The sequence below is a fragment of the Ruegeria sp. G7 genome, from assembly GCF_056535465.1.
In genome coordinates, this window is record NZ_JBQFIL010000001.1 from 2,708,142 (window position 1) to 2,820,128 (window position 111,987).

Consider the following 111,987-nt stretch of genomic DNA (forward strand, 5'->3'; position numbering starts at 1 on the left):
GCCGCAGGCGCGGGGCGTCCGGTGTTTTGGGTTGGCTGGCGCGCGTCAGGGCCAGCGGCAGCAGCGAGGCACAGCACAGGATCGCCAGCAGATTGTAAGAGATGTAAGATGCAGGTGGCAGAACCGCGATGATCAACTGGGCGCAAAGCGACGCCCCAAGGTCTGCGATCCGATAGCTTCCCATGACCCGCCCGCGCGAGTCGTTGGTGACCTTGGCATTCAACCAGGCCTCGATCACAGTATAACACCCTGCAACGCAAGTGCCCGAGGCGATGCGCAACACGGCCCATATGCGGGGGTCCTCGGTCAGTGTGTGGCCCAGCAACCCCATCGCTCCCAAAGCGGTGCAGACCGCAAACGCACGCGAATGACCGACACTGCCCATCAGGCGCGGCGCCCACCAGCAGCCGATGAAGAAGCCGAGGAAATGCGCAGACCCCAGCAGACCGATCTGTTCCGTGGAGAAGCCCAGCGTTAGCCCCGAGATCGCGTCCAACGGGCCGACGCCGCCGGTCGAAAGCTGCAGCAGAATGACGGAAAGAAACAGGGCGGCAAAGGAAATAATCGTGCGCATGATGCCCTCAGCTTGACGTCACGCGCCGGTATTTCGCGCGACTATTCGACCTGCGCGCGTCGTTTTTTGCCTTTCTGCCTCATCCTTCGCGGACGATCTCGGCATGGATGTTCAGACCCACCGTCTCTTGCACCAGATCTGGGTAGCCCGAGGCACCGAATTCATGCCGGTTCAATGCCCCGATCAGTCTGATGCTCAGAGCGTCCAGGTCATCCACCGCGCTGCCCGGCTTTCGGTAAAGGTTGGCCATCAGCGTGACAGGACGTGTCACGCCACGCACAGTCAGATCACCCGTCACGGTTGCGCCTTCGGATATTCGACCCGACGGGCCCAGTTGAATCTTGGTCGAGGTGAACCGTATCGTCGGGTGCGTTTCGGCGTTCAAGACACTTTCGCCCAGCATCGGGCCACGGGCAAATGGCAGTCTGGTGCGCGCATCGGCCACGTCAAGCACCACGTCCACTGTGCTGTTCTGCAGACGTTTGGTGTCGATCCGTATGTCGGCAGACCGGATCGGCATCGTGCCGGATTGCGCCACGCCTGACAGATCAAAGGTAAAGCCCACCGAGGTGCCCTTGGGGGCCAGCACATAGGGGATCAGCCCGGTTTGCGCGGCGCTTGCCAGGGGCAGGGCGGTCAGCCCCGCGATCAGGGCGCGTCGGGTCAGATATGTCATGCCAAAACCTCTCCACCCCGCGGGCGTGATCGTTTCATTAGGGTCAGCAGAATGACGATGTTCAGGCCGTTCCAGAGGATGCCGTTGATAAAGGCCAATTGATAATTTCCGGTTACGTCGTAAATCCAGCCCGACATCCAGCCGCCCAGAGCCATACCCATGATGGTCATCATCATGACAAAGCCCACCCGCGCACCAGCCTCTTGTGGGGGCATGTATTCGCGCACCACAAGGGCATAGCTGGGGACGATGCCGCCCTGTGCCAGACCAAACAGCATGCTGATGACATAAAGCGAGACCATCCCGTCATAGGGCAGGAACAGAAACAGCGCGATACATTGCAGGATCGACCCGATCAGCAAGGTGGTCAGCCCGCCCAGCTTGTCGGCTACAAGGCCCGAGATCACGCGGCTGACCACACCACCCAGCAGCATTAGCGAGAGCATCTCGGCCCCGACCGCCGGGCCATAACCCAACCCGACGCAGTAGGACACGATATGAACCTGAGGCATCGACATCGCCACGCAGCAGCCGATCCCGGCGATCCCGAGGATGTATTGCAGCGCGCGCGGCGACAGACCGACGCTCTGCGCGCGGGTCTGGGCGGCAGCTGCGGCGGTGCTGTGCGCCTCAAGCGGGACTTGACGGCGCAGCAAGAGGGACAGGGGGATCACCGTAACGACAGTGATCAGCGCAAGGCTCAGGTAGACCTGTTGCCAGCCCTCGCGCGCCAGAATGCCCGACAGCAACGTGGGCCAGATCGCACCGGACAGGTAGTTCCCGCTGGCCACCAGCGCCACGGCGATCCCGCGCCGCCGCATGAACCAGTGCGAGATATCGGCGATCAGAGGGCCGAACCCCACCGCCGTACCCAGCCCCAGCAGCAGATGCGCCAGCGACAGCAGAAGCATGTTCGGGGCCAGTGTGGCCAGCAGATAGCTGACAGCACTCAGGGCGGCGGCCCCGATCAGCGCTTTGGTCACGCCCAGCCGGTCCACCAGTTGACCCAGCCACATATTGCCCAAGGCAAAGCCGATCATGGTCAGGACATAAGGCAGCGACGCTTCGGCGCGTCCGGCCCCGAACTGGGTTTCGATGGCGGGCATCACCACGATCACGGCCCACATGCCCACATTGACCACCGTGGCAATGGCCAGAGTGATCAGCAGGCGCAGCCAGGAATAGCGGCTATCGTGGATCGCGTGGGTCATCCCGGAACGCTAGGGCGCGGCTGCCGTTTTGACCAGTCACAAGTTGCGTGACCGCTGTGCTGTCACTCAGTCGTGTCTTTGGTTTCGACCCGTTGCAGGTGCAGAGCCTGACCCGCAGCCCGGGTGGCCAGCCAGCTGGCAGGCGGTTGTGCGCGGGCACGGCGGCGGGTCAGGGTCCAGCTCTGGCCTGCGTCGCAATAGGTGGGGGCCATATGCCAGCGCGTCTCGATCCCTTGTGCGCCGCCGTCATCGGGGGTCAGCAGCAGCCCCAGCGGTGCTTGCCCCGCCGCGCCGCCCTGTTCTGCGGCAAGATGCATGCGCCGGACCGGGGTCAGCCCCGGCGGGCCGGGCAGATCACCGATGACAAGGGGGGCTGTCCCGCTGCGCAGCGCCTCCTCCATACACCAAAGCAGGTCTTCGGCTTTCGATGGGCGCACCAGCAGAAAGCGCGCGGGATCGGCGAACGGCAGCATACCCTCGGGGTGCAGGTGTTCGATCTGCCAGTCCGGGGCGATCCACATCACGGGCCCTTGGGTCTGCCCCGCCAGCCACAGGGCAAAGCTGCGCCGTGCGGGGCCGCAGGCCTCGTGGACACGGGCCAGTTGCAGGCTGATCTGTGAATGCAGGGTCACACCGGGCGGGGTGCGCGCGGGTTTGCGGTCAATAAGCTGAGTGGACATGCCGACAAATTAGCATGTTCCCATTTTGTTCTCAATTGGGGAATCGCTGTCAGCGCGACAAAATCAGGCGTCCATCTGCGAACTGAATGTTCGAGAAGCGATGCAGATACTCCATCCCCAGCAGCGACTGACTTAACTCGCCTTCAGTGATCGAAGCCGGGACATTGCTGTCGGTGATGGGCCCCAACGCAAGGCTTTGCAAGCGAACCGGTGCTGTACGCACCATGCCGTTGGCGGTCGAGGCGCGCCCAACATAGTTCAGCTGTGCTGTATCTATCCCGGCACGCTCGGCATCCTTGTCGCTGAGAACGATTTGGCTGGCACCGGTATCGACCAGAAAGGTCACGGCTGTGCCATTGACCAGCATGGGCAGATAATAGTGACCATCCCGCGCGCGCGGCACCTCGATCGCGTCACCGGTGATCGCCATCTGCGGGGCGGGGCTGACTGACGAACGGATATCCTCCCACAGGCCGATCACGGCGATGGCGCCCACGAAGATGAACACCCAGGCCATGATCTGCTGCAAGGTCTTGTTCAGCGATTGGCGGTTTTGCGAGACAAACCAGAGTGCCACGGCCGAACCAAGCACAACCAGATATACCAAACGCCCGATGCTGTCGCCGTCCATACCGCAATCCTCACCACAGTCACTTTGATATATATGGGGATTCAGGATGCGAAACCAAAGGCCTTCAGGCCATCCAGAATGAACTGGACCGACAGCGCGGCCAACAACATACCCAGCAACCGGGTCAGTACATTCAGGCCGGTCTTGCCCAGTATGCGGGCGATCAGACCTCCGGCGAGAAAGAACACAAAGACGACGATCATGACCGCCAGCATAACGGCGCAGGCTGCGGCGATGCCCTGAATGCCGGGGTTCTGGCCCGCCAGCAGAATGATCGTCGCAATCGAACCGGGGCCCGCGATCAGGGGAATGGCCAGAGGGAAGACGGACGGGTCGGGGTGCTCTTCCTCTTCGGCCCGGTCCTCGCGGCGCTTGGTGCGACGGTCGAACAGCATGTCGAGCGCGGTCAGAAACAGCAGCGCGCCACCGGCTACACGAAAGGCTTCCATTGAAATGCCGACAAAGCCCAGAACCGCTTCGCCAAAGGCTGCAAAGGCGATCAGGATACCGGCTGCGGTCAGACAGCTGCGGATGGCGACCTTGCGGCGCGTTGTTGCGTCCATGTCCTGTGTCAGCGCCACGAAGATCGGCGTGGTGCCGAACGGGTCGATCACCACAAACATGGTGGTGAACGCCGTGATGAAAAAGGCCAGTTCAATCATGCTGCATTCTCTGCCTGTTCAAGTCGCTCTGCGGCCGCGACCCACAGGGTTTCGGCTTTTTGCATTGCCTCGGTCACCTCTGCGAACTTCCGGTTCCAGGTTTCCAGATCGTTGATCCTGTCATCCTCGTACAAGGCCGGGTCCGCCAGCTTGGCCGAGAGCTTGTCGTGCATATCGGTCAGTTTCTCGATCCGCTCCTCGCATTTACGCAGATCGGCGCGCAAGGCCAGCATTGTATCGCGCGATGGGCGCTTGGGCTTTGCGGACTGTGGTTTGGCTTTGACGGGTTTGTCTCTGGCAAGCAGCATGGCCCGATAAGCCTCAAGATCTTCCTCGAACGGTTTGACCGTGCCGTCCGAGACCAGCCACAAACGGTCCGCCACCAGCGACAGCAGGTGCATGTCGTGGCTGACCAGAACCACCGCGCCGGAATAAGCCGTCAGCGCCTCGACCAGCGCCTCGCGGCTTTCGATATCAAGGTGGTTGGTGGGTTCGTCGAGGATCAGCATATGCGGCGCGTCGATGGTCGCCAGAAGCAACGACAGGCGGGCCTTCTGACCCCCGGACAAACGCCCGACCTTGGTTTCGGCCTGATCCGCGTTCAGGCCGAAACCAGCCAGACGCGATCGCCACTTGCCCGGCGCCTCATCGGGGCGCAAACGGCGCAGGTGATCCAAAGGTGTTTCGTCTACATACAGCTCATCGACCTGATGCTGCGCGAAATACCCGATGCGCAGCTTGGAACTGCGCGTCATCTTGCCCGCCATCAGGGGTAGGCGGTCGGATAACAGCTTCGAAAGGGTTGATTTGCCCTGACCGTTCTTCCCAAGCAGCGCGATGCGGTCATCCTGATCAATGCGCAGGTTCAGGCGGCGCAGCACCTCGGTCTCGCCATAACCGGTCACACCACCTTCGATCTGGATGATCGGCGGCGACAGTTCCTCGGGCTCGGGGAACGAAAACGCGCGCAGCGCGGCCTCTTGCGGGGTCGAGACCAGCTGGATGCGCTCGATCATCTTTAGCCGCGACTGGGCCTGAACCGCTTTCGACGCCTTATAGCGGAAGCGATCCACAAAACTCTGCAGGTGCGCGATGCGAGCCTTGGCCTTGGCGTTCTCGGATTCGGCCTGCGCCAGGCGTTCGGCACGGCGTTCGGCGAACTTGTTATAGGGCACGGCGTAGTAGGTGAGCTTGCGGTCTTCCAGATGTAGGATCGAGCCCACGGCACGGTTCAAAAGCCCCCGGTCGTGGCTGATGATGATCACCGTGTGCGGGTACTTGGCCAGATAGCTCTCGAGCCACAGCGCACCTTCAAGGTCCAGATAGTTGGTCGGCTCGTCCAACAACAACAGATCGGGCTGGGAAAACAGCACCGCTGCCAGCGCCACGCGCATCCGCCAACCGCCCGAGAAATCGGAACAGGGGCGCAGCTGATCCGCGTCGTCGAACCCCAGACCTTTGAGGATCGAGGCCGCGCGCGCTTCGGCCGACCAAGCGTCGATATCGGCCAGACGGGTCTGGATATCGGCAATGCGGGCGGGATCTTCGGCGCTTTCGGCCTCGGCCATCAGCGCGCTGCGTTCGGTATCCGCAGCCAGAACGGTATTGATCAGTGACACATCGGACGAGGGCACCTCTTGCGCCACACCGCCAATCCGTGCGCGTTTCGGGATCGAGATACTGCCGGATTCAAGAGCCAGTTCCCCCCGGATCAGGCGGAACAGCGTGGTTTTCCCGGTGCCATTGCGGCCCACAAGGCCAACCTTGTGGCCGTCCGGGATGGTCGCGCTGGCCCCGTCAAACAACGGGCGGCCCTCAACGGCGTAGGTGATGTTTTCGATCCGTAGCATGACGCGCTCTTAGCAGAGCCGTGATGCCGCCGCCAGCGGCTTGGCATGTTCAATCCAAAAGCGATGTGTTAGCGCTGGTCCGATTGGATTTCAGTTGGTTTTGACCCATGCGCGCGGCCCGGACGCCCCCATCTTTGGCGACACTGATTTTTGCAACGGCGCTGTCGGTGCTGTCGCTGAATATGTTCCTGCCGTCGCTGGCGCGGATGGCTGAAGATTTTCAGGTCGACTACGGGTTGGTGAATTTTTCGGTGGCCGGTTACTTGGCGGTTTCGGCCTGCTTGCAGCTGATCCTTGGGCCTTTGTCGGACCGGTTTGGACGCAGGCCTATCCTGCTGATCGGGATGGGTGTCTTTGCACTCGCGTCTCTTGGCTGCGTATTGGCTGACTCGATTTGGGTCTTCCTTGGGTTTCGACTATTGCAGGCCGCGGTGGTTGCGGGGCCTGTTCTGTCCAGCGCGTCGATCCGCGACAGATATGCCCCGAATGAGGCTGCCAGCAAACTTGGGTATGTGGCGATGGCCATGGCCTTGGCCCCGATGCTGGGGCCAATGCTGGGCGGCGCATTGGACATGCTGTTCGGGTGGCGCGCGGGATTTGTCCTGTACACGGTATTCGGGGTGGGAATGTTCGCCTTGCTTTGGCTCGATATGGGCGAGACCAATACCAACCGGTCTGCAACCTTCGCCGCACAGCTGAGAGAATACCCGCACCTGTTTCGCGCCCGCCGGTTTTGGGGCTATGCGTTATGTGCCGCTTTCTCGATCGGTGGTTTCTACAGCTTTATCACCGGCGCCCCCCTTGTGGCAGCGGCATGGTTTGATCTGAGCCCGGCGATGTTGGGTCTGGGCATCGGGATCATCACCGGCGGCTTCATGGTCGGCAATTTTATCACTGGCCGCTTCGCCAGGCGCACACAGTTGACAACGATGATCCTTGCAGGCCGGATCGTGGCCTCAACCGGACCATTTGTCGGTTTGTTGTTGTTTCTGGCTGATCTGGGGTCGGTCTGGGTGTTCTTTGGATCCGCCATTTGCGTAGGGTTCGGAAACGGTTTGACCAATGCCAATGCTTCGTCTGGGGTGATGTCAGTGCGACCTAAGCTGGCGGGCAGCGCGGCGGGGCTGTCGGGTGCAATGATTGTCGCGCTGGGGGCAATTCTGACGACCATGACCGGCGCTTTTGTCAGCCCCCAAAACGGCCCGTTCCTTGTGCTTGGAATGATGAGTGCCAGCAGCTTCGCAGGTCTTCTGGCCATTCTCTATGTGCGCAGGCTTGATCGGATCGACCCGTTGCCCGACGCGATCTGAGGCTTAGGCCATCATAGTGCTTTTCTTGTGCCGCATACCGTGTTAGGCGGCGCGCGATGGATTTCGGCGCACATCTTGCGCCACATTGTAAGGAGAGGCCGACATGGCACTGGAACGCACATTCTCGATCATCAAACCCGATGCAACCCGCCGCAACCTGACTGGCAAGATCAACGCCAAGTTCGAAGAAGCTGGCCTGCGCATCGTTGCGCAAAAGCGCATCCACATGACCAAAGCGCAAGCAGGCAAGTTCTATGACGTGCACGCCGAGCGTCCGTTCTATGACGAACTGTGCGAGTTCATGTCGTCGGCTCCGGTCGTTGTTCAGGTTCTGGAAGGCGAAGGCGCCATTGCCAAGAACCGCGAAGTCATGGGCGCAACCAACCCCGCAGACGCAGCCCCCGGCACCATCCGCGCCGAGTTCGCTGAGTCGGTCGGTGAAAACTCGGTCCACGGCTCGGACGCACCGGAAACCGCCGCGGTTGAGATCGCGTACTTCTTCTCGGGCATCGAACTGGTCGGCTAAGCTGCCGCTTAGGTGACAAGATTGGGCCGCTCCGGACCGGGGCGGCCTTTTTTGTGCTCAGAGGGGTTTCAGGTCTGCCGGAGTCACGCGCACGCCGACAGCGTCCAAATCAGAGATTATCTGGCTTTCCGGTGCCCGGCTGACCCCGGCTTTGATTGCGTCAAACCGTTCACGCAGCGCCTTCTTCTCATCGCCCTTGCAATCATTCCATGGGCGGCCCTGCAGTCCCATGACCAGCACATAATACCCGATGAAATGCGGGCGCGAGCCCGATTGCAGCAGGCGCGCATAGGCCTCATCCGCTCCTAAGTCCCGCAGTTGCTGCGCCGAATGAATGCCCGCGCGGGCACAGGCCTGTTCGAAAGCGGGGCCAAGGTTGCGGATAGAAGAGACCGGGTCAGACATGCCTCTGACATAGCCTGCCACGTGGCCGCTGTCACCTGCGCAGAGTTGTTTGATCTCGCCTCATGCGTTAGGCAATTGAAGGGGCAGGGAGGATGCGATGAACAGCGTAAGCCGCGAAGATATGGTGCAAAATCTGGATTTGATGAATCCACCTGATGGCTTTGTGGATGATCCGTTCCCTTTCTATGATGCGCTGCTGCGGCACGCACCAGTCCTGCCGCAGCCCGATGGCTCGATCCTGCTGTCGCGCCACACTGATCTGGACAGGATCTATCGCGACACCACGCTCTATTCATCCGACAAGAAAGCCGCCTTTGGTCCGAAATTCGGAGTAGGTTCTCCGCTGTTTGAACACCACACCACCTCGCTGGTCTTCTCGGATCCACCGCTGCACACGCGGGTGCGTAAGATCATGACATCGGCCCTGACGCCGCGTGCCATCGCCCGGATGGAGCCGGGGCTGATCGAAACCGTTGATACGTTGCTGGACGCCATGGCCGGTCGGGCACAGGTGAATCTGATCGAGGATTTCGCCTCGACCATCCCGATCCAGATCATCGGCAACCTGCTGGATGTGCCAATGTCCGAACGCGGGCCGCTGCGCGATTGGTCTCTTGCCATTTTGGGCGCTTTGGAACCCGCGCTGACCGAGGCACAACTGGCCAACGGTCACAGGGCCGTGACTGAGTTCAAGGCCTATCTTGAAGACCTCGTCGCGCGCCGCCGCGCCAGCCCGGGTGACCCGGAAACGGATGTCCTGACCCGCCTGATCCGGGGAGAGGGCGCGGATGCGCAGCTCAGCGAAGTCGAATTGCTGCAGAACTGCATATTCATCCTGAATGCGGGGCATGAAACCACGACCAATCTGATCGGCAATGGGCTGGCCCTGTTGCACGATTACCCGGATCAGCGGCAGCGACTTCTGGACGATGAAAGCCTGATCAATTCCACCATCGAAGAGGTCCTGCGCTTTCGTTCGCCAAACCAGTTCGGCAATCGCGAAACAACGGCCGATATGGAGCTAGAAGGCCTGCGCGTTCCGAAAGGCACCAACTTGCATCTGTGTATCGGGGCGGCCAACCGCGATCCCGCCGTATTCGATGATCCGGGACGCTTCGACATCACCCGCAAACCCAACCGTCATCTGGCCTTTGCCGGAGGGCCCCATATCTGCGTTGGCCTGACCCTCGCACGGTTAGAGGGGCGGGTTGCGCTGGGGCGGTTCCTGCAACGGTATCCGCGCTATCAGGTGCTTCCAATGCGCAGGCGCGGTGGCAGAATCCGCTTTCGGGGGTATGCATCTTTGCCCGCTATACTCTGATTGAAAACAATGCAGTGCACGGCGTTCTTGATCTAAGGGTTTCGCGCCAGTCTCAGAGTAGTCTCCAACCCGGGTTTGCGATTGCACGCCAGGAATTTGCCGCCATGCATATGTGAGATCGCGGCGACCAGCGCCAGGCCAAGCCCTGCATTGCGTCCGGTTCTTGCAGGGTCCAGGGTCACAAAGGGCATCTGCAGTCTGGGCAGATCGCTTTCCGGTACGCCCGGTCCCCGATCGCGTACGCTGAGCAGCGTATAGTCACCGTCTTCGCGGATTTCGATGGTAATGGCCGTGCCCGCCGGAGCGTAACGCATCGCATTTTCCAGCAGGTTGGACAGCGCCTGAGACAGCAAGGGGCGGTGGCCTTGGATCGGGCCAGCGCTGCCCTTGACCTCAAGCCGGATGTTCTGATCAGCCGCGACGGGCTCGTACAGCTCGACCACATCGCCCACCAGTTGCTGCAGTTTCACCGGCTCGAATTGCTCGCGCCCAAGACCGGCCTCAGCCCGTGAGATCTCGGTCAGTTGGCTGAGAACACGCAGCAAATGGTCGATCTCACCGGTTGCGCGGGCCATGTCGATGTCACGCTCCTGATCGGTTTTGCCCGGTTCGGCCAGCGATTCGACCCGCTGGCGCAGACGCGACAGAGGCGAACGCAGATCATGCGCGATCGAGTTCGAGGTGGTCCGCAGATTGCTGACCAGCTCTTCAATCTTGTCCAGCATGTTATTGAGCGTCCCCGAAACCTGGTCGAACTCGTCCCCCGTGCCACGCAAAGGCATCCGCAGGGCCAGATCGCCCGAGACTATGTTGTCTGCTGTATCGGCAATTTCCCTGAGACGCGAAAACACCAGCCGGGTCAGCAACCAGCCGGTCAGCAAACTCAGGACCAGAGCGGTAACAAGGGCAAGCGCAACGGATCGAAACAACGCGCGGTCGAATTGCTGCCGCGCCAGTGCGTCGCGGCCAACCAACAAACGCTCACCAGCGGGCAGTCGCACCGAGGCGGCCGAGATCGGAACGGTCTGCTCGCTGCCTTCACGGCGCAGTTGCAACTCGACCCAGCCGCTGCCGGGCGAGATGCCTTCGGGCCAACGGGTCAGATTGCCCGCAAGCCGCGTGCCTTGCCGCCCTGTCAAAAGATACAGGGCATCACGCTGTGCTGCGGTCGGCAACCGGCGTTCGATCGCGTTGATCAGCCCGATTATGCCAAGGCGTTCGTATTCGTCCGCCAACCCCGTCAACTCCGCTTGCACGACCGAGCGGGTCTCGGCCGAGATCGTCCGGTTGGCGGTCACATAGACAGTCGTCAGCACCGCAGCGGTCAACAATGTGCTGAGCACCATGCTGGCGATGACCAGCCGGGTGCGGGCATTTCTGAGCGACAGCCGCAGGTCAGCCATCCGAAACCATGTATCCAGCACCCCGAACCGTCTCGATTATCGGGTCTGCCCCATCCTCGTCCAACTGACGGCGCAGCTTTGAAATATGGACGTCAACCACGTTGGTGTTGGGGTCAAAGTGATAATCCCAGACGCCCTCCAACAACATGGTGCGCGAGACGACGCGGTTCTTGCGGCGCAGAAAGAACTCCAGAATCTGGAACTCACGCGGGGTGAGGGTGATCTCGCGCCCACCACGGGTGACTTTGCGGGTCAGCAGGTCCATTTCCAGATCGCGACAGGCCAGGGTCGGCGTCTCTTCGGATTCCTGCGGGCGGCGCAGCAGTGCCTCGATCCGGGCGTGCAGTTCCTGAAACGAGAATGGCTTGACCAGATAGTCATCCGCCCCAGCGCGCAGGCCCTTCACCCGCTCGTCGACCGCGCTCATGGCGGTCAGCATCAGGACAGGCGTTTTCAACCCCGCCGCGCGCATCGACTTGATCAGCGACAGACCGTCGAGCCCGGGCAGCATCCGGTCCAGAACAACCGCGTCGAAACCACCGTCGGTGGCATGATAAAGCCCCTCGCGGCCATCCGAAGCGACCTCGACCACGTAGCCTTCTTCGTTGAAACCCTTGGCTATGAAATCGCGGGTCTCTTGGTCATCCTCAACAATCAACAGGCGTCTGCTCATGGCCGGGGCTCCTTTCCCAATCGGATATAAACACAGATACTCTTTCAAAAAACAGGCCGGGTGCGAAGCCGCACCCGGCCGTCCCGTCAGTGCGTGGACAATCCGCACTTTCGGGGATAAGCGCACCAGATTTCCCCATCATGTGGCGCGCTTTGGTGTTGTAGGTCAGGCGATCTCGACTGCGACAAAGATCTGGTTGCCGCCGCGATTGATCAGGACCAGCGCGGGATCGGTCTTTTCGCTTTCCAGCGCGCTTTTCAGTGCATCCGGCGTCACCGTGTCCAGATTGCCTAGACGTACGATCACATCGCCGCGCTTCAGACCGGCCTTTGCGGCTGGGCTTTCGGGCTTGAGATCGGTGACGACAACGCCATCCACAGTCTCGGCCACGCCCATTTCCGCGCGCGCGGTTTCGGTCAGCGGTGCGACCGTTACGCCCAGTGAGGTACCTTCGAACTTGTCCTCGACCACGCTGTCGGTCGCAGCCGCAGCGGATTGATGCTGGCCGATGGTCAGTTCGATCTGTTCCTCCTTGCCGTTGCGCAGTACGGTCAAAACGCTGTCGGTACCCACCTTGGTGGTGCCCACAAGGATCGGCAGATCGCTACTGGATTCAACGGGTTCTCCGTTAAAGCTGAGGATGACATCGCCTTGCTGCAGCACCCCGTCAGAGGGGCTGTCGGCCACGACGTCGGACACCAAGGCACCGGTTGCCGCATCGACACCCATCGCGGCGGCCAGTTCCGGGCTGACGTTCTGGATCGACACGCCCAGCCAGCCGCGGCTGACCTGACCGTCATCCCGCAGGTCGGCGGTGATGTGATCCACGATGTTGGAGGTCACTGCAAACCCCAGACCCACCGAGCCACCGCTAGGCGAATAGATGGCCGAGTTCACACCGATCACCTCGCCTTGCATATTGAACAGCGGACCACCCGAATTGCCTTTGTTGATGGCGGCGTCGGTCTGGATGAATTCCGCGTAGGGCCCTTCCGAGATATTGCGGCCTTTTGCCGAGACGATGCCAGTGGTCACGGTCGAGCTGAGCCCGAACGGGTTACCGATGGCCACGACGTCCTCACCCACACGGATCACGTCGCTGTCACCCAATTGTACCGCCTGCAGGTCCTCGCCCGCGTCGATCTTCAGAACTGCGATATCTGTCAACGGATCGGTGCCGATGACTTCGGCCTCAAAGCTGCGGTCGTCGCTCAGGCGGACGGTGACTTCGCTCGCGTTATCAACGACATGGTGGTTGGTGACGATGTATCCAGCCTCATCCAGAACAAAGCCGGATCCAAGACCTTGGGCCGGGCCACGCTGCGGCGTCTGGAACCCTTCGGGTCCGCCGAAACGCTTGAAGAACTCTCCAAACGGGTGGCCTTCGAAATCGAATTCCTGTCCCTGCGCCGGGGCTGGCGCGGCGTCCTGCTTGGCGATGATCGTGACGACCGAGGGTGATACACTCTCGACCAGATCAGCCAGCGCCTCGTCTGCCATGGCTGGTAGGGCGGTGGTGGCCAGCATGGCCGCGCCCAACGCGCTTGCGCCCATCCAGTTCGATGTACGGGGGAAAAGCAATGAGGATTTACGGATGCTCATTTTGACTCCTGTCTGTGTTTGGCGGTTTTGCCCGCGCTTGTGACAGGAGATGCCTCCCAAACCTTTGGCGTTTCTGACAGAAAGATTAAGAAACCTTAATTTTGCCACTTTCTGCCATTTCTATGCCACGGGTCGGCACGGGCGCATGAGCGGGAATCAGCCTGTCTGCCCCCCGGCGATTCGGTGAATTGTTGCCGATCTGGTCAACAGTCCGAAAAAAGTGTCGAATTGATTCAGTTTTGTTAACAAACGAACCAGGTGTCGGATCAAAGTGACACCTATCATCCTAAGGTTGTGTTTCGAGTGTCGGCCGGATGCGCGAAACCGTGGGAAAGCTTCAAAAACAAATCGAATTGCAAAGCAACGAAGGAAGGGTCGCATAATGTGCGAGGCAAGCCCTGATCTGCGCGCAACCCAAAGGAGATTTCGGGTTGTTGCATTTTTGCGCAAGCCAGTCTTCGATTTCGGGGAAATTTACCATTTCTTCCAATTTTACGTTGTTTGAACGCATTGGATCGGCAACGATGTAATTGCCCAAGTGAGGGGGCCCGAGACACTAGGGGGTGTCGAAGGCACATCTTCAGTCTCCATAGCGCTGAGCGGCATGTTAACGAGGGGGTCTTGTTTAGGTTCGGCAGCAGATAGTCAGGAAACCAGTTTGGTGATCTGACCGCGCTTACGAGATTGGTGAAAGTGGTAGTCCTGTTTTTTGGGCAAGCGGCCCGGTCTTTATCGACCGGGCCGTGTCTATTCTGAGGGGCGATTTGACTGCCAGCTTTGCCAATCTGCCGGGGTATCCAGATCCAGAAGTGCGTTCCGCGCGGGCAGGGGGTGAAGGTGGACCTTGCCTTTGCATTGCCTCACGACATCCTGCGCCCCGGTGTCCCCGGTCAGTTGCGACAGGGCGCCGAAAACCGACCGCGTGAAGATGACTGGGTGACCGGGCTTGCCATCTGCGGTCGCGCCGCGCCAGACAAGGTGGTCGGGGTGATGGGTTTTCGATCGAAGGACAGCGTTAAGGTCATCGGATGTAAGATCTGGCAAGTCCGCCAGCAGGATCATCACGGCAGGTGCGGTTTCAGGGACCATCGCCAACGAACCGCGCAAGCTGGCATTCATCCCTTCAGCGGCATCTTCGATTTCGACAATTTCGACATCCAGCGCCTCGAGGGCGCCGTGTCGCGGATGGGGGGCTGGGGGCAGCGCAACGATCACCGGACCAGCCGTCTGCGCGATCATGGCCGAGCGCCGCAGCAATGGCATGCCATCGACCGGTTGCATCAACTTGTCGATGCCGCCCATGCGGCTGGACTGTCCTGCAGCCAGCAGGATGATGGGAATCGCGCTCATGCCCCGACCATGCATTCTTTGCTGCCGCGCGTCATCCCCGCATACGGGTTCCATCGGCGTCGAACAACGGGATCGAGATGACCCGCGCAGGCCGCATTTGCCCAAGGATTTCGATCTCGACCGCCTGATCTGCTTGCGCATGTTCAATCGGCAGGAACCCCATCGCGATGGATTTCGAAGCATAGTGGGAGTAGCCGCCAGAGGTACAGAAACCGACGACTGCACCGCCAATCCAGATAGGCTCATAGGCGTTGACGTCGGCATCATCGGCGTTGACCTCAAAGGCGACCAGCTTGCGGTTGGGGCGGTCCGCCTCGGCGGCTGCGCGCCCGATGAAATCGGTAGGCTTGACGAACGAGATGAACCGGTCCAGCCCGGTCTCGGCGGCGGTGTAATCGGGCGAGAACTCACGCATCCACGAGCCAAAGAACTTATCCAGCCGCAAGCTCATCATCGCGCGCATGCCGAAGGGCACTATCCCATGCGGTTCCCCGGCCTGCCACAGCGTCCACCAAAGCTGTCGCTGCGCCATTGGATCGCAGTAGATTTCATACCCGAGATCGCCAGTATAGCTAACGCGCTGCACGATGCAGTCGGTCATGCCGACCGTCATACGGCGCACGTCGAGGAAGCGCAGCGCGCCGACATCATCGCGCGCGCAACTGGCCAGTACCTCAGCCGCCTTTGGCCCCGCAATCTGGAACCCGTTCAGCCGGTCGCTGATATTGTCGACCGCCACGCCGTCCTGCGCGTTCTGCTGGAACCAGCGCATGTGAAAGGCCTGACTGCCGTAGGAAGCTGTTAGCTGAAATTCAGTCTCACTCAGGCACGAGATGGTGAAATCGCCGATCAGTTTGCCCTTGGGCGACAGCATAGGTGTCAGCGATAACCGTCCCGGCGATGGGATGCGGCCTGCCATGATCCGGTCCAGCCAGTCTCGTGCACCGGACCCGGTGATGCGGTACTTGCCGAAATTATGCACCTCGTTGATGCCAACGCCTTCGCGTACCGCCCGGACCTCGCGTCCGGTGGCGTCGAACGCGTCCGAGCGGCGGAATGATGGCGTTTCATATCCGGGCTCCTCGCCTTGGGCGAAGTAGTTCGGCACTTCCAATCCATATTGCTGCCCCCAGACCGCGCCAAGATCGCTGAAGATGTCGTACATCGGAGTGGTGCGGTTGGGGCGAGCGGCCGGCAGTTCTTCGTTCGGGTAGGCGACGCTGAATCGTTTCTGATAGTTCTCGATCACCTTGGGGCGGGTGTATCCGGGGCTGATCCAGTCGCCGAACCGGGCGACATCCATGGCAAAGACGTCCCGTTCCGGTTCACCTTCGATCATCCATTGCGCCAGTGTCAGGCCAACGCCGCCGCCCTGACTGAACCCCGCCATCACCCCGCAGGCGGACCAATAGTTGCGCACACCCGGCACCGGGCCGACCAGAGGGTTGCCGTCTGGCGCAAAGGTAAACGGCCCGTGGATGACCGACTTTACACCAGCCTCGGCCAGAACCGGGAAGCGGCGATAGGCAAACTCGATGCTGTCGGTGATCTTGTCATAGTCGTCCGGCAGCAGCTCATGGCCAAACTCCCACGGCGTGCCATCGACGGCCCAAGGCTTGCAGGGCTGTTCGTAGAATCCGATGCATAACCCGCGCCCTTCCTGCCGAAGGTAGCTTTCGCCAGCGGGGTCCATCACATGCGGGTGCTCTCCGCCGGCATCAATGATCGCCTCGATTTGGGGGATGGCATCGGTGACAAGATATTGATGCTCCATCGGGTGCAGCGGAAAGTAGATGCCTGCCATCGCCCCGACCTCGCGCGCCCAGAGGCCGCCTGCGTTGACGATATGCTCGGCATGGATGGTGCCCTTGTCGGTCACCACATCCCATGTGCCGTCGGGTCGCTGGTTGGTTTCGCGCACCATGCAGTGGGTTTCAATCGTGGCGCCCCCCATCCGCGCGGCCTTGGCATACGCATGTGTGGTGCCCGACGGATCAAGATGCCCGTCGAGCGGATCGTAAAGCGCGCCGAGGATGCCATCGGTGTTGGTGATCGGGGCGATCTTTTTGATCTCGTCCGGGCCAACGATTTCAGTCTCAAGCCCCATAAATCGATGCTTGGCCCGTTCGGCCAGCAGCATGTCAAAACGGTCCTGATTGTCGGCGAGCGTAACACCGCCCACATGATGCAGGCCGCAAGACATGCCGGTGATCTCTTCCAGCTCTTTATACAGCCGGATCGTATAGCCCTGCAGCGCGGCCATATTGGTGTCGCCGTTCAGCGTGTGAAACCCGCCTGCCGCGTGCCACGTGGACCCGCTGGTCAGTTCAGAGCGTTCCAGTAGCATCACATCCGACCAACCCAGCTTGGTCAGGTGATAGAGAACCGAACAGCCGACGACGCCGCCGCCGATCACTGCAACACGGGTGGTGGTTTTCACGGCTGATCTCCCTTGGGTTTTGGCCAAAGCCTGCAAGGGCCGCCGCGCCAATACTGTTCCGTTCGCGACATGAGCTGTCGTTGGTCGGGCCTAAAGGGGACGCACTTTCAAGCCGGTGATCCGGTTGCCTTCGCGCGCCGTGACCTCGAACCGGAAGCCGTGGAACGAAAACACCTGACCCACGGTCGGGATCATCTGCGCTTCGTGGATCACCAGTCCGGCCAGCGTATTGGCCTCTTCATCCGGTAGCGACCAGTCGAGTGCACGGTTGGCATCACGGATGGTCATTGCGCCTTCGACAAGGAACTGGCCGTCGTCTGTACGGCTCACCGGCACCTCTTCGTCGATATCGAACTCGTCCGCGATTTCGCCCACAATCTCTTCCAGAATATCTTCAAGCGTGATCAAACCCCGCAGCGAGCCATATTCGTCGACAACCAAAGCAAAATGGCTGTGCATTCGAAGAAACTCGCGCATCTGGTCGTCCAGCGTGGTCGTTTCGGGAACGAAATAGGGATCGTTGGCCACCTTGGCGATATCAAAGGTCTTGAGCCGGTCGGCATCGCCATCCGCGCCCCCGACCTGCGCATACATCGCGCGAAACAGATCTTTGGCATGGACAACGCCCACAATGTTTTCATGCTCGTCGCGGTAGACGGGCAGGCGGGTGTGCGGGCTTTCCAGACACTGCTGCAGGATCGCCTCGGGCTCGGCATCCGCGTCGATCATCTCTATATTCGAGCGATGCAGCATGATCTCTTCCACCGCTCGGTCGCCAAGGTCGAGCGCGCCCAGAATGCGGTCTCGGTCTTCCTTTTCGACCACGCCTTCGGAATGGCCAAGCTGAAGGGCCCCCGCGATTTCCTCGCGTACGGCCAGAATGTTGCTGTCGGGGTCGATCTGCACACCGAACAGGCGCAGCACGCCGCGCACCAGAAGACGCACTGCCGCAACAACCGGCGAGAATACCGTGACCACTATACTGATCACCGGCGCAACCAGCGAGGCAGCCTTTTCGGCATTGGTGATGGCGTAGGTTTTGGGCAGCACCTCAGCAAAGATCAGGACCAGCAAGGTCATCACCAGCGTCGCCAACGCAACACCGCTTTCACCGAACAAGCGGGTAAAAAGAGCGGTCGCAAGCGAAGCCGCCAGAATGTTCACCAGGTTGTTGCCCAGCAGAACCGACCCGATCAGACGTTCATTGTCATCGGTAATATCAAGGGCTTTTTGCGCCCCCTTTGATCCCTTGTCTGCCTGTGCCCTGAGCTTACCGCGCGAGGACGCCGTCAGTGCCGTTTCCGAGCCAGAGAAAAAGCCCGACAATACGAGCAGAAGAAGGATAGAGCCTGAGGTGATCCAGAAGGCACTATCAAGCAGAGAAGAGCTGGGTTCCATCGGTCCTTGGATATGTCTGTTGCTGCATCCGTTATGGGGGTGCGGCCCCGTCGGATCAAGGGGTTAGCCCTGATCGGTTGTGTCGTCTTTTGCCAGCGGGTGGTGTTCCAGCACCAGTTCCGACAGGCGTTCATCCAGCACATGGGTGTAGATTTCGGTCGTCGCCACATCCGCATGCCCCAGCAGCGTCTGGATTGAACGCAGATCTGCGCCGTTGGCCAGCAGGTGTGTGGCAAAGGCGTGGCGCAGCGTGTGCGGCGTGACTTTCTCGGGCGGGACGCCGCCCTCGACCGCCAAGTCCTTGATCAACAAAAAGAACATATGCCGGGTCAAATGGCCGGAACGCCCGCGCGAGGGAAACAGAAAGCGCGATGTCTGACCCCCTTTGGCGACTGATTGTTCCTCGGTCTCGTCCCGGACCTTCAACCAGACGGCCAGCGATTTGCGGGCATCGGGCGACAGAGGCACCATCCGCTCTTTGCCACCCTTGCCCAGCACCAAAAGCATGCGCGGGTCGCCACGCGCCGAAGAGACTGGCAACGAGACCAGCTCGGTCACACGCATGCCGGTGGCATAAAGCAGTTCCATCAGGCATGTGTTGCGCACCTTGTCGGCTTGTGTCCGCCCCGTGCGGCGGGCAGCGGCCAGCAGTTGATCAACCTCTGCCACGTCCAGCGTTTTGGGCAGGCGTTTCGCACGCCCAGGGCCTTTGATCTGGATCGCCGGGTTGGCGTCGCGCCAGCCTTCTTCGAACGCAAAACGATAGAGCTGCTTGATTGCGGACAGACGACGTGCGCGCGTCGAACGGGACAGCCCCTGAGCGTCACAATCGATCAGGTAACCCTCGATCAGGTCGCGGTCCGCTCTGGCAAAGCTGGTTTTACGACGGTCCAGCCAGCCTGCGAAATCCTTGAGGTCGCGCCCGTAGGCAAGCAGCGTATTGGTGGCTGCACCAAGTTCGGCGGCCTGCGCTTCCAGGAAGGTGGAAATCCACATCTCTTGTGAGGTGGGCGCGGTCATGGTCAGGCCCCGTTGAGGATCATCAACTGCAACGCCGCACGACGCGCCGTGTCTTCAAGGCCGACACGGCGGAAGGCGGCGAGTGCCGCGGTCAGGTCGACCAGATTGCCACGTGCGCCATGCGCGAACAACTGCATGGTTTCCAGAATGGCCTCGCCCAGTTGGTCATTGCTGAGCAACGCGTTGATATCTGACGGAAACGGGGCGGACCACGCAAACCCCTCGGAAATCGCATCAGCCAGTGGTGTCGGTGCCTCGGCGCGACCGGGGTCTCCCATTGCAAGCGCGGCCAGGAAAGCGTTTGCAGCTGAGCCATCCGGTGCCGCCCGCGCCGCGTCCTCGTACAGTTCGGACAGCAACACGATCCGCCAGCGCAAGTTCTCGGCATCGTCGGACGGCAGGGTCAGAGACGCAAGACGAGGGGCGAACAACTCGGCAAAGGCAACTTCAAGACCCACGGTTTGCATCTGAGACCAAGCAGCCGTCAGCGATTGCCCGATGGCGTTTGCGGAGCCTGAATTCAACGCCGTTTCGAACTTTTGAATGGCCGCAACGCGATCCCAAACGGCGCCGGACGCGGCCGGAGACCGTTCGGTGTAAAGACCCAACAACTGGTTGGGGGTGAGCGCCCCGATGCGGGTCAGGCGTTCCGCAGCTTCAACCTGCGCTTTCCAGCCAGCGACATCCCGCAGGTCGGCATTGGCGAAGGCGCGGGGCAGCGAGGCCGTGGGCAGGCGCTCTCCGATGGCTTCGAACAGACGGAAGGTCAACGGGTTCGGATCTTCGGGCTGCGGCAGGTACTCGGCATCCTCGAACAGTTCCGGGCTTAGAAACCGGTCGAGCAGAGCAAGCTGATCCTCGGGCAGAACCTGAAGTGCATGCGCCGCTTCCAATGTCAGCGCCGCCGAAGCCCAGTCGCCGCGCCGGGCCTTGCAGAAGATCTGCGCCGCATAGTCCCGCGACAGATGCGGTTGCGCGATCAGCGCGGTGCAGCTGCGGTCTTCGTCCCCGGTCAGCAATGTGGCGTCGAACCAGCGCTGAAACCTCTCTTGCGAGTCGGTTGGACCGGCCAATTGCACCAAAGATTGAACCGGGTCGGACGCGCCAAGTTGCATGAGGCGATCCAATCGTGCCATCAGCAATATGTCATGCGACTGCGTTCCCAAAGGCGGTCGCGCCTCGGTCAGAAGCAGAGTGAACAGCAAGCGCTGCATCGCGGGGTTTGCTCTGACGGGGACGCGGGCGATCAGTTCTGCAAGCCGCTCGGGCGCACTGCTTTGCCACAAGTCTACGGGCAAGCCGGTGACCGAAGATGCAACCAGACCCAACGGTGGGGAAAGCGCTTCGAGCGGGGTGACCTGCACATCGGGCTGCAGACCGGTCTGGCTTACCGGTGGCTCCAGCAGCACAGTGCCGGGCAGGTTCTGGGGCGGATCGGTTAACCAGTCGATGGCAGACAACGGTTCGGACGTTTGTGCCTGCGCCGTCCCGGCCAGAAGAAGCGCCAGCAAAGTGGCTTTAGTCCGCATTCAATGAGACCGGTTCTCGTATTTCGCTTTGCGGTGCAGAAAAGTCTGCGCCAAAGAATGGCCCGACATAGGCATACCCGACCAGCCCGATGAAGCTCAGGCAAATGAGGTATATCAGGAACTTGATCAAACGACCCATGGGTGAACGCTGCCTCAAATTTTGCTTTTGCCCAAGTTATAACTGGCATTTTTTCCAAGATCACGTCATTCACGATGAAATGAGCGAAATTAAGCATAACGCGTCACGCCCCGGCACCGCTGAGCGGTTTCGATTGCACAAAACCGTCGTCCTTGTGGGCATGATGGGCGCAGGGAAGACCGCCGTAGGGCGGGCGCTGGCCGCGCGGCTGGGTGTACCGTTTCTCGATAGCGACGCCGAGATCGAATCGGCTGCCAACATGACGATCCCCGAGATTTTCGCCCGCGATGGCGAGACCTTCTTTCGCAGCAAGGAAAGCCAGATCATTGGGCGTTTGCTGGATGAACAGAAGGGCATTCTGTCAACCGGTGGCGGGGCGTTTCTGGCGGAAGGGAACCGCCAAATGATCTCGGACCGGGGGGTGTCGGTCTGGTTGAGGGCTGATCTGGATGTGCTTTGGAACCGGGTCAAGCATAAGGACACACGTCCGTTGCTACGCACAGCAGACCCTTATGCGACATTGCGCGATTTGTATCAGGCGCGGGTGCCCGTCTATGAACAGGCAGATCTGGTCGCCGACTCGGACGGCGAAACCGCGATTGAGGATATGGTGGGCCGGGTGGTCTCAGCGCTTGAGACGCGCCCGGATGTTTTGGAACGGATTTAATGCATCAGACCGTACATGTAGACTTGGCCGAACGTTCCTATGATGTTGAGATCGGGCCAGACCTTCTGGCGCAGGCCGGCGCGCGTATTGCGCCTTTGTTGCCGCGTCCGCGCGTCGCCGTTCTGACGGATGACACGGTCGCGGGCCTGCATTTGGACGCTTTGCGCGACGGGTTGGCGACCACTGGCATCGAGATGACGGCGCTGACGCTGCCCGCTGGCGAAGCCACCAAAAGCTGGCCACATTTCGAGCGCGCGGTCGAATGGCTGCTCGCCGAAAAGGTCGAGCGCCGGGATGTGGTCGTCGCACTCGGCGGTGGGGTGATCGGCGATCTGGCCGGATTTGCGGCGGCAGTGATGCGGCGTGGTGTGCGGTTTGTGCAGATCCCGACCTCGTTGCTGGCGCAGGTCGACAGTTCAGTGGGTGGGAAAACCGGGATCAACGCGCCGCAGGGTAAGAACCTGATCGGCGCATTCCATCAGCCTTCGCTGGTGCTGGCCGACACGACTGTTCTGGGCACGCTGACTGCGCGCGACTTTCTGGCCGGATATGGCGAGGTGGTGAAATACGGCCTGCTGGGGGATGCTGAGTTCTTTGAGTGGCTTGAACAGAACGGCCCGCGCTTGTCCTCGGGCGATATGGCAGCGCGGGTTCAGGCGGTCACACGGTCAGTTCAGATGAAGGCCGATATCGTCGCCCGTGACGAGACAGAGCAGGGCGACCGCGCGCTGCTGAATCTCGGCCACACCTTCTGCCATGCGCTTGAGGCCGCGACTGGTTACTCGGACCGGTTGCTTCACGGCGAAGGCGTCGCCATCGGTTGTGCGCTTGCGTTCGAGCTGTCGGCCCGTTTGGGTCTGTGTTCTCAGGAAGACCCCAGCCGCGTACGGGCGCATCTGCGCGCCATGGGGATGAAAACTGATCTGGCCGATATCCCCGGAGAGTTGCCGGGCGCCGAATCTCTGGTCGACTTGATGGCGCAGGACAAGAAGGTTGTGGATGGACAGCTGCGTTTCATTCTGGCGCGCGGGATCGGGCAGGCGTTTGTGACATCGGATGTCCCGAGAGAGGCGGTTGTTTCGGTCCTCGACGATGCGTTGGAGATGTGTTGACAGGGCCGGCTAGCGCCCCTGTATCACCATCAACTCACCGATATTCTCACGCGTGATGTAGCCCACCATCTTTCCGGCCTTGGTGCAAACAGCAATCGCGGGCGCGCCCGAATGCAGCCCATCCAGAACCTTGTTCAAACCAGCGGTCAGTGGAACCTGTGGGATACCGGTTTCCATGATCGACACCGCAAGGTCCGAACGTGGGTGATCCCCAGCCAGCGCAGCGAACAGGCGATCGCGTGTGACAAAGCCCAGAAGCTCGCCTTCGAAATCCAGAACCGGGAATTCGTGTTGCGTGGTATGGATCACCGCCTGCGCAGCGGTGGCCAGCGTGTCCTCGGGCGTAAGCGCGCGGAATTCGGTGATCATAGCGTCGCGCGCCTGAACCCGCCGGGCCACCGAACGCATCGCCACGTCCTGGCTTTCGCTATTTGCGGCAACGAAGACAAACACGGCGATCAGAACCAGAATGGGATTGGCCGATGTCAGTCCGAGAAAGCCCAGACCTACGGCCACGATCTGTCCCGCGATAGCGGCAAAACGAGTCGCCCGGACCCGGTCCATTCGCAGGCATAACAGGGCGCGAAACACTCGCCCGCCATCCATGGGAAAGGCCGGTATCAGGTTGAAAGCGGCCAGCAGCAGGTTCACATTGGCCAATCGGTTCAGCAAACTCGCCTGCGCGGAGTCAATTTGAACCAACGACTCCAGCCTCAGACCGCCCCCAAGCACAACCAGAATCGCCCAGATCACCACATTCACCGCAGGCCCGGCGAGTGCTACCCAAACCTCTTGCATCGGTTTTTCCGGCATGCGTTCCAGTCGGGCCAGACCGCCGATGGGCAACAGAGTGATGTCAGGAGTGCGGATGCCATAGCGCCTTGCCATCAGCGCATGGCCAAACTCATGAGCGACCACACAGGCAAACAGGGCCAGAACGAATAGCAGGTTGTTGAGCGCGGCGTGCCAACCCCCGTTGGAATAGGCCGCAAATCCGACCCATGCCAGAAGCAGGAAGAAGGTGACATGGACCCTCAGTTCCGAACCGAGCAATCGGCCGAGCGAGAAGGACCATGCCATGTTCTATCTCCGTTTGGGCTTAGAACGGAATCTCGTCGTCATCGATTCCGCCCGATGCCGGGGCAGGTGCGCTGGAGGGGCCGCCATAGGGATCGCCATAGCTGCCGCCGCCCTGACCGCCGCCATAGCCACCACCGCCGCCGCCTTCACCACGGCTGTCCAGCATCGTCAGTTCGCTGCGATAGGGGCGTAGCACGACCTCGGTCGTGTACCGGTCCTGTCCGGACTGGTCCTGCCATTTGCGGGTTTCCAGCTGACCCTCGATATAGACCTTGCTGCCCTTGCGCAGATATTGCTCGGCCACGCGCACCAGAGGTTCCGAGAAGATGGCGACCGTATGCCACTGGGTCCGATCCCGACGCTCTCCGGTGTTGCGGTCTTTCCACGTTTCCGAAGTGGCGATGCGCAGGTTACATACCTTGCCTCCGTTCTGAAACGACCGCACCTCGGGGTCGGCTCCAAGATTGCCGATCAGAATGACCTTGTTGACTGAACCTGCCATAAATTCCCTCGTTCTTTTTGACTGGATCGCGCCCGAATCTGGCGCGCTGTTCTGCTGCTGACCCTATACGGGCTGGGTCTAGGTTAAAACATGATTGATGGTGCAACTTTGATCAGCAAAGTATTAGCACCGTCTTTACCAAGCTTTCATTTCTTGCGGTTTTAACTATAATTCGTCTGGTTGTTGAGCGTGCAGGATTGGCTTTAATGCGTTTTCTGATTGGTGGACTTTCGGTTCTGAGCCTTTGTCTGGTGACTGTGTCGGCACAGTCTGAAACCCTTTCGACCAAGAATCGAAAGGCGATTTTCCTGAAACAGTCCAAGGTGCTGGACGGTCGAGCCGCCTCGCAATACCGCGACTCTGAACGCCTTAAGCCCAAAACCGAACGTGGGAAATTCGCCAAACGATACACCGGCAGCTACAAGGGCCAGTATCTGGATCACGCAAGACGGGTCGCGCGACAGCATAATGTTCCGGAAGAGTTGTTTTTACGGCTTGTGCAGCAGGAAAGCGGCTGGAATCCGGGGGCCAAATCGCACAAAGGCGCTTTGGGCCTGGCGCAGCTGATGCCGCAGACGGCGCAACTTCTTGGTGTGAACCCTCATGATCCCATCCAGAATCTTGAGGGGGGCGCACGGTATCTTTCCTGGCAATACCGCAAGTTCAAGTCCTGGCCGTTGGCGCTTGCAGCATATAATGCGGGGCCGAAAGCGGTTGAGAAACACGGCGGTATCCCGCCCTACAAAGAAACCCAGAACTACGTGAAAGTGATCTGGGGCGGGTAGTACCAAAGAAAAGGCCGGTTGAATTCCGGCCATTTCTTCTGTTTCTGCCGCGCTTTATTCCGCGGCAACTTTGATAACCGGTTCCATCCGCGCCAATATGTCTTCTGCCAGATGGCATTTGACTTGGTGACCATCTGCCAGTGTCTGAACCGGCGGCACATGAGACTCGCAGCGTCCATCCGGCACTTCGGATTTCCAGCGGCAGCGCGTCTGGAACGGGCAGCCCGGCGGTGGGTTCATGGCCGATGGGATGTCGCCTTCCAGCACGATATGCTGCTTCTCGACCGAGGTATCGGCAATAGGCACGGCGCTTAGCAGCGCTTCGGTATAGGGGTGGTAAGGGGGCGCAAAGACCTGGTCAGTCGTACCCAGCTCGACCACATGACCCAGATACATCACCATCACCCGGTCGCTGAGATAGCGCACAATCGACAAGTCATGGCTGATGAATAGCAGTGTGGTTTTGTGTTCGCGCTGAATCTCCATCAGAAGATCGGTTACGGCAGCTTGCACGGACACATCCAACGCCGAAACCGGCTCATCCGCCACTACGATCCGCGCGTCACCGGCAAAGGCACGGGCGATGCCAACACGCTGCTTCTGCCCACCGGAAAGCTGGCGTGGCATTCGGTCTGCAAATGCGCGAGGCAGTTTGACAAGGTCCAGCAGCTCCAACATCCGCTTCTTGCGCTCGGCCTCCGAGTTGCCGACGCCGAAGATTTCCAGCGCACGGATAATCTGCCGACCTACCGTCATCGACGGGTTCAGCGTATCGAACGGGTTTTGGAACACCATTTGAACTTCGCCAACGGTCTTGGCATCGCGTTCCTCGATCGGTACGGCTTCGATGTTGCGGTTATCCAGTAGAATCTGACCATCGGTCGCCGTTTCCAGCCCCATCAATACTTTTGCAAAGGTGGATTTGCCGCAACCGGATTCGCCTACAATCGCCAACGTCTCGGATTCGTGAGCCTCAAAGCTTAGAGTCTCATTGGCCTTGACCACCTTCGTCTCGCCGCCACCGAACAGGGTATTGGCCGCCACCTCATAGTATTTCTTGAGGTTGTCCATCTTCAGAACGGTCCGGCCAATCTCGGCCTTTTCTTTCTGCTCGCCCACGGTGATCGGCGCGTTCCAGTCGATCTCTTTAAACTTCAAACAGCGGGTGTGATGGCGGTCATTGCCGGGCACGGCTTCCATCAGAATGTCCTTGGCATCACAGCGACCTTCCTCGAAATAGTCACATCTTGGGCCAAAGTTACACCCCGGAGGGCGCTCATGGGGCAGGGGGAAGTTCCCTGGGATCGCCACCAGCGGGCGTGCGTTCTTATCGGCCCCCGGCAGAGGGATCGACCGGAACAGCGCCTGCGTATAGGGGTGTTGCATCTCGTCGAACACATCCTTGATCGAGCCGCGCTCGACCGCTTCACCCGAATACATCACACACAGCCGATCACAGGTTTCCAGCACCAGCCCAAGATTGTGTGAGATGAACAGCATCGAGGTGCCATACTTCTTGCCCAGATCCTTGACCAGCTCGACCACCGCGGCCTCGACGGTCACGTCCAACGCTGTCGTGGGCTCATCGAGGATCAGCAGCGCCGGTTTCGACATCAGCGCCATCGCGATCACGATCCGCTGCTGCTGACCACCTGACAACTGGTGCGGGAAGGAATTCAGCATCCGCTCGGGGTCGGGCAGGCGTACATCGGTGACAACTTCCAGCGCACGGGCATAGGCCTCTTCCGCGCCCACACCTTCGTGGATCATCGGCACTTCCATCAACTGCTTGCCGATCTTCATCGCCGGGTTCAGCGAAGCCATCGGCTCCTGATAGATCATTGCGATTTCATTGCCACGAATGTCGCGCAGTTCCTCGGTGGTCATCTCGCCCAGATCACGGCCCTTGAACTTGATCGAGCCACCAACGATGCGCCCGTTCTTGCCCAGATCCTGCATGACACCCAAAGCGACCGTGGATTTGCCACACCCGGACTCACCCACCAGACCCACGGCCTCACCCGGTTGGACACTGACCGAGAAATCCATAACGGCAGGAATTTCCCTCAGCCGGGTAAAAAACGAAATCGAAAGTTTATCGATCTCCAGAATAGGCCCGTCATAATCTGCCATTTTGCTCATCTTGTTACTCCTCGCGAGAGTCCGGGGGATCCCCTTCATCTGGCTAAAAATATCCCGGGGGGTCCGGGGGGCTGGCCCCCCGGCCTACGATCACATCAGTCCTTCAGGCTTTCTTCGCGCAGACCGTCCGCCAGAAGGTTCAATCCAAGAACCAGCGACAGCAGGGCCAGTGCGGGCGGAAGGGCAGGATGCAGGTAGATCGAAAGCAGCTTACGCCCCTCGTTGATCGTCGATCCCCAGTCCGGGCTTTCGGGCGGTAAGCCCAACCCGAAGAAGCCCAACGTCCCAAGAAGAATGGTGGTGTAGCCGATGCGCAGACAGAAATCGACGATCAGCGGGCCACGTGCGTTGGGCAGAATTTCCCACAGCATGATGTACCATGGACCTTCGCCTCGAGTCTGGGCTGCGGCCACGTAGTCGCGGGTTTTAATGTCCAGCGCCAACCCGCGCACGATGCGGAACACCGTAGGTGAGTTCACGAAGACCACCGACACAAATACCACCAGAATACCGCCGGGGATGTCGAACAGGTCCAGATATGTTGGCAAACCCCAGATGCTGTAGTTGTCGGTGTTGATGATGTAGCCACCGGTCGAAATCAGCGACAGGTATAGCCACAGCGCGACTCCCAGAACGCCGATCAGCAGCGGTGTGCGGAAGCTCGGACGTGTATAAAAGCGCGAGTTCAGCAGGACGCCGAGGAAGATGATCGGGAATACGAACAGGATTGCGGCCATATAGTTCGGCACGCCAGTCGCTACGATCTCGGGTGTCACCAGCAGGTAGAACAGCAGGATCACCGGGAAGGCCAGAATCAGGTTCGCCAGGAACGACAGCAGCGTATCCAGACGACCGCCGTAATACCCGGCAGGCAGACCCAGAGTGATGCCGACCATGAAGGCAAACATCGTTGCCAGCGGCGCGATCTGCACCACGATCCACGCGCCCTTGACCATCCGGCTGAAGACGTCGCGGGCCAGGTTATCTCCGCCCAGAAGGTACCAGGCGTACTGGCCGTCCTCGAGGTTGGGCAGAGGCGTCCCCGGCACCTTGTTTTTCATGCCCGAGATCTGCGAGAGCGGATCATGGGTCACGATCAGGTCGAGCGCGCCGAAGATACCAGTGAAGACCCAGAACATCACAAGGCCAAAGCCAATCATGCCGATGGGGCTGTCGAACAGCTTGCCATAAAGGCCCAGCTTGCGTTTGAACGCGATCGACATCGCATAGAGGATAACGAGCGACAGCCAAACGGGCAGGAACTGCTGCGAGATCGCACCAATGATTCCGGCGCTGGTACCCATCAGGATGCCCAGCACGACATAGGCGACTGCGATCCCTACGCTCGCCAAAAAGCTGTAGCGCAACGCGGCCTGGATCATGTTTCGCAGGCCCGAGCTTGAGGTCAATGTGCCGTCAGGGTTCACCGTCATCTGATCCTCGGGCAGCACAATGCTGGCCAGCATCCAGACGACGATGGACAGGGCCATCAGCCCCAATGCCAAAGCGAATAGCGGGTTGAGGAAGGCGATAGAGCCGGTCCAGGTAAGTGGTTCCATGATCTGACCCTCCCTTAAGAAATGCGAATGCGCGGGTTGAGGTAGACATAGCCGATATCCGAGATCAGCTGCGTCACCAGCACCACAAAGACTGACACGACCGAGATCGCCAGCAACAGCTGGATGTCATTGTTGCCCGCCGCCTGCACCAGCGCCCAGCCAAAGCCCTTGTAGTTGAACAGGGTCTCGACGATCACCACGCCATTCAACAGCCATGGGAACTGCAGCATGATGACGGTGAACGGCGCGATCAGAGCATTGCGCAGCGCGTGCTTCATGACGATGTTCGGGAACGACACACCTTTAAGGCGCGCGGTCCGAATATATTGCGCTGTCATCACCTCGGTCATTGAGGCGCGGGTCATGCGGGCGATATAGCCCATCCCATAAAGCGCAATGGTCAGTACCGGTAAGAAGAAGTTCTCGAACGTAGGGTTCTCCATCGCTTGGGTCGCCGTGCCCTTGAACCACTTCAACCCCACGGCTGAGGACGTGAAGATCGCGATAAAAATCACGCCCGAGACATATTCCGGTGTCGCAGTGGTTGTAATGGCAAAGGTCGACAGGGTGCGGTCCGTGGCCGAACCCTCTTTCATCCCGGCCAGAATGCCCAAAATCAGGGCCGAGGGGACCATCAGCAGCATTACCCAGAACATCAGACGTCCGGTCAAGGCCAGCCGGTTACCAACGACAGTTCCGACCTCTTCCTTGAAAACGGTCGAATAACCCCAGTAACCTTGCAGGATGCCGCAGAAGTTGGGCGACTCTTCGGCGGTCTTCCCCGGCAGGATGCAGCGACCCTGAACGGTGCCGTCTTCATTCGTATGCCGGTACGAGGGCAGAACCCCCAGCCACTCGCCATATTTCACGGGCGTAGATTGAAGGTATCCGCCCTTTTCCAGAAAACTGGCGACCTGTTCATCCGACATCCGGAAATTGCCCTGCGTCTTCGCAAGTTTTTCCAGGTTCGGGTAAAGGTTGGTCAGAAAGAAGACCAAGAATGTCAGGCACAATGCTGTCAAAAGCATGATGCCGACGCGCCTAAGAATGAAAAGTCCCATGATAGCCCCTGTTGGTCGGCCAGCGTGAAAGGTGTCGGATTTCACGCGTCGCTGTTTTTATGTCGCCACAGTCAGGACGAAAGGGCCGCGCCTGATCGGCGCGGCCCGATGTCTGTTAAGCTCAGGAAGTAAGGCCGAACTTATACAGTTGCGGCAGGTCGGCGATGTGCTTTTCAACCCCTACCATATTGTCGCGGTGGTGGCGCATCGCCGTCCGCCAATAGGGCTGAATGACCACGCCTTCTTCGATCATGATCGCCTGCAACTTGCCCATGACCTCGCGACGCTGGTCCACATCTGCCAGCGAGTTGGCTTCGGCCAGCAACGTATCAAACTCTTCGTTCGAGAAGCCGGATTCGTTCCAAGCCACGCCGGACTTATAGGCGAGCGCCAGAATTTGCGTACCCAGCGGACGGTGGTTCCAGTTGGTCGACGAGTAGGGATACTTCGTCCAGTCGTTCCAGAAGGTCGAGCCGGGCAGAACCGTGTGCTTGGCCTTGATGCCCGCATCGTTCAGCTGAGCGACAACCGCAGCGGTGGTATTGCGGCGCCAGTCATCGTCGATCGACTGCACTTCGTGCTCGAAGTCACCCATGCCCGCTTCGTCCATCAGCGCCTTGGCACCTGCCGGATCATAGGGGATACGCGTGATGGACGAGTCATATTCGGGGTGCATCGGACCGACATGGCTGTTTTCGGCGGCAATGCCGTAGCCGGACATGCCAAGTTCAAGGCAGACCTCGTTATCCACGGCCATAGCAAGCGCCTGACGCACCCGCTTGTCGCCATAGATTTTGTTGCCATCGGCGTCTTCGGCCAGCTGGTTCGGACGGATCACGATGGTAAAGCCCGAAGGGATTTCCGAACGCACAAGGCCGATGCTGTCAAAGATATCGACGAATTCACCAACCGATTCCCAGTTCATGTCGATTTCTTCGGCCTCGTAAGCCGCCAGGAAGGCGGCCGGATCGGTGCCGTAGTCGATGAACTCGATCCGGTCGATATATCCGCCCTTGCCGGCGTCATAACCCCACCAGTCGAAGCCTTCGTTGCGCACCAGAACGCCCTTCACGCCTACTTCATGGCTTTCAGGCAGCATGAAGCCGGTGCCAATCGGGTTCGAAAGCATGTCGTTGGGGTCAAAGCTGCTGTGTACAATCGCCGCCGGATAGTCGGCCATGCCCGGAATGATCGTGATGTCAGGCGCGTTGCACTTCAGCTTTACGGTGTGAGAGTCGACAACCGTGATCGCGCCATCGGCCGCTTTCTGGGTGCTTTCGTCCACCAGAGACGCCATGCGGGACGCCATCGAGTTGCCTTCAAGCGATGCGTCACACCAGCCTTCGATGTTGCGGGCGACGTCTTCGGCGGTGAAATCATCACCGTTGTTCCACTTTACGCCCTGACGGACGTTCAGGGTGTATTCGGTCGCGTCGTCATTGGCCTCCCAACTTTCCAGAAGCATGGGTTTGAACGAGCCGTCATTGTTGTATTCAACAAGGTATTCGAGCCAACCTGCGGTGAAGGTCGCGATCTGCGTCCAGTCATAGGTGCGCGGATCTTTCAGCGCGCGCACTTCCATCTGATAGCGGATGGTGCCGCCGCGCTGCGCTTCTTGCGCAGCCGCTGGCGATTGCAGGCCGATCATACTGTAGGCCGCCGGTACAGCGACTCCCAAAGCGGTGGCGCGCGCGATGAATTCGCGACGGTTCAAATGACCGTCACGATATTCCTGCGCATGCATTTCTGCCGCCCAATGCATCGGCTTTCCGTTGATTGTCTGGTTTTCCATAGATGTCTCCCTGTGACACTGTATTTTTTTGATGTGTTGTGTGTGGATTGATCAATCCGGGCCCTATTGCGAACGGTTCCTACGGGTTCGCCGGGCTGAAAGATCAATTTCTGGATTTCTAAACATCCCCATAGCAGCATTCGGCACCAGTTTTTGGCCGCCGTCAATGATCGAAATCGTCATCATTTGTACAAAAACGACATCCCTGAGGAAAGTGGAAGCCACGGACCGCCGCACCGAAACCCACACGAATGACAGCCTCGGACCTGCCGAACCCCCGTTCGATCACGCGCAAGCGCCGTGATCAAGATTTTGTTATTCATATATTATTGGCCGATTGCCACTAGGACGATGCGTTCAGCCAATGCCAGGATTTCATGCGGGCCCGGAACCATGTGCGCTGCCGCTTTGCGAATTGGCGTGTTGCGACCGTGGCGCGTTCACGCGCCTCGGCCAGCGACATGCGCCCCTCGATGCAGGCCATCAACTCGGGCACCCCTATCGCTTTGAAGGCAGGCAGCGTGGGATTGTAATGATCACGCATTGCGGCGACCTCTTCCATCGCGCCCTGATCCAGCATCTGATCAAAGCGGCGATTGATCCGATCCAGCAACCAGTCTTTTTCGGCATCAAAAACCACGGGGACGGTACCATCAAGCGCCAGCGTCGGCGGCGGTGTATCTGCCTGCCAGGCGGAGAGGGGGCGACCGGTGGTACGCTGAACTTCCCATGCGCGCTGAACACGCGCGCGGTTCTGGCGGTCCAATCCTTCCAGTGTCTGCGCGTCGACGCCCTCGGTCAGTTCAGTCAGTGACAGGCGGTCGGCCTGGGCGCGAATCTCCGGCGGCGTCGGCGGGATGTCCGCCATCCCCTGAGTCAGGGCCGAGAAATACAGCCCCGTACCCCCCACGATGATGGGCCGCTGCGCGCCCGACAACAAAGGGGTGACCTCGCGCATCCAATGACCGGTGGAATAGTCCTGATCGCACGCGACATGCCCATAGAGCATATGCGGCGCCCGGGCCTCTTCTTCGGGTGAAGGCCGCGCCGATATAACGCGCCAGCAGTCATAGACCTGACTGGCATCGGCATTCACAATGACGCCGCCGCAGCGTTCTGCAATCAACAAGGCCAGCGCGGATTTTCCCGAAGCGGTCGGTCCGGCGATCAGAACAGGTTTGTCATCAGGGATCGGGGGCAGGAGGTCCCAAAGCCGCTCGGCAGTCGTGTCGGCCATTTATACTTGCCCCATTCCTGTTGATCCGCATTGAACCTGCGGAGGTTTTGCTTCATTTTGCGCCGGAAAATAACCCCGTGCCAGCCCGGAGCGCAACATGACCCTTTCCCAATCCATCGAGACCGCCGAGACCCCGAAAACAAAGTACAAACGTGTCATGTTGAAGATCTCGGGTGAGGCTCTGATGGGGGATCAAGGATTCGGCCTGCACCCGCCCACCGTTCAGCGCATCGCACAAGAGGTCAAATCGGTCCACGATCTGGGGGTCGAGATTTGCATGGTCATCGGTGGCGGCAACATTTTCCGTGGCCTGAGCGGGTCCGCGCAGGGGATGGAACGGACCACGGCCGATTACATGGGTATGCTGGCCACGGTTATGAATGCGCTGGGGATGCAATCGGCGCTGGAAGAGGTCGGGGTGTTCACCCGTGTGATCTCGGCCATTCGGATGGATGAGGTCTGCGAGCCCTATATCCGTCGTCGCGCCGTGCGTCACCTTGAGAAAAAGCGGGTTTGCATCTTTGCGGCAGGAACCGGCAATCCCTATTTCACCACCGACACCGCCGCGACACTGCGCGCCAACGAAATGGCCTGTGAGGCGATTTTCATGGGTAAGAACGGTGTCGATGGCGTTTATGACAAAGACCCCAAGACCCACGCTGACGCGGTCCGCTATGACACCGTCAGCTATGATGACGTCCTTGCCAAACGGTTGCGCGTGATGGATGCCTCGGCCATCGCACTTGCGCGGGACAACAATCTGCCGCTGATCGTCTTCGGATTGGACGAACCCGGTGGGTTCCGCGGCATTCTCGCGGGCGAAGGCACCTATACCAAAGTGCAGGGATGACACGCGCTCGTGCTGGTTGACCAAACGTAATAGCGTTTGTTTTCCAGCAGCTTGTATGACGATCCTGTGTCTCATACCCACTTGACGGGGGGCCGGCGCGTCGGCTTACTGGCCCGGCCTCAGGGCCACGGGATCAAATGGGAGGGCGCGCGGCGTCATGAGCACTCTGGACATCGAATTTGTGCGCGCACAGTTTCCGGCGTTTTCCGAGCCAAGCCTTCAGGGGCAGGCGTTTTTTGAGAATGCGGGCGGCTCTTACACCTGCCGACCTGTCATCGATCGGCTGCATCGCTTCTATACCCAGCGCAAGGTACAACCATATGCCCCCTATGAGGTCAGCCAGTTGGCCGGGGCCGAGATGGATGAGGCGCGCTTGCGCCTGTCCGCGCTGCTGGGTGTCGAGGCCGATGAACTGAGCTTTGGTCCGTCGACCACCCAGAACACCTATGTGCTGGCGCAGGCGTTTCGCCAATGGATGCAACCCGGAGACGCAATCGTCGTGACCAATCAGGACCACGAGGCCAATTCCGGCCCGTGGCGCAGAGTGGCGGACGAGGGGATCGAGATTCGCGAATGGCAGATTGACCCCGACACCGGAACATTGGACCCGCAAGTTCTGGAAAACCTGTTGGATGAGCGGGTACGGCTGGTCTGCTTTCCCCATTGCTCGAACGTGGTTGGCGAGATCAACCCGGTGACCGAGATCACCGCGATCGCCCACGCGGCGGGTGCGTTTGTCTGCGTCGATGGCGTTTCCTATGCCCCGCACGGCCTGCCGAATGTCGGCGATCTGGGACCCGATATCTATCTGTTCTCGGCCTACAAAACCTATGGTCCGCATCAGGGCTGCATGGTGATCCGGCGCAGCCTGGGCGAGTTGCTGCCCAATCAGGCGCATTATTTCAATGCTGGTTCGCTTTACAAACGGTTTACGCCGGCGGGACCGGATCACGCGCAGATTGCGGCCAGCGCGGGTATGGCGGATTACTTCGAACAGCTTTGCGACCACCACGGCGGCCCGGCTTCGGGCACAGCCGCGCGCGGTGCTTTTGTCCACGATTTGATGCGCGCGCATGAGGTCGCTTTGCTGCAACCGCTTTTGGATGCGGTGAAAGATCGCAACGCGCTGCGGTTGCTTGGGCCTTCTGACGCCACACGGCGCGCACCTACGGTTGCTTTGGCCCTGAACCGGGCTGCGGAACCCGTGGCCGCCGAACTGGCCAAGCTTGGCGTCATGGCAGGGGGCGGTGATTTTTATGCGGTGCGCCCGCTGCAGGCGATGGGGGTCGATCCTGATCAGGGCGTCCTGCGTCTGAGCTTTACGCACTACACTTCGGAACAGGAAATTACCCAGCTTATCGAAGCGCTTGATCACGTTTTGTGATCCAGATTCTGCCTGGTTCCGTAAACGAAAGAAAACACAGGTCGGATATGGCAACCGGGCAGTCTGCAGTCATTTTGTGGTTTCGTCGTGATTTGCGCCTCAGCGATCACCCCGCGCTGTGTGCGGCGGTGGCGTCAGGTGCACCGATCATCCCCGTTTTCATTCGGGATGATCAGGTGGAGGCGCTCGGGTCCGCACCCAAGTGGCGTCTAGAACAAGGCTTGGTTGCTTTGGCGCAATCGTTGGAGGCGTTGGGAAGTCGTCTGATCCTGCGCCGCGGCGACGCGAAAGAGGTGCTGCAGAGCCTTATCACCGAGACAGGAGCGTCGTCTGTCTATTGGACGCGCGCCTATGATCCCGGCGCGATTGAACGGGATAAGCGGATCAAATCCACGTTGTCGGATCAAGGGATCGAGGCGCGATCCTTTCCCGGCCATCTGCTGTTCGAGCCCTGGGCGGTCGAGACCAAAGCGGGTCAGCCGTTTCGGGTGTTTACGCCCATGTGGCGCGCAGTTCAGGGCCGCGACATCACCACGCCGGAACCCCGTCCAACTCGGATTACGAGCCCCGCAAGCTGGCCGCACTCTGATCGTCTGTCGGACTGGCAGATGGGGCAACAGATGCAACGCGGTGCCGCAATCCTTGCGCCATATGTCCACGCCGGAGAAATGGCGGCGCTGGATCAGTTGGATGCCTTTATGGACCGGCTCAACCGCTATTCGGATCAGCGCGATCGGCTGGACGACACCGGGACGTCGGACCTGTCCGAGTATCTTTCGCTGGGCGAAATCAGCCCACGCATGATCTGGCACCGGGTACAAACGGCGGCGCAGACAGGCACACCCGGGACAGACGCTTATTTGCGCCAACTGGTCTGGCGCGAGTTTGCTTATCATCTGATGTACCATTGGCCACACCTGTTGCACGCGAACTGGAAACCGGACTGGGATGCCTTCCCCTGGAGTGTCGACCCCGACCGACCAGAGGTGCAGGCCTGGAAACAGGCCCGGACCGGCGTGGCGCTGGTCGATGCTGGTCTGCGCGAGATGTATGTAACCGGCAGAATGCACAACCGCGCCCGCATGATCGTCGCAAGTTACCTGACCAAGCATCTGACAACGCATTGGAAAATCGGCATGGACTGGTTTGCCGATTGCCTGATCGACTGGGATCCTGCCGCTAATGCAATGGGCTGGCAATGGGTGGCCGGATCGGGACCGGACGCGGCACCTTACTTCCGGATTTTCAATCCAGACACGCAACGCGAGCGCTTTGATCCCAAGGCCGAGTATCTGCACAGATGGATCGCCGAGGGACGAGCCGATCCGTCGGCAACCGCGCTGAGCTATTTTGATGCGATACCCCGGTCCTGGGGGCTGTCCGCGCAGGATACATACCCCAAACCCGTCGTTTCTTTGGCCGAGGGGCGAAGCCGCGCCCTGGCGCTCTATGAACGCAGCAAGAACCAGTAAGGAATTGAAAACTTGCCAGAAACCGAATCCCGTCCTAGCCTGACCCCGCAACCGCAGAGGGGAGAGCGGATGTTTCTGACGTCCACAGATGGGCAGGAAAACCTGCCAAGGTATTTCGCACAAGTCTTCAAGATGGTGAAGCGCATGGAGGCGGGGCGGCTGGATATCGCGCTGCCCGATGGCCGTGTGTTCCGCGCCGAGGCGGCAAAACCGGGGCCCGTCGCGCATGTGGACATCCACGACCCCGAGGTCTTTGCCCGGCTGGTGCGCGAGGGTGAACTTGGGTTCTCGGATGCTTATCTGGAGGGCGACTGGAGCACGCCGGATCTGCGCAGTTTCATGGATCTCGTGCATATGGGCACGGAAACAGTCTATGACGATTTCACCGGAAAGTTTCTGGTGCGCGCCTATGAACGTTTACGGTTCTGGTTACACCGAAATCACAGGTCCCAAGCGAAAAAGAACATCTCGTACCATTATGATTTGGGCAACGAGTTCTATGGTCTGTGGCTGGATGACACCATGACCTATTCCAGTGCGATTTTTGAAACAGGACAGGAAAGCCTCGAAAAAGCGCAAATCGCGAAATACGCCAGTCTGGTTGATGAGATGGGCGCCAAACCGGGTGATCATATCCTGGAAATCGGCTGCGGTTGGGGCGGCTTTGCGGAATATGCAGCCAAAGAGCGCGGGCTGCGTGTTACGGGCCTGACCATCAGCCAAGAGCAGTTGAGGTTTGCGCAAGAACGCATTGAAAAGGCAGGACTTTCAGATTTCGTTGAATTCAAGTTGCAGGACTATCGTGACGAGCAGGGCCAATATGACGGTATCGCGTCAATTGAAATGTTCGAGGCGGTGGGCCAGAAATATTGGCCCGTCTACTTCGATACCGTGCGCGAGCGCCTGAAGCCCGGCGCGCACGCAACCCTGCAAATCATCACCGTCGCTGATCAACGTTGGGATGTTTACAAGAACGGCGTTGATTTCATTCAGAAATATATCTTCCCCGGCGGTATGTTGCCAGCCCCGACGATCCTCAAACAACAGATTGCGCAAGCTGGTCTGAGCGTGGTTCGATCGAAAGAGTTCGGCAAGAGTTATGACCTGACCCTGCGGCGCTGGTATGAGACGTTCAACGACCGATGGGATGAGATCTCGGAAATGGGGTTTGATGAGCGTTTCCGCCGCATGTGGAATTATTATTTGACCGCCTGCGGCGCAGCCTTTGACACCGGCAATTGCGATGTGACACAGATCACTATAGCCAAACCGAGTTAAAGACGGAAAAACCGAATGCCTACAGCCTCGCGTCTTATTGCAGCCATCTGTCTGCTGGTGGTGGCGTTCCTCGTATCGACGATGGTGATCGCGAACGGAGAAGAGGGCAAGAATTACGGCAATTTCACCTATGTAAACATGGCACTTGGGGCCATCTGTGGTTGGGTGGTCATGGGCAAACGTGCAGGGCGCGGTTGGACCGCGGGTATAAACAACGGCCTGACCGGCGTTGCGTCTTTGGTGTTCTGGGGGCTGTTCGTGCAAGGCACCTACGAAATGATTAGCCTTGCGATGCGTCAGCGCTATGGCGGCCCGTTTGAGGCGTTACTGGCCATCTTTAAGATCGGTGTCGAGTTCGGAGAGCAGTTGATTGTGCCTGAAATCCTGTGGACGCTTGCGATCGGTGCGGTCGTCAGCGGCTTGCTGACCGAAATCGCCTCTCGACGTTGGCGATAGCTACCCTCGTCCCCATGGCTGACCTGTTCTTCTACGGCACATTGCGGCACATACCACTGTTGGAGCTTGTTCTGGGACGGTCCAGCGCCGATCTGACATTTTCGCACGCAGCACTGTCTGATCACGCAGTTTATGGCGTAAAGGATCAGATATTCCCGATGATTGTCGAAGCCCCGCGCCAAACGGCGAAGGGTCTGCTGGTTCAAAATCTCAGCAGCGAGGACCTGCGGCGGCTGGCTTTTTATGAGGGTGGATTCGACTATGATCTGCGGCCGCAGACGATTGAGCGACCCGATGGCACAACCGCACGAGCCGAGGTGTTCTATCCTCAACCGGGCCTTTGGGCACCGGATCAGCTGTGGACGTTAGAAGATTGGATCGCACGTTGGGGAGAAATGAACCTTCTGGCCGCGCAAGAAGTAATGGCGCATTTCGGAACGTTTGAGGCCGAGACGGTCGCGCGCAACTTTTCCTCTATTCGAATGCGCGCATGGGCGCGACTGGCGGCGCGGGGCCGGACGGGGCCGGATCAACGCGATCTGACACAGGATGTCGTCGTCCACCGTCGCGCGCGTGCCTATACCGGTTACTTCGGAATGGACGAGATTGATGTGCAGTATCGTCAGTATGACGGCTCGATGGGCCCGGTCCTGCCGCGCAACAGCCTGATGCAGGGGGCAGCGACCAGTGTTCTGCCCTATGATCCCGTGCGCGATAGCGTGCTACTGGTCGAACAGTTCCGCGCGCCTGTGTTCATGATTGACGATCCCAACCCATGGATGTGGGAACCCGTTGCGGGCATGATCGATCCGGGTGAAACCCCTGAGCAGGCAGCGCATCGCGAAGTCCGCGAAGAGGCTGGAATCGCGCTGAAGGCTCTGGAGTTTGCTGGCGGGGCCTATGCCTCGAGCGGATCGTCGACCGAATATGTTTACCTGTATGTCGGGTTGGCCGATCTGACTACAAGTGTCGAAGGCGGAGGTTTGGCCTCGGAAGGGGAAGATATTCGCAGCAAAATCATACCCTTTGACCATTTCATGGATCAGGTGGATGCCCATGCCTTCAAGGACCTGCCGCTGTTGACCCTGGCACATTGGCTGGCACGGCACCGGGATCGGCTGCAGGACGTATGATCGCGGCTTGTGGTTGCTGCGGGGCGCCTGTAAATCTTCTGCGATACCAAACGACAAGAGGGTGCCATGCGCATTGCACGAGACCTTGCCGACGCGGTCGGTAAAACACCTTTGATCCGGCTGCGCCGCATCAGCGAGGAAACCGGTTGCGAGATCCTCGGCAAGGCCGAATTCATGAACCCGGGCCAATCGGTCAAGGATCGCGCGGCGCTCTACATCATCCGCGACGCTATTGCGCGCGGAGATTTGAAGCCCGGTGGGACGATTGTCGAAGGCACGGCGGGCAATACCGGGATCGGTCTGGCGCTGGTTGGGGCCTCGATGGGCTTCAAGACCGTGATCGTGATCCCCGAAACCCAGTCGGAAGAAAAGAAGGACATGCTGCGTCTTGCCGGGGCGCAGTTGGTGCAGGTGCCTGCTGCCCCGTACCGCAACCCCAACAATTTTGTGCATTATTCCCGTCGTCTGGCCGAAGAACTGGCACAGACCGAGCCCAACGGCGCGATCTGGGCAAACCAGTTCGACAATGTGGCCAACCGTCAGGCGCATGTGGAAACCACCGGCCCCGAAATCTGGGAACAGACAGGCGGTAAGGTTGATGGCTTTATCTGCGCCGTTGGTTCAGGCGGGACATTGGCGGGGGTCGCCGATGCGCTTCAGCCCAAGGGCGTCAAGATCGGTTTGGCCGATCCGATGGGGGCCGGGCTTTATTCCTACTACACCACTGGTGAGATCGCGATGGAGGGTGGCTCGATCGCGGAAGGCATCGGGCAGGTGCGCGTGACCAAAAACCTTGAAGGATTCACGCCTGATCACTCCTACCAGATCACCGATAACGAAGCGCTGCCCTATATATTCGATCTGCTGCGGGAAGAGGGGCTGGTGATGGGCGGTTCGACCGCGATCAACATGGCTGGCGCGGTTCGGCTGGCGAAAGAAATGGGGCCGGGGCATACGATCGTCACGATCCTGTGTGACTATGGTACCCGCTATCAGTCGAAACTGTTCAATCCCGAATTCCTGCGCGAAAAAGAGTTGCCGGTGCCAGATTGGATGACTGAAGTACCCCGCAGCATTCCGGGCGTGTTCGAGGACGTATGATGCTTCGGCAGGTCCGTCTGTTACTGGTTCTTGTTGTATTCAGCCTGTTCGGACTGGGCGGGATGGCCTCGGCCCAGTTAACCGACCGGCAAAGCGAATATTATCAGGGCTGGATCAGTACAGCGGACCGTGCGGAATCTGTGATCAGCGCGAACCGGGCATCGAATGCGGCGCTCGAAAATTTGCGTTCTGAAATAAATGGTTATCGCGAGGACTTCAACAGGGCTCGGGGCGCGAATACCGACCGTATCCAAACTCTGGAAAGTCAGATCAACGCGCTGGGTGCAGCGCCTGCCGACGGCGAAACCGAACCCGAAGATATCGCAAGGCTGCGCGAGCATCTTGAAAGCCAGCTGAACAGCCTGCGGGTTCCGCGTATCATTTCGGAAGAGGCGTTCAGCCGCGCGAATGGTCTGATCAGTGAAATCGACCGGATCATACGCGATCGTCAAGCCAAAGAACTGCTTGAACGTGGTCCATCACCGCTCAATCCCGCATATTGGGGCCCTGCGTGGAGCGACGTGAAGAATGCGACGCAAAGCCTGATAAACGAAATCTCGAAAAACCTGCGCACCGATGTTGTGCGCGAGCGGATTCGGGAACGTGGTCTGGGCATCTTCGCCCTGCTGGCGGCTTCGGCCATTTTGTTGCTTTATGGGCGCTCTTGGTCTGAAAAGGGTGGTGCATATCTGCGTTCGCTGGGTGGCAGCGGCAGCGGCGTATGGACTTTCATCGTTTCTCTTCTGCGCATTCTGCTGCCTTGGCTGGGGGTATGGGCCCTTGTCGAGGCCGTCATGCTGACCGGCGTACTTGGTCTGCGCGGGATGCTTCTGTTTAACAACATCCCCTATTGGGCGGCGATCATCTTTTATTTCGACTGGATCGGACGTCAGATATTCCTGATGGGGGCGGCGCAGAATTTCCAGCGCCTGTCCGAGGGTAAGATCCGTGAGGTGCGGTTCTACATCGACCTTTTGGCGATTACGCTGATCTTGCATGAGTTGGCGCTGCTGTTCGAGCAGATCGAAAACATCTCGGACGCGACGCGTGCGGTGGTTGGTTTTCCGATCATACTTGCGACCGCGCTGCTATTGCTGCGCTTGCGCCAGATCCGACAGAACGAGCCCACGCAGCAGGGGGCCGAGCAGGACACGCCGCGCCGCGCAGCGGGTTTCAGCCAGCTGGTTGAGTTCTTGCGCCGTGCGCTGTTCTTGCTGGGGATTGCCACGCCGGTGCTGGCAGCAACCGGATATATCAACGCGGCCGAGGCGATCGTCTTTCCCGCGGTCAAGACATTGGTCCTGATTGCCGCACTGGTGATCGTGCAGCGGTTCTTCAGCATGGTCTATGGCTGGTTGTCCGGGCAGGGTGACGCCGCACGCGATTCATTGTTTTCGGTGCTGGTGGGCTTTGCGCTGGCGATCGTGGCGCTGCCAATCCTGGCCATATACTGGGGTGCGCGCGAGACAGACCTGCTAGAGGTCTGGTCGCGGATCATATTGGGTTTTGACATTGGCGGCGTGACAATCTCGCCCAGAAATTTCCTGACCTTTGTCGCTGTCTTTGCGATCGGCTTCGCATTGACCCGCCTGCTGCAAAGCGGCCTGCGCAATTCACTGTTGCCCAAGACAAAAATTGATCCGGGCGGCCAGAACGCAATTGTGTCGGGGACCGGCTATGTCGGCGTCTTTCTGGCGGCGCTGATCGCCATCGTCATTGCGGGCTTTGATCTGTCTTCATTGGCAATCGTTGCAGGGGCGCTGTCGGTCGGGATTGGCTTTGGGTTGCAGACGATCGTGTCGAACTTTGTTTCGGGCATCATCCTGTTGGTCGAGCGCCCGATCTCGAAAGGCGACTGGATCGATGTAAACGGAATGATGGGGTATGTCCGTGATATCTCGGTCCGGTCGACGCGGATCGAGACCTTTGACCGGTCGGACGTGATCGTACCGAACTCGGACCTGATCAGCGGTGTGGTTACGAACTATACCCGCGGTAACACGATCGGTCGTTTGATCGTGCCTGTCGGCGTCGCCTACGGCACCGATACCCGGAAGGTCGAGACCATTCTGAGCGAGATTGCAAACGCGCACCCCATGGTTCTGGGGAACCCGGCCCCAAGCATTGTGTTCCAGGGGTTTGGCGCGGATTCCTTGGATTTTGAAATCCGCGCGATTCTGCGCGATGTGAACTGGGTGCTGTCGGTCAAATCTGACATGAATCACGAGATCAACCGCCGGTTTGTCGAAGAAAACATCGAAATTCCCTTCGCTCAGCGCGACGTCTGGTTGCGAAATGCGGAGGTCTTGCGAGATCCTGCAAAGGTTGAACCTGAGGCCAAACCTGGGGCGCAAGAAGGCAGCGCTCAGCGCTCTGACAAAGCCGTCGATCTGACTGAAGGCGATGTGGGTTCTTCAGATGCGGATGAGCTGTAATTCAGCTGTAATCTGGCCTTGCAAATCCCGTTTCGATGGTCCAAATAACGCCGACACGGAGAGGTGGCCGAGTGGTCGAAGGCGCACGCCTGGAAAGTGTGTAGGCGGGAAACCGTCTCCAGGGTTCGAATCCCTGTCTCTCCGCCACTCATACCTGTCTCACTTCAGTTGTGTTTTCTGACCCGGAATTGTGCCGCAATTCCCGCGCGTTGACGTACGTGTTTTCAATCAGAGACGGAGCAGATCGTACACTCAGAGCGCAATTTCGGCCGCAGTCTCACTGCCGCACTTTGGCGGGGTCGCTTTGGGCGGAATTTCCCTGATAACCATCGATTTACAGGGAATTTTTGAGAAACGGCTCTAGAGCTCAGAGTTTCTGATGTCAGAACTGTATATTTATCAGCGGCTTACGCGGGAAATTTCCTAAGCACTGGAACAGGGAATTCTTTCCTAGAACAGGGAATTGTTCCGCTGGATCAGGGAGGGCGAACCCAGCATCAGGGAAGCAGGACTGGAGGCGTCAGAAGTCGAACTGACGTTCCTGTTCAGTCCAATCCAGTGGGTGGTTCACGCTGACCAGACGCTTGAGTGTGAGTTCGGGCGGTTGGGTCCCGTCGAGAATCGCGGATTGAATCTTCGGTGAGAGAAAGGCGAGCTGAGCGCGGGTGCGGATGAAGGCACCGGGAAGGTTTTCTTGCCGCGTAATCTCCATCAGTTGAACCCCGGCTTTCAGATCGCGGGCCCAGCCATGGGCGCGGATCAGCATGGAGCGGAGGTGAGGATCGGGTTGCGGCGCCCTGTCTCCGGCGACGACTTTTGACTCGACACCGCGGCGGCGCAGATTGAAGGATGCGGTGATGTGGGTGAGATCCGGGTGCGGATGATCGACCGTGGTGCCGAATGCGCCTGACAGCGATTTACGATCCAATTCGAGGTCGATCTGTCCGCGTGCAATCTTGCCTTTGGCCAGAAGAGCAGCGCCGACCTGACCGCCTTCGCGTTGAAGCCGGGTTACCAAATCCGCAACTGCGGTCTGCACTGCGGCGGCTGACGCGGCTTCCGGCTGCGTTAGTATCTGGTGCGCGGCGGCGGCGTCTTGCTCTGCAGCACCGAGGCGCATTCCTTGATCTGGCCAGACGCCATAACATCCACAACTTTCATCTTTACAAGGTCGCACCCGCGCAGTTTGCTGTCGATTGCCATATTGAACAGAGCTAGATCACGATGGTTCTCTGCCAATTCAAGCCGCACCCGGATTGCCCAGACGTGCTTTGGCTTCAGCGGTCGTTTCTGGCCAACGATGCGTCCTTTGTTCCAGGCTGGGCGAAGCGCGCGAATGGCCGGTAAGTTTGTTGTTTCCATGACTGATCCTCCGATCCGCCATACCCTCCCACAACGACAAACCGGTGTTGACCGGTCCAGCATATCACGTGATGCTGCGCTATCACCGAGGTCTGCATCGGAGCCCAATGTGACGTATGCTGTAGTTTGTATTAACGGCAGCGGATCCATGGTGAGCCGGCATTGGCAGCTGTGCCTACGATCCAAATCTGCCCCTTGCATTTTGCAAGTGCACAGCAGCGTAGCTTCGCCGAAACAGAGGTTCACCACATCCTCCGGGGGCTGGATTTCAGCGCCTGGAAATATCTACCTATGATTGTTTAATTGTCGAGCACTCATTGCCAAATTGTTGACGCAATTCTCTGTCAATCAGCCTGTAAGTCTATATATTAAAGGAGTTTATTATGCCTAAGCCAAAAAAAGGCGGCGGTGACAACAACGTCATTTCCGGAAACAAAAGAGACAACTTGCTGATTGGTTCAGACGCCGACGAGATATTGGACGGCAAGGGCGGGAACGACCGGCTGATCAGTGGCGGCGGCAATGATACAGTCTATGGCGGAAGCGGCACCGATACAGTTGTATTCACCTATGATAGAGACGACTATGACGTCACTTTATTGAGCGACGGGAGCATCCAGGTATCCGGTCCTGAAGGCACCGACACAATTTCGGGCGTCGAAGTGTTCGAGTTCGCGGACATGACACAATCAGCGGCCGAGGTCATTGTACCCCGCCTTGCCAATCTGACCGCCGGGACCCTTGAGGTTGAAGATGCAAGCCTGTCCCCCGGCGAGACAACCGACATACACGTAGATATCGCGTCCAACGGTGTGATCGATGCAGCGGAGTCCACGGTTGAGCTTTTGGTCGCGTCCGCTCCGGACAACGGGGCTGTGATAAGCGCCGTCGATACGGCCCAGCTTGGAGCAACACCCGTTGGAACTTCGGGCGCGGTCTCGTTCTCATTTGACCCGGGATCGCTGGAGCCGGGAACGTACTGGGTGGCCGTGCGCGTAGACAGCACAAACTCTCTTGACGAAGAAAGTGAAGCGGACAACCAGACTGACTGGGTGCAGATCACGGTCGAAGCCCCCAGCACAGACCTGCAACTTGTGTCCGCAACCGTCGACAGCAGTTCTGATCTTGATCTGGAAGGCGGTGCAAGAATTCAGATGAACTACGTCATCCACGATGCCTCCAACATGGATGTCTCGTATTTCAAGGTTGCGACATATATTTCTGAGGATGCCACGATTTCTGCGGACGATCACCGGATTGCGGGTATCACCGGTGGTACCTATTCCGGGTTGACTACAAGCCCCTCAACTTCGCATTGGTTGCCAGAGGATTATACTCCGGGCGATTACTATCTGATCAGTGTTGTTGAATGGGGTGACGGTACCACAGACACGCAACTGGACAACAACACGATCGTCCAAACGATCACTCTGACTCCGCCGCCAGAACCAACCGTGGACATTTCGGTGGGCACTGTCAGTATCCAAGCTACATCAGATTTCGATCTGGGCCCGGGCGGCCTTATCTCGACTCCAACCGGTGCGCGGCTTGATCTGGAATTTGACGTATCAAACCTTGGCACTGGTCCGGCAATCAATGCCGGGTTCACGGCCTATCTTTCATCGGATGGTACGGTTTCTGCCGATGACATCGAGATTTGGAGCGGCACCGCAAGCCTGCAAGCCGGGGGAACGACAACCCTAGTAGCCTCGGCAAACATCGACGGCAGCGTGACGGCTGGTGACTATCAGGTCATACTGGTATCAGATGCCCCATCGGATGTTGATCCTACCAACAACAGCTCGATTGCCGAAGTAACATTGGTCGGTGGAGTCGCGATTGGTACCGAGGCGGATGACGTTTGGGCCAGTGGCACCGGCGGAGACATCGTGGACCTGCTTGGCGGTGACGACATTGCATTCGCTGGGCCTGGCTTTGACATGGTCGATGGTGGCGCAGGCGTTGACACGCTGAATTTCTCCTCAAGCTCAGAAGGCGTGGAGCTATATTCCGTAGAGTCCAACTCGTACGAGTTGATCGAATTCTCCCAGACCAGTGGTCAGACGGCGTCGGTTTACACAAATTTTGAGCGTATCGTAACGACGGATTATGACGATCATGTGGATTTGTCCGGAAGCACCGTTAACGATCTCCAAACAGGGGCAGGAAATGACCTGATCATCGGCAGCGACGGGGACGACACTATCGACGCTGGTGCAGGAGACGATTTGATCGTCGGCAATCTTGGGAACGATCTGTTGCTCACCGGTGATGGAAACGACATGATCGGCGTAGTGCGCAACACATCGACCGGCGCGACAACAGGGTATGGTCACGACGTTGTTGATGACTTTGATTTCAACTTTGATTCTGTAGTGATCGAAGTTGGAGCCGGAGAAACATATGATCCCCTACTGGACCTCGTCCAAACTAGCGACGGTGCTCTGTTGCAATATGCTGAGGATTCCAGCCTGCTGTTAAAGGATGTGGATATCGACGATCTGGACCTTCATCACTTCCTGATCGTTGAAGAACAGCCAGATATTTCAATTGGTTTCTGACTAACCCGCACCGACCTTTGGAAAGCCGATTTGCGGGAGCGAAACAGGAAAGGCATCGGTGACTGCGGTTGCCTTTCTTGCTCCGGACCCCGCCTAGGGACACCGCGAATTCTCCTCGCATCACTTCAGAATACACCTGTCGGGTATCAAGGTAATACTCAAGCGCACTGACTAGTCGGGAGTGGATGTCTGCTCGTTAGTAAGGAAGGGCTGCATTCGAATTTGCGCCCCGAAACTAACTCTACTCAACGTTGCAGTTTTTTCCCCAACCGTTCAGCGCGCAAAGCGGCCCTACGAAATGAAAATGCCAGCGGCGATAAAGTCCCGCGCCGTGCCAATTCGTGCGACGTGCAGCGAAAGTTGGTCCATACCAGACCGGCACTTGGTGCAGATCGCGGCGAAGGTGTCAGGAGAGCCCGAACTACTGAATGCTGCAACAGGTTCGAATGTCTGGGTCTTTACGTCATCCAAGAGATGGCATTGGCGCAAAACTTTCTGTTTAATTGCTTGAAAAGACTTCAAATGAAGGCGGAGGCATGTATGGGGCTAAAGATGATCACGCTGTGAGCGTCTCGGCGCCACACTGCCGTTTCGCTGGAACTCGCTTCGACGTCGCGCTCAAACCCTATGTCCGCCAGCATGTGCGGGGCGCTCAGGGCAAGATGCTCCAGTTGTTTTTGTAGCCGCGCGTCAGGTGTTTCTACCCGTGACATAGGCATAAATTTTTTGCACACAGCCAAAACATCCGTGACTTTCCTAATCGACGAACCATTCCCAAGCAGAGCGGTTAACATAGAATTTTCCTCATGCTTTCTAGCTTGACTGAGGGATACCGCGAGTGGAGACTTTCAAGCAAACCAAGCTTTTGCATCCAAAGGATTAGAAAAAATGAGCCTTACACATGACAAAACTACCACCACTTAACGCCCTCAGGGCCTTTGAAGCCGCAGCACGTCACCGCGGCTTTGTGGGTGCAAGCGAAGAGCTCAATGTGACGCGCGGCGCGATCAGTCGGCACGTCAAGCTGCTGGAGACCATTTGGGCGTTCAGCTCTTTGAGCGGCTGGCTCAGGGCGTCCGGTTGACGCCAGCGGGCACTGTGTTTCTGCCCACTATATCGGAAGCTTTTGGCATGATCGGGCGCGCAGCGGAAGAAGTTTCCGCGGATGCCAACGAGTTGCGCATCGTTTGCCCGCCGGGGACGTCAATCAGGTGGTTGCTACCAAAATTGGAAGGCTTCAGAGAAGCTCATCCAGAGTTCAATGTGAGTCTGACAACAGATTTTTATCCAGATGGCGGTTTCGACCCAATCAATGCTGATATAGGTTTCTCTATATCCAACTTGTCGAACCGCTCGCATGATCTTGAGGTGCAGACACTTTTTCCGATCATTCTCACCCCGGCCTGTACGCCGAACTATCGTCACAATAAGTCGCTGAAATCTCCTGAGGCGCTTGCCGACTGTGAATTGCTGCACGAAACAAGAAGTCACTCCGACTGGAAGACATGGGTCGGCTCTTTCCGGGACCTAGGCGTAGACCCGGCTAAAGGTCAGGATTTTCCCAACATTGACATCGCAACCAAAGCGGCGGTCATGGGTGTTGGAGTTGTGATGGCCGACCTTGTCCTGTGTTGCGAAGAATTGCAATCGGGAACGTTGGTTGCCCCGTTTCCGGACATGCTGTGCAAATCGTCTGACGGTGACATCTGCCTCCTTGCCGGACGTCATAAATGGCACTCTCCCAAGGTTGAGGCTTTTCGATCATGGGCCTACGAGATTGCAGAGGCGGACAGGTCTGCTGCTGAACAATTCTTGCATGGGTAGTGTCCATGCAAAAAACCGAAAGCAGTCATTTAATCGATGGCCCTCAAAGGCGGCTTTGTCCCGCAGACTGTGGGTTTGATAATCGCCAAATTTTGCACATACAGCGAATGTCCGGAAAGTGGGCTGCATCCGCAGCGTCCAGGGCTGTGGTCGAACGGCAGCTCTGGGCCGTCTGCGTGATCGGCTGACAGTGGGGCGGGGGCCTGTGCTGCCACAGCACCGAGGTCTGGAATAGAACCTGAAGTAGACCCGAAGCGAACTGTCACGGCAGGGTTAGTCGGCCTTGGCACTACTACTATCGCCAAATTGTTTAAGTGCGATCTGAGCAATCGGCTCGCTCCACTCTTGTACAAAATGCCCAGCCTCCTCCAAAACTAACGGTTCCGGACAGCTTCTGATAATCTGGCGCAGCTGGTTCATCACTGGGACGCCCAAAACCGGGTCTTTTGCTCCGGTTTTGTCAGAACACCATTGCTTGAGTGGGGCAAGGCGGTTGCGTAGCATTTAGGAATGACTAAGCCTGCCTCCTTCAGGTACTTCAAAACCAGTCTCGAGATCATCCGCCTTGCAGTGACGCTGTACATCCGTTTTCCGCTCTCGCTTCGAAATGTAGAAGATCTGCTGCGCAAGCGAGGCATCGATGTGAGCCACGAAACTGTCCGATATAGGTGGAACGGATTTGTCCGATGTTTGCTGCTGAGATCAAACGGATGCGTGTTCAGCAGCTGCGCGCGTTCTCCAAATGGCAATGGCACGTGGATGAGGTTTTCGTGAAGTTGAATGACAAGCGGCCTTATCTTTGGCAGGCAGTTGACCACGAAGGCGAGGTGCTGGAAGCCGTTGTCACCAAACGATGAAACAAAGCCGCAGCACTGAAATTAGTCAAGAAATAGATGAAGCGCTATGGCCGCGCAGAAGAAATCGCGACAGATCGCTTTGCTTCCTACGGGGTTGCACTCAGAGAACTGGGCGCCACTGATAAACAGCAGACGGGCAGGTGGCTCAACAACCGCGTTGAGAACACGCACCTGCCGTTCCGAAGAAGCGAACCCGCCATGCAACGGTTCAGGCGCATGCGAAGTTTGCAGAAATTCGCCGCCGTCCATTCCTCAGATTACATCCACTCCAACCAGGAAAGATCGCGAACCAGCCGAGATACCTTCAAGCTAACGCCCACGGCCGTTCTTAGCGAGTGGCATCAACTGTGTTCCGGATAGGTTCATGGTTTCGGCAGCAAACGAAGTCTAGTTCGAATTCGTCTGACACCGCACAAAAGAAACCTCGTGTACGGGTGTTTCGCTGAAAAACCTCCCGCCCATACGGTAACCTCACCCGTTGCCATCGTGAATTTTCTGGACGATCATGGAACCCAAACACTGTAGAATAGTTTCATTTGTCACTAAGTATGTGCGCAGCCTTCGAAGCACATCGTATATCATTGGGTAGCCCAAATGAAGTTTCGTCCGAAAATTGCTACTATCTTGCAAATAGCGTTAGTCCCGCTGGCTTTGCCTCTGGCTGCAGACCCACTGCCATCCTGGAACTCCGGTGATACCAAGGCGGCGATCATTGGATTTGTCGAACGGGTAACCGACCCCGCATCTGAAGATTACGTGACCCCGTCGGACCGGATCGCGGTTTTTGACAACGACGGCACACTCTGGGCCGAGCAACCAGCCTACTTCCAGCTCTACTTCGCGATCGACCAAGTTAAGAAGATGGAACCATCCGCCCTATCGTCAGACGCGCTAAAGGCGGCTGCAGCGGGAGATATGGATGCGCTGATCGCAACGGGCAAAGATGGACTTCTTGAAGTTCTTGCGGCATCTCACGCCGGTATGAGCGTGGATGACTTTAAAGATTCCGTCGCGGAATGGTTTTCGGTAGCCACGCATCCGACCACCGGTAAGCCATACAAAACTATGGTTTATCAACCGATGTTAGAGTTACTGCGCTACCTCCGCGATGAAGACTTCAAAACCTATATCGTTTCCGGCGGTGGCATCGACTTCATTCGCGTTCTTTCAGAGGACGCCTACAACATACCGGTAAACCAAGTTATCGGCTCTTCGCTCGTGTCCGAATACGTGGTCGAAAGCGATAGACCAACCCTTATGAAGCAGCCTGATCTGTTCTTCAACGATGACAAGGCTGGCAAACCGGTCGCTATCAACCACCACATCGGGAAACGCCCCATATTTGCAGGTGGCAATTCGGATGGGGATTTCCAAATGCTTGAGTGGACCACCTCGGGTGACGGTCCGTCCTTCGCGCTCTATGTCCACCACACGGATGCCGATCGGGAATGGGCCTACGACCGAGATGGTCATGTTGGCGTCCTGAAGCGCGGTCTCGACGAGGGCCCTGACCGCGGATGGCATTTCGCCGATATGGCAAGGGATTGGGCTGTTATCTGGCCCGAACAGTGAGACAGATCGTTCGGTATTATGGGTTATGAGGTCTTTAACGGTCTAGTAAGCAACTTAACCGTCTCGTAGGTTTTTCCCCTAGACAGTCGCCGTAACAGAGCCAGCTTTCCGGATCATGTTCACAACCACTCCGGGCCACCAGAAGCTCAGCTCTCGCAATAGCTGCAACTGCTGGGATGGACATCTGTGATCGTTGTTTCCCGCAGGCGTTCCACAAGGCTTTGTTCAATATCGTCCAGGACTTCTACAATGCGCGTTTGCAGATCCGTCTCGACGCTGCAGTGTGAAGGTTGAACATCCCCGCCGCTTCCCGATACCAGTCTTTCGTCCAACGCCAAGTAAATGTCTGCAAGCGTAATGCTTTCAGCGGTTTTGGCTAAGCGCCAACCACCTGAATGTCCCTTCTCGGACAACAAAAGCCCAGCTTCGCGCAATTTTCCGAGGACGCGGCGCACAACTACAGGATTTGTTCCTGCGTGATCGGCAATGTCGGTAGAAGTGCGCACTCGGCCCGGTTCAGCAGCCATGTGGCTTAGCGTGTGCAGGGCAAGGGACAAACGGCTGTTTCGCTTCATACACAGAGTTCCTTTTAATCGCAAAACACGTAACAACTGATGTTGCATTCATCTAGTAACTTCGTAAGTTACAAGACTGTTATCATATGATTGGAGATCAGGCATGCCAGATACCAGGCTCCCCGTCACCGTCCTGTCCGGATTTCTGGGCGCGGGCAAAACCACCTTGTTGAACCGCGTGCTGAATAATCGCGAGGGGCGGCGGGTTGCTGTCATCGTTAACGACATATCCGAAGTGAACATCGATGCTGATCTTGTGCGCGCCGACACCGAACTCAGCCGCACCGACGAAACACTGGTTGAGATGTCGAACGGTTGTATTTGCTGCACTTTGCGTGACGACCTGTTGGATGAGGTGCGGCGCTTGGCGGCTGAACGACGTTTTGACTATCTGCTGATCGAGAGCACCGGGATATCCGAGCCTATGCCTGTGGCAGCGACTTTCGATTTCCGAGACGAATTCGGCGATAGCCTGTCTGATGTCGCGCGGCTCGATACGATGGTGACAGTTGTAGATGCGGTGAACTTGCTCAATGATTTCTCAAGTCACGACTTCCTGCGGGACCGAGGCGAGGTAATGGGAGATGATGACCAGCGCACGCTGGTACATCTTCTTACTGACCAGATGGAGTTTGCCGATGTGGTCATCCTTAACAAGGTCGCGGATGCGACCGAAGGGCAGGTTGATGCCGCGCGTAAGATCATTCGTAGCCTGAACGCGGATGCTGAAATTATCGAAACCAATCATTCTGATGTTGCGGCGGAGAAGATCCTCGACACCGGGCTCTTTGATTTTGACAAGGCGCACGAGCACCCGATGTGGGCGAAAGAGCTTTACGGCTTTGCCGACCACGTTCCAGAGACCGAAGAATACGGCGTGACATCCTTCGTCTATCGTGCGCGCCAGCCCTTCATCCCCAAAAAGATTCTGGCCGTTCTAAACGGCGATATGCCGGGTGTAATCCGGGCGAAGGGACATTTCTGGATTGCCACGCGCCCCGAATGGGTTGCTGAGTTCTCCCTCGCTGGAGCGCTGTCGAGCGTTAAGCCGATTGGTACCTGGTGGGCCGCTGTTCCTCAGGAGCGATGGCCCAGCCATATGTCCGCTCGTGACTATATTGAACAACACTGGGTTGAGCCGTGGGGCGACAGGAGGCAAGAGCTGGTATTCATTGGGTCGGACATCGACTGGACAGCGATGAAGGCCAGGCTTGACGCTTGTCTCGTTCCATATGTTTTGGCGGCTGGACCAGATAGCTTGCCGTTGGATATGCCAGACCCGTTCCCCGGATGGCGGCGCGTTGAGGATGCAGCATGAGCTTTATCCGCAAAACAATTGAAAATGCGGCCGTCAGTGTTGGTGTTGCAGATGATCCCGCTGGATTGCGCGCCTTTTTACAGCCAGGCTGCGCCGCAGCGATTTGGCGGCGGAACTTGCCGAAGCATATGTACTCTTGGTTTGAGAGTCTGCCGGAAGAGGTTCTGCCGACCGGACGCGTTATCCTTCCAACAGACGCAATGGCAGATACCATCGGCCATCTTTGTGACATCTCGAATCTGCCCAACGGAGACCAACGTGCTTGGTTTGAGGCAGACATTGCTGAGATGGCGCGGATCTTTGCGAATTTGACGAGAACGAAATATCTGCGACTACGTGTGGACAAGATACAAACCAACGCCTGCCGCAAGTTTCACATCGACGCGATCACCGCCCGGCTCGTGTGCACCTATCGTGGTACAGGCACCCAATACGGCATCTCTACGGACGGGAGTGATCCCAAGCGTATTTTCACTGTGCCGACCGGCGCGCCAATTCTTATGCGAGGAACATTTTGGCCTGACGATCCACCGTCAGGCCTGCTACATCGTTCGCCACCGATTGAAGGGACGGGCGAAACCCGACTTGTTCTCGTTCTAGACCCTATCTTTGATCCGGACGAGGCCGCATAAACAGGGACCCCGGTCAAAGCAGTCTGAATTGTAAAAGATCGTCAATCAAGGTTCGCTTCGTGGAAGCTACAGCTCGACATCATTACGTCTGACGAATGGCAAGCTTGAGCCGACTACGGCGGGGCGAGCCGCCGCTGGAGATCCGTGGAGCAGCGTAGTCGACGCAACCAGAAAACTGCCCACGACACTCCTTACCTGTGGGAATTCCATGACCGGCTCCCCTTTTTTGTCGATCTCAAATTTGAAGCGCGGCAAAAAAGGTGGGCCGCATCGTATTCCTGTTACGTTTCACAATTGTATTCGACCGGATCGAGTATCGGAACAGATGCCTTAACGAAGTTCATTTCACGGGCGCGAAACTCCGACGGTGTCTGACCCGTCCATTTCTTGAAGGCCCGTGTCATTGCGGTAGCGTCAGAATACCCCAACTGAGCAGCGATATCGCCCACCGACAATTCAGACTTGGAAAGCAAGTATTTTGCCTGGTCACATTTGGCTTCGATGACGATGCGAGACAGTGATGTTCCATAGGCAGCAAGCCGTCGGTTGAGAACCGCGCCTCGAAAACCGCATGCTTTGGAGAGGGTTGTAACCGACAAGTCAGTGCGTCCGACCATTGAATTGGCAACGCTTTGGATCGAACTCAACAGGTCTGTAGGCACAGGGTTTTTGTCGTCCTGAGTGGTCGACACGTAATCGGTCGCAGTTCGGTTAACCAGTTCAAACAAAAGCCAGGCACTTGGGAAGCGGATGGAATACCCGTCTGTGCCCGCGCCTACCGCCCGGATGCCGTAGAAGTAAGACGGGAGCAGATCAGGACGGTTCACCCGCACAAGAACCTTATTCGCCTCCCAACGTTGGCCTGCGGTTTCATGCAGCAACGTAGCCCATCGACTGATCTGAAACGCATCCATATAGGCGGGCGAACAGCATGGCGTGAACCTGCGTTTGGCGGACAGCACGGCGAACTCGCCAGAGACATCAAGTGTCATGGTGACCGCATTTGTATTGTTTCCCGCATGAACGCAGAACCTGGCAATGAAATCAGCCAGCGATTTTGCGACGCGAAAGGCCTGTCCGAATGGGGATGCAATCGTCGGATCTGAAGTTTGACCAACAAGTGCTGGAAAGTCTGGGGATGTCTTTTGTGCGACGGCTTCAAACACGGCATAGACAGTGTCGTGCGGAATGAAACAACTCGGAGCGCTCAACTCCGAGAAGGATAGATCGAATTCCGCAAGGAGACTTTCTACAGATTGACCGGATTCTTGAAACGCAAGCAAAAGCGGGATGATGACCCGCCCGCGTGTAAGCGGTGGTGTTCTGTGTTGAGCATGCGCGTCCTGCCCTGTCATCATAACTCCCTTAGGTATCGCAACTGAAAGGCCGGGCAGGTCAAGCATAGACTAGCGCGGCTCAGTGTCTCTGACCTGCGTCAAAGCTGAAGTCACTTTTTGAGGTAAAAAGGTCAGGTGCCCGCTGGTAGAGGCACAACCGAATGGAACCACGCTACCCGCAGAGAGTGCGCTCTAACAGGCTGACATCACAACATGAATAATAGGCCCGCCGCTGGGTCAATACACAAAGAGAGTATCTAGTTGCTAGCCGGCGCGCTGCCGCTACCTGTCATTTTGGGCCAGTTTTCGGAGGTGGCCGCTCCAATCTGTCAGGGCATACATTCGAACTTTGTGGTTTGTTGGAGAGAGATGGCCACGGCTGCAATTGTTGCGTTTCAAAAACAACAAAAAGAGGGTCGCGAGAGTGCGCATTTGATCAGCTGCCGGGACCATCAAGCAATGCATTTCTGTAATTGGCTAGTGGAGCGGACAAACTATGAATCTCACGCACAAACACTGGAAACTTGCTGCTTTAGCTGTCCTGATCGGAAGCACAGCGACCGCTCAGAGCTTTGATACCACGGTCGATGCACTTGCAGAGACATACGAAGTGCCCATTACCATAAACAACTTTGTTCGGGCTGCTACAGACAACGAACTGAAGACGTACAATGGCCTGGCCGGAGGCGTAAATCAGTTCTTTCATTTCAAAGAACCCACCCCCATCGACAATCAGCCCACCATTCGGATGAACCGAGACACGCTCTACAGCGTTGCGGTAATTGATATCAGCAAAGGCGCAACCTTGACTCTGCCCGATGTGGGCGACCGATACATGACGACGATGGTGGTCAATCAAGATCATTTTATCAATGAAGTGTTCGACGGTGGCGGTGTGTTCCAGCTTGACATGGACACATTTCATACCCCCTATGTGCTTGTTTTCATGAGAATACTGGTGGATGCTGAGAACCCCAAAGATGTTGCGGCGGTCAATGCAATTCAGGACGGTTTCACCATTGATGCCGCCTCCGCGACACCCTTCGAGATGCCCAATTACGACGCGGATAGCTTTGAGGCCCTGCGCCAAGCCGCAGTTGAGCTGGGCAGGTTCGCCACAGACAGCGCCCGGACTTTTGGTACGGCAGATCATATAGACCCATTACGCCATTTCCTTGGCACAGCAGTCGGCTTTGGTGGACTGCCCGAAGACGAAGCCTTTTACCTCAATATCGAGCCCGGCCTGCCGCTTGGAGAATACAAAATCCAGGTTCCAGCGGATGTGCCAGTGAACGCGTTCTGGTCCGTGAGCCTCTATAATGCAGACGGGTTTTTGAACTCAATTCCCTCGACTCGTATGTGGTCAATTCGGTCTCTGGCACCAAGAATGATGATGGCAGTGTGACCGTGCATTTCGGTGGTTGCGACGACGGACGCGTGAACTGTCTCCCGATCATGGATGGCTGGAACTATGCCGTGCGCCTTTATCAGCCGGGCCCAGAGGTCATCGACGGAAGCTGGGTCTTCCCCTCCGTAGAACCCGCAAACTGAACAACAGGATGCTTACGATGAAAAAGCTTCTTCTGACAGTCGCGCTTACACTCCCGACAGGCGTTTGGGCCGAAGACATGGTCGATGTGACCGTCGACACGCTTGTGCGTGCCGAGACAGATCACATGTTTCGCACCAACATGGCCAATCTCGGCCTCGCTGTTGGCGAGTTAGGGCATATGCGCGAAGCCACCACACCGGACAACCAGCCGGTTATCCGCATGAATCAGGACACGCTCTACTCCGGCATCTTGCTGGATTTGAGCAAACCCGTCGAAGTGACGCTCCCCGAGGCGGATGGCCGCTATATCTCGATGCATGTCATCAATCAGGATCACTTCATGTACGCTGAGGCAGAGCCCGGCATGTATCAAATCACACAGGAAGACCTTGGTACGCGCTTTGGTTTCATCGCGTTTCGCACATTCGTCGATGTGACTGACCCCGATGATATTGCCGCCGCACAAGCGGCACAGGATGGAATTGTCGTCAGCGGCGGTGGAACGGGTCCATTTGACGCGCCGAACTGGAACACCGAACAGCTTTCCACTGCGCGTCAGGCGATAAACGACTTATCCTTGCTGGGCACCGATACAGCACGGGCCTTTGGCAGAACCAAAGACGATATTGATCCGGTTCAGTTTCTGGTCGGCGCGTTCTCGGGCTGGGGCGGTCTTCCGCCTGAGGCCGCGATCTACATGTTGGACGCGGTCGAGCAGAACGACGGCGAGACACCACATGCGGTAACGGTCAAGGATGTGCCGGTTCGGGCGTTCTGGTCGGTGACTGTCTATAACGGTGACGGCTTTCTGGAAGCCAATGATCTGGGCGTAAACAGCTATAATGGCTACACAGCCGAAGCGGCAGAGGACGGCTCGGTCACGTTGCATTTCGGCGGGTGCGACGATGGCCGCGTGAACTGTCTACCGATTACTCCGGGCTGGAACTACGCGATCCGCCTCTATGAGCCGGAGGATGCAATCCTGAACGGTAATTGGGCCTTCCCGAAATTAGAGCCGATCAACTAGGCCACTCGCCCAACCTGCAATTTAAAAGGAGTACACGGCTATGCGTCGATCCCCTACTCTTATGGGGCTGCTCTTTGCAGCCAGTGCCGGAACCACAACCGTTGCAGACGAGGCATCCGATCTGGCCCAGGAACTGGCCAATCCACTTGCGGCAATCGTCTCGGTTCCATTTCAATTGAACTATGATGAAAATCTGGGCGTCTCTGATCAGGGCTCGCGCACCACGCTGAACTTTCAACCAGTCGTGCCCTTTCAACTGAACGATGACCTTAACCTGATCACACGAACTATCATTCCATACATCTGGCAGGAAGACGTTGTGCCGGGCACACGCCAGGAAGGGTTAGGAGATATCCTGTTCTCTGCTTGGTTCTCGCCAATCGGAACCGGGGACGTAACGTGGGGCGTTGGTCCCGTTGTGCGCTTTCCAACCTTTAGCGACGTATCGAGTGATACATGGGCCGCTGGGATTACCGGGATTGCCCTGCGGCAGACGGGGCCGTGGACCTATGGTGCGCTGGCCAATCATCTGTGGGACTTGGAAAGCAACCCCGACACCCCCACGAATGTGAGTTTTCTCCAGCCCTTTCTTGCTTATTCCACCCAAGGCGCGTGGACCTATTCGCTGCAAAGCGAAAGCACCTATGACTGGGAAACTGAAGCCTGGGCTGTGCCTATAAACGCTTCGATCTCCAAGCTGGTCCAATGGGGGGCGCTGCCAGTCAATCTGCAAGCGGGGGCGGGCTACTGGCTGGAAGCGCCCGAGGTGGGTGCCGAGGGCGTTCGCTTGCGATTGCAGGCTCAGGTCGTCTTGCCCAGAGGCCGCTGACCTTTGGCTGAAGGATTGTTCATGAAACGTCGAAAATAGGGAGGTCTTGATGGCCGATCAGATGCAACGCAATGCGCAAGCGCATGTCGAGCTTGACCCAGACCATGAGGATCTGATTGTCAGAAGCTGCAATCGGCTCATTCGACACGCCGTTCGGGTGATGTCTTTGTTCATGGTAGTTGTGATCGGATTTGCCGTCATCGACGCCGGCTACTCGTTCTACATCAAGCTTATAAGTCCGCCGGTCCTGGTTCTTGACGTCAGTGATCTGTTGGAGGTTTTTGCGGCCGCGCTTGTCGTACTGATCGCAATCGAGATTTACACGAATGTCATGCTTTACCTGACGGCCGATGTCATACATGTGAAGCTGGTAGTTGCAACCGCCCTGATGGCCGTTGCCAGAAAGGTCATCACACTCGACACGACGGACCTGGAGCCGCTTTATTTCGTTGGGTATTCTGGACTCGGTCTGGCGTTTGGCGTCACGTATTGGTTGTTGTGGCGTGGCAGGTAGGTATTTCACAGGACGCCTTAACTGAGCATCTGCGGCGAAAGCCCGGTTTGGTGGGCGGCACTGCAGCGAGCGATTTGTATAGCGAACAGCAGCTTCGGGCCGTGTCTACATCTAAGACGGTCATGTCAGAAGAGCCTGTCTTGAGGCGGGCAGGGCGGGTGCATAGCCTTCGGACATGACCAAACCAGTCTCATTCAAATACTTCAAAACCAGCCCTGAGATCATCCGTCTTGCGGTGATGCTGCATATTCGGTTTCCGCTCTCGCTTCGGAATGTGGAAGATCTGCTGCATGAGCGAGGCATCGACGTGAGCCACGAAACCGTCCGATATTGGTGGAGCAGGTTCGGTCCAATGTTTGCTTCCGAGATTAGACGCAAACGGGTCCAGCAACTTCGTGCATTCTCGAAATGGAAGTGGCACGTAGACGAGGTTTTGTGAAGGTACATGGCAAGCGACATTATCTGTGGCGGGCTGTTGATCACGAAGGCGAGGTGCTGGAAGCCGGTGTCACCAAACGCCGAAACAAAGCTGCAGCGCTGAAATTCCTCAGGAAATTAATGAAGCGGCACGGCAAAGCTGAAGAAATAGCCACAGTTCACTTCGCCTCCTACAAGGCTGCGCTCAGAGAAATGGGTGCACTGAAAAAACGACAGACGGGCAGGTGGCTCAACAACCGCGTTGAGAATTCGCACCTGCCGTTTCGACGAAGAGAGCGGGCCATGCTGCGTTTCAGGCGTATGCGAAGTTTGCAGAAATTCGCCTCCGTCCATTCCTCTGTCTATAACCACTTCAACCAGGAAAGATCGCTCACCAGTCGAGACACCTTCAAGCTGACCCGCGCCGCCGCTCTTAGCGAGTGGCGTCAACTTTGTTCCGGATAAGTTCGCGATTTCCACGGCTAACTGAGACTGGTTCGAATTCGTCTGACAGCACCGCCATACCTCTCAAACAGTCGTCTGCTTATGTCGCGCGCCCTGCAGGTGATCGAAGCCAAACGCTTGATCATCTTTGTGCGGCCCGCTGCCTGACCACTCTGGTGGATCCCGAATAGGGCGTGCTGCGATGCTTCACTCGTCTTGAGCCACAAGTCCCAAACCGCGCAGATAGATGCCAATGCCGGTTTCCAGCAGCTCTTCGGGCGGAAACGGGGAACTTGCGCCGGTATTGCGCGCAAACAGTTCGACGACACCATGGCTCATCGCCCAGATATGGGCGCTGAACATCGATGCGGGCGGGCGTTTCTCCGGCGGGATGTGCTGCGACAGATCGCTGGCAGCTTTTTCCAGAACCGTCTTGGCGCGGTTGGCGGCAAGGGCCAGCTCGGGCGTTCGGTTCACCGAGATACCGCTTTCGAACATGGCGATGTAATGGCCCGGGTGCTTGCGCGCAAAGGCGAGATAGGCGCGGCCCGTGGCCTCGAACGCGGCCAGAGCCGAAGGCTGGCCTTTGTCATAGGCAAATTGCATCAGATCCGCGAACATTTCGAATCCCTGGCGGGCGGCCTCGGCAATCAAGTCCTCGCGCCCTTCATAGTGGCGATAGACCGCAGCAGGGGTGACCCCTGCAGTCTTGGCCGCCTCCGACAGGGTGAAGCCGGTCGGTCCTTTCTGCTCGATCAGCGAAAGGGCCGCTTCGATCAGCGCTTGTTTCAGGTTTCCATGGTGATATCCGCGTTTCGTCATCCCGGCCTCAGGCGCGTTTTGTCTTATATATGTGCGAGATGTGCGTGAGACCAGCGCGATCAGGCATCCCAGATATCCGGCCCGCCACTGATCTTGCGATCAGGCGTACCGACGACGTCAGTATCTTTGCCATCATAGTCCAAACTGCTGAGAACCGTGCGAATGGCTGCGAGACGCGCGCGCTTCTTGTCGTCCGAGCGGATGATCGTCCAGGGACAGTCTTCCGAATGGCTGCGTGTCAGGGTTTCCGAGATGGACTGGCTGTATTCGTCCCATTTGTGCAGCCCTGCCACGTCAATTGGGCTGAGTTTCCACTGCTTCAAAGGATCAGTCTCGCGCTTGAGAAAGCGGTTCAATTGCTCGGCGCGCCCGACATTCAGCCAGAACTTGAAAAGGTGAATCCCGTCGTTTTTGAACCCCGTTTCCAGCGGGATAACCTGCCGGAAGAACCGTTCGCGTTCCTCGGTGGTGCAAAAGCCAAAGACGTTTTCAACCACGCCTCGATTGTACCAACTGCGATCGAAGAACACGATCTCGCGGGCCGAGGGAAGATGCGAGATGTAGCGCTGAAAATACCATTGGCTGCGCTCGGCATCCGAGGGTTTGCTCAGCGCTACGTTGCGCGCCCCTCGTGGATTGAGGTTTTCCCGGAACCGTTTGATTGTCCCACCTTTTCCGGCGGCGTCCCGGCCTTCGAAAAGGATCGCGATTTGCTGATCTGTGGCCTTTATCCAGGATTGCATCTTGACCAGCTCGATCTGCAGGGCTGTCATCTGCTTGTCGTAGTCTTTGCCCTTCATCTTTTCCCGATACGGGTAGGAGGCGGACAGGATATTCCCCTTTCGGCCATCTTTGATCGCGGCTTGTACCTCTTTCGGAGCGTCGTTACGGAAGTAGCTTTCGATTGCGCCCTGATCTGATCGGGTCATATGTGGCCTCGCGATAAAATCCAAATCTTACTATGGATTACAGAGCGCCCTAACGCAAACCTGCGCGTTCGGCGGCCCGATCGATCGCGGCGGCAACCTCAGGCGCGGCAACCACCTGTGGCATGTGGCCGATACCGTCCAGTTCGATCAGTTCAGCACCCGGTATCTGTTCAATCAGGCGCTGGGAATGCCAGCTTAGCCCCACGGTGTCATCTGCGGTGCCGTGAACGATCTCGGTCGGAACCGAAATTTCACCGTAACGCGGTTGCAGCTGCGCCACCTCATCCAGCAGGTTGGCGCGTTGTTTCGCGTTTGCGTGCATCGAGGCGCGGCGCATGGTCAGGCCGGGGCCGAAATGATCGGCATATCCGTCAGGGGCCTGTTGCGGCGCGAATACTTTATCGAGCGCCTTTTCGACATACCAATCCGGAACAAACGCGGTGATCAGGGGCAGGGCGAGCACATTGCCCGCGGTGGTTGCACCGATGGTGTTGAAGGCGTCCAAAGGCGTCTCCCACGGGATCGCGGCCGGAGCGATCAGGACAAGCGCCGAGATGTTCTCGGGGCGCGTCACTGCCCATGCCAATGAGACAGAACCGCCATAGCTTTGCCCGGCAACGATCGGCTTCTCTGCGCCCAGCTTTGCTGCCGCCTGTTGCAGAATTTCGGCCTGTTGCACGATGGTTTCGCCATCTGGATTGAAGCTTTCGGAATAGCCAAGCCCAGGCCGGTCAAAAACAATCACGCGGTAGTTCTCGGCCAGTATCGGAGCCAGCGCGAATGTCATATCCCGCGTGTTGCCGCTTGAGCCATGGATCAGTACGACATCGGGTCCTTCGCCGATGACGACCGCATGAACAGACACGCCGTTCACATCGACGATCTGACCTTCGGGTGGGAATGCAGATTCGGCCCGCGCTTCGCGTTGGGCGCTGCGCCAAGCGGTGGCAGCGGCAAGTCCCGCAGCCACAATGCAAAGGGATATGAGGATCTTACTGGCCAATTTTGTTCAGATCGAACGGGGTTGTTTGATAGATCGAGTTGATCCAGTTGCCGTAAAGCAAATGTGCATGGCTGCGCCAGCGGTTCTGGGGTTCCTGAGTTGGATCGTCATCCGGGTAATAGTTTATCGGCACATTGATCGGCGCGCCATTGGCGACGTCACGGTCATATTCCTGCTTGAGCGTGTCGCTGTCATACTCAAAATGATTGAATATATACAGCGCCCGGTGCGTTGGGTCCTCGACCAGACAGGGGCCCACATCGTCGCTGCCCAATAGCGTAATCAGATCGGGGACCGCATCGATTTCATATTGCCGCATCTCTGTCCAGCGGCTGACGGGAATGACGCAATCATCGGAAAAACCGCGCAAAAACGGAGACGCCGGCGCCATGTTTCGGTGGCGATAGCAGCCGAACGCTTTGGCGTCCAGCATATGCTTTCGGACGCCGTGGAAATGGTTGATCATCGCCATCCCGCCCCAGCACACCCCGAAGGTCGAATGCACATTGGTCTGCGTCCACGCAAACACTTCGCGCAGCTCGTCCCAATAGGTCACGTCGGCGAAATCCAGATGCTCGATCGGCGCGCCCGTGATGATCAGGCCGTCGAACTTTTGGTCCCTCACCTCCTGGAAGGGTTGGTAGAACTCGGCCATGTGCGCGGCTGCGGTGTTCTTGGTCTGATGCTCGGTCATGCGGATCAGCGACAGCTCAATCTGCAGAGGGGTGGCCCCGATCAAACGCGCGAATTGGTTTTCGGTCTGAATCTTCTTTGGCATCAGGTTCAACAACCCGATCCGAAGCGGGCGGATATCCTGCCGGGCGGCCTGATCCTCGGCCATGACCATGACGCCCTCATTGGTCAGGACATCAAAGGCGGGCAGGTCTGAGGGTATCTTGATCGGCATCGCGTCACGCTATTGAAACTGTGAAAGAAGTTCGGAACTTAGGCGGGCTTGTCGCGGGTCTCAAGGGTGCGTTCGATCAACTCATCGAAATCTCTACCATCACGCACCTTGGCAACGTCGTCGGCGGCGATCGTGACGCCCCAATTGCGCGCCATGGCCTCGTACCGGGGCTGCCGGTGCGCCATCGCCTTGGCATAGGTCCAGCGGATGAACGCATCGGGATCGACGTCATCGCCTTGGCAGTCGTTGAGCGCCAGATACTCGGCCCAGACATGCGCCAAAAAAGCGGCCTGATATGACATGGGCTTGGGGGCCTTGTCGAAACGGCGGATCAATTCTGCCGTGTGTGCATCATCGCCCTTTATCCAGATCATCAACGTCTGGCGCGACAGTTCGCTTAGGACCTGATCGTTGGGATCGTCGGGTTCGACCCATTCGCAGATCGACCCGCCGGTGTCACAGATGAAATTCGGATATCCATACAGCCGCTGGGCCCGATCAACAAAGTACTTGGTGTCCAAAAGGGCGTGGATCTCGGCCAGCCGGAACTGTTCCTGTCGCTGTTGGTATTCCGATATCTCCAGCCCGCCGAGGTCTCGGTTGCCGGGCTTGCCAAGGTAGGTCGAGACAGGGGTGAGGTTCTCGAAACTGATATTTGAGCCTATGTAGATTGAATCCGACAGCAGAAGGTCCCTGAGAAACGGGACTTTCATCGCTTCGGCCTTGGCGTTGTCGGTGATGTATTCGCCCATGTACCGAGTGCCGATGCGATAGTCGATGGAATAGTGAAACCAGCCCCCGGCCTCGCGCAGCGTGTTCGAGACATAGGACTTGCCCAATCCCGACATGCCGAAGAACAGCACTTTCTTTCGCGCGGCCTCGCGCCAGTCGTTTGCCGAGTTGTAGAGCATATCCGCCATTCCTTGTTTCGCCCTAGCTAAAACGGGCGGTTGGCGGCGTCAATCGCGTCTGCGGGATCGGCTGAGGATGATCAGACCCAAGGCAAGTATTGCAAACCCGGCAAAGGCGCGCGGGGGCAGGGCCTCGCTTCGGACCAATGCGCCGAGAAGTATTGCGACCGGCGGTATGATGAGCGTCACCAGCAGAACATTCCCGCTGCCACCTTGTTGCAAAACCCGATAATACAGCAGATACGCGCCCGCCGTCGCCACTAGCGCGTAGTAGGCGATGGCGGCCCATGTTTCGAAGGGAAGCGCCAGCGCGGGGATGCCATCAACTACTAAAGTCACGGGTAGCATGATGAGTGCGGACGCCGTCAGCATGCCAGCCGCAGCGATCTGCGGTTGAAGGTTGCTCAGGTAGGCGCGGGCCCAGACTGCAGCGCAGGCATAGGACAGGGTGCCGGACAATATCGCCAACTGCCCAAGGTTGCTCAGGCTGAACGCGCCGAACTGGCGCAGACCGATTGTCACCGCAACGCCCAGAAAGCCCAGACATACGCCCAGAACGCGCGCACGCGTCAAACGTTCATCTGGGAAGAAAAATGACGCCAGAAGCACTCCGAACACTGCGGTGGTTGCGTTCAGGATCGAGGTCAGACCGGTTTCGACATGAAGCTGGCCCCACGCCATGAGCGAGAAGGGCAGAACGTTGTTCAGCAGGCCCATGACCAGAAATGCAGCCCAGATACGCGGGTTTCGGGGCAAGCTGTTCCGTTGTGCGAGGATCAGCAGCCAAAGCGCCAAGGATGCCCAGAACACCCGATGGAATACTGAGGTCACGAAGGGGACGGTGTCCAGGGCGATACGTATCGACAAGAACGATGCGCCCCAGATCACTCCGAGCAGAATCAATTCAGCCCAGGCGCGGGTAGAGAGGTATTTCTGAGCAGCCATGGCCTGTTCTGACACTCCGGAATCTTTTGAGCGACCCGAAACATGCGAAAAGCCCCGCCGAATGGGCGGGGCTTCGGGATCGTTCCTGACAGTGTGGATCAGTCCAAACGGTAAGTGACCTGAAATCCAACGCTCCAGGCGCTGTTGCCGGTGAATTCGCCACCCGTCGTAGTGGTCGCATCGCCAATGTCGGTATAACGAACACCGCCAGATATTTGGGCTTTTTCAAGAGAATAGGTTCCACCGACACCAACGCTCCAGAACCCGTCAGTAGGTCCTAAGTTGGTGACTTCCGATCCAGTGGAGGTCTCATAGCCGACGGTGACAGCCCCAGAGAATTCTTCGGAGAATTGATAGCCGAGGCCCAGCGTGTAAGTGAACGTATCATCTTCATAGTCCACCAAGTTGTCATCTGTGATGCCAACATAAACCGGTGGAGCAAGAACAGTTTGTGGCCAGTCAACCCAGCGGATCGAACCAAACAATAGTGTCTTGGGTGCGACGCCTGTTTGGAAGTCCAGGTTAATGGATTGCGGCGATTCAACCTCGGTTTCTGTGTCTTCGGTAACGGGCACGGCTACCGGTGGAATCGGCGGAACGATAACCGCATCGAACGATTCTGTTTGCGAAATATCGTGGGTAATTTTCGAGTTGTAAGTTAGCGCGACGCGAGCCGCGATGTCTGGTCGTTCCCAAGCAACTCCCACGACATAGCCAAATGCGATATCAGAGTCAGTGTCGAGCTCATAACCGGCTGCCGCAGGCACCGCAACGTTGGCTTTGAGCCGCTGCCCGCGGACTCCGCCGATCGCGCTGAAGCCGTTATCGAACTTGTAACGGAACAACGCTGTGATCGCATCGACATCTGCATCCGCGCGCAGAACATCTGACCCGCCACCGAAAGCCGCCGTCGGGTTAATAGATAGCGGATATTCTGACGGGTATCTGATATCCGCACCAAATGGTTCATCATAAACCAATGCGAAATCGAGTTGCTCGGTAAGCGCTGTTTTATAGGCGAGGTGCGGAGTGAAGAAGCTGTTCGCTACGTTGCCCGACTCTACCCCATCCTGCGAACCACTGACATCTGGATCTGTATACCCCAGTCGGAGTTGTACAACAGAGCCTTCCTCAAACAAGATGTTTACACCCTGACCGCTTCGGTCAAGACCGCCCGCCTGCACTGCGGTTGCCCCGACGCACAGGGCGCACGCCTGAAACAGCGTTTTTTTCATTGTATTCCTCCCAATCTCTGTCCTTTGCCTGTGGTGCACACCCTCACAAGTGCACCCGGGCCTGTTACCGGGTGTTACTGTCTTAATCCTTAAAATAAGGTCAACCGGTGACGGAGCGTTAGTTCGGGTCGCCGTTACGTAACTGTGTTGCCAAATTGTTACGATTCTCGGACCAGACGTTCAGGAAGATGCCGCAGAAGATCACGACCGCGCCCAGAAGGGTCCAGTGATCAAGCGGTTCCTGATAAAGGATCATGCCCACAATTGCGATGGTCGGCAGGCGCGCGAAGTCGAACGGGACCACCACAGTGGCCGGCGCGATGGCCAGAGCGTTTGTGATACAGAAATGCGCCAGCAACCCGGCCAGACCGATCAGCAGAAGGAAGGGGGCCGTGCCAAACGAGGGCAGGGTTATGTCTCCGTCAATGCCGGAAGCGATCAGGCCAAGTACGGCCTGCATCACAGTTAACCAGAACATTATGCAACCAATGCTGGCTGTGCGCGTCAGGGATTTGGTCGAGATGTTTGTCAACGCAAAGAAGATCGCCGAAAGAGCAGCGGCGATCACGCCGGGGCTGATGGATGCGGCGCCGGGGCGGGCTACGATCAGGATGCCCGCAAAACCAATCATCGCAGCGGTCAGGCGAATGGCAGTCAGCCGTTCCCCCAGAAACAAGGGCGACAGAAGGATGACCCAGATGGGGTTGGTGAACTCCAGCGCAAAGACCTGCGCCAGCGGGATGACGGTCACCGCATAGAACCAAAGATTCTGCCCGGTGAAATGCAGGACGTTCCGCACGCCATGCAGACCCAGCCGCTGCGTCGTGACCTGATGCCAGTTTTGTGTAAACGACAGGACCAGTGCAACCACGCAAATGCCGACGAGGCTACGGTAGAACATGATCTCGAACGTATCATGGGTCACGCTCAGCTCGCGCCCGGCAACGGCCATCGAGGAAAACGAAGCGATCGCTCCGGTCATCCAGAGCGCGGCTTTGCCGACCTGTGATTTGCTTTGATCCATAGAGCCAACGCCGTATCAGAGTATGCCGCGCCGACTAAAGGGCGTTTCGCCTTGGAATGTAAAGCAAAAAGCCGGGCTGAGACCCGGCTTTGCGCTCATTCCCACTCGATTGTACCAGGGGGTTTCGAGGTGATGTCATAGGTGCACCGGTTGATACCTTTGACCTCATTGATGATGCGCGTGGCGGTTTCGCCGAGGAACTCATGGCTGAACGGGTAGTAATCCGCGGTCATGCCATCAACGGAGGTCACCGCACGCAGGGCACAGGCATAATCATAGGTGCGCCCGTCGCCCATCACGCCGACGGTGCGAACGGGCAGGATGGCTACGAAGGCCTGCCATATCTCGTCATAGAGGCCGTGTTTGCGGATTTGGTCGATATAGACAGCATCCGCCTCGCGCAGGATTTCTAGTTTTTCACGGGTGATTTCGCCGGGGCAGCGGATGGCAAGGCCGGGGCCGGGGAAGGGGTGGCGACCGATGAAGCTTTGCGGCAGGCCCAGTTCGCGGCCCAAGGCGCGGACTTCGTCCTTGAACAGCTCGCGCAAGGGTTCGACCAGCTTCAGGCCCATCTTCTCTGGCAAACCACCCACATTGTGGTGCGATTTGATTGTGACCGACGGGCCGCCAGAGAACGAGACGGATTCAATTACGTCGGGGTAGAGGGTGCCCTGCGCCAGGAAATCGGCCCCGTCGATGGTGTCGGCGTGTTTCTGGAAGACGTCGATGAACAGCTTGCCGATGATCTTGCGCTTGGTCTCGGGGTCGCTTTGACCGTCCAACTCGCCCAGAAACAGCTCGCTTTCATCTGCATGGATCAGTTGGATGTTGTAATTGTCGCGGAACATGCCGACGACCTCGGCAGCCTCGTTCTTGCGCAGCAAGCCATGGTCGACAAAGACACAGGTCAGTTGATCGCCGATTGCCTCGTGAATCAGGATCGCTGCGACGGAGCTGTCGACACCGCCCGAGAGACCGCAGATGACCTTTTTGTCGCCCACCTGCTCGCGGATTTTGCGGATCATTTCGTCGCGATAGGCCCCCATGGTCCAGTCGCCCGAGAATCCGGCCAGCTTGACGAAATTCTCATACAGCTTTGCACCCTTGGGGGTGTGGTGCACCTCGGGGTGGAACTGCACGGCGTAGAAATGGCGGCTGGGATCGGCAGTGATCGCGTAGGGCGCATTGGGAGAGGTGCCGAACACCTCAAACCCCGGGGCGATTTCGCTGACATGGTCGCCGTGGCTCATCCAGACCTGTTCGTCGCCCTCGGCGAACCAACCATCAAGGATATCGAGCTGGCTTTTGGGTGTGACGAAGGCGCGGCCGAACTCGGCAGTGCCATGGCCGCTTTCGACCTTGCCGCCCAACTGGTGCATCATGACCTGCTGACCGTAGCAGATGCCCAGAATCGGCACGCCGTAGTCAAAGATCTCCTGCGGGGCGCGGGGCGAGCCGTCGCGTGTCACGCTGTCGGGACCGCCCGAGAATATCACGGCCTTGGGGGCCATCTCTCGGACGAACTCCATCGTGACGTTCTGATAGGGGTGGATTTCGCAATAGACGTTCAGCTCGCGCAGGCGGCGGGCGATCAGCTGGGTCACCTGGCTGCCGAAGTCGATGATCAGAAGGCGGTCGTGGGATGCTTGGGTCATGCAGGGCTATTAGGTCGCAAGCGTTGCTTGTGCAAGCGCAATGACGTCAATTGGGGGCGGAGGCTGATAGATGATGACAATAAGGCTTAGGACTGCCGGCCAAAGCGATGCAGACGCGATCCGGGACTGTATTACCAGCGCTTATGGGCAGGCAATGCGCGAGATCGCCGATCTGCCGGATGTAACGGCTGGACTCGCCGAGGATATTCGGGACCGTGATGTGGTTCTGGCGGAAAGCGACGGGCATTTGCTGGGGGTCATCGTCTTTGATCTGCAGACCGATACGATGATGGTCTTCAACCTTGCTGTCTCGCCCGAGGCTCAGGGGCAGGGGATTGCGCGGCAATTGCTTGCGGCTGCCGAAACGGCGGCGGCTGAAGCAGAAGTGGCATATCTGCAGCTGCGGACCCACCGCCTGATGCGCGCAACCCGGGCGATGTATGCGCATCTGGGCTGGCACGAGGTCGAGACGACCGGGAACTCGGTCATGATGCAAAAGCGGGTGACCTAACGCTCAGATCCGTCTGGTTGCGGTTCATGTCGCTTTTCCCCCTATTGCGCCGTAAACTACCTGTGGCGCTGTTGGCCGTTCATGTAACACACTTATCAAACCAACCAACCAACGGGATTTTCTCAATGGCAGAGGCAAACACCCGGCGCAGGGCACGGGGTGGCGGCGGCGCCGCCCGTCGGGCCGAGCGCACGGCGGTCAAGATCGAAACCACGAAGTATATCGAACGCAATATTCCCAACTTCGAGGTCCTCAACGACGAAGCGTTGGAGATCATCGAAAACAACGCGGAAACCATTCTGGAAGAAGTGGGCGTCAACTTCGTCGACAACCCCGCCGCGCTTGAGCGCTGGAAAGACGCCGGTGCGGATATCGACGGCGAGCGCGTTCGCCTGCCACGTGGTCTGGCGCGTGAGCTGATCAAAACCGCACCCAGCGAATTCACCCAGCACGCCCGCAACCCCGAGAAATCGGTGGTCATCGGTGGCCGCAATCTGGTTCTGGCCCCGGTCTATGGCCCTCCGTTCGTGCGGGACGCGCAAGGTGGCCGTCGCTATGCGACGATGGATGATTTCAATAAGTTCGTGAAGCTGGCCTATATGTCCAAGTGGCTGCACCACTCGGGCGGTACGGTGTGCGAGCCGACGGACATTCCGGTGAACAAGCGCCACCTGGACATGCTGATGGCGCACATGACCCTGTCGGACAAGCCGTTCATGGGTTCGGTCACCGATCCCAGCCGCGCGCAGGATTCGATCGAGATGTGCGAGATTCTGTTTGGCAAAGAGTTCGTGCAGAACAACACCGTCATGACCTCGCTGACCAACATCAACTCGCCGATGACATTCGACGACGTGATGATGGGCTCGCTCGAGGTTTATGCGGCGAACAATCAGGCCTGTATCATCTCGCCCTTCATTGTGGGCGGCGCGATGGCGCCGGTGTCGGTCGCGGGGACGCTGACACAGGTTCTGGCCGAGGTCATGGCGGGCGTCGCCTATAGCCAGATCATCCGTCCGGGTGCTCCGGCGATCTTCGGTGCGTTTGTGTCCTCGATCGACATGAACTCGGGCGCGCCGACCTTTGGTACACCCGAAGCCTCGCATGTCACCTACGGCGCGGGCCAGCTGGCGCGTCGTCTGGGGCTGCCGTTCCGGTCCGCGGGCTCGTTCTGCGGTTCGAAACTGCCCGACGCGCAGGCGGCTTACGAGACCGCGAACTCGCTGAACATGGGGCTGATGGCAGGCGTGAACTTCATGCTGCACTCCTGCGGTTGGCTCGAAGGTGGTCTGGTGGCGGATTTCGAGAAGTTCGTCATGGATGCTGATCAGTTGGGCGTTCTGCACGGTCTGGCCAAAGGCATCGCCTATGACGAGAACGCACAGGCCATGGACGCAATCCGCGAGGTCGGTCCGGGTGGCCACTATCTGGGTTGCGCCCACACGCAGGCGAACTTCAAGGATGCGTTCTGGAAGACCGACCTGCTGGATTACAAGCCGTTCGAGACTTGGGAAGAGGAAGGCGCCCGAGATACACGGACGCTGGCCACCGCACGGGTCGAGCATCTGCTGGCCAACTACCAGCAGCCGCAGATCGACCCGGATGTAAAGGCCGCGCTTGACGCCTATGTTGCCGAGAAAAAGGCATCCATGCCGGATGCCTTCACCTGATCACGTATAGCGCGCGGCGCGGCTGACCTGATATAGCTGCGCCTCGCCGATCAGGGCAATCAAAACATCAAGGTGACGCACCAGAGAATAGGCGGCGTCATCTTCTTTCCTCTGCAGGTCAAACTCGCGCTCGATTTCGAGCAGCCGGACCAGCGCAGAGCCGGTTCCTGGGACGGACCCATATCCCAGGATGCGCTGCAGGTGGCGATCACGGTTATAGTCTTTCGCGCCGATTTTCGCCGCACGGGTCAGCAAGCGCGGGCGGCGGAGGGTGGCGATCATGGTCATCAGGTCCTGCACTGTGGCGTTCCTTCCTTCTTTCATTCTGATGCCAGAGATTTGACACAACTATAGCGGGTGTTGCCTTGCTGTGGTTCGCTCCGAACTATGGTTTCACGACTGTTTATCTTTTTGAATCAATTCTGCTCGGTGCCGTCCGTGGTTAACGAACGAGTAACGAAAGCGACTCTAGTTAGATTTGGTTAACTAAGAATCCGACGGCGAAAACTGTCAGTTTGTTTTGTCGACGAGGGCATTGAAATATGGAAAACAGCGCGGCTTTCACTGTACCGGCATGGGTCCCCGAAGGGGCGCAGCGATACCTTGACCACACCGAGTCGGGCCGGTCCATCCGGGATATCGCGCGCTCGGCTGGATGCCATGCCTCGACCATTCTGCGTCAGATACGCAGGTTGGAAATGCGGCGTGACGATCCTTTGGTTGATGCTGCGCTGCAGTCTTTGGCACAGGCGCATTTCACCGCGCCTGCGGGTGACGGATCGGAACCTTGCAGCGCCGTTTTGCCGTTCGCCTCGGGTCATGATGAAGACGCGGTATTTGATCGCGAAGCCCTGCGTGTGCTGCGCCGTTTGTGCGAATCCGGTGCGGTGCTGGCGGTAGCCGAAGACATGGACAAAGCCGTAGTCGTGCGCGACAACGCCGATGCGGGCGCTACCAGAACCGCGGTCGTCGATTGTAGTATTGCGCAGGCTTTGGCCCTGAAGGACTGGATATCGTGCGACAATCCGGGGCGTATTTCGCGCTATCGCATTACCACGGCGGGCCGCACCGCGCTGGGTCATCTTCTGGCTGATGCCGAGAATCGTGCCCGAACACGGAATGAGTTTGGCATGGCCGAGGCGCAGGCTTCATTTCAAGGTTCTGGCGGTGGGGCAAAGCCTCAGCCTCAGAGTCCGTCGCGCGTGCGGTACAGCGCGGCAGAAAGCCCGCTCGTTGCTTTGGCACGCCGACGGGACAGGGACGGAAAGCCCTTTCTTGATGAGACGCTTGTAGGGGCAGGGGAACGTCTGCGAGAGGACTTTGAGCTTGCTCAGATTGGGCCTCAGGTCACGCAGAACTGGGACCATTTTCTGACCGGTGGGGGCCGGGCTGATTTCACGCCAGATGCGCATGTTGGCCACGGCTCGTCTGGTGCGCGTGATCGTGTCGCGCGGGCGCTGGCCGAGCTTGGCCCGGGCCTGAGCGATGTGGCGCTGCGCTGCTGTTGCTATCTTGAGGGGCTGGAAATGGCAGAAAAGCGTATGGGCTGGTCGGCCCGGTCGGGTAAGATCGTGCTGCGCATCGCATTGCAGCGACTACGACGCCACTATGAAGAGCAGACCGAACGCGACAGGCTGATTGGTTGATAAATCTTTATTGTGGATATGGCTGCAAGTGATAGTCAAAGGCTATGAGGTTTACTTTCCGCCAATTGCAGTATTTCCGCGCTGTCGCCGAGCAACGAAACTTTGGCCGTGCGGCGCAGGTGTGTCATGTGTCCCAGCCTGCGCTGTCGGTCCAGATTAAAGCGCTGGAAGAAGCGATGGGTGGGCCGCTGTTTGAACGTCAGGCGCGGGATATTCTACTGACACCACTAGGACGGGACGTTCTGGATCATGCTGGCCATGTCCTGTCGGCTGCCGACCAGCTGGATCGCTTTGCCCGAGATCACTCGGGTGGTCATCGGTCCCTGTCGATTGGCATCATTCCAACCGTTGCGCCGTATCTGTTGCCCGGAGTTCTGGCCGGATTGCGGTCGGGTGATGTGTCGCTGCGCGTTCGGATTCGCGAAGCCCGGACCGAACGCCTGCTGGCCATGCTGCGTGCGGGCGAGATTGACGCAGCGGTATTGGCGCTGCCTTCGGGCGCTGCCGACCTGCACGAAGAGACCCTGTTCGAGGATCGGTTTCTGTTGGCGGGAAGTCAAAGCCGCCTCAGCCGCCTGACCGTCAGCCCCGAGGCATTGCGGCCGCTGGATCTGCAGACAGCGCAGTTGATGTTGCTGGAGGATGGGCATTGCCTGACGGATCAGGCACTTGAGGTCTGCGGTCGGGATCGGACCAGCGGGCAGATCAACATGGGGGCGTCATCGCTGGCGACCCTTTCGCGTCTGGTGGCCGAGGGCTTTGGGCTGACCCTGATGCCGGAACTGGCTGCACAGGCCGAGGTCGATGCCGTTCCAGGCCTTCGCCTGTTGCGTTTTGCGACCCCTCAACCAGCGCGCACGATCGGCTTGGTGCGGCGTCTCTCGACCGGAGGGGAGGGTTGGTTTGACCGATTGGCCGGGGTCATCCGGCAGGTCGGTGAGGACATCGTGACGCGAACCCGCGCCTGACGACAAAGGCCCGCCTGTGTAGGCGGGCCTTGTCATTAGAAACATCCTTCAGGTCAGGCCAGCGCGGGTTCGCGCGCCTCATTCAGATGCTTCAGCAGGTTTTCGGGCGAAGAGACGCCATAGGGGTCTTCGGGGCAGTTGTCCATCAGGCCGGGTTCTTCGAACCATGCCTCGACCACACCGTCATTGACGATTGCCGCGTAGCGCCACGAGCGCATGCCAAAGCCCAGATTGTCCTTGTCGACCAGCATACCCATCTTGCGAGTGAACTCGCCCGAGCCATCGGGGATTACGGCGACATTTTGCAGGCCCTGATCTGCGGCCCATTTGTTCATGACAAAGCTGTCATTCACCGACATGCAATAGATCGCATCAATCCCTTTGGCAGTGAAATCAGCAAACCCGTTCTCAAAACCCGGCAGCTGGTAGGTCGAGCATGTGGGCGTGAACGCACCCGGCAGCGAGAACAGGATGACGCGCTTGCCCGCGAAGTAATCTGCAGTGGTTTTGTCTTCCCAGCGGAATGGATTCGGGCCTTCGACGGCCTCATCACGGACGCGGGTGTGGAAGGTTACGTCAGGCAGCTTTGCGCCGGTCTTCATCATCAAACTCCTGTGATTCACATATGTTTGATGCGAGGGTTAAAACGATTCTAAATCACCTTCAACAATAGATATGCTGCAGATGCCAAATATCTTGAAGCTGGTTAATCATCTTGAAAACAATATGAAAAATGAATGCCAGTAGCCTATGTTTTCTGCATCGGCACAATAAGCACGCATAGCGGCTATGCGCCGCTGGCGTAACCTGAACAGTCGGTTTATGTTATGGGTAAAGCAAATTGACCCAAAGTCAGGAAAGCCAACCGTGCGTGATCTGAAAATCCCCGAGCAACGACACCCAGAAAAGGCGCACCGGCCTGACAACGCAGCCCCGCGCAAGCCCAAGTGGATTCGCGTAAAGGCCCCCGGTGGGGCCGGCTATGCCGATACGCACAAGATCATGCGCGACAATAACCTGGTTACCGTCTGCGAAGAGGCCGGATGCCCCAATGTTGGCGAATGCTGGAGCCAGGGCCACGCCACCATGATGATCATGGGCGAGATCTGTACCCGTGGTTGCACCTTCTGTAACATCGCCACCGGTCGCCCCGACGCGCTGGACGCGTTCGAGCCGGGTCGCGTTGCGCATGCGGTGCAGAAACTGGGGCTGAACCATGTCGTCATCACCTCGGTCGACCGCGATGATCTGGAAGATGGCGGGGCCGAGCATTTTGCTCAGACGATCCGGGCTGTGCGGCACCGCTCTCCCAAAACTACGATTGAGATTCTGACGCCGGATTTCCTGAAATGTGATCCCGCGGTTCTGGAAACCGTGGTCGAGGCCAAGCCGGATGTGTTCAACCACAACCTTGAAACGGTTCCCGGCCTTTATCCGCAGGTGCGTCCGGGTGCGCGCTATTTCCACTCGTTGCGGTTGTTGCAGCGGGTGAAGGAAATGGACCCGTCGATCTTCACCAAATCGGGCATCATGGTCGGGTTGGGCGAGCAGGAACAGGAAGTGCGTCAGGTGATGGACGATATGCGCGCGGCGGATATCGATTTCCTGACCATCGGCCAGTATCTGCAGCCGACGCCCAAGCACCATGGCATTGACCGTTTTGTGACGCCGGAAGAATTCGCATCGTATGAGAAAGCCGCCTTTGGCAAGGGTTTCCTGATGGTTTCTGCCACACCGCTGACCCGGTCCTCGTACCATGCCGGCGATGACTTCGCCCGCCTGCGGGAGGCGCGTCAGCAGAAGCTGGGGCAGGGGTGAGCCCCGAGCTGCAAAGCTGGCTTATCGAAAAGCGCCATGAGTTGCATCAGGTGCCCGAGGTCTCGGGCGCCGAGCGGGGCACTGCCGCAAGCATCGCCAATCTGTTGGAGGCCTGTGGGCCTGATGCAGTCCTGACCGGGATTGGAGGCTATGGTGTGGCTGCGATCTATGACAGTGGCCAGCCCGGCCCGACTGTCGGTATTCGGTGCGAGTTGGATGGGCTGCCTATTCAAGAGCTGTCGGATTTGCCCTACGCGTCGCGATATCCGGGCAAAGGCCATTTATGTGGGCATGATGGCCATATGGCGATGGTGCTTGGCGTGGCGTTCATGCTGGGTGAAGCGCGGCCCGAGCGTGGTCGCGTCGTGCTGATCTTCCAACCTGCCGAGGAAACCGGACAGGGTGCCCGGTTGTTTCGCAGCGACCCCAGATTTTCGGGCATCGCCCCTGACTATGTATTTTCACTGCACAACTTGCCGGGGTTGGAGTTGGGAACAGTAGCGATCTGCAGCGGGGCGGCAAACTGCGCGTCGCGCGGGATGCGTATTGTGCTCACCGGAAAGACCTCTCACGCTGCGGCGCCGCAGGATGGACTGTCTCCGGCACAAGCGTTATCCGAGCTGATGACCGAGCTGGCGCGTCTTGGATCGGGTGGTGAGCTGGATGCGGACTATGCTCTGACCACCGTGACCCATGCTCAATTGGGCGAGCCCACTTTTGGCATTGCACCGGGGTCTGCCGAGCTTTGGGTGACGCTGCGCACCGGTGGCGATGCGCGGATGCATCGGTTGATCGGTAAGGCCGAACAAAGGGCCCGAACCATTGCCGAGGCGCAGGGTCTGTCAGTCCAGATCACCTATGACGATGTATTTGAGGCATGCGTCAATGATGCCGAAGCGGTGGCTTTATTAGCCAAGGCCTGTGATACGCAAGCTGTACCGCATGCCCTGGTCGACGCACCGCAGCGATTTTCCGAGGATTTCGGGCAATTCGGTAAGGGGGCGAAATCGGCCATGTTCTGGCTGGGCGCTGGCACGGATCACCCCCAGCTTCACAACCCGGATTACGACTTCCCGGATGCGCTAATACCGATTGGAACGGGTATTTTTGTATCTGCGATCGAACAGGCGCTAGCGCCCTGATCTTCATGCGCGGTCATTCGGTAAAGCGCACCTTGCCAATAAAGGGCAGGTTGCGGTTGCGTTGCGCGTAGTCGATGCCATAGCCCACGACAAATTCATCCGGAATTTCAAATCCAATCCAATCCGAGCGGAAATCGACCTCACGGCGGCTGGGTTTGTCCAGCAAGGCGATGGATTTCAGCCGAGCAGGTTTGCGACTTTGCAGCAGGTTGGTGACGTGGTTCAGGGTATGGCCGGTATCCACGATGTCCTCGACCACCAGCACGTCGCGCCCTTCAATTGCGCCCCGTAAGTCTTTGAGAATGCGCACCTCTCGACTGCTTTCCATCGCGTCGCCGTAGGAAGATGCCTCAAGGAAGTCGACTTCGATGGGCAGGTCAAGCTCGCGCACGAGGTCTGCAATGAACACGAAACTGCCGCGCAGCAGGCCCACGACAATCAGCTTGTCGGTGCCGCCGAATTCATCGGTGATCTCGCGGCACAGCGCCTCGATCCGGGCGGCAATGGCTTTGGCCGAGATCATCTCATCTATCACATATGCGCGGTCGCTCATCGCTGCCCCCTTGATCTTTGGCGCGCAACATACGAAATCACGCGCCATTGTCACCAGTTAATCCCGGACGCCATGCCAACACATTCGGAAACCCGACCGCTGCCTTACACCGCTCAACAGATGTACGATCTGGTCGCGGATGTGGCGAAATACCCGGAGTTTCTGCCGTGGTGTGCGGCCTCGCGTATCCGCCGCACTTATCAGGCGGACGAGGGCAAGGTAATGGAGGCGGATCTGGTGATCTCGTTCAAAGTGTTCCGCGAACGTTTTGGCAGCCGTGTGACCCTGTTTGACGCGCAGAAGCGGATCGATACCGAATATCTGGACGGCCCCTTCAAATACATGCGCTCGGACTGGCGGTTCGAGGATACGGCTGAGGGCTGCAACGTCTCGTTCCACGTTGATTTCGAGTTCAAGAACGCGGTGCTGCAGGGCATCATCGGCGTCGTGTTCAACGAAGCCATGCATCGTATCGTGCGCGCCTTTGAACAGCGCGCCGCCGACCTTTATGGCTAAGCCTTTACGACCGGGCGGCGCGCGCTAGACTGCGCTGCATGACCGATCTGACCACTGCCCTTGCAGATTTCGCCGCAGGCTCCGTTTCCACCACGAAGCAAGCCCGCATCGTGACCTCTCTGTCCGTTCTGGATTGGCTGGCCGTCGGGCGGGCTGGGGCCGAGGAACCGGTGTCGCGCATTATCCGGCAAATGGTGCTGTCCGAAGGTGGTAGTGCGCAGGCGCGTTTGTTCGGCGGCGGCGCCGTGCCCTTGCGTGCCGCCGCGCTTGCGAATGGCACGATTTCCCATGCGCTGGACTATGATGACACGCATTTCGCCCATATCGGCCACCCTTCGGTTGCAGTTCTCCCCGCGGCGCTGGCCGTCGCCGCGTGGGAGGACCGCTCGCTGGTCGATTTCCTCGAAGCGGCGCTGATCGGCATGGAAGTCTCGATCCGCATTGGGCTGTGGTTGGGGCGCGGGCATTATCAGGCGGGATTTCATCAGACCGCGACGGCGGGTGCCTTCGGGGCAGCGGTTGCGTCCGGGCGCATCATGGGCTTTGACGCCGCCCAGATGCGCATGCTTCTTGGTCTGACTGCCACCCGTGCGTCCGGTCAAAAGGCGCAGTTCGGGACGATGGGAAAACCCTACAATGCGGGGTTGGCCGCATCGAACGGGGTAGAAGCGGCAGTACTGATCCGGAAAGGATTTCTCGCCAACGCCGAGGCCCTTGAGGGGCCTTACGGGTTCGGGGCCACGCATCTGAGTGCGGACGATACAGAAGGTGCTTTGTCAAATCTGGGCGATGAATGGCTGTTCGAAACCGTCAGCCATAAGTTCCACGCCTGCTGCCATGGTCTGCACGCGGCGCTCGAGGCCGCGCGCGCCCTTGATATCGCCGAACCCGAAGTGGCCGAGATCAAGGTCAAGACCCATCCCCGCTGGATGAGCGTCTGCAATCAGCTGGACCCAACAACCGGATTAGGGGCGAAGTTTTCCTATCGCACGGTGCTAGCGATGCAATCGCTGGGCTATGACACCGCGCTTCCGAGCAGCTATTCTGACAAAATCTGCGCCGACCCGCGTCTGAAATCTCTGCGAGATCGGATCACCGTCGCAGCCGATGACGGTCTGTCTGAAACGCAGGCCCATCTGTCGCTGCTGCGCCGCGATGGGGCGCGGCTTGAGGCCGACCATGATCTTTTGGCTCCAATGTCTCTTGCGGATCGAGAGGACCGTGTGAGGGCAAAGGCTGGCAAGCTGATCGGACAGGAGGGTGCTGATGCAATCTGGTCCATGCTGCGCACCGGCGGGCGCGCAGCGGATTTGGCCGGCAGGCTGTCCGACTAGACGACGCGCCAGTGCAGCGGAAAGCCCGGATCAAACACGGTCACCGGGCCATCCCCGGTTTCGATCTTGGACGGGTAAGCGACCGGATCGCCTTTGGTCAGGGTGATGGTCTCGTCATTCACCGGCATCCCATAGAACGCAGGACCGTTGAGCGACACAAAACCTTCCAGTTTGTCCAGCGCGCCTTCGCGGTCGAACATTTCGGCCACCAGTGACATGGTGTTGGTCGCCGTGAAACAACCGGCACAACCACAGGCCATTTCCTTGTTGTCATCCGTATGCGGCGCGCTGTCCGTGCCCAGAAAATACCGCGCATCCCCCGAGGTCGCGGCGGCCAGCAAGGCCAGCCGATGCTCCTCGCGCTTGGCGACGGGAAGGCAGTAGTAATGCGGTTTGATCCCGCCCACCAAAATATGGTTGCGGTTGATGATCAGGTGATGCGCTGTGATCGTCGCGCCCAAATCGGTCTCATTGGCTTTGACGTAGTCTACGCCGTTCGACGTCGTGATATGCTCCATCACCACGCGCAGACCCGGCGTTGCCCTGCGGATCGGGTCCAGAACACGGTCGATGAACACGGCCTCACGGTCGAAAATGTCGATCTCGGCATCCGTGACCTCGCCATGCACGCACAGGGGCAGGCCGATCTCGGCCATCTTCTCAAGTACCGGGCGCACCTTGTCGAAATCGCGCACACCCGATGCCGAGTTCGTTGTCGCCCCCGCAGGATAAAGCTTAACCGCCTTAACCAGACCGCTTGCATGCGCGGCGGCGACATCCTCGGCATCGGTGTCTTCGGTCAGATACAGCGTCATCAGCGGCTCGAATTCCATGCCATCCGGCAACGCGGCCATGATCCGGTCGCGGTACGCGGCAGCCTGATCGCTGCGCACAACGGGCGGTATGAGATTCGGCATAATGATCGCACGGGCGAAATGGCGCGCGGTTTCGGGCAAGACGGCCTGCAACATCGCGCCATCGCGCAGGTGCAGATGCCAGTCGTCGGGACGGCGGATCGTGAGCGTATCGGTCATGGCCCCCGGCTACCACAGCCGGTTCTAAGGGAAAAGCCTTGTCAACAGACCAGATCGTCGTAAATCCCGCTGAGGCCTTGGTCTTGACGCGCGCACGTTGCCATGACCTGTTGGGCGCAGCGATTGAGGGGACATCATGACGCAACCAAACTCCATCGATGCCGTGCAGGAAACCCTGAGCGCTCAGGGCTATGTCTGCGGACGCGCTCTGGCGACAGTCGTGTTCCTGTCGCTAAAACTGGGGCGACCTCTGTTTCTCGAAGGCGAGGCCGGCGTCGGAAAGACCGAAATTGCCAAAGCGCTTGCCGCTGGTCTGAACCGCCGCCTGATCCGCCTGCAGTGCTATGAAGGCCTCGATGCATCCTCTGCAGTCTACGAATGGAACTTCCCGGCGCAGATGGTTGCAATCCGCACTGCCGAGGCCTCGGGCGGAGCGGACCGCATGGCCCTCCAAACTGAACTTTTCTCCGACGACTATCTGATCGAACGCCCTTTGCTTCAGGCGATGCGCCCTGACGAAAACGGCGCTCCCGTGCTGCTGATCGACGAGTTGGACCGCACGGATGAACCATTCGAGGCCTTCCTGCTCGAAGCGCTCAGCGATTTCCAGGTGACCATCCCCGAACTTGGCACCGTCAAAGCACCAGAGCCGCCCATCGTCATCCTGACCTCCAACCGCACGCGCGAGGTCCACGACGCCCTCAAACGCCGCTGTCTCTACCACTGGGTCGACTACCCAGACTTCAACCGCGAGATCGAAATCCTCCACGCCCGCGCGCCCGAGGCCGCCGAGGCCCTCAGCCGAGAGGTCGTCGCCTTCGTCCAGCGCCTGCGCACCGAAGACCTGTTCAAAAAGCCCGGCGTGGCCGAAACCATTGACTGGGCCAAATGCCTGTTGGCGCTTGACGTGATCAACCTCAGCCCCGAAGTCATCGGCGACACGCTGGGCGCGATCCTCAAATATCAGGACGACATCCAGAAACTGCAGGGGTCCGAAGCCAAACGCATCCTCGACGAAGCCAAAGCCACCCTCGAACCCGCCTGATGCTTCATCTTTTCCTAAATACTCCGGGGTTTGGGGCAGCGCCCCCATGACGACTGATGGCCGAAGACCTTCCCCTGAATATCCCCGACCATCCCAAGCTGGCACAAAATATCACCCATTTCGCCCGCGCGTTGCGCAAGGCGGGTCTGCCCATCGGCCCCGGTCGTGTCGTGGATGCGATCCGCGCCGTCGAAGCGGCAGGGTTCACGAAGAAACAGGATTTCTACTGGACCCTGCACGCCTGTTTTGTAAATCGCCCCGAGCATCGCACGGTCTTCGCTCAGGTCTTCCGCCTCTACTGGCGCGATCCGCGCTATATGGAGCATATGATGGCCATGATGCTACCCGCCATTCGCGGCGTGCAGGAGGAGCGCAAGGCCGATGCCGGCGAAAAACGCGCCGCCGAGGCACTGCTGGATGGTGTTGAACAGCAGCAGCCCGAGTTGCCCGAACAAGAGGGCGAGACAGAGATCGAGATCGACGCGACCCAAACAGCGTCGTCCGAAGAACGCCTGCGCAACCTCGATTTCGAGCAGATGAGCACAGACGAGATGGCACAAGCCAAGCGGCTGCTGGCACGGTTGAGCCTGCCGGTCAAACCGATCGCCTCGCGCCGTGCGCAGGCCAGCCATCTGGGCAACCGGATCGACCGCGCGCGCACGCTGCGCGCGGCCATGCGGCAAGGGGGCGAACTGCATCAGATCGCCCTGCGCAAACCCAAACCGCGTTGGCCGAACCTTGTGGCGCTGTGCGATATTTCGGGGTCGATGAGCCAGTACAGTCGCGTGATCCTGCATTTTCTGCACACCGTTTCGAACACCAAAGGTGCGGGATGGGCAAAGGTGCATGCCTTCACGTTCGGCACACGGCTGACCAACATCACCCGACATCTTCACCAGCGTGACGTCGATGTCGCTCTGTCCGCCGCAGGGGCCGAGGCACAGGATTGGGAGGGCGGTACAAGAATCGGAGACTGCCTGCACCAGTTCAACCGCGATTGGTCTCGCCGCGTGATGGGGCAGGGCGCGGTTGTCCTGCTGATTACCGATGGTCTGGAACGCGGGGCACCAGACCAGTTGGAGAAGGAAATAGAGCGCCTCCACCTGTCCTCAAAACGTCTGATCTGGCTAAACCCGCTGTTGCGCTGGGACGGGTTTGCCCCCAAGGCGCAGGGGGTCAGAACCATGCTGCCCCATGTCGACAGCTTCCGCGCGGGACACTCGATTGCGTCGCTCGAAGATCTGGCGAACGTGATTTCCCAGCCCGACGATCAGGGACAGAAAGCACGGCTGATGGCCGCGCTTTCCGAAGGATGATTACGAAAGCTGGTCTTCGTTGCACTTCCGCGCCATTTCCATGGCCTTGTAGGTGCCCGTCAGATCGACGGTGAAGGCAAACTCTTTTTCCGGAAACACCACCATGACGTGCTTTTTGGCAATGTCTTCCGCGAATTGAGGATCATCGGACAGGACATAGCCGCCGGAATAACCCTTGGTGATGTTGCCTTTCATACCGGTGGCTTCACCCACATAGATATTGTCGCCCAACAGGATGGCCACGGCTTCGGTCTCACCGGCTTTGATATCGGTCTTGGCTTTGGTGAACACGCCCACATAGCCCACGCCACGATCTTCGGTCAGGCCCATCTGCACGACGTTTTCGTCATCGTCGACAGCCTCGATCAGGCACGACTCCTTGGTTTCGTCAATGAAGACCTTCCAGCCTTCGACCTCGCCGTATTTCAAATAGGTATCTGCCCAACCGGTGCTGGCAGCCGTCAGACCGATCAACGATGCGAGTGCAAGAATGCGTTTCAACTCTGTGTCTCCGCTTTGAAAAATGAAGGGGATACACCGGGATAGGCCCGATGATGGGCGCAAGCTAGAAGTTGGGACGGGGACAATCAATAGTTTGCGAATGTGATCGCAAAATCGGCTTGTTAGCGCCGGAAACTCTTCCCTTTGACCGCTTTTCATTGCCGCAAAGCTAACTATGTTGAACGCGAACAGGGCGCGGAGGTCTGCATGGAACGATTCGACAACAGCCCCGAAACAGGACTGAAGTGGTATCGAGACGGTAAAAAGGCCGCGCTTGCCACTGTGGTCGAAACCTGGGGCAGCGCACCGCGCCGTGTCGGCGCGCAGCTGGTCATTGCGGGGGACGGCCGGATCGAGGGCTCGGTCTCGGGCGGATGTGTCGAAGGCGCGGTGATCGTCGAGGCACTGGAGGCGATTGACGAGGGCGAGGCGCGCTTGTTGGAATTCGGCGTCAGTGATGAGGACGCCTTTGCCGTCGGGCTGGCCTGCGGCGGTACCATCCGGGTTCTGGTCGAACCCATCGGGCAGGTTTTGCCCGAGCCCATGCTGGCAGAACTCGTCGCCGCCCGTGCCCGGCGCGAGCCTCTGGCCTATGAGGTGAATGTCGAAACCGGCCACCGTGCGCTGCGCCGTAACGCCTATGCAGATCGGTTGCGAATGGACCGGTCCGGGTTCGAGGAAGATGCACAGACCTTTGTGGCGGTGCACAATCCGCCACTCCGCCTGATCGTGGTGGGCGCGGTGCATATCGCTCAGGCGCTTGTGCCGATGGCCCGGATCGCCGGGTATGATCCGGCTATCATCGATCCGCGTGAGGCCTTCGCCTCGGACGCCCGGTTCCCCGGCGAGACCATTCTGACCGATTGGCCGGATGAGGCCGTGGCCAAGCTGGGTCTGGACGCGCGGACCGCACTGGTGTTGCTGACACATGACCCCAAGCTGGACGATCCCGCACTGCAGGCGGCGTTGGATGCCGGAGTATTCTATATTGGCGCGCTCGGATCGACGCGGACCCATGCCAAGCGTGTTGATCGTATGAAGCAGGCCGGCTTCTCGGATGCCCAGATCGGACGCATTCACGGCCCAGTTGGCCTTGATATCGGCGCGGCCAGCCCGTCGGAAATTGCGGTTGCCATTCTGGCCCAGATGACCGCCGTGCTGCGAGGCAAAGCGTGAAGTTCGGCCCGGTCTCTCTGTCTGAGGCGAATGGTGCCATTCTGGCCCATTCGGTCAAGGCCGGAGACCAGAAGTTGCGCAAGGGGATCACGCTGACGGACGCGCATATCGCGACGCTTGGTCAGGCGGGTCTGACAGAGGTCATTGTCGCCCGGCCAGAGCCCGGAGACTGCCACGAAGACGAAGCCGCAACGATACTGGCGGCGGCGCTGGCCCCCGATCCTGACGGGGCCAACCTGCGAGTGACGAAGGCTTTTACCGGGCGGGTTAATTTGTTGGCTGACGGGCCAGGGGTTGTCGTTCTGGACGTCGAGGCGGTGCAGCAGTTCAATCAGGTTCACCCCATGATCACGGTTGCGACCGTGCCGCAATATCAGCAGATGGCCGCGGGTGGCATGGTTGCGACGATCAAGGTGATCTCATACGCCGTGCCGCTGGCGGACGTGCAGCGCGCAGCCGATTTAGCGCGCGGGGCGGTTCGGCTTGCCGCGCCGACATACCGCTCGGCCGGGTTGATCGTGACCGATATCCCCGGAGGTCCGCCGAACGACAAAGGGATCGCCGCGATTCGGGGCCGGGTCGAGGCGCTGGGGATGAAATTGACCGATGTGCAGATCGTGCCACACCGGACGGACGATCTTGCTGATGTGCTTTCGACGTTGCAGGGCGAGGTTACGATGATCCTGACCGGCTCGGCCACGTCGGACGAGAACGACGTGGCGCCCGCGGCGGTGCGACAGGCAGGGGGACAGGTCGACAGATTCGGTATGCCAGTTGACCCCGGCAACCTGTTGTTTCTTGGGGAGCTGTTGGGCAGCCCTGTCATCGGACTGCCCGGTTGCGCCCGGTCACCTGCGCTCAACGGGGCGGACTGGGTTCTGTCCCGCGTGGCCTGTGGGATTGAAACCACCGGCGCCGATATTGCCGCGATGGGGGTTGGCGGCTTGCTGAAAGAAATCCCCAGCAGGCCCCAGCCGCGTGCGGCCAAAGTGAAGTGACGTAACGGCATTTTTGCTTCGGTTCCTGCGGGCCACATTATTTGGCGGCTAAACGTCGGATGCGGCGGAAAATCGGGCAAATATTTTTGTTCTCAAACAAAATTTCCCGTGTTTAACTCGGACGCAAAGGGAAAATACCAAATAGGGAGGAATTCATGACACAGGTCTCAATGACCGTGAACGGGCGTGCCGTTAGCGGTGACGTGGAAGGTCGGACGCTGCTGTCCAGCTTTCTGCGGGATCATCTGTCTTTGACGGGAACGCATGTTGGCTGTGACACGGCGCAATGTGGGGCGTGCGTTGTGCACGTAAATGGCGAGGCGGTGAAGTCCTGCAACATGCTGGCGCTTGAGGCCGACGGGGCTGAGGTTGGAACGATTGAGGGTCAGGCGGCTGAGGATGGGACGCTGAACACGATCCAGCAGGCGTTTCAGGATCACCACGGTCTGCAATGCGGGTTCTGTACGCCGGGCATGGTGATGAGTGCGGCGGCGCTGCTGAAGGACAATCCGCGACCGACCGAGGCGGAGATTCGGAAATATCTGGAAGGCAACCTGTGCCGTTGCACGGGCTATCATAACATCGTCAAGGCGATCATGGCCGCTTCGGGTCAGGACGTTTCAAGCATCGCCGCCGAATAAGGCGGGTAAGAATTTTCGACGAAAATTCTTTTCCAGGGAGGAGAACAAGCAATGCCCAAAGACAGTGGCATCGGAGCCAGTTCCAAGCGGCGCGAGGACGTACGCTTTCTGACCGGAGCAGGCAATTATACCGACGACATCAACGTGGCCGGACAGGCCTATGTCCATTTTCTGCGCTCGGATATCGCGCATGGCCGGATCACCAGCATCGACACCTCGGCGGCGGAAGGGATGCCGGGTGTGGTCAAGGTGTTCACCGGCAAGGATTTCGAAGGCGTGGGCGGCATGCCCTGCGGCTGGGAGGTGACGGACAAGCACGGCGCGCCGATGCAGGAGCCGCCGCACCCCATTCTGGCCCAGGGCAAGGTGCGCCATGTGGGCGATCCCATTGCCGCCGTTGTGGCCGATAGCCTGGAACAGGCGCGCGACGCGGCCGAGGCGATCGAGGTGGACATCGAAGAACTGCCCGCCGTGATGGACATGAAGGCCGCCGCACAAGAGGGCGCGACGCTGGTCCATGACGATCTGAAGAACAACATCTGCTATGACTGGCAGCTGGGTGAGGCCGATGATGCCAAGGTCAACGAGGTCTTCGCGAATGCGGCCCATGTGACCACGCTGGATCTGGTGAACAACCGCCTGGTTGCCAACCCGATGGAACCACGCGTGGCGGTGGGTGAGTACAAGCGCGGCACGGATGAGTACACGCTTTATACGACCTCGCAGAACCCGCATGTGATCCGCCTGCTGATGTGCGCCTTTGTTCTGGGCCTGCCCGAGCATAAGGTCCGCGTGGTGGCCCCGGATGTGGGTGGCGGTTTTGGCACCAAGATCTTCCACTATGCGGAGGAGGCGTTCTGTACCTTCGCCGCCAAGGCCTGCAACCGGCCTGTGAAGTGGACCTCGAGCCGGTCCGAGGCGTTCATGTCGGATGCCCACGGCCGGGATCATGTCAGCACGATTGAGCTGGCGCTGGATGCCGACAATAACTTCATCGGGTTGCGGACCAATACCTACGCGAACCTTGGGGCGTATCTGTCGACCTTCTCCAGCTCCGTGCCCACATGGCTGCACGGCACGCTGATGGCAGGCAACTACAAGACGCCGGTCATTCAGGTGAATGTGAAGGCGATGTTCACCAACACGGTGCCGGTGGATGCCTATCGCGGTGCGGGCCGGCCCGAGGCGACGTTCCAGTTGGAGCGTGTGGTGGACAAGGCCGCGCGCGAGTTGGGGGTCGATCCGATTGCCCTGCGCCGTCAGAACTTTGTCACCCAGTTCCCTTATGACACGCCGGTGGCGCTGACCTATGACACCGGGGATTACAACGGCACCATGGACAAGCTGGAGGCGGCGGCTGATCTGGCAGGCTTTGCCGCCCGCCGGGCGCAGAGCGAGGCCAATGGCAAGCTGAGGGGCCTGGGCATCAACTGCTATATCGAGGCGTGTGGCATTGCGCCGTCGAACATCGTTGGCATGCTGGGGGCCCGAGCGGGTCTTTATGATGCGGCGACCGTGCGGGTGAACGCCACCGGATCAATCAGTGTCATGGTGGGTGCGCATAGCCACGGGCAGGGGCATGAGACCGCCTTCCCGCAGGTTGTGGCCGATATGATCGGCATCGACGAGTCGATGGTCGAGATCGTGCATGGCGACACCTCGAAGATTCCGTTTGGGATGGGCACCTATGGCTCGCGCTCGCTTGCGGTCTGTGGCTCGGCTATGGTCAAGGCCACCGAGAAGGTGATCGACAAGGCCAAGAAGATCGCAGCCCACCTGCTGGAGGCTTCCGAGGCCGATATCGAGCTGAAGGACGGTCAGTTCAGCGTGGCAGGCACCGACAAGTCGGTGGCCTGGGGCGATGTGACCCTGACGGCCTATGTGCCGCATAACTTCCCGCTGGAGGTTGAGCCGGGGCTGGAGGAGACCGCGTTCTATGACCCGGCCAACTTCACCTTCCCCTCGGGCGCTTATGCCTGCGAGGTCGAAGTTGACCCCGAGACCGGTCAGGTCAGTATCGAGGCCTTCACGGCGGCGGATGACTTTGGCAACATCGTCAATCCGATGATCGTGGATGGTCAGGTGCATGGCGGCATCGGTCAGGGCATCGGTCAGGCGCTGCTGGAGAACTGCGCCTATGACGAGAATGGCCAGCTGCTGAGCGCGTCCTTCATGGATTACGCCATGCCGCGCGCCGATGATGTGCCCTTCTACGGCGTGGATCATTCCAGCCAGACGCCCTGCACGCATAACCCGTTGGGTGTGAAGGGCTGTGGTGAGGCCGGGGCCATTGGCTCACCGCCTGCGGTGGTCAATGCGGTGCTGGATGCGCTGAATTCGGGCGGCAAGGCGGTGGATCACATCGACATGCCGATGAGCCCTTCGCGCGTCTGGGCGGCGATGAACAGCTGAGTTGGAGAGGGCGGACCGGGGGCCAGCCCCCGGACCCCGGGATATTTATAGCCAGATGAAGAACGGATCCGTGTTCTTCGGAAAGGAAATGCGAAATGTACAGTTTCGAGTTTGAGAAGCCCTCGAACATTGCGGATGCGGTTGCCGCATTGGGGGCTGAGGATGCGCAGGCGTTGGGGGGTGGTCAGACACTGATCCCAACGCTGAAGCAGCGATTGGCGGCGCCGTCGGTGCTGGTCAGCGTGAGCGGGATTGCTGAGATGCAGGGTGTCTGTATCGAAGATGACGGCTCGGTCGCGATTGGTGGAGCGACGACTCATGCCACCGTGGCGCGCGAAGCGGCGAGCGCTTATCCGGCGCTGGCGGCGCTGGCGGGTCAGATCGGTGATCCGGCGGTGCGCAACCGCGGCACCATTGGCGGGTCGGTGGCCAACAATGATCCGGCTGCCTGTTATCCGGCGGGGGTTCTGGGCTCGGGTGCGACCATCGTGACCAACGCGCGACAAATCGCGGCGGATGACTTCTTTGAGGGCATGTTCGCGACCGCACTGGATGAGGGCGAGATCATCACCACGGTCCGGTTCCCGGTGCCACAGGCGGCGAGCTATCAGAAGTTCTTGCAGCCCGCGTCGCGCTTTGCCTTGGTTGGTGTCTACGTGGCGCGCTTTGCGGATGGTGTCCGTGTCGCTGTAACCGGTGCCAGCGAAGACGGCGTGTTCCGGTGGTCCGAAGCAGAGGCGGCGCTGAGCAAGGAGTTCCGCCCGGATGCGCTCATGGGGCTGCATATCAATCCGATGAACATGATCGCCGACCTGCATGGCAGCAAGGATTACCGTGCTCATCTTGTCAGTGTCATGACGAAACGCGCTGTCGAAGCCTGTTCGTAATCAAAGAAACAACAAGCTCAAAAGCCCCGGTTCTCCGGGGCTTTTTTATGTGTTGCGAATTCTGGGTGGTTTTGAGGGTTGCCAATAGGCTCCGGTATCTTCGCGGGCCTTCTGGTGGCGCTCGACTCGGTCACGCGCGGCGTGTCCACCGGCGGCAAAGAGATGACCCAGCAGACATTCAAGCACGGCCATGGCGCCGGTAAAACTTGTGAGATGATGTTGCGTGCGAGTGCTGACCTGCAGGACAAGATCGGGGTCGACGCCCGGCGCGATGATCTTGCTGTCTGACAGAAGCACAATTCGAGTGCCCCGGTCACGGGCAAAACGGAGCGCCCGGATCGTGTCGGCCGAGTAGGGCTGAACCGTCAACGCGAACAGACAATCGCTTGAATCCGCATCGAGCAAGTCATCGATCGCGGTGCCCATGTGCCGTGGGATCAGTTGAAAGCCAGGATGCGCCATCCGCCCTGCATAGTGAAAGTAATAGGCCAATGCATAGCTGGCGCGGGTCGCCGTAATGAAACAGCGATTTGCGGACAGCATAAGGTCCAGCGCACGTTCAACCACGGCCGGCTCCATCAGTCGCAGCGACCGGGTCACTACGTTCAGTTCGTTCTGGGCGTATCCCGCCTGGGCTGCGCTGAGGGCATCTTGTGCACGCATGTGATCCAGCCAGTCCTGTCCAAGACGATCTTCGCGGTCGGTGACCAGTGTCTGGCGGAAGGGTTTGCGGAAGGCGTCGAAGCTGTCGAACCCCATCCGCTGCGCGAGCCGGACCAACACGTTCGAGCTTACGCCGATTTGTCGCGCTGTGTCGCGGATAGGGTCGAGCCCGAAGTCTCCGGGATGGTCGATGATGTATTTCGCAGCGGCCTGCATTTGTCGCGGTAGAGAGTCGATTTCGCGACGCAGGCGCTGCGTCAGAAAGGCAGGTGTGTTTTGCATGGTAGGAAGAAAACATATGTTATGAAAAAATGAAATTGAAAACACCAAGGTGCGGGATAAACCGGGCGCCAACTGTATGGGATACGAATATGCCTGAAGTCTTTTCCAGAGGCGAAGCGCGGCCTTATGTGCTGGTTGCGCCGAACGGCGCGCGCCGGGGGCGGGGGGATCATCCGGCGCTGCCTGTCACAACGGATGAAATCGTTGGTACGGCACAGGCCTGTGCCACCGCCGGCGCGCATGGATTACATCTGCATGTACGCGACAGCGCCGGAGCGCATTCGCTGGATGCGGGTCTGTACCTTGAGACGATGAGAGAATTGCGGCGCGTGGTGCCGCAGATGGACGTTCAGATCACCACCGAATCCGCGGGGCTGTATGACGTGCCCGCGCAGTTGGAGTGTTTGCGTCTGGTGCAGCCGGACTGGGTGTCGATCGCTGTTCGCGAGATTGCACGATCGCCCGAACTGGCCCCCAGGGTCTATGCGCTGTGCGCCGATCAGGGGACACGGGTTCAGCATATCCTGTACGATTCGGCAGACGCCGCGCTTTTGGTGCGTTGGCAAGAATCTGGAATCGTGGGCGAAAATCAGTCCGACCGTCTTTTGGTGCTTGGTCGGTACGCCACTGGTCAGCAATCGCTGCCCAGCGATCTGGATAGCTTCCCGAACTGCCCGGATCGATGGATGGTTTGCTCTTTTGGTCGACAGGAACATCTATGTCTGGAGTATGCTGCGCAGCTCGGTGGTGATGTCCGGGTGGGGTTTGAAAACAGCCTGACTCGTGGGGATGGGACCGATTGGATAGACAATGCTGCCTCGGTGTCGGCGCTGGTCTCGCAGCTTAAGAGGATCGAAAAATGAGCCATGTTTTTCCGCGTCATACGAAATCCGAACTGCCTGTCGCCGTAGCGGGGGACGGGTGTTATCTGATTGATGGGGACGGTCGGCGTTATCTGGATTGCGGCGATGCGGCGGTGTCGTGCTTGGGCCATTCCAATGACGCGGTGATCAAAGCTGTGCAGGACCAGGTTGGGCAGATCGCGTTTGCGCATACCGGTTTCATGACTTCAGAACCCGCTGAGGCGTTGGCCGATCTGCTCATCCAGAATGCTCCGGGCGATTTAGATCGGGTTTACTTCGTGTCGGGCGGATCCGAGGCGACCGAGGCTGCGATCAAACTGGCGCGGCAATATTTTCTGGAGACCGGTCAGCCCGAGCGTCGTCTCGTTATCGCACGTCGGCAGAGCTATCATGGCAACACTCTGGGCGCTCTGTCCGCCGGGGGCAATGCGTGGCGACGGGCGCAATTTGCGCCAATGCTGATCGAGATGACGCATATCGCGCCCTGTTATGAGTATGCCGAGAAGCCCGATGAAGAGAGCAGCTTTGACTATGGTCAGCGTGTCGCCAATGAACTTGAGACCGAAATTCTGCGTCTGGGTCCCGAAACGGTGATGGCATTCATGGCCGAACCTGTGGTCGGCGCAACGCTCGGTGCGGTTCCGGCGGTCGAGGGGTATTTCAGCCGGATTCGCGAGATTTGTGACCAGTACGGCGTGTTGCTGATTCTGGACGAGGTGATGTGTGGAATGGGGCGTACCGGGCATCTGTTTGCTTGCGACCATGATGGCGTCGTGCCCGATATTCTGTGTATCGCCAAGGGCTTGGGGGCTGGATATCAGCCGATCGGTGCGATGTTGTGTGCGGGCCGGATCTACGACGCGATCCGGGATGGGACGGGGTTTTTCCAGCATGGCCATACCTATATCGGCCACCCGGTCGCGACGGCGGCGGCTCTGGCGGTTGTGACAGAACTGACTGAAAAGGACCTGCCTGCGCATGCGGGGCAGATGGGTGAGAAACTGCAGTCGGCCCTGATCGCGGCCTTTGGTCAGCATCCGAATGTTGGGGATATCCGCGGGCGTGGCCTGTTTCGCGGGCTGGAACTGGTTGCGGATCGCGAGACGAAGGCCCCGTTTGACCCGGCGCTTGGCGTCGCAGGCAAGATCAAGAAAGCGGCCTTTGCCGAAGGGCTGATCTGTTACCCGATGTCCGGCACCCGCGACGGGCGGCAGGGCGATCACATCCTGCTGGCGCCTCCGTTCATCATCGAAGACGCGCAAATTGATGAATTGGTCTCGAAACTGGGGCGCGCGATGGCACGTGTGATCTGACAATGCCGTGACAGGTCTTTCGGCGTGGGCCTGACTGTTTAGGTTTGTCCTATTGAAGGCGTCGAAAGGCCATACGCATGGTGCAAGATATCTGGTCCAGTTTCCGGGGTTTGCCGCTTTGGGTGCAGGCTTGGGTCGCGGTCATTCTCGTACCGGTAAACCTGATGCCGCTGGCTTTTGTCGATCAACCCTATGGCTGGGCGATCGCTGCGCTGGCGGTCATGGGCATGGCGCTGAACATACCCATCATGCTGGCCGCGCGTGGCATGTCTCGGGCGATGGCGTTACCTCACATCCTGTGTTGGGTGCCATTGGTGGCGCTGGCAGTCCATGTGCTGCAAAGCGGGGGTGATCTGCACCCCGCGTATCGCGTTGCACTGATACTGTTGATTGTGGTCGACGTCATCTCGCTTGCGTTTGACATGCGGGACGCGCTGCTGTGGTTCAAGCACCGCCGGGCATGAAAAAAGGCCCCGGCCAGAGAGGCGGAGCCTTCGAAAGCGCTAAGATGAACGCTTATTTCTGCGGTAGAGGGCCGATCATCATGATCATCTGACGGCCTTCCATTTTCGGCATGTTCTCGACCTTGCCGATCTCTTTGATGTCTTCTGCCACGCGTTCCAGCAACTCACGTCCCAGATTCTGGTGCGCCATTTCGCGGCCACGGAAGCGCAGAGTGACTTTGACCTTGTCGCCCTTTTCCAGAAACTTGAAGACGTTCTTCATCTTGACGTCATAGTCATGTGTGTCGGTGTTTGGTCGGAATTTGACCTCTTTCACCTCGATGACCTTTTGCTTCTTGCGGGCTTCGCTTTCGCGTTTCTGCTGTTCGTACTTGAATTTGCCAAAATCCATGATCTTGCAGACCGGCGGGTTCGCGTTGGGCGAGATCTCGACCAGGTCGAGCCCGGCTTCGGCGGCAAGTTGCATGGCTTTGGCGGGATGAACCACCCCGACGTTATCTCCGTCAGCGCCAATCAGGCGGATTTCGGGGGCACGGATTCTGTCATTGACGCGCGGTCCGGTGTCTCTTTGTGGCGGCGCGTTGTGAGGTCTGCGAGCTATGGGTTCATTCCTTTGATAATTGCAGAATTTCGAGCCCGGAATTTAGACCGGGCTGACAGGTGTTTCAAGCGGCATAAATCGCAGGCCGCATGAAATTTCCATGAATTCCGGTCGTTTTTGCCGGTCAGCCGTTCAAAGCCGAGACCGACAAACCCGCTCAACCGACAAACGCCTTCTCGATCACGAACTCCTTGGGTTCGGAATTTGCACCTTCGCGCAGGCCGTACTCCTCAAGAATTTCCTTGATGTCGAGGTTGAAAGCCAGCGAGCCGCACACCATCGCACGATCGGTTTCGGGTTTGATGCCGCCGTCGATTCCCAGATCGGCAAAGACTGTGCCGTCTTTCAACAGGTTGGTGATGCGGCCCATCTTGGGGCTCTCTTCCCGCGTCGTGGTCGGGTAATAGCGGATCTTGTCCGCGAAACCTTCGCCGATCAGTTCGGCCAGCAGCTCATCCTGACGGACGCTCTCGATCAACTGGCGGCCATACTCCAACTCGGCCACCTCACGGCAGGTATGGGTGATGATGACCTCGTCATAATCTTCGTAGGTCTGCGGTTCGCGCAGCAGCGATGCGAATGGCGCAAAGCCGGTGCCGGTGGCGAAGAACCACAGGCGCTTACCGGGCAGTAGGGCGTCATGGACCAGCGTGCCCACAGGCTTGGGGCGCAAGATGATCTGATCGCCGGGTTTGATGTGTTGCAGTTTTGAGGTCAGCGGACCGTCCTGCACCTTGATCGAGTAGAACTCCAGCTCTTCGTCCCAGGACGGCGAGGCGATGGAATAGGCGCGCAACAAGGGCTTTTGGCGACCGGTTTTGGGATCAGGATCGCCCATCAGGCCGATCATGACGAATTCGCCCGAACGGAAGCGCAACGAAGCCGGGCGCGTGACCTTGAAGGAAAACAGGCTTTCGGTCCAATGCTTGACGTCCGTTACGGTCTGGGCATCGGGCAGAACGGGGGCCTTGACGGCAGTTGCTTCGGTCACGGGCTTCATCTCTGTCATCGTTTCACTACCGGTCTGCTAAACCGACATCTCCGTTTAATCTTTGATCCAAGTCACGAAAAGGGGCAGATTGCCCCTATGTCGTGAAAGCTTGCGCAGTTTGTGTCAGCCGCGCAGGCGGGCCTGATAGTTGTTGTCTTGCCAGTTTGCACGCGCAAGCCACTGATCTTCCGGCTGGCGATTGGCCAGCGCATGGTCGATCTCGACCTCGTCAAAGCCGCTGCGACGCGCCATGGCATATTGGTCAGCCAGAACGTGCCCCTTGGCGCGCAGACGACCGGTGTAACCTTTCAGCCGCAAAACGCGGGCGATGGTGAAACCACGCCCATCGGCGGACGAGGGAAAGTCCACCCGCACCATCTGGGCGCTGCCCAGCCGATCAATCAGTTCATCCGGATCAGTGTCCGAGGTCACGTCCAGTGAAACGACATCATTGGCTGCGTCCTCAAGGGTGACATAGCCATTGGTCCAGTCATCGGGGGCAAACCCCTCATCCGTTACGATTACATTCATGATTTTTCTCCGACGCGCACCATCTTGCCGTCTACAAAATGAATGCCGCATTCTTCCTTGTTCTGATCGCGCCAGCGCCCGGCGCGTGGGTCTTCGCCCTCTTTGACCGGCGATGTGCAGGGCGCACAACCGATCGAGGGGTAACCCCTGGCCACCAGCGGATGCCGGGGCAGGTTGTTTTCTTCCATATAGGCGCGCACGTCCTCGGGCGCCCAGTGGGCCAGAGGGTTGACTTTGACGCGGCCGGTACCGTCCTCGACTTCAAAAAACTCAAGCGCTGCCCGTGTGCCCGACTGAAACCGCTTGCGCCCGCTGATCCAGCCGCAATAGCCCGACAGCGCCTGTTGTAGCGGAAAGGTCTTGCGCAGGTTGCAGCAGGCATCGGTATCGCGCAAATGCAGCGCGCCATAGGGGTCTTCGCGCTGCACCTCTTCGTCGTCCGCGCGAATGATCTTGACGTTGCGCAGGCCCAAACGCTCGCTGACTTCCTGCTGATACTCAAGCGTCTCGGTAAACAGCATCTGGGTGTCGATGAACAGCACCGGCGTCATCTTGTCGACAACGGCGGCCATGTGCAGCAGCACCACCGATTCCGCCCCAAAGCTGGACACCAAAGCGAGGTCTTCGATCTCGTCGATGGCACCATGCATCACGTCATGCGCGCTGTGGTGCCGGAACCGGTCATTCAACGCGTTGACCTGTTCGGTCAGTGCACGTCTATCCCGGCCCAGTTCGGTCTGGATCAGATCAAGCGGCATTCGCCCGAGCCTCGGGGTAGAGTGCTGCCTTGAACGGTGCCATGCCGACGCGGCGGTAGGTCTGCAGGAACTCCTCTTCGGCGCTCTCCCGTTGCTCCAGATAGGTGTTCACGATCCGCTCGACGGCCGGAACGATCTCATCATAGGCAAAGCCCGGACCGGTGCGGTCGCCGATGGCCGCCGTTTCCGTCCCGTCGCCGCCCAGCGTGATCTGGTAGTTCTCGACGCCTGCGCGATCCAGACCAAGGATGCCGATGTGGCCCACGTGGTGGTGCCCACAGGCATTGATGCAGCCCGAGATCTTGATCTTCAGATGGCCGATATCATGTTCCAACTTCAGTTCGTCGAAACGGGTTGCAATCTGCTGCGCAACCGGGATCGAGCGTGCCGTGGCCAGCGCGCAGTAATCCATGCCGGGGCAAGCGATGATGTCGCTGATAAGGCCGATATTAGCGGTCGCCAGTTCGTATTCCTTCAGCTTCGCGTGTATCGCGGGCAGGTCCGATTTGTGGACATGCGGCAGGATCACATTCTGCTCATGGCTGATGCGCAGCTCGTCATAGGCGAACTCTTCAGCCAGATCGGCCATCACGCGCATCTGCTCAGCAGTCGCATCACCCGGTGTTGCACCGTGCTTTTTGATCGAGATCGTGACGATCGCGTGGTCCGCGTTCTTGTGCGGCGCGATGTTGGTATCGACCCACGAGCGGAAGACCGGATCGTTGGTATAGGCGCTTTCAAACGACGCAACAGAACCTTCGCGGAAGGTGGGCGCAGCGAAGTGACCCTTGATCTCGTCCAGCAGCGCCATGTCGGCGCCTTTGAACTGCGGGCGGACCTGCAGGAAACGCTCGTTTACCTTGGCGCGGATGGCGTCGATGCCGTGTTCGTGCACGGTGATCTTGATGCGCGCCTTGTACTTGTTGTCCCGGCGACCGATCTGGTTCCACACGGAAACGGTGGCCTCTAGATAGGCCAGCAGGTCGTCAAAGGCGACGAAGTCGGACAGCTCCTTACCGATCATGGGCGTGCGACCCAGACCACCACCGACGATGACACGGGCACCTAGAACGCCGTCACGCTCAACTAGTTGCAGGCCGATGTCATGCGCTTTGATCACAGCACGGTCGTTCTCCGAGCCGGTGATCGCGATCTTGAACTTACGCGGCATGAACTGGAATTCCGGATGGTCGGTGGACCACTGGCGCAGCAGCTCGGCATAGGGGCGAGGGTCGGCGATCTCATCGGCGGCGGCACCGGCGAAGTGGTCGGCGGTCACGTTTCGGATGGTGTTGCCCGAGGTCTGGATGGCGTGCATGCCAACCTCGGCCAGCGCGTCCAGCATATCCGGCACGTCTTTCAGCTTGGGCCAGTTGTACTGAATGTTCTGACGGGTGGTGAAGTGGCCGTAACCCTTGTCCCACTTCTCAGCCAGCAGAGCCAGTTGGCGCATCTGCGCGCTGGACAGCGTGCCATAAGGAATAGCAACGCGCAGCATGTAGGCGTGCAGTTGCAGGTACAGCCCGTTCATCAGACGCAGCGGTTTGAATTCATCCTCGGTCAGCGATCCGTCAATGCGGCGCTCGACCTGTGCGCGGAATTGCGCATTGCGTTCTGCCAAAAATGCGGTGTCGAACTCGGAGTAGCGATACATGATGAGCTGTCCTTAGTTGCAGCCCCGAACCTTAGGGCCTTGAAGGTGGGAGAGAGCCTGAGATCAGGCTCGGGGCTGCGGGGAAGTTTCCTGTTTGCCGTGGGCATAGTTGGATGGGCCGGTACGGCGAAAATCTTCACGGAAATGAGCAGGCTCGGGACCATGATCGCCAGCTAAAGCGTCAGCGAGATAGGCCCCGACGATCTTGTTGGCCTGGCGTTCGGCATCCAGCAAGCGGAGCTGAGCGTGTGCCTCATCCGTGATCAACTCGGCTTCGGACAAGTTGCGCGACCAACGGTCGTCTTCGGTCAGGTAGATTACATCACCTTCCAGCAGGTCATTGGCTGTAACCACTTTGGGTGTAAAAGCGCGGGGCATCAGGCAAGGTCCTTGTTGTTGGCAGGCATCAGGGCAATGCCGTGGGAGGTGTTTGACTTAACCCATAATATAGGAAATATTCCCGGTAAATCGCCATATGTTGAATAAAATAAGAACAGATATTCTGCATGATCGCGAACTACAAGATCAGCGTTCTGCATTGAGGGAAAAATTGGAATGTCGGTGCGAATAGATGACACGGATAGGAAAATTCTGGCCGAGTTGCAACGGGATGCCAGTCAATCATTGGACGAAATTGCGGCCCGGGTCGGCAGTTCGAAAACGCCGGTTTGGAATCGCATTCGCAAACTGAAAGGGGCTGGTGTGATCGGCCAGCAGACCGTCTTGCTGGACGCCGAGGCTCTGGGATTCGAGGCGACCTTCTTTGTGCTGATCAGGACGTCCGAACATGAGGCCGATTGGCAGAAGAAGTTCCTGCAAGCCCTGCGGGATCGCCCTGAGGTGCAAGAAGCGCACAGGCTGGCAGGTGACATCGACTATATTCTGAAGGTCCGCGTTAAAAATGCCCGTGCCTACGATGCGTTTTATCAGGCTTTGATATCGGAGGTCCGCGTCCATAACGTAACCGCGTTGCTGTCGATGGAGGAGATTAAGTCGACAACAATGCTGCCTTTGGGTTCCTCTGGCGCGGCCTGAGCTTTGGCAAAGGATGGGGGCGCTGCCCCCGGCGCGGCAAGCCGCGCCTCCCCCGGGATATTTTTGGCCAGATGAAGCAGGGGATCCAGTCTTCATCTGGCTCTAAATATCCCCGCCGGAGGCATCGCGCGACCAGCGCGATTTTGAGGCTCTAGATGCGCACTTGCAGCGCGCTCAGGCAATGGAAGTGATAGCTGTTTGAATAGGAAGGCGCTTCTGCAAGGCTCAATTGCGGACATCTGTTGAGCAGGATTCGCAGTGCAGTTCCGATTTCGAGGCGCGCTAGCGGGGCGCCGACACAGAAATGGAGTCCTCCGCCGAAGCTGCTATTTGCTTTTACCGGCCTGGTCGGATCAAAGACGTCAGGTGCATTCCAGATCATCGGATCACGGTTGGCAGCACCCAGAAGCAGTGCAACCTTGTCGCCGCGTGCAAACCGATGTCCGAAAGCTTCCACAGTTTCGTAGGCGTATCGTGTGAACATATGCAGTGGCGGGTCGAAGCGCAGGAGTTCTTCGACTGCCGTGTCCGTCATGTCATTTGGTTTCGGTGTGTCCTGCGCGTGGGTCGACAGGATTGTTTTGATGCCGTTGCCGATGGCATGAACAGTCGCTTCATGACCCGCATTGAGCAGCAGGATGCAGGTCGCGACGAGTTCCTGGTGCGAGAGCTTTTCGCCTTGCGCCTCGGCTGCTATCAACCGGGTGATCAGATCGTCGCGCGGGTCGTGGCGGCGCGTTGTGATATACCCTTCGATGAAATCCGTGAACTCAGCCGCTGCGCGCGCTGCGGCATGCTCGGTCTGATAGGTGCGGCCAGCCTGATACATCGCGACCATGGCGTGCGACCACTCCAGGAGTTGCGGTGCCATGTGTTCGGGGGTGCCCAGCAGCCGGCAAATCGTCTGCACCGGCACTTGTGTGCAATAGGCTGGCAGCAGATCGAATTGGTCGGAAGGGAATTTGTCGATCAAATCGTGGCACAAGGTTTCGATCGCGGGCGTAAGGGCTGCGATGGCGCGAGATGTAAACGCCCGCAGCACCAGTGCGCGCAGACGGGTATGGCGTGGCGGCTCGAGCTCGAGCATCGAATGAGCTTCGACCGCGCGCCATGGCGCGAGGTGCTCGGGGTCGGGTTGGACCAGTTCGGGTGGCATCTCGCGCCCGAAGCGCCGATCTTTCAGCAGCGCCTGCACCGCCCGGTGCGAGACAGCTGCAACCATCTCGTAGTCCTCCCAGAAGAAAAGATCGCCGTATTCTCGCGCGGTATCGTAGAAGGGATAGGGGTTTTGGACGAAGCCGGGCTCGGTCGGGGATTGTGACAGTGTCTTCATGATGCGCAGACTTGCCATGGGTCGCTGTGAATGCAAGACCCTAAGAGATGCAACGGATTTGGCTTATCGTTGGTTTCCTGTGTGCTGTCGCCGCGCTGTCGGCGGCGATCTGGACGTATGGCTATCGTCAGGCGTTAACGCAACTCAGTCAGCAGGCCGAGGCCGATCTGGAACTGGCGGCGGACCGTCTGAGCACGCAGATGCAGGTCTATCAGGAGGTCGCTGTCTTGATGGCCGAGCATCCGGTATTGCGCACCCTTGAGACTGACGCGCAAAAACAGGCGGCCCAGTCGATACTGCTGGACGTGGCCGACAAGACGGCGGCAATCAACGTTGTCTATCTGGACACCGACGGTCAGGTTCTGGTGTCAGCGCAATCTGTTTCGCAGCGGGATATGACAAGCCATCCGGCCTTTGAACGCGCGATGCAAGGTGCGTTAGGCAGCGCACATGGGGTGCTGCAAGACAGCGGCGACCGGATCTATACCTATGTCGCTCCGGCGTTCGGCAGCGCGGGGCAAGTGGTTGGCGCGCTTATGGTCGTCGCCGATGTGCAAGACGTCGAGCAAACCTGGCGGGGCAGCACCGAAGCTGTGTTCTTTATCGATGCAAACGGGGTTGTTTTTATTTCGAACCGTTCGGACCTGTTGTTCTGGCAGCGTTTGAACGGGCAGCAGGGATTGACGCCACCGGACGGAGCGTCGCTTGATTTTGCGTCAACGCGGGTCGGAGGGCATGAGTTGTGGCGGTTGGGGTGGGGGCGATACTTCCCACGCCGGGCGCTGCATCTGACGCTGGCTTTGCCGGTGATCGACATGACAGCTGAGGTTCTGGTGGATGTTGCGCCTGCGCGGCGTCTGGCCGGGCTGCAGACAGCAGCGGTGGCTGCGATCTGCTTTGCGTTTGGTGCGCTATTGTTCTTGGCGTCGGAGCGTCGCCGTACCTTGTCCGAAGCGAATGCCGTGCTGGAAAGCCGGGTGGCGCAACGTACGCGTGATCTGACGCTGGCGAACTCGGCACTCAGGCGCGAGGTGACCGAGCGGCAGGAGGCCGAAGCAGCGCTGAAACAGGCGCAGGCGGATCTGGTGCAGGCAGGCAAACTGAGCGCACTTGGGAAGATGTCCGCCGGGATCAGCCATGAGCTGAACCAGCCCCTTATGGCGATCCGCCAATTTGCGGACAATGGCTCGGCTTTTCTGGAGCGTGGGAAAGGCGAGAAAGCGGGCGAGAATCTGGGCCGGATCTCGGAAATGGCGGCGCGCATGGCGCGGATCATCAAGAACCTGCGGGCATTCGCGCGCAATGAAAGCGAGCCGATGGACTGTGTTGATCTGGTGCAGGTGCTGAACGCGGCAGTGGAATTGACCGAGCCCCGGCTGCGGGACGAGGATATAGCTTTGGACTGGTCGCCACCCGATGCTGCGGTTTACGCCTGGGGGGGCGAGGTGCGGTTGGGGCAGGTGTTTGTGAACCTGATCAACAACGCGGCGGATGCGATGGCGGATCAGGCCGTCCGCCGGATATCGATCCGCCTCTCCAAGGGGACGCGCATTCGTGTGTCGGTGCGCGACACCGGACCGGGTATCGCCGATCCTGACCGGGTGTTCGAGCCTTTCTATACGACCAAAACCGTAGGAAGCTCGGAAGGAATGGGGCTGGGCTTGTCGATCTCTTATGGCTTGGTGCAGAGCTTTGGGGGCGATATCCGGGGTACGAATACGCGGGACGGTGCCGAGTTTACCGTTGAGCTTGAACCATATGACAAGGACAAGGTCGCATGATCCGTAAGGTTCTTTTGGTGGATGACGACTCGGCTGTGCGCGAGGCCCTGGCCCAGACGCTGGAACTGGCCGAGTATGAGCCGGTCTCCGTAGGGTCTTTTGTGGCCGCGAAGGATCATATCCGGCGCGATTTTGAAGGTGTGATCGTTTCAGATATTCGGATGCCGGGCCGCGACGGATTTCACCTGCTGAGCTATGCGCGCGAAGTAGACCCTGAGCTGCCAGTGGTTTTGCTGACCGGCGAGGGCGATATTCCGATGGCGGTGCAGGCGATGGGGCAGGGCGCCTTCGACTTTCTAGAAAAACCGTGTGCCGCCGCTGATCTGTTGTCGGTTCTTGAACGAGCAATCGGCGTACGTGCTGAAACTGTGGCGTTGCGCCAGCAAAGAAGCGAGCTTGAACGCGGTGACCCTGCGGCCCGGATGTTGTTTGGGCTGTCGGATCAGGCCGAAGCCCTGCGCGAACGTGTACGCGTTGTGGCACGGACCCGGGCCGAGGTTTTGGTGACCGGACCTGCGGGCAGCGGGATTTCGAAAGTGGCAGAGGTGGTGCATCTGATGTCGCCGGTCGGGCAGGGACCGTTTGTAAAGCGACCAGCCGCTGGCCTGACATCCGAAGAATTGCGAAAGGGATACGAGGATGCTTCGGGCGGATCACTGTTTCTGGACGAGGTTTCGGCGTTGTCGGATGCAACGCAATACGCAACGCTCGAGTTGATCGAGCAGGGGGCGGATGCACGCATTATCGCCGGTACAACTGCGGATTTGTCCGATCTGGCGGCGCAGGGGCGGTTCAATGCGGATCTATTCTATCGCCTCGATGTGATGCGGGTGCGCATTCCGTCGCTTTCTGAACGGCCCGAGGATATTCCGGTGATCTTCAGACACTATGTGGCACAGGCGGCCGAGCAGGCCGGGATCGCCGAGCCAGAGGTGACGCCTGAGCACCTTGCCTCGCTGATGGCGCAGGATTGGCCGGGTAATGCGCGCTCTCTTATGTCGGCGGCGATGCGTTTTGTCCTGGGCATGCCAGAGGAGGTCGCCCAAGCCGCGGATCTGGGGCTAAGTGAGCAGTTGGCGCGGGTTGAGCGTTCCTTGTTGATTGCGGCTTTGGGGCGACACAATGGCAAGGCGGCCGAGGCGGCGAAGGCGCTGAAGCTGCCGCGCAAGACCTTTTATGATCGGCTGGCACGCTACAACATTCGGCCCGAGGATTATCGACGGTAACCGCCCTCTGCCGTTCGGCCAGCAGGATCAAACGATCAAACCCCCTTGGGGCGCGCAGCCCGACGAAGCACGTCATCGGAACGCCAGGTTGGAAGAAACGATTCGTATTCAGTGATTCGAAGAGTGTGCGGAATTTCGCACAGGGCACGTGATCGTTGTGCGAGATTCCGCACATCTTTCGGTGCAGGACGCCATGGCACGGTTTCGGGCAGTGCTCAGGTCTCTGAAATATATACATATTTATCGCTGCGCTGCGCGACGCAACAATTTCTTGAGCGCGCAGGGGCGATTCGGTTCACTTCGCTGCACAGGGCGCCGTTTGGGCGTCGAACGGAAGTTTCAAGGAAGTCTGGGAGGACAAAACTGATGAAATTCCTGGCAACAGCCGCAACGGCGCTTGCGCTGAGTGTGACCGCAACGGCAGGCATGGCCGCTTGTGATGATGGCGAAATCGTCGTCAAGTTCGCGCATGTGACAAACACTGACAAACACCCCAAGGGCATCGCCGCTTCGCTGCTGGAACAGCGCGTCAATGACGAGATGAATGGCGTCATGTGCATGGAGGTGTTCCCGAACTCGACCCTCTATAACGATGACAAAGTGCTTGAGGCGATGCTGCAAGGCGACGTCCAACTGGCCGCGCCTTCGCTGTCGAAGTTCGAAAAGTTCACCAAGCAGTTCCGCCTGTTCGACCTGCCGTTCATGTTCAAGAACATCGACGCTGTGGATGCGTTCCAGGCCTCGGCTGAAGGTCAGGCGATGAAGGACAGCATGCAGCGCCGCGGTCTGCAAGGGCTGGCTTTCTGGCACAACGGTATGAAACAGATGTCAGCCAACCAGCCACTGGTTGAGCCGACCGATGCGGATGGCCTGAAATTCCGCGTGCAGTCCTCGGACGTGCTGGTGGCCCAGATGGAAGCCATTGGCGGCAGCCCGCAGAAGATGGCCTTCTCGGAAGTTTACGGCGCACTGCAGCAGGGCGTTGTGGACGGACAGGAGAATACCTGGTCGAACATCTACGGCAAGAAGTTCTTCGAAGTGCAGGACGGCATCACCGAAACCAACCACGGCATCATCGATTATCTGGTTGTGACGTCGGTTGACTGGCTGGACAGCCTCGACCCGGAGGTGCGGGAACAGTTCCTGACGATTCTGGCCGAAGTGACCGACACCCGGAACAAAGAAGCCTTTGCTGTGAACGAAGCCGCCAAAGCGTCGATCACTGAGGCGGGCGGCATCATCCGTCAACTGGATCCTGAACAGCGTCAGGCTTGGGTCGACGCGATGAAGCCCGTTTGGGACAAGTTCGCGGACGACGTAGGCCAGGACAAGATTGACGCCGCGCAGGCGATCAACGCCGGGTTCTGATCCCGGATCAGGCCGCGCATCAGGGACTGGGGAGTTGTCGATGCGCGGGCCGGGCGGGCCGTCTAGGGCCCGCCCCCAACAAATCATCACCAAAAATGTGGGGACAGAGAGATGTCTGGTGCGAAACCCGGCCAAGGCGGGCTGATCGACCATATCGAAGAGACGATGATCGCGCTGCTCTTGGGCGTGATGACAGTCGTAACGTTCGCCAACGTCATTGCGCGTTTTGTTTTTAACTCCAATATCTTGTGGGCGCTTGAGTTGACCGTGTTCACCTTTGGCTGGCTGGTGCTGCTGGGGGCATCATATGCGGTCAAAAAACACGCGCATCTGGGTGTGGACGCGATCCTGAACATGCTGGCTCCGGCACCGCGCCGGATTCTGGCACTAATTGCTGTGGCCTGTTGTCTGGTGTTTTCGTTGCTGCTGCTCAAGGGGTCGTATGACTATTGGGCGGTCTTTGCCGACCTGCCGCCGACCTCTGGTCGCTGGTTCCCAACCGGGTTCGATTCCGGCGCGCGCAGTCAGAGCTTCTATGAGGTCGACGACATCCCCATGGTCGCACCCCTGCGTTTTCTCGAGGACCTGATCAACTATGGCGAGGCGTATGAGAAAATCCCGAAAGTCATTCCCTATCTGGTTCTGCCGGTGTCGATGCTGCTGCTGGTGATCCGGTTCACGCAAGCTGCAGTACAAATCTGGCGCGGCGAAACAGACCGCCTTGTCGCCAGCCACGAAGTCGAGGACGAGATCGAAGAAGTCCGCGCTCAGCAAGGAGAGCATAACTGATGGACGTTGTACTTCTATTCTCGATGGTCATCGGCCTGCTGCTGATCGGTGTGCCGATTGCGGTGGCGCTTGGTCTCAGCTCGACCCTGTTCCTGCTGATTTATTCCGACAGCTCTCTGGCCTCAGTTGCGGGCACGCTGTTTGAGGCGTTCGAGGGGCACTTCACCCTGTTGGCGATCCCGTTCTTCATCCTGGCATCGTCCTTCATGACGACCGGCGGGGTGGCACGTCGGATCATCCGCTTCTCGATCGCCTGCGTGGGGCATCTGCCCGGTGGTCTGGCGATTGCGGGCGTGTTTGCCTGTATGCTGTTTGCTGCTCTGTCGGGCTCGTCCCCGGCCACGGTGGTTGCCATCGGTTCCATCGTCATCGCAGGCATGCGTCAGGTGGGCTATTCCAAGGAATTCGCCGCCGGCGTGATCTGTAACGCGGGTACACTGGGTATCCTGATCCCGCCATCCATCGTGATGGTCGTCTACGCCGCCGCTGTTGAGGTGTCGGTCGGACGGATGTTCCTTGCGGGTGTTATTCCGGGCCTGATGGCCGGTCTGATGCTGATGATCACCATCTACGTCATGGCCAAGGTCAAGAACCTGCCCAAGGGTGATTGGAAAGGCTGGGGTGAGATCTTTGTCTCTGCCCGCGAAGCCGGTTGGGGGCTGTTCCTGATCGTGATCATCCTTGGCGGTATTTACGGGGGCATCTTTACCCCGACCGAGGCCGCTGCGGTTGCTGCTGTCTATGCCTTCTTCATCGCGAGCTTTGTCTACAAGGACATGGGGCCGCTTAGCACCGCGGAAGGGTCACCGAACCTGCCGCTGCTCAAAAAGCCCCATGCGTTGGTCACGGCCTTCTTCCATCCCGATACCAAGCACACGCTATTCGAGGCGGGCAAGCTAACCGTTACTCTGTTGTTCGTGATCGCAAACGCGCTGATCCTAAAGCACGTGCTGACGGACGAGCAGGTACCACAGCACATCGCCAGCGCCATGCTATCGGCGGGTCTGGGTCCGGTGACCTTCCTGATCGTGGTGAACGTGATCCTGCTGATCGGTGGTCAGTTCATGGAGCCCTCGGGCCTGCTGGTGATCGTGGCGCCCTTGGTGTTCCCGATTGCCATCGAGCTGGGTATCGACCCGATCCATCTGGGTATCATCATGGTCGTCAACATGGAGATCGGGATGATCACGCCTCCGGTCGGGTTGAACCTGTTCGTGACCTCGGGCGTCGCGGGCATGCCTATGATGAGCGTTGTGAAGGCGGCACTGCCGTTCCTGGCGGTTCTGTTCGTCTTCCTGATCATGGTTACTTACATCCCGTGGATATCGACCTTCCTGCCCAACACCTTCATGGGGCCGGAAATCATAACCAATTAGACCACTCAAATCGAGCAGTGAGACCGGGCAGAGCAATCTGCCCGGTTTTTCTTTGCTGCCTTGTATTGCGCTGTATAGCTCTTATCTCAGCCCCAGAGGACGACCTCAGCCATCATGGATGATCTTTCAGGACGACCTGAAACAAGCGTGAGGTTGTCTTATGCCCTGGATATTGTTGTTGTTCGCTGGCCTGCTGGAAATCGTGTGGGCCGTAGCCATGAAACAAACCGCTGGTTTCACCCGGCTGTGGCCGACTGCGATCATGGGTGTTTCCATGATAGGCTCTTTCGGGTTGCTGGCCATGGCGATGCGGGATCTGCCTTTGGGCACCGCCTACACCATTTGGACCGGCATCGGTGCCGTCGGCGCGTTCACGGTCGGCATCTTGTTTCTGGGCGAAGCTCTGACCCCGATGCGCGTCTTTGCGGCTGTGCTGATTGTCAGTGGCCTTGTCGTCATGAAACTTGCCTGAGCGTTGACGGATACACTCGCGTCGGGCAGCGTGTCAGGGCCATTCAAAGGATAGCCGCCCATGTTGACCGACGCTGATACCCGCCTGTTGTGTATCGCCTATGCCGAGGCGTTGAGGTCATCATCGCTGATGACGCAGACTGGTATCGCCCTGATGAAGCGCTTTGTCGCTGAAAAGCCCGATCTCTGGGCCGAAGACATCGCTGAATAGTCTCGCCTGCGTCAGGCGTTCTCGAGCGCCTGAATGATGCCCGAGAAATCGCTTGCCTTCAGACTTGCACCGCCAACCAAAGCGCCATCCACATTCGACACTGCAAATATCTCTGCTGCGTTGCCGGGTTTTACCGACCCGCCATAAAGCAGGCGCACCGAACGACCCACGCCTTCACCAAAACGACGTTCGAGCCGTGCGCGGATGAAATCATGCACCTCGCCGATCTCTTCCAATGTGGGAACCTTGCCGGTGCCTATGGCCCAGATCGGTTCGTATGCAACGACCAGGTTCTCGCCTGTGGATTGATCAGGGATCGAGCCTGACATCTGCCCGCCAATGATATCCAGCGTATTGGCGGCTTCGCGCTGTTCGAGGCTTTCGCCAACGCAGATGATCGCTTTCAGGCCTGCGTCCATTGCCGCGCGTGCCTTGGCGCGAATGTCTTCATTGTGTTCGCCGTGGTCCTCGCGGCGCTCGGAATGCCCCAGGATTACAGCCGAGGCGCCGGCGTCGACCAGCATATCGGCGCTCAGATCGCCTGTATGTGCGCCTGAAACCGCTGCGTGGCAGTCCTGACCACCGACAGCGATACCAGAGGCGCCAACCACATCATGGGCGCGGTGCAGTAGGGTTGCGGGGGGACAGATCAGGATATCAATTGGTGCCGAGGGGTGCAGGGCAGCAAGTTTTTTAAGCTCGGTCAGCGCGTCGCTCGTCCCATTCATTTTCCAGTTGCCTGCCGCCAGTTTGCGCCGCATCGCCAGCCCTCCGCGTGATCCGTTCTGCATTTCGGATATCACCCTCGGGCAAGGCTTACAATTGCGGTTGCAGTCTGCGCGCGCTACGGACAGATTGCGCGGGAAAAGACAGAGGGTGACATGATAGAGAACCTTGATCTCGCTACACTGGATCAACGCGATCCGGCGGAATTGGCAAAGCTGAAAGATGCTGTCGGGCGGGTCGGCTTTCTGACCGTCACGAACACGGGCCTCGGGCCGCAACGAGTGTCAGACGTCATCGCGGCCTATCGGTCTTTCTTTCAACAACCCATTGCCATCAAATGTGCCGTGGACATGGCGGCAACCGGTTCGAATCGCGGCTGGGGGGCATCGCAGTCCGAACAGGTCGATCCCGAGGCCAATCCCGACTACAAAGAAGTGTTCGATTGTGGATATGAGCTGCCGCCCGGCGATCCATATGCGGAGCGCGCGCTCGGCGTATATGCACCCAATCTTTGGCCTGATATTGAGGATTTCCAAGAGGTTATCCAAGCCTATTATACTGACGCTTGCGCCGTTGCGATGCGCGTGCTGCGGGCGATTGCTGTGGCGCTTGGTCAGGATGAGCGCAGCTTTGATGACGCCTTCGATACGCCCATGGCGCTGCTGCGTGGCAACTTTTACCCACAACGCCCTGATTGGGCAGGGAAAAAGGACTTTGGTATTGCCGCGCATACGGATTACGGCTGCCTGACTTTGTTGGCCACAGATGGTCAGCCGGGTTTGGAAGTACGCATGCCCGACGGCACTTGGCAAGCGGTCAAGGCCGAGCCGGGCCAGTTCATCATCAACTTCGGCGAAATGCTGGAATTCTGGACGGCTGGCGAGGTCAAGGCAACGTTGCACCGGGTGAAGGGCGGCGCGGCTGAGCGGATTTCGGTGCCTTTGTTCTTCAACCCGTCATACGACACCAATGTCGCGCCGCCGGGCTCAGGGCAGGTGATCCGCGCAGGCGATCACCTGACGCGCCGCTTTAACGAGACCTATGTGCATCTTCAGGCAGCGCCTTAGCGCTGCGCCGCAAGGGTCTCGTCAAATTTGATGGATTCTCCGCAGCCGCATGCATCGACCACGTTGGGGTTGCGGAACTTGAAGCCGGATTCCAGTAACGAGACCTCATAATCGATCTCGGTTCCGAACAGGAACATCTGGGCCATCGGGGCGATCATCACGCGTGCGCCGTCCTGTTCGACGACTTCGTCGTTCGAGTCAGCCTCGTCGACATAGTCCATGGTATATTCCATGCCTGCGCAGCCGCCTTTCTTGACGCCAATGCGCAAACCGGCATGGCCGCCGGATTGCATAAGCCGAACAATCTGTTGGGCGGCTTTATCTGTCAGTGTCACGGCTTGTTTGCCGGGGATGCCAAACATGATGGACTCCGTTTTCGCACGTTACCTCCAATTTAAGGCCGAGAGGCGTCGGGCTCAAGGGACTGTTGTTCAAATCCTGCGCCAGCGCCGGGTTGTCACATGGGGGCACAACGCATTAGCGTGACGGCAGAGCCTGAAACGGCTGGGATATATGCAGAGAGGTACGGATCGATGGCAGTGCAGAACCAAGCTGGAACCTGTGTTTTGATCGCCACGGTTTTGTGCGCGTGGACGCAAGCGGCGATAGCCGGGGACGAGGAAAAGCGACATCCCGTGAATTGTGCCACTGCGCCCGGAGACCTTCGAGCGATTGCGGTAGAGAAGAAGCACGCCGAAGATCAACAGCTTGAGGGGGTCGTCTCGATCCTGCCTGCGGGCGCGTTGCTAGGCCTGATCACCGGGACCGAGCAGAAACATCTCGAAATGCTCTCGGGTGACTATGTGAAAGAACTGGATGCGCGGGCGGCTCAGATCAAATCGACTTGCGGGCTGCAGTAAGGTGCAGGAAAAAAGACCGCCCTCGGGCAAGGGCGGTCTGATATCCGGGTTTGTTCTTTGGGGACGGCGAACGAGTCATGGCCCGGAAAGTCGGCACGGCGGGGATCGCCCTACCTTCGCCGCAACTTTGGCGGGCGTTCATGTCAGAAAGCCAAAGGATTGGTAACAAACGCATGACCGTTTCGCGACAAACGGCAAAAATCAGAAAACAGATGTTCAGATTACATGAAGCCAAGCTCAAGACGGGCTTCGTCCGACATCATTTCCATGCCCCAAGGGGGTTCCCATGTCAGTTCTACGTCGACTTCTTTGACGCCCGCCACGGGTTCTATGGCCTCGACGATCCAGCCCGGCATCTCGCCAGCGACGGGGCAACCCGGCGCGGTCAGGGTCATGATCACTTTGACGGCGTTTTCGCCAGTGATATCGATCGTGTAGATCAGACCGAGGTCATAGATATTGACCGGAATCTCGGGGTCAAACACCGTCCGGCAGGCTTCGACCACCGGTTCGTAAAGCGGGTGATCGATGGTCGACGGCGCAATCAGTGGGCTGCCTTCGAACTGTTCGCTGGGGTGGGTCATTGAAGCCTCGGGTCTGTTACCTGAGAAATTATATAGGGAAAGTGCCGGGCAGCGTCCAGAGGTGCCGTTGCACCTGTTTCAGACCTCTTGCCCGATCAATCGTTTATATCGTGGTTGAACGTTTTGACCTGACCATGCGGCAGGGCGAACATCCGGCGCAGGACCAGCCACGCGACCAATGACAGGACGGCAAAGATCAACAGCAAAACCGGCAACGAAGGGGCAAGGCCGGGGATCAGCAACAGCAGGCCGGTGATGGCCGCGCCGATGGCGAAGCCCAGAAATATGAAGCCCGGCAGGGCAACTTCAAGGATGGCCAGAGCAAGTGCTCCGGCCAGCCAGATCCACCATGTCAGCCAGAAAGGATCGGCCATCATTTGCCTCCTTTGAGCATGTTAAACGCATTGCCAAAGGCTTCAAGCGCGTTGGCGGGCACAACGATGGTTTGCGATCCGGTGCCGTTGCCCAAGGCATTCAGGGCCTCGACCTGTTTCAACGCCACCTGGTATTGTGCGGCCTCCAGCCCGTTATCCTGAATGGCCTTGGCCACGACCTGAGTCGCATAAGCCTCGGCCTCGGCCTCGATGCGGCGGGCTTTGGCGGTCTGTTCGGCGGCGTAAAGCTCGGCGTCGGCCTGCAGCTCGACGGCACGCTTCTGGCCCTCGGCCTCGGTCACCTGCGCACGGCGCGCGCGTTCGGCGTTCAACTGCTGCAGCATCGCATCACGGGTGGCCTGATCGAGGTTCACATCCAGAATCTCGGCGCGGGTCACTTCGATGCCCCAGTCATCGACGGCGGTTTCAACACTTTCCTGAATACGTTCAATCAGTTGCGCGCGGTTCGACTGCACCTCGTCCAGATCCATCTTGCCGATTTCGGCACGGACGATACCGGCTACTGTGGTCGCAATCGCGCCATCCACGTCACGGATACGATAGACCGTCTTTTCAGGTTCCAGAATCCGGTAAAACACAGATGTATCGATCTGCACCAGAACGTTGTCCTTGGTGATGGCGTCCTGCGTCGCGTTGGGCAATTGACGTTCAAGAATAGATATCTTGTGACGCGCAACATCCAGAAAAGGAACAATAAAGTTGATGCCGGGCCCGAGGACCGAGTGCAGACGCCCGAACCGTTCAACCACGTATTTCTCGGATTGAGGCACGATCTTGAT

At 58.7% G+C, this 111,987-nt stretch carries 110 protein-coding genes, 1 tRNA gene and 3 pseudogenes (2 of these 114 running past the window's edge); 56 read left to right on the forward strand and 58 right to left on the reverse strand.

What is annotated here, in order from left to right; genetic code table 11:
• From ACR3EN_RS13585 to ACR3EN_RS13615, 7 genes are all read right to left on the reverse strand, one after another.
• Window positions 1-574, reverse strand: partial view of an MFS transporter gene (locus ACR3EN_RS13585; RefSeq protein ID WP_480821800.1) — the start only. The gene continues 647 nt to the left of window position 1, outside the view; 574 of the gene's 1,221 nt are visible here — the first part of the coding sequence; it begins with the start codon at window positions 572-574; the stop codon falls past the left edge of the window.
• A gap of 79 nt (window positions 575-653) precedes the next feature.
• Entirely contained in the window at window positions 654-1,250 is a 597-nt protein-coding gene (locus ACR3EN_RS13590; protein ID WP_480821802.1) for a YceI family protein, read from the reverse strand.
• Window positions 1,247-2,461, reverse strand: a complete 1,215-nt coding sequence (locus ACR3EN_RS13595) for an MFS transporter (protein WP_480821804.1) — start codon at window positions 2,459-2,461, stop codon at window positions 1,247-1,249. Before ACR3EN_RS13595 ends, ACR3EN_RS13590 begins: the two co-directional genes overlap by 4 nt.
• 62 nt (window positions 2,462-2,523) lie before the next feature.
• The gene (locus ACR3EN_RS13600) at window positions 2,524-3,141 is read right to left on the reverse strand and encodes an ImuA family protein (RefSeq protein WP_480821806.1); all 618 of its coding nucleotides are present in this window, start codon (window positions 3,139-3,141) and stop codon (window positions 2,524-2,526) included.
• 49 nt (window positions 3,142-3,190) lie between these two features.
• On the reverse strand, window positions 3,191-3,772 hold the full coding sequence (locus tag ACR3EN_RS13605; RefSeq protein ID WP_480821808.1) for a retropepsin-like aspartic protease family protein: 582 nt from the start codon (window positions 3,770-3,772) through the stop codon (window positions 3,191-3,193).
• A gap of 41 nt (window positions 3,773-3,813) precedes the next feature.
• Entirely contained in the window at window positions 3,814-4,434 is a 621-nt protein-coding gene (locus ACR3EN_RS13610) for a MarC family protein (protein ID WP_480821810.1), read from the reverse strand.
• On the reverse strand, window positions 4,431-6,284 hold the full coding sequence (locus ACR3EN_RS13615) for an ABC-F family ATP-binding cassette domain-containing protein (RefSeq protein ID WP_480821812.1): 1,854 nt from the start codon (window positions 6,282-6,284) through the stop codon (window positions 4,431-4,433). The genes ACR3EN_RS13610 and ACR3EN_RS13615 overlap by 4 nt, the downstream gene beginning before the upstream one ends.
• 107 nt (window positions 6,285-6,391) lie before the next feature.
• Between ACR3EN_RS13615 and ACR3EN_RS13620 the strand changes: the two genes are divergently transcribed.
• The gene (locus ACR3EN_RS13620; protein ID WP_480821814.1) at window positions 6,392-7,594 is read left to right on the forward strand and encodes a multidrug effflux MFS transporter; all 1,203 of its coding nucleotides are present in this window, start codon (window positions 6,392-6,394) and stop codon (window positions 7,592-7,594) included.
• A gap of 103 nt (window positions 7,595-7,697) precedes the next feature.
• Complete coding sequence (gene ndk / locus ACR3EN_RS13625; protein WP_008757405.1) at window positions 7,698-8,120, forward strand: nucleoside-diphosphate kinase; 423 nt, start codon at window positions 7,698-7,700, stop codon at window positions 8,118-8,120.
• Between the two features lie 57 nt (window positions 8,121-8,177).
• Here the strand turns inward: ndk and ACR3EN_RS13630 are convergent, their stop codons facing one another.
• Window positions 8,178-8,525: a TfoX/Sxy family protein gene (locus ACR3EN_RS13630; RefSeq protein ID WP_480870843.1), complete on the reverse strand. Its 348-nt coding sequence runs from the start codon at window positions 8,523-8,525 to the stop codon at window positions 8,178-8,180.
• Between the two features lie 97 nt (window positions 8,526-8,622).
• Here ACR3EN_RS13630 and ACR3EN_RS13635 point away from each other — a divergent pair, with 97 nt between their 5' ends.
• Window positions 8,623-9,846, forward strand: coding sequence for a cytochrome P450 (locus ACR3EN_RS13635; protein WP_480821818.1), 1,224 nt, complete (start codon window positions 8,623-8,625; stop codon window positions 9,844-9,846).
• Between the two features lie 32 nt (window positions 9,847-9,878).
• On the opposite strand, the gene ACR3EN_RS13640 is transcribed toward ACR3EN_RS13635, so the two are convergent.
• The 9 genes from ACR3EN_RS13640 to ACR3EN_RS13680 all read right to left on the reverse strand — a co-directional run bounded on the left by ACR3EN_RS13640 (window position 9,879) and on the right by ACR3EN_RS13680 (window position 21,400).
• Window positions 9,879-11,249: a sensor histidine kinase gene (locus ACR3EN_RS13640; RefSeq protein WP_480821820.1), complete on the reverse strand. Its 1,371-nt coding sequence runs from the start codon at window positions 11,247-11,249 to the stop codon at window positions 9,879-9,881.
• Window positions 11,242-11,922: a response regulator transcription factor gene (locus tag ACR3EN_RS13645; protein WP_480821822.1), complete on the reverse strand. Its 681-nt coding sequence runs from the start codon at window positions 11,920-11,922 to the stop codon at window positions 11,242-11,244. Before ACR3EN_RS13645 ends, ACR3EN_RS13640 begins: the two co-directional genes overlap by 8 nt.
• Before the next feature lie 165 nt (window positions 11,923-12,087).
• Window positions 12,088-13,524, reverse strand: a complete 1,437-nt coding sequence (locus ACR3EN_RS13650; RefSeq protein ID WP_480821824.1) for a Do family serine endopeptidase — start codon at window positions 13,522-13,524, stop codon at window positions 12,088-12,090.
• 747 nt (window positions 13,525-14,271) lie between these two features.
• The gene (locus ACR3EN_RS13655) at window positions 14,272-14,874 is read right to left on the reverse strand and encodes a nucleotidyltransferase family protein (RefSeq protein ID WP_480821826.1); all 603 of its coding nucleotides are present in this window, start codon (window positions 14,872-14,874) and stop codon (window positions 14,272-14,274) included.
• A gap of 31 nt (window positions 14,875-14,905) precedes the next feature.
• Window positions 14,906-17,314, reverse strand: coding sequence for a GcvT family protein (locus ACR3EN_RS13660; protein WP_480821828.1), 2,409 nt, complete (start codon window positions 17,312-17,314; stop codon window positions 14,906-14,908).
• Window positions 17,315-17,404: 90 nt separating this feature from the next.
• Window positions 17,405-18,712, reverse strand: coding sequence for an HlyC/CorC family transporter (locus tag ACR3EN_RS13665; RefSeq protein ID WP_480821830.1), 1,308 nt, complete (start codon window positions 18,710-18,712; stop codon window positions 17,405-17,407).
• A 63-nt stretch (window positions 18,713-18,775) separates the two neighbouring features.
• Window positions 18,776-19,732 (reverse strand): site-specific tyrosine recombinase XerD, encoded by a 957-nt coding sequence (locus ACR3EN_RS13670; protein ID WP_480821832.1) that lies wholly within the window; start codon window positions 19,730-19,732, stop codon window positions 18,776-18,778.
• 2 nt (window positions 19,733-19,734) lie between these two features.
• Window positions 19,735-21,261, reverse strand: coding sequence for a hypothetical protein (locus ACR3EN_RS13675; protein ID WP_480821834.1), 1,527 nt, complete (start codon window positions 21,259-21,261; stop codon window positions 19,735-19,737).
• Window positions 21,251-21,400, reverse strand: a complete 150-nt coding sequence (locus ACR3EN_RS13680; RefSeq protein WP_480843547.1) for a hypothetical protein — start codon at window positions 21,398-21,400, stop codon at window positions 21,251-21,253. The genes ACR3EN_RS13675 and ACR3EN_RS13680 overlap by 11 nt, the downstream gene beginning before the upstream one ends.
• Window positions 21,401-21,479: 79 nt before the next feature.
• Between ACR3EN_RS13680 and ACR3EN_RS13685 the strand changes: the two genes are divergently transcribed.
• Entirely contained in the window at window positions 21,480-22,067 is a 588-nt protein-coding gene (locus tag ACR3EN_RS13685; RefSeq protein WP_480821836.1) for a shikimate kinase, read from the forward strand.
• Entirely contained in the window at window positions 22,067-23,179 is a 1,113-nt protein-coding gene (gene aroB / locus ACR3EN_RS13690) for a 3-dehydroquinate synthase (protein ID WP_480821838.1), read from the forward strand. The genes ACR3EN_RS13685 and aroB overlap by 1 nt, the downstream gene beginning before the upstream one ends.
• 9 nt (window positions 23,180-23,188) lie before the next feature.
• On the opposite strand, the gene ACR3EN_RS13695 is transcribed toward aroB, so the two are convergent.
• On the reverse strand, window positions 23,189-24,259 hold the full coding sequence (locus ACR3EN_RS13695) for a site-2 protease family protein (RefSeq protein WP_480821840.1): 1,071 nt from the start codon (window positions 24,257-24,259) through the stop codon (window positions 23,189-23,191).
• A 19-nt stretch (window positions 24,260-24,278) separates the two neighbouring features.
• A complete protein-coding gene (ssb, locus tag ACR3EN_RS13700) occupies window positions 24,279-24,761 on the reverse strand; it encodes a single-stranded DNA-binding protein (RefSeq protein ID WP_480821842.1) in 483 nt (160 codons plus the stop codon).
• A gap of 206 nt (window positions 24,762-24,967) precedes the next feature.
• Between ssb and ACR3EN_RS13705 the strand changes: the two genes are divergently transcribed.
• Window positions 24,968-25,546 (forward strand): lytic transglycosylase domain-containing protein, encoded by a 579-nt coding sequence (locus tag ACR3EN_RS13705; protein WP_480821844.1) that lies wholly within the window; start codon window positions 24,968-24,970, stop codon window positions 25,544-25,546.
• 54 nt (window positions 25,547-25,600) lie between these two features.
• Here the strand turns inward: ACR3EN_RS13705 and ACR3EN_RS13710 are convergent, their stop codons facing one another.
• The 5 genes from ACR3EN_RS13710 to miaA all read right to left on the reverse strand — a co-directional run bounded on the left by ACR3EN_RS13710 (window position 25,601) and on the right by miaA (window position 33,337).
• A complete protein-coding gene (locus ACR3EN_RS13710; protein ID WP_480821846.1) occupies window positions 25,601-27,688 on the reverse strand; it encodes a dipeptide ABC transporter ATP-binding protein in 2,088 nt (695 codons plus the stop codon).
• 95 nt (window positions 27,689-27,783) lie between these two features.
• Complete coding sequence (locus tag ACR3EN_RS13715; protein ID WP_480821848.1) at window positions 27,784-29,247, reverse strand: ABC transporter permease; 1,464 nt, start codon at window positions 29,245-29,247, stop codon at window positions 27,784-27,786.
• Window positions 29,248-29,261: 14 nt separating this feature from the next.
• The gene (locus tag ACR3EN_RS13720) at window positions 29,262-30,308 is read right to left on the reverse strand and encodes an ABC transporter permease (RefSeq protein ID WP_480821850.1); all 1,047 of its coding nucleotides are present in this window, start codon (window positions 30,306-30,308) and stop codon (window positions 29,262-29,264) included.
• 121 nt (window positions 30,309-30,429) lie between these two features.
• Entirely contained in the window at window positions 30,430-32,100 is a 1,671-nt protein-coding gene (locus ACR3EN_RS13725) for an ABC transporter substrate-binding protein (protein ID WP_480821852.1), read from the reverse strand.
• A 343-nt stretch (window positions 32,101-32,443) separates the two neighbouring features.
• Window positions 32,444-33,337, reverse strand: a complete 894-nt coding sequence (gene miaA / locus ACR3EN_RS13730; RefSeq protein WP_480821854.1) for a tRNA (adenosine(37)-N6)-dimethylallyltransferase MiaA — start codon at window positions 33,335-33,337, stop codon at window positions 32,444-32,446.
• Between the two features lie 97 nt (window positions 33,338-33,434).
• Between miaA and pyrH the strand changes: the two genes are divergently transcribed.
• The 9 genes from pyrH to ACR3EN_RS13775 all read left to right on the forward strand — a co-directional run bounded on the left by pyrH (window position 33,435) and on the right by ACR3EN_RS13775 (window position 43,593).
• Window positions 33,435-34,187, forward strand: coding sequence for a UMP kinase (gene pyrH, locus ACR3EN_RS13735; protein WP_480821856.1), 753 nt, complete (start codon window positions 33,435-33,437; stop codon window positions 34,185-34,187).
• 157 nt (window positions 34,188-34,344) lie between these two features.
• On the forward strand, window positions 34,345-35,571 hold the full coding sequence (locus tag ACR3EN_RS13740; RefSeq protein ID WP_480821858.1) for an aminotransferase class V-fold PLP-dependent enzyme: 1,227 nt from the start codon (window positions 34,345-34,347) through the stop codon (window positions 35,569-35,571).
• Between the two features lie 47 nt (window positions 35,572-35,618).
• Window positions 35,619-37,043, forward strand: a complete 1,425-nt coding sequence (locus ACR3EN_RS13745; RefSeq protein WP_480821860.1) for a cryptochrome/photolyase family protein — start codon at window positions 35,619-35,621, stop codon at window positions 37,041-37,043.
• A 69-nt stretch (window positions 37,044-37,112) separates the two neighbouring features.
• Window positions 37,113-38,321: a class I SAM-dependent methyltransferase gene (locus tag ACR3EN_RS13750; protein ID WP_480821862.1), complete on the forward strand. Its 1,209-nt coding sequence runs from the start codon at window positions 37,113-37,115 to the stop codon at window positions 38,319-38,321.
• A gap of 15 nt (window positions 38,322-38,336) precedes the next feature.
• Complete coding sequence (locus ACR3EN_RS13755; protein ID WP_480870712.1) at window positions 38,337-38,777, forward strand: TrgA family protein; 441 nt, start codon at window positions 38,337-38,339, stop codon at window positions 38,775-38,777.
• A 14-nt stretch (window positions 38,778-38,791) separates the two neighbouring features.
• Window positions 38,792-39,910 (forward strand): NUDIX domain-containing protein, encoded by a 1,119-nt coding sequence (locus ACR3EN_RS13760; RefSeq protein WP_480870715.1) that lies wholly within the window; start codon window positions 38,792-38,794, stop codon window positions 39,908-39,910.
• 66 nt (window positions 39,911-39,976) lie between these two features.
• Window positions 39,977-41,011, forward strand: coding sequence for a cysteine synthase A (locus ACR3EN_RS13765; RefSeq protein WP_480821868.1), 1,035 nt, complete (start codon window positions 39,977-39,979; stop codon window positions 41,009-41,011).
• Entirely contained in the window at window positions 41,011-43,446 is a 2,436-nt protein-coding gene (locus ACR3EN_RS13770; protein WP_480870718.1) for a DUF3772 domain-containing protein, read from the forward strand. Before ACR3EN_RS13765 ends, ACR3EN_RS13770 begins: the two co-directional genes overlap by 1 nt.
• Before the next feature lie 57 nt (window positions 43,447-43,503).
• Window positions 43,504-43,593: transfer RNA gene (locus ACR3EN_RS13775), tRNA-Ser, on the forward strand.
• A 373-nt stretch (window positions 43,594-43,966) separates the two neighbouring features.
• Here ACR3EN_RS13775 and ACR3EN_RS13780 read toward each other — a convergent pair.
• Together ACR3EN_RS13780 and ACR3EN_RS13785 are read right to left on the reverse strand one after the other, a co-directional pair.
• Window positions 43,967-44,566, reverse strand: coding sequence for a hypothetical protein (locus ACR3EN_RS13780; protein WP_480821872.1), 600 nt, complete (start codon window positions 44,564-44,566; stop codon window positions 43,967-43,969).
• Window positions 44,530-44,808 (reverse strand): annotated as a pseudogene (locus ACR3EN_RS13785) (integrase); the annotation flags it as partial. The gene ACR3EN_RS13780 and the pseudogene ACR3EN_RS13785, both read right to left, overlap by 37 nt.
• Window positions 44,809-45,191: 383 nt before the next feature.
• Between ACR3EN_RS13785 and ACR3EN_RS13790 the strand changes: the two are divergent.
• On the forward strand, window positions 45,192-47,369 hold the full coding sequence (locus ACR3EN_RS13790; protein ID WP_480821874.1) for a CARDB domain-containing protein: 2,178 nt from the start codon (window positions 45,192-45,194) through the stop codon (window positions 47,367-47,369).
• A 518-nt stretch (window positions 47,370-47,887) separates the two neighbouring features.
• On the opposite strand, the gene ACR3EN_RS13795 is transcribed toward ACR3EN_RS13790, so the two are convergent.
• The gene (locus tag ACR3EN_RS13795; RefSeq protein ID WP_480821876.1) at window positions 47,888-48,163 is read right to left on the reverse strand and encodes a hypothetical protein; all 276 of its coding nucleotides are present in this window, start codon (window positions 48,161-48,163) and stop codon (window positions 47,888-47,890) included.
• A gap of 107 nt (window positions 48,164-48,270) precedes the next feature.
• Between ACR3EN_RS13795 and ACR3EN_RS13800 the strand changes: the two genes are divergently transcribed.
• A complete protein-coding gene (locus ACR3EN_RS13800; protein ID WP_480821878.1) occupies window positions 48,271-48,453 on the forward strand; it encodes a LysR family transcriptional regulator in 183 nt (60 codons plus the stop codon).
• Window positions 48,454-48,467: 14 nt separating this feature from the next.
• Window positions 48,468-49,193, forward strand: a complete 726-nt coding sequence (locus ACR3EN_RS13805) for a LysR substrate-binding domain-containing protein (protein ID WP_480843349.1) — start codon at window positions 48,468-48,470, stop codon at window positions 49,191-49,193.
• A 273-nt stretch (window positions 49,194-49,466) separates the two neighbouring features.
• Here the strand turns inward: ACR3EN_RS13805 and ACR3EN_RS13810 are convergent, their stop codons facing one another.
• A complete protein-coding gene (locus ACR3EN_RS13810; protein ID WP_480843347.1) occupies window positions 49,467-49,697 on the reverse strand; it encodes a hypothetical protein in 231 nt (76 codons plus the stop codon).
• A 6-nt stretch (window positions 49,698-49,703) separates the two neighbouring features.
• On the opposite strand from ACR3EN_RS13810, the pseudogene ACR3EN_RS13815 reads away from it, so the two are divergent.
• Both ACR3EN_RS13815 and ACR3EN_RS13820 read left to right on the forward strand, forming a co-directional pair.
• Window positions 49,704-50,410, forward strand: a pseudogene (locus tag ACR3EN_RS13815) (IS6 family transposase).
• 234 nt (window positions 50,411-50,644) lie between these two features.
• On the forward strand, window positions 50,645-51,622 hold the full coding sequence (locus tag ACR3EN_RS13820; RefSeq protein ID WP_480821882.1) for an HAD family hydrolase: 978 nt from the start codon (window positions 50,645-50,647) through the stop codon (window positions 51,620-51,622).
• A 146-nt stretch (window positions 51,623-51,768) separates the two neighbouring features.
• Here the strand turns inward: ACR3EN_RS13820 and ACR3EN_RS13825 are convergent, their stop codons facing one another.
• The gene (locus tag ACR3EN_RS13825; RefSeq protein WP_480821884.1) at window positions 51,769-52,197 is read right to left on the reverse strand and encodes an Rrf2 family transcriptional regulator; all 429 of its coding nucleotides are present in this window, start codon (window positions 52,195-52,197) and stop codon (window positions 51,769-51,771) included.
• A 103-nt stretch (window positions 52,198-52,300) separates the two neighbouring features.
• On the opposite strand from ACR3EN_RS13825, the gene ACR3EN_RS13830 reads away from it, so the two are divergent.
• Window positions 52,301-53,515, forward strand: coding sequence for a GTP-binding protein (locus tag ACR3EN_RS13830; protein ID WP_480821886.1), 1,215 nt, complete (start codon window positions 52,301-52,303; stop codon window positions 53,513-53,515).
• A complete protein-coding gene (locus ACR3EN_RS13835) occupies window positions 53,512-54,147 on the forward strand; it encodes a DUF1826 domain-containing protein (RefSeq protein ID WP_480821888.1) in 636 nt (211 codons plus the stop codon). The genes ACR3EN_RS13830 and ACR3EN_RS13835 overlap by 4 nt, the downstream gene beginning before the upstream one ends.
• 281 nt (window positions 54,148-54,428) lie before the next feature.
• On the opposite strand, the gene ACR3EN_RS13840 is transcribed toward ACR3EN_RS13835, so the two are convergent.
• The gene (locus ACR3EN_RS13840; protein WP_480843345.1) at window positions 54,429-55,550 is read right to left on the reverse strand and encodes an AraC family transcriptional regulator; all 1,122 of its coding nucleotides are present in this window, start codon (window positions 55,548-55,550) and stop codon (window positions 54,429-54,431) included.
• 430 nt (window positions 55,551-55,980) lie between these two features.
• Between ACR3EN_RS13840 and ACR3EN_RS13845 the strand changes: the two genes are divergently transcribed.
• The 6 genes and pseudogenes from ACR3EN_RS13845 to ACR3EN_RS13870 all read left to right on the forward strand — a co-directional run bounded on the left by ACR3EN_RS13845 (window position 55,981) and on the right by ACR3EN_RS13870 (window position 60,288).
• Entirely contained in the window at window positions 55,981-56,889 is a 909-nt protein-coding gene (locus ACR3EN_RS13845; protein ID WP_480918429.1) for a DUF1254 domain-containing protein, read from the forward strand.
• Window positions 56,886-57,035: a hypothetical protein gene (locus tag ACR3EN_RS13850; protein ID WP_480918430.1), complete on the forward strand. Its 150-nt coding sequence runs from the start codon at window positions 56,886-56,888 to the stop codon at window positions 57,033-57,035. The genes ACR3EN_RS13845 and ACR3EN_RS13850 overlap by 4 nt, the downstream gene beginning before the upstream one ends.
• A gap of 17 nt (window positions 57,036-57,052) precedes the next feature.
• Window positions 57,053-58,063, forward strand: a complete 1,011-nt coding sequence (locus ACR3EN_RS13855) for a DUF1254 domain-containing protein (protein WP_480870727.1) — start codon at window positions 57,053-57,055, stop codon at window positions 58,061-58,063.
• A 40-nt stretch (window positions 58,064-58,103) separates the two neighbouring features.
• The gene (locus ACR3EN_RS13860) at window positions 58,104-58,892 is read left to right on the forward strand and encodes a transporter (RefSeq protein WP_480870730.1); all 789 of its coding nucleotides are present in this window, start codon (window positions 58,104-58,106) and stop codon (window positions 58,890-58,892) included.
• Between the two features lie 49 nt (window positions 58,893-58,941).
• On the forward strand, window positions 58,942-59,406 hold the full coding sequence (locus tag ACR3EN_RS13865) for a phosphate-starvation-inducible PsiE family protein (protein WP_480821898.1): 465 nt from the start codon (window positions 58,942-58,944) through the stop codon (window positions 59,404-59,406).
• A 175-nt stretch (window positions 59,407-59,581) separates the two neighbouring features.
• Window positions 59,582-60,288 (forward strand): annotated as a pseudogene (locus ACR3EN_RS13870) (IS6 family transposase).
• A gap of 186 nt (window positions 60,289-60,474) precedes the next feature.
• Here ACR3EN_RS13870 and ACR3EN_RS13875 read toward each other — a convergent pair.
• The 9 genes from ACR3EN_RS13875 to guaA all read right to left on the reverse strand — a co-directional run bounded on the left by ACR3EN_RS13875 (window position 60,475) and on the right by guaA (window position 69,698).
• Complete coding sequence (locus ACR3EN_RS13875; RefSeq protein ID WP_480821900.1) at window positions 60,475-61,089, reverse strand: TetR/AcrR family transcriptional regulator; 615 nt, start codon at window positions 61,087-61,089, stop codon at window positions 60,475-60,477.
• 59 nt (window positions 61,090-61,148) lie between these two features.
• The gene (gene ppk2 / locus ACR3EN_RS13880; RefSeq protein ID WP_480870733.1) at window positions 61,149-62,018 is read right to left on the reverse strand and encodes a polyphosphate kinase 2; all 870 of its coding nucleotides are present in this window, start codon (window positions 62,016-62,018) and stop codon (window positions 61,149-61,151) included.
• A 49-nt stretch (window positions 62,019-62,067) separates the two neighbouring features.
• Window positions 62,068-62,988 carry an alpha/beta fold hydrolase gene (locus ACR3EN_RS13885; protein ID WP_480843343.1) on the reverse strand — a complete coding sequence of 307 codons (921 nt, stop codon included), beginning with the start codon at window positions 62,986-62,988 and terminating at the stop codon, window positions 62,068-62,070.
• 22 nt (window positions 62,989-63,010) lie between these two features.
• A complete protein-coding gene (gene metA, locus ACR3EN_RS13890; RefSeq protein WP_480821906.1) occupies window positions 63,011-63,928 on the reverse strand; it encodes a homoserine O-acetyltransferase MetA in 918 nt (305 codons plus the stop codon).
• Window positions 63,929-63,966: 38 nt separating this feature from the next.
• A complete protein-coding gene (locus ACR3EN_RS13895; protein ID WP_480821908.1) occupies window positions 63,967-64,839 on the reverse strand; it encodes an ATPase in 873 nt (290 codons plus the stop codon).
• Between the two features lie 48 nt (window positions 64,840-64,887).
• On the reverse strand, window positions 64,888-65,784 hold the full coding sequence (locus ACR3EN_RS13900; protein WP_480821910.1) for a DMT family transporter: 897 nt from the start codon (window positions 65,782-65,784) through the stop codon (window positions 64,888-64,890).
• A 98-nt stretch (window positions 65,785-65,882) separates the two neighbouring features.
• A complete protein-coding gene (locus tag ACR3EN_RS13905) occupies window positions 65,883-67,019 on the reverse strand; it encodes an OmpP1/FadL family transporter (protein ID WP_480821912.1) in 1,137 nt (378 codons plus the stop codon).
• 118 nt (window positions 67,020-67,137) lie between these two features.
• Window positions 67,138-68,043, reverse strand: coding sequence for a DMT family transporter (locus ACR3EN_RS13910; RefSeq protein ID WP_480821914.1), 906 nt, complete (start codon window positions 68,041-68,043; stop codon window positions 67,138-67,140).
• 95 nt (window positions 68,044-68,138) lie between these two features.
• A complete protein-coding gene (guaA, locus tag ACR3EN_RS13915) occupies window positions 68,139-69,698 on the reverse strand; it encodes a glutamine-hydrolyzing GMP synthase (protein WP_480870736.1) in 1,560 nt (519 codons plus the stop codon).
• A gap of 70 nt (window positions 69,699-69,768) precedes the next feature.
• On the opposite strand from guaA, the gene ACR3EN_RS13920 reads away from it, so the two are divergent.
• Window positions 69,769-70,209 (forward strand): GNAT family N-acetyltransferase, encoded by a 441-nt coding sequence (locus tag ACR3EN_RS13920; protein ID WP_480821918.1) that lies wholly within the window; start codon window positions 69,769-69,771, stop codon window positions 70,207-70,209.
• 125 nt (window positions 70,210-70,334) lie between these two features.
• Window positions 70,335-71,879: a trimethylamine methyltransferase family protein gene (locus ACR3EN_RS13925; protein ID WP_480870739.1), complete on the forward strand. Its 1,545-nt coding sequence runs from the start codon at window positions 70,335-70,337 to the stop codon at window positions 71,877-71,879.
• Here ACR3EN_RS13925 and ACR3EN_RS13930 read toward each other — a convergent pair whose 3' ends face one another.
• The gene (locus ACR3EN_RS13930; protein ID WP_480843341.1) at window positions 71,880-72,167 is read right to left on the reverse strand and encodes a DUF6477 family protein; all 288 of its coding nucleotides are present in this window, start codon (window positions 72,165-72,167) and stop codon (window positions 71,880-71,882) included.
• 254 nt (window positions 72,168-72,421) lie between these two features.
• Between ACR3EN_RS13930 and ACR3EN_RS13935 the strand changes: the two genes are divergently transcribed.
• Both ACR3EN_RS13935 and ACR3EN_RS13940 read left to right on the forward strand, forming a co-directional pair.
• The gene (locus ACR3EN_RS13935; protein WP_480821924.1) at window positions 72,422-73,525 is read left to right on the forward strand and encodes a DUF6456 domain-containing protein; all 1,104 of its coding nucleotides are present in this window, start codon (window positions 72,422-72,424) and stop codon (window positions 73,523-73,525) included.
• 44 nt (window positions 73,526-73,569) lie between these two features.
• Window positions 73,570-74,493: a hydrogen peroxide-inducible genes activator gene (locus ACR3EN_RS13940; protein WP_480821926.1), complete on the forward strand. Its 924-nt coding sequence runs from the start codon at window positions 73,570-73,572 to the stop codon at window positions 74,491-74,493.
• A 53-nt stretch (window positions 74,494-74,546) separates the two neighbouring features.
• On the opposite strand, the gene ACR3EN_RS13945 is transcribed toward ACR3EN_RS13940, so the two are convergent.
• Window positions 74,547-75,095 (reverse strand): redoxin family protein, encoded by a 549-nt coding sequence (locus ACR3EN_RS13945; RefSeq protein ID WP_480821928.1) that lies wholly within the window; start codon window positions 75,093-75,095, stop codon window positions 74,547-74,549.
• Window positions 75,096-75,360: 265 nt separating this feature from the next.
• On the opposite strand from ACR3EN_RS13945, the gene lipA reads away from it, so the two are divergent.
• Both lipA and ACR3EN_RS13955 read left to right on the forward strand, forming a co-directional pair.
• Window positions 75,361-76,311, forward strand: coding sequence for a lipoyl synthase (gene lipA, locus ACR3EN_RS13950; RefSeq protein ID WP_480821930.1), 951 nt, complete (start codon window positions 75,361-75,363; stop codon window positions 76,309-76,311).
• Window positions 76,308-77,453: an amidohydrolase gene (locus ACR3EN_RS13955; RefSeq protein ID WP_480870742.1), complete on the forward strand. Its 1,146-nt coding sequence runs from the start codon at window positions 76,308-76,310 to the stop codon at window positions 77,451-77,453. The genes lipA and ACR3EN_RS13955 overlap by 4 nt, the downstream gene beginning before the upstream one ends.
• A 13-nt stretch (window positions 77,454-77,466) precedes the next feature.
• Here ACR3EN_RS13955 and hpt read toward each other — a convergent pair whose 3' ends face one another.
• Window positions 77,467-78,006, reverse strand: a complete 540-nt coding sequence (gene hpt, locus ACR3EN_RS13960; RefSeq protein ID WP_480821934.1) for a hypoxanthine phosphoribosyltransferase — start codon at window positions 78,004-78,006, stop codon at window positions 77,467-77,469.
• 72 nt (window positions 78,007-78,078) lie between these two features.
• On the opposite strand from hpt, the gene ACR3EN_RS13965 reads away from it, so the two are divergent.
• Window positions 78,079-78,522 carry a type II toxin-antitoxin system RatA family toxin gene (locus ACR3EN_RS13965; protein WP_480821936.1) on the forward strand — a complete coding sequence of 148 codons (444 nt, stop codon included), beginning with the start codon at window positions 78,079-78,081 and terminating at the stop codon, window positions 78,520-78,522.
• A 38-nt stretch (window positions 78,523-78,560) separates the two neighbouring features.
• Window positions 78,561-79,856: an MmgE/PrpD family protein gene (locus tag ACR3EN_RS13970; RefSeq protein ID WP_480821938.1), complete on the forward strand. Its 1,296-nt coding sequence runs from the start codon at window positions 78,561-78,563 to the stop codon at window positions 79,854-79,856.
• Here the strand turns inward: ACR3EN_RS13970 and pyrC are convergent.
• Entirely contained in the window at window positions 79,853-80,890 is a 1,038-nt protein-coding gene (gene pyrC / locus ACR3EN_RS13975) for a dihydroorotase (protein ID WP_480821940.1), read from the reverse strand. The two genes, ACR3EN_RS13970 and pyrC, sit on opposite strands and share 4 nt — an antisense overlap.
• Window positions 80,891-81,026: 136 nt before the next feature.
• Between pyrC and ACR3EN_RS13980 the strand changes: the two genes are divergently transcribed.
• Together ACR3EN_RS13980 and ACR3EN_RS13985 are read left to right on the forward strand one after the other, a co-directional pair.
• The gene (locus ACR3EN_RS13980; RefSeq protein WP_480821942.1) at window positions 81,027-81,935 is read left to right on the forward strand and encodes an AAA family ATPase; all 909 of its coding nucleotides are present in this window, start codon (window positions 81,027-81,029) and stop codon (window positions 81,933-81,935) included.
• Between the two features lie 56 nt (window positions 81,936-81,991).
• Window positions 81,992-83,251 (forward strand): vWA domain-containing protein, encoded by a 1,260-nt coding sequence (locus tag ACR3EN_RS13985; protein ID WP_480821944.1) that lies wholly within the window; start codon window positions 81,992-81,994, stop codon window positions 83,249-83,251.
• Here ACR3EN_RS13985 and ACR3EN_RS13990 read toward each other — a convergent pair whose 3' ends face one another.
• Complete coding sequence (locus ACR3EN_RS13990; RefSeq protein WP_480821946.1) at window positions 83,252-83,752, reverse strand: hypothetical protein; 501 nt, start codon at window positions 83,750-83,752, stop codon at window positions 83,252-83,254. It lies immediately after the preceding gene.
• A gap of 207 nt (window positions 83,753-83,959) precedes the next feature.
• On the opposite strand from ACR3EN_RS13990, the gene ACR3EN_RS13995 reads away from it, so the two are divergent.
• From ACR3EN_RS13995 to ACR3EN_RS14015, 5 genes are all read left to right on the forward strand, one after another.
• On the forward strand, window positions 83,960-84,928 hold the full coding sequence (locus ACR3EN_RS13995; RefSeq protein WP_480821948.1) for an XdhC family protein: 969 nt from the start codon (window positions 83,960-83,962) through the stop codon (window positions 84,926-84,928).
• Entirely contained in the window at window positions 84,925-85,926 is a 1,002-nt protein-coding gene (locus tag ACR3EN_RS14000; protein WP_480821950.1) for a molybdopterin-binding protein, read from the forward strand. Before ACR3EN_RS13995 ends, ACR3EN_RS14000 begins: the two co-directional genes overlap by 4 nt.
• A gap of 155 nt (window positions 85,927-86,081) precedes the next feature.
• Window positions 86,082-86,567, forward strand: a complete 486-nt coding sequence (locus ACR3EN_RS14005; protein ID WP_480821952.1) for a (2Fe-2S)-binding protein — start codon at window positions 86,082-86,084, stop codon at window positions 86,565-86,567.
• Window positions 86,568-86,618: 51 nt separating this feature from the next.
• Window positions 86,619-88,979, forward strand: a complete 2,361-nt coding sequence (locus ACR3EN_RS14010) for a xanthine dehydrogenase family protein molybdopterin-binding subunit (RefSeq protein WP_480821954.1) — start codon at window positions 86,619-86,621, stop codon at window positions 88,977-88,979.
• 95 nt (window positions 88,980-89,074) lie between these two features.
• A complete protein-coding gene (locus tag ACR3EN_RS14015; protein WP_480821956.1) occupies window positions 89,075-89,866 on the forward strand; it encodes an FAD binding domain-containing protein in 792 nt (263 codons plus the stop codon).
• A gap of 45 nt (window positions 89,867-89,911) precedes the next feature.
• Here the strand turns inward: ACR3EN_RS14015 and ACR3EN_RS14020 are convergent, their stop codons facing one another.
• Window positions 89,912-90,811, reverse strand: a complete 900-nt coding sequence (locus ACR3EN_RS14020; RefSeq protein WP_480821958.1) for a MurR/RpiR family transcriptional regulator — start codon at window positions 90,809-90,811, stop codon at window positions 89,912-89,914.
• Between the two features lie 89 nt (window positions 90,812-90,900).
• On the opposite strand from ACR3EN_RS14020, the gene ACR3EN_RS14025 reads away from it, so the two are divergent.
• The 3 genes from ACR3EN_RS14025 (at window position 90,901) to ACR3EN_RS14035 (ending at window position 93,451) form a co-directional block, all read left to right on the forward strand.
• The gene (locus tag ACR3EN_RS14025; RefSeq protein WP_480821960.1) at window positions 90,901-91,674 is read left to right on the forward strand and encodes a beta-keto acid cleavage family enzyme; all 774 of its coding nucleotides are present in this window, start codon (window positions 90,901-90,903) and stop codon (window positions 91,672-91,674) included.
• Window positions 91,671-92,987, forward strand: coding sequence for an aspartate aminotransferase family protein (locus ACR3EN_RS14030; protein WP_480870745.1), 1,317 nt, complete (start codon window positions 91,671-91,673; stop codon window positions 92,985-92,987). The genes ACR3EN_RS14025 and ACR3EN_RS14030 overlap by 4 nt, the downstream gene beginning before the upstream one ends.
• 77 nt (window positions 92,988-93,064) lie before the next feature.
• Window positions 93,065-93,451 (forward strand): hypothetical protein, encoded by a 387-nt coding sequence (locus ACR3EN_RS14035; protein WP_480821964.1) that lies wholly within the window; start codon window positions 93,065-93,067, stop codon window positions 93,449-93,451.
• A 52-nt stretch (window positions 93,452-93,503) separates the two neighbouring features.
• Here ACR3EN_RS14035 and infC read toward each other — a convergent pair whose 3' ends face one another.
• The 7 genes from infC to ACR3EN_RS14070 all read right to left on the reverse strand — a co-directional run bounded on the left by infC (window position 93,504) and on the right by ACR3EN_RS14070 (window position 98,525).
• A complete protein-coding gene (infC, locus tag ACR3EN_RS14040) occupies window positions 93,504-94,094 on the reverse strand; it encodes a translation initiation factor IF-3 (protein ID WP_480822411.1) in 591 nt (196 codons plus the stop codon).
• A gap of 115 nt (window positions 94,095-94,209) precedes the next feature.
• Complete coding sequence (locus ACR3EN_RS14045) at window positions 94,210-95,061, reverse strand: ferredoxin--NADP reductase (RefSeq protein ID WP_480821966.1); 852 nt, start codon at window positions 95,059-95,061, stop codon at window positions 94,210-94,212.
• A 105-nt stretch (window positions 95,062-95,166) separates the two neighbouring features.
• Window positions 95,167-95,574 carry a DUF934 domain-containing protein gene (locus tag ACR3EN_RS14050; protein WP_480821968.1) on the reverse strand — a complete coding sequence of 136 codons (408 nt, stop codon included), beginning with the start codon at window positions 95,572-95,574 and terminating at the stop codon, window positions 95,167-95,169.
• Entirely contained in the window at window positions 95,571-96,332 is a 762-nt protein-coding gene (locus tag ACR3EN_RS14055) for a phosphoadenylyl-sulfate reductase (protein WP_480821970.1), read from the reverse strand. The genes ACR3EN_RS14050 and ACR3EN_RS14055 overlap by 4 nt, the downstream gene beginning before the upstream one ends.
• A complete protein-coding gene (locus tag ACR3EN_RS14060) occupies window positions 96,322-97,986 on the reverse strand; it encodes a nitrite/sulfite reductase (RefSeq protein ID WP_480821972.1) in 1,665 nt (554 codons plus the stop codon). Before ACR3EN_RS14060 ends, ACR3EN_RS14055 begins: the two co-directional genes overlap by 11 nt.
• Window positions 97,987-98,049: 63 nt before the next feature.
• The gene (locus tag ACR3EN_RS14065) at window positions 98,050-98,364 is read right to left on the reverse strand and encodes a DUF2849 domain-containing protein (RefSeq protein ID WP_480821974.1); all 315 of its coding nucleotides are present in this window, start codon (window positions 98,362-98,364) and stop codon (window positions 98,050-98,052) included.
• Entirely contained in the window at window positions 98,364-98,525 is a 162-nt protein-coding gene (locus ACR3EN_RS14070) for a hypothetical protein (protein ID WP_480918431.1), read from the reverse strand. Before ACR3EN_RS14070 ends, ACR3EN_RS14065 begins: the two co-directional genes overlap by 1 nt.
• A gap of 16 nt (window positions 98,526-98,541) precedes the next feature.
• Between ACR3EN_RS14070 and ACR3EN_RS14075 the strand changes: the two genes are divergently transcribed.
• Entirely contained in the window at window positions 98,542-99,021 is a 480-nt protein-coding gene (locus tag ACR3EN_RS14075; RefSeq protein ID WP_480821976.1) for an Lrp/AsnC family transcriptional regulator, read from the forward strand.
• Window positions 99,022-99,172: 151 nt separating this feature from the next.
• Here the strand turns inward: ACR3EN_RS14075 and ACR3EN_RS14080 are convergent, their stop codons facing one another.
• Window positions 99,173-100,354, reverse strand: coding sequence for a cytochrome P450 (locus ACR3EN_RS14080; protein ID WP_480821978.1), 1,182 nt, complete (start codon window positions 100,352-100,354; stop codon window positions 99,173-99,175).
• Between the two features lie 47 nt (window positions 100,355-100,401).
• Between ACR3EN_RS14080 and ACR3EN_RS14085 the strand changes: the two genes are divergently transcribed.
• From ACR3EN_RS14085 to ACR3EN_RS14115, 7 genes are all read left to right on the forward strand, one after another.
• Window positions 100,402-102,135, forward strand: coding sequence for a sensor histidine kinase (locus ACR3EN_RS14085; RefSeq protein WP_480821980.1), 1,734 nt, complete (start codon window positions 100,402-100,404; stop codon window positions 102,133-102,135).
• Window positions 102,132-103,361: a sigma-54-dependent transcriptional regulator gene (locus ACR3EN_RS14090; protein ID WP_480821982.1), complete on the forward strand. Its 1,230-nt coding sequence runs from the start codon at window positions 102,132-102,134 to the stop codon at window positions 103,359-103,361. Before ACR3EN_RS14085 ends, ACR3EN_RS14090 begins: the two co-directional genes overlap by 4 nt.
• Before the next feature lie 366 nt (window positions 103,362-103,727).
• Entirely contained in the window at window positions 103,728-104,729 is a 1,002-nt protein-coding gene (locus ACR3EN_RS14095; protein ID WP_480821984.1) for a DctP family TRAP transporter solute-binding subunit, read from the forward strand.
• A gap of 111 nt (window positions 104,730-104,840) precedes the next feature.
• Window positions 104,841-105,518, forward strand: a complete 678-nt coding sequence (locus tag ACR3EN_RS14100) for a TRAP transporter small permease (protein ID WP_480821986.1) — start codon at window positions 104,841-104,843, stop codon at window positions 105,516-105,518.
• Window positions 105,518-106,894, forward strand: a complete 1,377-nt coding sequence (locus tag ACR3EN_RS14105; protein WP_480821988.1) for a TRAP transporter large permease — start codon at window positions 105,518-105,520, stop codon at window positions 106,892-106,894. Before ACR3EN_RS14100 ends, ACR3EN_RS14105 begins: the two co-directional genes overlap by 1 nt.
• Before the next feature lie 160 nt (window positions 106,895-107,054).
• Window positions 107,055-107,366, forward strand: a complete 312-nt coding sequence (locus ACR3EN_RS14110) for a DMT family transporter (protein WP_480821990.1) — start codon at window positions 107,055-107,057, stop codon at window positions 107,364-107,366.
• 60 nt (window positions 107,367-107,426) lie between these two features.
• A complete protein-coding gene (locus ACR3EN_RS14115; RefSeq protein WP_480821992.1) occupies window positions 107,427-107,576 on the forward strand; it encodes a hypothetical protein in 150 nt (49 codons plus the stop codon).
• A gap of 11 nt (window positions 107,577-107,587) precedes the next feature.
• On the opposite strand, the gene tpiA is transcribed toward ACR3EN_RS14115, so the two are convergent.
• Window positions 107,588-108,337 (reverse strand): triose-phosphate isomerase, encoded by a 750-nt coding sequence (gene tpiA, locus ACR3EN_RS14120; RefSeq protein ID WP_480822413.1) that lies wholly within the window; start codon window positions 108,335-108,337, stop codon window positions 107,588-107,590.
• Between the two features lie 120 nt (window positions 108,338-108,457).
• On the opposite strand from tpiA, the gene ACR3EN_RS14125 reads away from it, so the two are divergent.
• Window positions 108,458-109,369, forward strand: a complete 912-nt coding sequence (locus ACR3EN_RS14125) for an isopenicillin N synthase family dioxygenase (RefSeq protein WP_480821994.1) — start codon at window positions 108,458-108,460, stop codon at window positions 109,367-109,369.
• Here the strand turns inward: ACR3EN_RS14125 and ACR3EN_RS14130 are convergent.
• The gene (locus tag ACR3EN_RS14130; protein ID WP_480821996.1) at window positions 109,366-109,731 is read right to left on the reverse strand and encodes a HesB/IscA family protein; all 366 of its coding nucleotides are present in this window, start codon (window positions 109,729-109,731) and stop codon (window positions 109,366-109,368) included. The two genes, ACR3EN_RS14125 and ACR3EN_RS14130, sit on opposite strands and share 4 nt — an antisense overlap.
• Before the next feature lie 171 nt (window positions 109,732-109,902).
• On the opposite strand from ACR3EN_RS14130, the gene ACR3EN_RS14135 reads away from it, so the two are divergent.
• The gene (locus tag ACR3EN_RS14135) at window positions 109,903-110,229 is read left to right on the forward strand and encodes a hypothetical protein (RefSeq protein ID WP_480821998.1); all 327 of its coding nucleotides are present in this window, start codon (window positions 109,903-109,905) and stop codon (window positions 110,227-110,229) included.
• A gap of 221 nt (window positions 110,230-110,450) precedes the next feature.
• Here the strand turns inward: ACR3EN_RS14135 and ACR3EN_RS14140 are convergent, their stop codons facing one another.
• The 3 genes from ACR3EN_RS14140 to ACR3EN_RS14150 form a co-directional block, all read right to left on the reverse strand.
• A complete protein-coding gene (locus tag ACR3EN_RS14140) occupies window positions 110,451-110,813 on the reverse strand; it encodes an SUF system Fe-S cluster assembly protein (RefSeq protein ID WP_170393211.1) in 363 nt (120 codons plus the stop codon).
• 95 nt (window positions 110,814-110,908) lie between these two features.
• Window positions 110,909-111,187, reverse strand: a complete 279-nt coding sequence (locus ACR3EN_RS14145; RefSeq protein ID WP_480822000.1) for an NfeD family protein — start codon at window positions 111,185-111,187, stop codon at window positions 110,909-110,911.
• Window positions 111,187-111,987, reverse strand: partial view of an SPFH domain-containing protein gene (locus ACR3EN_RS14150; protein WP_480822002.1) — the 3' portion only. It continues 90 nt past the right edge of the window; 801 of the gene's 891 nt are visible here — the last part of the coding sequence; its start codon lies beyond the right edge, outside the window; the stop codon is at window positions 111,187-111,189. Before ACR3EN_RS14150 ends, ACR3EN_RS14145 begins: the two co-directional genes overlap by 1 nt.

What these genes read in the sequence shown, in the direction of transcription:
- ACR3EN_RS13925 (WP_480870739.1), top strand. Translation starts at nt 70,335, where the DNA reads ATGGCAGAGGCAAACACCCGGCGCAGGGCACGGGGTGGCGGCGGCGCC.
- guaA (WP_480870736.1), bottom strand. Translation starts at nt 69,698, where the DNA reads ATGACCCAAGCATCCCACGACCGCCTTCTGATCATCGACTTCGGCAGC.
- ACR3EN_RS14025 (WP_480821960.1), top strand. Translation starts at nt 90,901, where the DNA reads ATGCCTGAAGTCTTTTCCAGAGGCGAAGCGCGGCCTTATGTGCTGGTT.
- ACR3EN_RS13940 (WP_480821926.1), top strand. Translation starts at nt 73,570, where the DNA reads ATGAGGTTTACTTTCCGCCAATTGCAGTATTTCCGCGCTGTCGCCGAG.
- miaA (WP_480821854.1), bottom strand. Translation starts at nt 33,337, where the DNA reads ATGGCCGACACGACTGCCGAGCGGCTTTGGGACCTCCTGCCCCCGATC.
- ACR3EN_RS13935 (WP_480821924.1), top strand. Translation starts at nt 72,422, where the DNA reads ATGGAAAACAGCGCGGCTTTCACTGTACCGGCATGGGTCCCCGAAGGG.
- ACR3EN_RS13725 (WP_480821852.1), bottom strand. Translation starts at nt 32,100, where the DNA reads ATGGAAAACCAGACAATCAACGGAAAGCCGATGCATTGGGCGGCAGAA.
- ACR3EN_RS13620 (WP_480821814.1), top strand. Translation starts at nt 6,392, where the DNA reads ATGCGCGCGGCCCGGACGCCCCCATCTTTGGCGACACTGATTTTTGCA.
- ACR3EN_RS13865 (WP_480821898.1), top strand. Translation starts at nt 58,942, where the DNA reads ATGGCCGATCAGATGCAACGCAATGCGCAAGCGCATGTCGAGCTTGAC.
- ACR3EN_RS13630 (WP_480870843.1), bottom strand. Translation starts at nt 8,525, where the DNA reads ATGTCTGACCCGGTCTCTTCTATCCGCAACCTTGGCCCCGCTTTCGAA.
- ACR3EN_RS13985 (WP_480821944.1), top strand. Translation starts at nt 81,992, where the DNA reads ATGGCCGAAGACCTTCCCCTGAATATCCCCGACCATCCCAAGCTGGCA.
- ndk (WP_008757405.1), top strand. Translation starts at nt 7,698, where the DNA reads ATGGCACTGGAACGCACATTCTCGATCATCAAACCCGATGCAACCCGC.
- ACR3EN_RS14100 (WP_480821986.1), top strand. Translation starts at nt 104,841, where the DNA reads ATGTCTGGTGCGAAACCCGGCCAAGGCGGGCTGATCGACCATATCGAA.
- ACR3EN_RS14055 (WP_480821970.1), bottom strand. Translation starts at nt 96,332, where the DNA reads ATGCCGCTTGATCTGATCCAGACCGAACTGGGCCGGGATAGACGTGCA.
- ACR3EN_RS13600 (WP_480821806.1), bottom strand. Translation starts at nt 3,141, where the DNA reads ATGTCCACTCAGCTTATTGACCGCAAACCCGCGCGCACCCCGCCCGGT.
- ACR3EN_RS13910 (WP_480821914.1), bottom strand. Translation starts at nt 68,043, where the DNA reads ATGGATCAAAGCAAATCACAGGTCGGCAAAGCCGCGCTCTGGATGACC.
- ACR3EN_RS13685 (WP_480821836.1), top strand. Translation starts at nt 21,480, where the DNA reads ATGAGCGAAATTAAGCATAACGCGTCACGCCCCGGCACCGCTGAGCGG.
- ACR3EN_RS13645 (WP_480821822.1), bottom strand. Translation starts at nt 11,922, where the DNA reads ATGAGCAGACGCCTGTTGATTGTTGAGGATGACCAAGAGACCCGCGAT.
- ACR3EN_RS14060 (WP_480821972.1), bottom strand. Translation starts at nt 97,986, where the DNA reads ATGTATCGCTACTCCGAGTTCGACACCGCATTTTTGGCAGAACGCAAT.
- ACR3EN_RS13845 (WP_480918429.1), top strand. Translation starts at nt 55,981, where the DNA reads ATGAATCTCACGCACAAACACTGGAAACTTGCTGCTTTAGCTGTCCTG.
- ACR3EN_RS14035 (WP_480821964.1), top strand. Translation starts at nt 93,065, where the DNA reads ATGGTGCAAGATATCTGGTCCAGTTTCCGGGGTTTGCCGCTTTGGGTG.
- ACR3EN_RS13665 (WP_480821830.1), bottom strand. Translation starts at nt 18,712, where the DNA reads ATGGAACCCAGCTCTTCTCTGCTTGATAGTGCCTTCTGGATCACCTCA.
- ACR3EN_RS13965 (WP_480821936.1), top strand. Translation starts at nt 78,079, where the DNA reads ATGCCAACACATTCGGAAACCCGACCGCTGCCTTACACCGCTCAACAG.
- ACR3EN_RS13670 (WP_480821832.1), bottom strand. Translation starts at nt 19,732, where the DNA reads ATGACCGCGCCCACCTCACAAGAGATGTGGATTTCCACCTTCCTGGAA.
- ACR3EN_RS14125 (WP_480821994.1), top strand. Translation starts at nt 108,458, where the DNA reads ATGATAGAGAACCTTGATCTCGCTACACTGGATCAACGCGATCCGGCG.
- ppk2 (WP_480870733.1), bottom strand. Translation starts at nt 62,018, where the DNA reads ATGACCCGATCAGATCAGGGCGCAATCGAAAGCTACTTCCGTAACGAC.
- ACR3EN_RS13605 (WP_480821808.1), bottom strand. Translation starts at nt 3,772, where the DNA reads ATGGACGGCGACAGCATCGGGCGTTTGGTATATCTGGTTGTGCTTGGT.
- ACR3EN_RS13945 (WP_480821928.1), bottom strand. Translation starts at nt 75,095, where the DNA reads ATGAAGACCGGCGCAAAGCTGCCTGACGTAACCTTCCACACCCGCGTC.
- ACR3EN_RS13840 (WP_480843345.1), bottom strand. Translation starts at nt 55,550, where the DNA reads ATGCTTGACCTGCCCGGCCTTTCAGTTGCGATACCTAAGGGAGTTATG.
- ACR3EN_RS13920 (WP_480821918.1), top strand. Translation starts at nt 69,769, where the DNA reads ATGATGACAATAAGGCTTAGGACTGCCGGCCAAAGCGATGCAGACGCG.
- ACR3EN_RS13675 (WP_480821834.1), bottom strand. Translation starts at nt 21,261, where the DNA reads ATGCGGACTAAAGCCACTTTGCTGGCGCTTCTTCTGGCCGGGACGGCG.
- ACR3EN_RS14135 (WP_480821998.1), top strand. Translation starts at nt 109,903, where the DNA reads ATGGCAGTGCAGAACCAAGCTGGAACCTGTGTTTTGATCGCCACGGTT.
- ACR3EN_RS13820 (WP_480821882.1), top strand. Translation starts at nt 50,645, where the DNA reads ATGAAGTTTCGTCCGAAAATTGCTACTATCTTGCAAATAGCGTTAGTC.
- ACR3EN_RS14070 (WP_480918431.1), bottom strand. Translation starts at nt 98,525, where the DNA reads ATGCAGAACGCTGATCTTGTAGTTCGCGATCATGCAGAATATCTGTTC.
- ACR3EN_RS13830 (WP_480821886.1), top strand. Translation starts at nt 52,301, where the DNA reads ATGCCAGATACCAGGCTCCCCGTCACCGTCCTGTCCGGATTTCTGGGC.
- ACR3EN_RS13780 (WP_480821872.1), bottom strand. Translation starts at nt 44,566, where the DNA reads ATGCGCCTCGGTGCTGCAGAGCAAGACGCCGCCGCCGCGCACCAGATA.
- ACR3EN_RS14105 (WP_480821988.1), top strand. Translation starts at nt 105,518, where the DNA reads ATGGACGTTGTACTTCTATTCTCGATGGTCATCGGCCTGCTGCTGATC.
- ACR3EN_RS14020 (WP_480821958.1), bottom strand. Translation starts at nt 90,811, where the DNA reads ATGCAAAACACACCTGCCTTTCTGACGCAGCGCCTGCGTCGCGAAATC.
- ACR3EN_RS14085 (WP_480821980.1), top strand. Translation starts at nt 100,402, where the DNA reads ATGCAACGGATTTGGCTTATCGTTGGTTTCCTGTGTGCTGTCGCCGCG.
- ACR3EN_RS14090 (WP_480821982.1), top strand. Translation starts at nt 102,132, where the DNA reads ATGATCCGTAAGGTTCTTTTGGTGGATGACGACTCGGCTGTGCGCGAG.
- ACR3EN_RS13655 (WP_480821826.1), bottom strand. Translation starts at nt 14,874, where the DNA reads ATGAGCGCGATTCCCATCATCCTGCTGGCTGCAGGACAGTCCAGCCGC.
- ACR3EN_RS13740 (WP_480821858.1), top strand. Translation starts at nt 34,345, where the DNA reads ATGAGCACTCTGGACATCGAATTTGTGCGCGCACAGTTTCCGGCGTTT.
- ACR3EN_RS14095 (WP_480821984.1), top strand. Translation starts at nt 103,728, where the DNA reads ATGAAATTCCTGGCAACAGCCGCAACGGCGCTTGCGCTGAGTGTGACC.
- ACR3EN_RS13895 (WP_480821908.1), bottom strand. Translation starts at nt 64,839, where the DNA reads ATGCTCTACAACTCGGCAAACGACTGGCGCGAGGCCGCGCGAAAGAAA.
- ACR3EN_RS14045 (WP_480821966.1), bottom strand. Translation starts at nt 95,061, where the DNA reads ATGACAGAGATGAAGCCCGTGACCGAAGCAACTGCCGTCAAGGCCCCC.
- ACR3EN_RS13790 (WP_480821874.1), top strand. Translation starts at nt 45,192, where the DNA reads ATGCCTAAGCCAAAAAAAGGCGGCGGTGACAACAACGTCATTTCCGGA.
- ACR3EN_RS13760 (WP_480870715.1), top strand. Translation starts at nt 38,792, where the DNA reads ATGGCTGACCTGTTCTTCTACGGCACATTGCGGCACATACCACTGTTG.
- ACR3EN_RS14005 (WP_480821952.1), top strand. Translation starts at nt 86,082, where the DNA reads ATGACACAGGTCTCAATGACCGTGAACGGGCGTGCCGTTAGCGGTGAC.
- ACR3EN_RS13835 (WP_480821888.1), top strand. Translation starts at nt 53,512, where the DNA reads ATGAGCTTTATCCGCAAAACAATTGAAAATGCGGCCGTCAGTGTTGGT.
- ACR3EN_RS14115 (WP_480821992.1), top strand. Translation starts at nt 107,427, where the DNA reads ATGTTGACCGACGCTGATACCCGCCTGTTGTGTATCGCCTATGCCGAG.
- ACR3EN_RS14050 (WP_480821968.1), bottom strand. Translation starts at nt 95,574, where the DNA reads ATGAATGTAATCGTAACGGATGAGGGGTTTGCCCCCGATGACTGGACC.
- pyrH (WP_480821856.1), top strand. Translation starts at nt 33,435, where the DNA reads ATGACCCTTTCCCAATCCATCGAGACCGCCGAGACCCCGAAAACAAAG.
- ACR3EN_RS14130 (WP_480821996.1), bottom strand. Translation starts at nt 109,731, where the DNA reads ATGTTTGGCATCCCCGGCAAACAAGCCGTGACACTGACAGATAAAGCC.
- ACR3EN_RS13810 (WP_480843347.1), bottom strand. Translation starts at nt 49,697, where the DNA reads ATGCTACGCAACCGCCTTGCCCCACTCAAGCAATGGTGTTCTGACAAA.
- tpiA (WP_480822413.1), bottom strand. Translation starts at nt 108,337, where the DNA reads ATGCGGCGCAAACTGGCGGCAGGCAACTGGAAAATGAATGGGACGAGC.
- ACR3EN_RS14110 (WP_480821990.1), top strand. Translation starts at nt 107,055, where the DNA reads ATGCCCTGGATATTGTTGTTGTTCGCTGGCCTGCTGGAAATCGTGTGG.
- ACR3EN_RS14140 (WP_170393211.1), bottom strand. Translation starts at nt 110,813, where the DNA reads ATGACCCACCCCAGCGAACAGTTCGAAGGCAGCCCACTGATTGCGCCG.
- ACR3EN_RS13715 (WP_480821848.1), bottom strand. Translation starts at nt 29,247, where the DNA reads ATGGAACCACTTACCTGGACCGGCTCTATCGCCTTCCTCAACCCGCTA.
- ACR3EN_RS13765 (WP_480821868.1), top strand. Translation starts at nt 39,977, where the DNA reads ATGCGCATTGCACGAGACCTTGCCGACGCGGTCGGTAAAACACCTTTG.
- ACR3EN_RS13610 (WP_480821810.1), bottom strand. Translation starts at nt 4,434, where the DNA reads ATGATTGAACTGGCCTTTTTCATCACGGCGTTCACCACCATGTTTGTG.
- ACR3EN_RS13875 (WP_480821900.1), bottom strand. Translation starts at nt 61,089, where the DNA reads ATGACGAAACGCGGATATCACCATGGAAACCTGAAACAAGCGCTGATC.
- ACR3EN_RS13800 (WP_480821878.1), top strand. Translation starts at nt 48,271, where the DNA reads ATGACAAAACTACCACCACTTAACGCCCTCAGGGCCTTTGAAGCCGCA.
- pyrC (WP_480821940.1), bottom strand. Translation starts at nt 80,890, where the DNA reads ATGACCGATACGCTCACGATCCGCCGTCCCGACGACTGGCATCTGCAC.
- metA (WP_480821906.1), bottom strand. Translation starts at nt 63,928, where the DNA reads ATGCCGATCAAGATACCCTCAGACCTGCCCGCCTTTGATGTCCTGACC.
- ACR3EN_RS13615 (WP_480821812.1), bottom strand. Translation starts at nt 6,284, where the DNA reads ATGCTACGGATCGAAAACATCACCTACGCCGTTGAGGGCCGCCCGTTG.
- ACR3EN_RS13590 (WP_480821802.1), bottom strand. Translation starts at nt 1,250, where the DNA reads ATGACATATCTGACCCGACGCGCCCTGATCGCGGGGCTGACCGCCCTG.
- ACR3EN_RS13720 (WP_480821850.1), bottom strand. Translation starts at nt 30,308, where the DNA reads ATGGGACTTTTCATTCTTAGGCGCGTCGGCATCATGCTTTTGACAGCA.
- ACR3EN_RS13705 (WP_480821844.1), top strand. Translation starts at nt 24,968, where the DNA reads ATGCGTTTTCTGATTGGTGGACTTTCGGTTCTGAGCCTTTGTCTGGTG.
- ACR3EN_RS14030 (WP_480870745.1), top strand. Translation starts at nt 91,671, where the DNA reads ATGAGCCATGTTTTTCCGCGTCATACGAAATCCGAACTGCCTGTCGCC.
- ACR3EN_RS13770 (WP_480870718.1), top strand. Translation starts at nt 41,011, where the DNA reads ATGCTTCGGCAGGTCCGTCTGTTACTGGTTCTTGTTGTATTCAGCCTG.
- ACR3EN_RS13635 (WP_480821818.1), top strand. Translation starts at nt 8,623, where the DNA reads ATGAACAGCGTAAGCCGCGAAGATATGGTGCAAAATCTGGATTTGATG.
- ACR3EN_RS13650 (WP_480821824.1), bottom strand. Translation starts at nt 13,524, where the DNA reads ATGAGCATCCGTAAATCCTCATTGCTTTTCCCCCGTACATCGAACTGG.
- ACR3EN_RS13900 (WP_480821910.1), bottom strand. Translation starts at nt 65,784, where the DNA reads ATGGCTGCTCAGAAATACCTCTCTACCCGCGCCTGGGCTGAATTGATT.
- ACR3EN_RS13980 (WP_480821942.1), top strand. Translation starts at nt 81,027, where the DNA reads ATGACGCAACCAAACTCCATCGATGCCGTGCAGGAAACCCTGAGCGCT.
- ACR3EN_RS13695 (WP_480821840.1), bottom strand. Translation starts at nt 24,259, where the DNA reads ATGGCATGGTCCTTCTCGCTCGGCCGATTGCTCGGTTCGGAACTGAGG.
- ACR3EN_RS13745 (WP_480821860.1), top strand. Translation starts at nt 35,619, where the DNA reads ATGGCAACCGGGCAGTCTGCAGTCATTTTGTGGTTTCGTCGTGATTTG.
- ACR3EN_RS13595 (WP_480821804.1), bottom strand. Translation starts at nt 2,461, where the DNA reads ATGACCCACGCGATCCACGATAGCCGCTATTCCTGGCTGCGCCTGCTG.
- ACR3EN_RS13825 (WP_480821884.1), bottom strand. Translation starts at nt 52,197, where the DNA reads ATGAAGCGAAACAGCCGTTTGTCCCTTGCCCTGCACACGCTAAGCCAC.
- ACR3EN_RS14015 (WP_480821956.1), top strand. Translation starts at nt 89,075, where the DNA reads ATGTACAGTTTCGAGTTTGAGAAGCCCTCGAACATTGCGGATGCGGTT.
- ACR3EN_RS13855 (WP_480870727.1), top strand. Translation starts at nt 57,053, where the DNA reads ATGAAAAAGCTTCTTCTGACAGTCGCGCTTACACTCCCGACAGGCGTT.
- aroB (WP_480821838.1), top strand. Translation starts at nt 22,067, where the DNA reads ATGCATCAGACCGTACATGTAGACTTGGCCGAACGTTCCTATGATGTT.
- ACR3EN_RS14075 (WP_480821976.1), top strand. Translation starts at nt 98,542, where the DNA reads ATGTCGGTGCGAATAGATGACACGGATAGGAAAATTCTGGCCGAGTTG.
- ACR3EN_RS13640 (WP_480821820.1), bottom strand. Translation starts at nt 11,249, where the DNA reads ATGGCTGACCTGCGGCTGTCGCTCAGAAATGCCCGCACCCGGCTGGTC.
- ACR3EN_RS14080 (WP_480821978.1), bottom strand. Translation starts at nt 100,354, where the DNA reads ATGAAGACACTGTCACAATCCCCGACCGAGCCCGGCTTCGTCCAAAAC.
- ACR3EN_RS13710 (WP_480821846.1), bottom strand. Translation starts at nt 27,688, where the DNA reads ATGAGCAAAATGGCAGATTATGACGGGCCTATTCTGGAGATCGATAAA.
- ACR3EN_RS13795 (WP_480821876.1), bottom strand. Translation starts at nt 48,163, where the DNA reads ATGTTAACCGCTCTGCTTGGGAATGGTTCGTCGATTAGGAAAGTCACG.
- ACR3EN_RS13970 (WP_480821938.1), top strand. Translation starts at nt 78,561, where the DNA reads ATGACCGATCTGACCACTGCCCTTGCAGATTTCGCCGCAGGCTCCGTT.
- ACR3EN_RS13755 (WP_480870712.1), top strand. Translation starts at nt 38,337, where the DNA reads ATGCCTACAGCCTCGCGTCTTATTGCAGCCATCTGTCTGCTGGTGGTG.
- ACR3EN_RS14010 (WP_480821954.1), top strand. Translation starts at nt 86,619, where the DNA reads ATGCCCAAAGACAGTGGCATCGGAGCCAGTTCCAAGCGGCGCGAGGAC.
- ACR3EN_RS13905 (WP_480821912.1), bottom strand. Translation starts at nt 67,019, where the DNA reads ATGAAAAAAACGCTGTTTCAGGCGTGCGCCCTGTGCGTCGGGGCAACC.
- ACR3EN_RS13750 (WP_480821862.1), top strand. Translation starts at nt 37,113, where the DNA reads ATGTTTCTGACGTCCACAGATGGGCAGGAAAACCTGCCAAGGTATTTC.
- hpt (WP_480821934.1), bottom strand. Translation starts at nt 78,006, where the DNA reads ATGAGCGACCGCGCATATGTGATAGATGAGATGATCTCGGCCAAAGCC.
- ACR3EN_RS13680 (WP_480843547.1), bottom strand. Translation starts at nt 21,400, where the DNA reads ATGGGTCGTTTGATCAAGTTCCTGATATACCTCATTTGCCTGAGCTTC.
- ACR3EN_RS14065 (WP_480821974.1), bottom strand. Translation starts at nt 98,364, where the DNA reads ATGCCCCGCGCTTTTACACCCAAAGTGGTTACAGCCAATGACCTGCTG.
- ACR3EN_RS13930 (WP_480843341.1), bottom strand. Translation starts at nt 72,167, where the DNA reads ATGACCATGATCGCCACCCTCCGCCGCCCGCGCTTGCTGACCCGTGCG.
- ssb (WP_480821842.1), bottom strand. Translation starts at nt 24,761, where the DNA reads ATGGCAGGTTCAGTCAACAAGGTCATTCTGATCGGCAATCTTGGAGCC.
- ACR3EN_RS14145 (WP_480822000.1), bottom strand. Translation starts at nt 111,187, where the DNA reads ATGGCCGATCCTTTCTGGCTGACATGGTGGATCTGGCTGGCCGGAGCA.
- ACR3EN_RS13995 (WP_480821948.1), top strand. Translation starts at nt 83,960, where the DNA reads ATGGAACGATTCGACAACAGCCCCGAAACAGGACTGAAGTGGTATCGA.
- ACR3EN_RS13860 (WP_480870730.1), top strand. Translation starts at nt 58,104, where the DNA reads ATGCGTCGATCCCCTACTCTTATGGGGCTGCTCTTTGCAGCCAGTGCC.